General features: G+C 59.3%; 110 protein-coding genes, 1 tRNA gene and 1 riboswitch (1 of these 112 only partly in view). Of the genes, 51 read left to right on the top strand and 60 right to left on the bottom strand.

Annotation, left to right across the window (positions count from 1 at the left end):
* The 5 genes from ACRZ9X_RS07850 to ACRZ9X_RS07830 all read left to right on the top strand — a co-directional run.
* Nucleotides 1–206, top strand: partial view of an alpha/beta fold hydrolase gene (locus ACRZ9X_RS07850; RefSeq protein WP_480517514.1) — the 3' end only. Its footprint begins 508 nt before the window's first position; the window shows 206 of its 714 coding nt (coding positions 509–714); its start codon lies off the left edge, out of view; its stop codon occupies nt 204–206.
* A gap of 76 nt (nt 207–282) precedes the next feature.
* Nucleotides 283–1,482 carry a TCR/Tet family MFS transporter gene (locus ACRZ9X_RS07845; RefSeq protein WP_480517512.1) on the top strand — a complete coding sequence of 400 codons (1,200 nt, stop codon included), beginning with the start codon at nt 283–285 and terminating at the stop codon, nt 1,480–1,482.
* 81 nt (nt 1,483–1,563) lie between these two features.
* Entirely contained in the window at nt 1,564–2,658 is a 1,095-nt protein-coding gene (locus tag ACRZ9X_RS07840; RefSeq protein WP_480517510.1) for a Zn-dependent alcohol dehydrogenase, read from the top strand.
* A 24-nt stretch (nt 2,659–2,682) separates the two neighbouring features.
* The gene (locus tag ACRZ9X_RS07835) at nt 2,683–3,915 is read left to right on the top strand and encodes a mandelate racemase/muconate lactonizing enzyme family protein (protein WP_480517508.1); all 1,233 of its coding nucleotides are present in this window, start codon (nt 2,683–2,685) and stop codon (nt 3,913–3,915) included.
* 112 nt (nt 3,916–4,027) lie between these two features.
* Nucleotides 4,028–4,315: an ArsR/SmtB family transcription factor gene (locus tag ACRZ9X_RS07830; protein WP_480517983.1), complete on the top strand. Its 288-nt coding sequence runs from the start codon at nt 4,028–4,030 to the stop codon at nt 4,313–4,315.
* Here the strand turns inward: ACRZ9X_RS07830 and ACRZ9X_RS07825 are convergent.
* A complete protein-coding gene (locus ACRZ9X_RS07825) occupies nt 4,312–7,353 on the bottom strand; it encodes a cyclic nucleotide-binding domain-containing protein (RefSeq protein WP_480517506.1) in 3,042 nt (1,013 codons plus the stop codon). The genes ACRZ9X_RS07830 and ACRZ9X_RS07825 overlap by 4 nt on opposite strands.
* Nucleotides 7,354–7,519: 166 nt before the next feature.
* Between ACRZ9X_RS07825 and ACRZ9X_RS07820 the strand changes: the two genes are divergently transcribed.
* A complete protein-coding gene (locus ACRZ9X_RS07820) occupies nt 7,520–7,909 on the top strand; it encodes a DUF3307 domain-containing protein (protein ID WP_480517504.1) in 390 nt (129 codons plus the stop codon).
* 3 nt (nt 7,910–7,912) lie between these two features.
* On the opposite strand, the gene ACRZ9X_RS07815 is transcribed toward ACRZ9X_RS07820, so the two are convergent.
* Entirely contained in the window at nt 7,913–8,371 is a 459-nt protein-coding gene (locus ACRZ9X_RS07815; RefSeq protein ID WP_480517502.1) for an Lrp/AsnC family transcriptional regulator, read from the bottom strand.
* A gap of 143 nt (nt 8,372–8,514) precedes the next feature.
* Between ACRZ9X_RS07815 and ACRZ9X_RS07810 the strand changes: the two genes are divergently transcribed.
* Nucleotides 8,515–11,898, top strand: coding sequence for an indolepyruvate ferredoxin oxidoreductase family protein (locus ACRZ9X_RS07810; RefSeq protein ID WP_480517500.1), 3,384 nt, complete (start codon nt 8,515–8,517; stop codon nt 11,896–11,898).
* On the opposite strand, the gene ACRZ9X_RS07805 is transcribed toward ACRZ9X_RS07810, so the two are convergent.
* From ACRZ9X_RS07805 to ACRZ9X_RS07780, 6 genes are all read right to left on the bottom strand, one after another.
* Entirely contained in the window at nt 11,895–13,199 is a 1,305-nt protein-coding gene (locus ACRZ9X_RS07805) for an NAD(P)/FAD-dependent oxidoreductase (protein ID WP_480517498.1), read from the bottom strand. The two genes, ACRZ9X_RS07810 and ACRZ9X_RS07805, sit on opposite strands and share 4 nt — an antisense overlap.
* A complete protein-coding gene (locus ACRZ9X_RS07800; RefSeq protein ID WP_480517496.1) occupies nt 13,186–13,869 on the bottom strand; it encodes a TetR/AcrR family transcriptional regulator in 684 nt (227 codons plus the stop codon). Before ACRZ9X_RS07800 ends, ACRZ9X_RS07805 begins: the two co-directional genes overlap by 14 nt.
* Nucleotides 13,870–15,411, bottom strand: a complete 1,542-nt coding sequence (locus ACRZ9X_RS07795) for a trimethylamine methyltransferase family protein (protein WP_480517981.1) — start codon at nt 15,409–15,411, stop codon at nt 13,870–13,872. It lies immediately after the preceding gene.
* Between the two features lie 2 nt (nt 15,412–15,413).
* Nucleotides 15,414–17,816, bottom strand: a complete 2,403-nt coding sequence (locus tag ACRZ9X_RS07790; protein ID WP_480517494.1) for a GcvT family protein — start codon at nt 17,814–17,816, stop codon at nt 15,414–15,416.
* Nucleotides 17,817–17,913: 97 nt separating this feature from the next.
* Nucleotides 17,914–18,543 (bottom strand): glutathione S-transferase family protein, encoded by a 630-nt coding sequence (locus ACRZ9X_RS07785; RefSeq protein WP_480517492.1) that lies wholly within the window; start codon nt 18,541–18,543, stop codon nt 17,914–17,916.
* A 22-nt stretch (nt 18,544–18,565) separates the two neighbouring features.
* Entirely contained in the window at nt 18,566–19,093 is a 528-nt protein-coding gene (locus ACRZ9X_RS07780; protein WP_480517490.1) for a class I SAM-dependent methyltransferase, read from the bottom strand.
* Between the two features lie 208 nt (nt 19,094–19,301).
* Here ACRZ9X_RS07780 and ACRZ9X_RS07775 point away from each other — a divergent pair, with 208 nt between their 5' ends.
* The 5 genes from ACRZ9X_RS07775 to ACRZ9X_RS07755 are packed head-to-tail and all read left to right on the top strand — an operon-like array spanning nt 19,302 to nt 26,525.
* Entirely contained in the window at nt 19,302–21,074 is a 1,773-nt protein-coding gene (locus tag ACRZ9X_RS07775) for an ABC transporter ATP-binding protein (RefSeq protein WP_480517489.1), read from the top strand.
* A complete protein-coding gene (locus tag ACRZ9X_RS07770) occupies nt 21,067–22,980 on the top strand; it encodes an ABC transporter substrate-binding protein (protein ID WP_480517487.1) in 1,914 nt (637 codons plus the stop codon). The genes ACRZ9X_RS07775 and ACRZ9X_RS07770 overlap by 8 nt, the downstream gene beginning before the upstream one ends.
* A gap of 13 nt (nt 22,981–22,993) precedes the next feature.
* On the top strand, nt 22,994–24,022 hold the full coding sequence (locus tag ACRZ9X_RS07765) for an ABC transporter permease (RefSeq protein ID WP_480517485.1): 1,029 nt from the start codon (nt 22,994–22,996) through the stop codon (nt 24,020–24,022).
* On the top strand, nt 24,019–25,173 hold the full coding sequence (locus ACRZ9X_RS07760) for an ABC transporter permease (RefSeq protein ID WP_480517483.1): 1,155 nt from the start codon (nt 24,019–24,021) through the stop codon (nt 25,171–25,173). The genes ACRZ9X_RS07765 and ACRZ9X_RS07760 overlap by 4 nt, the downstream gene beginning before the upstream one ends.
* Entirely contained in the window at nt 25,170–26,525 is a 1,356-nt protein-coding gene (locus ACRZ9X_RS07755; RefSeq protein ID WP_480517481.1) for a CoA transferase, read from the top strand. The genes ACRZ9X_RS07760 and ACRZ9X_RS07755 overlap by 4 nt, the downstream gene beginning before the upstream one ends.
* A gap of 88 nt (nt 26,526–26,613) precedes the next feature.
* Here ACRZ9X_RS07755 and ACRZ9X_RS07750 read toward each other — a convergent pair whose 3' ends face one another.
* Nucleotides 26,614–28,998: a mechanosensitive ion channel domain-containing protein gene (locus tag ACRZ9X_RS07750; RefSeq protein ID WP_480517479.1), complete on the bottom strand. Its 2,385-nt coding sequence runs from the start codon at nt 28,996–28,998 to the stop codon at nt 26,614–26,616.
* A gap of 381 nt (nt 28,999–29,379) precedes the next feature.
* On the opposite strand from ACRZ9X_RS07750, the gene ACRZ9X_RS07745 reads away from it, so the two are divergent.
* From ACRZ9X_RS07745 to ACRZ9X_RS07715, 7 genes are read left to right on the top strand one after another with little or no spacing between them, the layout of a single operon-like run.
* Nucleotides 29,380–30,594: a glycosyltransferase family protein gene (locus ACRZ9X_RS07745; RefSeq protein WP_480517477.1), complete on the top strand. Its 1,215-nt coding sequence runs from the start codon at nt 29,380–29,382 to the stop codon at nt 30,592–30,594.
* Nucleotides 30,591–31,838, top strand: a complete 1,248-nt coding sequence (locus ACRZ9X_RS07740; RefSeq protein ID WP_480517475.1) for a glycosyltransferase — start codon at nt 30,591–30,593, stop codon at nt 31,836–31,838. Before ACRZ9X_RS07745 ends, ACRZ9X_RS07740 begins: the two co-directional genes overlap by 4 nt.
* Nucleotides 31,838–32,914 (top strand): glycosyltransferase family 4 protein, encoded by a 1,077-nt coding sequence (locus ACRZ9X_RS07735; protein WP_480517473.1) that lies wholly within the window; start codon nt 31,838–31,840, stop codon nt 32,912–32,914. Before ACRZ9X_RS07740 ends, ACRZ9X_RS07735 begins: the two co-directional genes overlap by 1 nt.
* Nucleotides 32,911–33,495, top strand: coding sequence for a histidine phosphatase family protein (locus ACRZ9X_RS07730; protein ID WP_480517471.1), 585 nt, complete (start codon nt 32,911–32,913; stop codon nt 33,493–33,495). The genes ACRZ9X_RS07735 and ACRZ9X_RS07730 overlap by 4 nt, the downstream gene beginning before the upstream one ends.
* A complete protein-coding gene (locus ACRZ9X_RS07725) occupies nt 33,492–34,634 on the top strand; it encodes a glycosyltransferase family protein (RefSeq protein ID WP_480517469.1) in 1,143 nt (380 codons plus the stop codon). Before ACRZ9X_RS07730 ends, ACRZ9X_RS07725 begins: the two co-directional genes overlap by 4 nt.
* Complete coding sequence (locus ACRZ9X_RS07720; protein WP_480517467.1) at nt 34,631–35,407, top strand: polysaccharide deacetylase family protein; 777 nt, start codon at nt 34,631–34,633, stop codon at nt 35,405–35,407. The genes ACRZ9X_RS07725 and ACRZ9X_RS07720 overlap by 4 nt, the downstream gene beginning before the upstream one ends.
* Nucleotides 35,404–35,880 carry a class I SAM-dependent methyltransferase gene (locus ACRZ9X_RS07715; protein ID WP_480517465.1) on the top strand — a complete coding sequence of 159 codons (477 nt, stop codon included), beginning with the start codon at nt 35,404–35,406 and terminating at the stop codon, nt 35,878–35,880. The genes ACRZ9X_RS07720 and ACRZ9X_RS07715 overlap by 4 nt, the downstream gene beginning before the upstream one ends.
* On the opposite strand, the gene ACRZ9X_RS07710 is transcribed toward ACRZ9X_RS07715, so the two are convergent.
* Entirely contained in the window at nt 35,881–37,023 is a 1,143-nt protein-coding gene (locus ACRZ9X_RS07710) for an alpha-D-ribose 1-methylphosphonate 5-triphosphate diphosphatase (RefSeq protein ID WP_480517463.1), read from the bottom strand.
* A gap of 52 nt (nt 37,024–37,075) precedes the next feature.
* Here ACRZ9X_RS07710 and ACRZ9X_RS07705 point away from each other — a divergent pair, with 52 nt between their 5' ends.
* Nucleotides 37,076–37,759, top strand: a complete 684-nt coding sequence (locus ACRZ9X_RS07705) for a DUF1045 domain-containing protein (RefSeq protein ID WP_480517461.1) — start codon at nt 37,076–37,078, stop codon at nt 37,757–37,759.
* Here the strand turns inward: ACRZ9X_RS07705 and ACRZ9X_RS07700 are convergent.
* From ACRZ9X_RS07700 to phnG, 8 genes are read right to left on the bottom strand one after another with little or no spacing between them, the layout of a single operon-like run.
* Complete coding sequence (locus ACRZ9X_RS07700) at nt 37,741–38,229, bottom strand: phosphonate metabolism protein/1,5-bisphosphokinase (PRPP-forming) PhnN (protein WP_480517459.1); 489 nt, start codon at nt 38,227–38,229, stop codon at nt 37,741–37,743. The two genes, ACRZ9X_RS07705 and ACRZ9X_RS07700, sit on opposite strands and share 19 nt — an antisense overlap.
* A gap of 56 nt (nt 38,230–38,285) precedes the next feature.
* Nucleotides 38,286–38,969, bottom strand: coding sequence for a phosphonate C-P lyase system protein PhnL (gene phnL, locus ACRZ9X_RS07695; RefSeq protein WP_480517457.1), 684 nt, complete (start codon nt 38,967–38,969; stop codon nt 38,286–38,288).
* A 24-nt stretch (nt 38,970–38,993) separates the two neighbouring features.
* Nucleotides 38,994–39,764 carry a phosphonate C-P lyase system protein PhnK gene (gene phnK / locus ACRZ9X_RS07690; protein WP_480517455.1) on the bottom strand — a complete coding sequence of 257 codons (771 nt, stop codon included), beginning with the start codon at nt 39,762–39,764 and terminating at the stop codon, nt 38,994–38,996.
* Nucleotides 39,749–40,621: an alpha-D-ribose 1-methylphosphonate 5-phosphate C-P-lyase PhnJ gene (locus ACRZ9X_RS07685; protein WP_480517453.1), complete on the bottom strand. Its 873-nt coding sequence runs from the start codon at nt 40,619–40,621 to the stop codon at nt 39,749–39,751. The genes phnK and ACRZ9X_RS07685 overlap by 16 nt, the downstream gene beginning before the upstream one ends.
* Nucleotides 40,618–41,214 (bottom strand): HAD family hydrolase, encoded by a 597-nt coding sequence (locus ACRZ9X_RS07680; RefSeq protein WP_480517451.1) that lies wholly within the window; start codon nt 41,212–41,214, stop codon nt 40,618–40,620. The genes ACRZ9X_RS07685 and ACRZ9X_RS07680 overlap by 4 nt, the downstream gene beginning before the upstream one ends.
* Nucleotides 41,211–42,302, bottom strand: a complete 1,092-nt coding sequence (locus ACRZ9X_RS07675) for a carbon-phosphorus lyase complex subunit (RefSeq protein WP_480517449.1) — start codon at nt 42,300–42,302, stop codon at nt 41,211–41,213. Before ACRZ9X_RS07675 ends, ACRZ9X_RS07680 begins: the two co-directional genes overlap by 4 nt.
* A gap of 3 nt (nt 42,303–42,305) precedes the next feature.
* The gene (phnH, locus tag ACRZ9X_RS07670; RefSeq protein ID WP_480517447.1) at nt 42,306–42,881 is read right to left on the bottom strand and encodes a phosphonate C-P lyase system protein PhnH; all 576 of its coding nucleotides are present in this window, start codon (nt 42,879–42,881) and stop codon (nt 42,306–42,308) included.
* Complete coding sequence (phnG, locus tag ACRZ9X_RS07665) at nt 42,881–43,339, bottom strand: phosphonate C-P lyase system protein PhnG (protein WP_480517445.1); 459 nt, start codon at nt 43,337–43,339, stop codon at nt 42,881–42,883. The genes phnH and phnG overlap by 1 nt, the downstream gene beginning before the upstream one ends.
* Nucleotides 43,340–43,442: 103 nt before the next feature.
* Between phnG and phnF the strand changes: the two genes are divergently transcribed.
* The 10 genes from phnF (at nt 43,443) to ACRZ9X_RS07615 (ending at nt 51,052) form a co-directional block, all read left to right on the top strand.
* The gene (gene phnF / locus ACRZ9X_RS07660) at nt 43,443–44,156 is read left to right on the top strand and encodes a phosphonate metabolism transcriptional regulator PhnF (protein WP_480517443.1); all 714 of its coding nucleotides are present in this window, start codon (nt 43,443–43,445) and stop codon (nt 44,154–44,156) included.
* A gap of 190 nt (nt 44,157–44,346) precedes the next feature.
* On the top strand, nt 44,347–45,030 hold the full coding sequence (rpe, locus tag ACRZ9X_RS07655; RefSeq protein ID WP_480517441.1) for a ribulose-phosphate 3-epimerase: 684 nt from the start codon (nt 44,347–44,349) through the stop codon (nt 45,028–45,030).
* Nucleotides 45,031–45,234: 204 nt separating this feature from the next.
* A complete protein-coding gene (locus ACRZ9X_RS07650; protein WP_480517439.1) occupies nt 45,235–46,053 on the top strand; it encodes a cyclase family protein in 819 nt (272 codons plus the stop codon).
* A 165-nt stretch (nt 46,054–46,218) separates the two neighbouring features.
* Nucleotides 46,219–46,437, top strand: coding sequence for a DUF1127 domain-containing protein (locus ACRZ9X_RS07645; protein ID WP_480517437.1), 219 nt, complete (start codon nt 46,219–46,221; stop codon nt 46,435–46,437).
* Between the two features lie 236 nt (nt 46,438–46,673).
* Nucleotides 46,674–47,666 (top strand): 1,2-phenylacetyl-CoA epoxidase subunit PaaA, encoded by a 993-nt coding sequence (gene paaA / locus ACRZ9X_RS07640; protein WP_480517435.1) that lies wholly within the window; start codon nt 46,674–46,676, stop codon nt 47,664–47,666.
* Nucleotides 47,667–47,684: 18 nt separating this feature from the next.
* Nucleotides 47,685–47,969, top strand: a complete 285-nt coding sequence (gene paaB, locus ACRZ9X_RS07635; RefSeq protein WP_010437865.1) for a 1,2-phenylacetyl-CoA epoxidase subunit PaaB — start codon at nt 47,685–47,687, stop codon at nt 47,967–47,969.
* On the top strand, nt 47,969–48,727 hold the full coding sequence (gene paaC / locus ACRZ9X_RS07630) for a 1,2-phenylacetyl-CoA epoxidase subunit PaaC (RefSeq protein WP_480517433.1): 759 nt from the start codon (nt 47,969–47,971) through the stop codon (nt 48,725–48,727). The genes paaB and paaC overlap by 1 nt, the downstream gene beginning before the upstream one ends.
* A gap of 6 nt (nt 48,728–48,733) precedes the next feature.
* On the top strand, nt 48,734–49,192 hold the full coding sequence (gene paaD / locus ACRZ9X_RS07625; RefSeq protein WP_480517431.1) for a 1,2-phenylacetyl-CoA epoxidase subunit PaaD: 459 nt from the start codon (nt 48,734–48,736) through the stop codon (nt 49,190–49,192).
* 14 nt (nt 49,193–49,206) lie between these two features.
* A complete protein-coding gene (locus tag ACRZ9X_RS07620; protein ID WP_480517429.1) occupies nt 49,207–50,280 on the top strand; it encodes a 2Fe-2S iron-sulfur cluster-binding protein in 1,074 nt (357 codons plus the stop codon).
* A gap of 13 nt (nt 50,281–50,293) precedes the next feature.
* Nucleotides 50,294–51,052 carry a Phenylacetic acid catabolic protein gene (locus tag ACRZ9X_RS07615; protein WP_480517427.1) on the top strand — a complete coding sequence of 253 codons (759 nt, stop codon included), beginning with the start codon at nt 50,294–50,296 and terminating at the stop codon, nt 51,050–51,052.
* Nucleotides 51,053–51,070: 18 nt separating this feature from the next.
* Here the strand turns inward: ACRZ9X_RS07615 and ACRZ9X_RS07610 are convergent, their stop codons facing one another.
* The 5 genes from ACRZ9X_RS07610 to paaG all read right to left on the bottom strand — a co-directional run bounded on the left by ACRZ9X_RS07610 (nt 51,071) and on the right by paaG (nt 54,513).
* Nucleotides 51,071–51,286: a hypothetical protein gene (locus ACRZ9X_RS07610; RefSeq protein ID WP_480517425.1), complete on the bottom strand. Its 216-nt coding sequence runs from the start codon at nt 51,284–51,286 to the stop codon at nt 51,071–51,073.
* A 71-nt stretch (nt 51,287–51,357) separates the two neighbouring features.
* Entirely contained in the window at nt 51,358–51,954 is a 597-nt protein-coding gene (locus tag ACRZ9X_RS07605; protein WP_480517423.1) for a TetR/AcrR family transcriptional regulator, read from the bottom strand.
* 20 nt (nt 51,955–51,974) lie between these two features.
* Nucleotides 51,975–53,282 (bottom strand): phenylacetate--CoA ligase PaaK, encoded by a 1,308-nt coding sequence (gene paaK, locus ACRZ9X_RS07600; RefSeq protein WP_480517421.1) that lies wholly within the window; start codon nt 53,280–53,282, stop codon nt 51,975–51,977.
* Nucleotides 53,283–53,297: 15 nt separating this feature from the next.
* Nucleotides 53,298–53,726: a hydroxyphenylacetyl-CoA thioesterase PaaI gene (paaI, locus tag ACRZ9X_RS07595; RefSeq protein WP_480517419.1), complete on the bottom strand. Its 429-nt coding sequence runs from the start codon at nt 53,724–53,726 to the stop codon at nt 53,298–53,300.
* A 1-nt stretch (nt 53,727) separates the two neighbouring features.
* A complete protein-coding gene (gene paaG / locus ACRZ9X_RS07590; protein ID WP_480517417.1) occupies nt 53,728–54,513 on the bottom strand; it encodes a 2-(1,2-epoxy-1,2-dihydrophenyl)acetyl-CoA isomerase PaaG in 786 nt (261 codons plus the stop codon).
* 179 nt (nt 54,514–54,692) lie between these two features.
* Between paaG and ACRZ9X_RS07585 the strand changes: the two genes are divergently transcribed.
* The 8 genes from ACRZ9X_RS07585 (at nt 54,693) to ACRZ9X_RS07550 (ending at nt 63,211) form a co-directional block, all read left to right on the top strand.
* Nucleotides 54,693–55,712 (top strand): TRAP transporter substrate-binding protein, encoded by a 1,020-nt coding sequence (locus tag ACRZ9X_RS07585; RefSeq protein WP_480517415.1) that lies wholly within the window; start codon nt 54,693–54,695, stop codon nt 55,710–55,712.
* 53 nt (nt 55,713–55,765) lie between these two features.
* Nucleotides 55,766–56,272 (top strand): TRAP transporter small permease, encoded by a 507-nt coding sequence (locus tag ACRZ9X_RS07580; RefSeq protein WP_480517413.1) that lies wholly within the window; start codon nt 55,766–55,768, stop codon nt 56,270–56,272.
* The gene (locus ACRZ9X_RS07575) at nt 56,269–57,621 is read left to right on the top strand and encodes a TRAP transporter large permease (protein WP_480517411.1); all 1,353 of its coding nucleotides are present in this window, start codon (nt 56,269–56,271) and stop codon (nt 57,619–57,621) included. The genes ACRZ9X_RS07580 and ACRZ9X_RS07575 overlap by 4 nt, the downstream gene beginning before the upstream one ends.
* A 26-nt stretch (nt 57,622–57,647) precedes the next feature.
* Nucleotides 57,648–59,672, top strand: a complete 2,025-nt coding sequence (paaZ, locus tag ACRZ9X_RS07570; RefSeq protein ID WP_480517409.1) for a phenylacetic acid degradation bifunctional protein PaaZ — start codon at nt 57,648–57,650, stop codon at nt 59,670–59,672.
* Between the two features lie 47 nt (nt 59,673–59,719).
* Nucleotides 59,720–60,523 (top strand): PaaX family transcriptional regulator C-terminal domain-containing protein, encoded by an 804-nt coding sequence (locus ACRZ9X_RS07565; RefSeq protein WP_480517407.1) that lies wholly within the window; start codon nt 59,720–59,722, stop codon nt 60,521–60,523.
* 85 nt (nt 60,524–60,608) lie between these two features.
* Nucleotides 60,609–62,084, top strand: a complete 1,476-nt coding sequence (locus ACRZ9X_RS07560) for a flavin-containing monooxygenase (RefSeq protein WP_480517405.1) — start codon at nt 60,609–60,611, stop codon at nt 62,082–62,084.
* On the top strand, nt 62,081–63,049 hold the full coding sequence (locus tag ACRZ9X_RS07555; RefSeq protein ID WP_480517403.1) for an alpha/beta fold hydrolase: 969 nt from the start codon (nt 62,081–62,083) through the stop codon (nt 63,047–63,049). Before ACRZ9X_RS07560 ends, ACRZ9X_RS07555 begins: the two co-directional genes overlap by 4 nt.
* A gap of 85 nt (nt 63,050–63,134) precedes the next feature.
* Nucleotides 63,135–63,211, top strand: a tRNA-Met gene (locus ACRZ9X_RS07550).
* 613 nt (nt 63,212–63,824) lie between these two features.
* On the opposite strand, the gene ACRZ9X_RS07545 is transcribed toward ACRZ9X_RS07550, so the two are convergent.
* Together ACRZ9X_RS07545 and ACRZ9X_RS07540 are read right to left on the bottom strand one after the other, a co-directional pair.
* Nucleotides 63,825–64,337: a hypothetical protein gene (locus ACRZ9X_RS07545; RefSeq protein ID WP_480517401.1), complete on the bottom strand. Its 513-nt coding sequence runs from the start codon at nt 64,335–64,337 to the stop codon at nt 63,825–63,827.
* A 338-nt stretch (nt 64,338–64,675) separates the two neighbouring features.
* Nucleotides 64,676–65,146, bottom strand: coding sequence for an Lrp/AsnC family transcriptional regulator (locus ACRZ9X_RS07540; RefSeq protein ID WP_480517399.1), 471 nt, complete (start codon nt 65,144–65,146; stop codon nt 64,676–64,678).
* Nucleotides 65,147–65,233: 87 nt separating this feature from the next.
* On the opposite strand from ACRZ9X_RS07540, the gene ACRZ9X_RS07535 reads away from it, so the two are divergent.
* Nucleotides 65,234–66,244: a pyridoxal-phosphate dependent enzyme gene (locus tag ACRZ9X_RS07535; RefSeq protein WP_480517397.1), complete on the top strand. Its 1,011-nt coding sequence runs from the start codon at nt 65,234–65,236 to the stop codon at nt 66,242–66,244.
* Entirely contained in the window at nt 66,237–67,358 is a 1,122-nt protein-coding gene (locus ACRZ9X_RS07530) for a M20 aminoacylase family protein (protein ID WP_480517396.1), read from the top strand. Before ACRZ9X_RS07535 ends, ACRZ9X_RS07530 begins: the two co-directional genes overlap by 8 nt.
* A 63-nt stretch (nt 67,359–67,421) precedes the next feature.
* On the opposite strand, the gene ACRZ9X_RS07525 is transcribed toward ACRZ9X_RS07530, so the two are convergent.
* From ACRZ9X_RS07525 to ACRZ9X_RS07480, 10 genes are all read right to left on the bottom strand, one after another.
* Nucleotides 67,422–68,321 carry a metal ABC transporter solute-binding protein, Zn/Mn family gene (locus ACRZ9X_RS07525; protein ID WP_480517394.1) on the bottom strand — a complete coding sequence of 300 codons (900 nt, stop codon included), beginning with the start codon at nt 68,319–68,321 and terminating at the stop codon, nt 67,422–67,424.
* A complete protein-coding gene (locus ACRZ9X_RS07520; protein WP_480517392.1) occupies nt 68,318–69,220 on the bottom strand; it encodes a metal ABC transporter permease in 903 nt (300 codons plus the stop codon). Before ACRZ9X_RS07520 ends, ACRZ9X_RS07525 begins: the two co-directional genes overlap by 4 nt.
* Complete coding sequence (locus ACRZ9X_RS07515; protein WP_480517390.1) at nt 69,213–69,971, bottom strand: metal ABC transporter ATP-binding protein; 759 nt, start codon at nt 69,969–69,971, stop codon at nt 69,213–69,215. The genes ACRZ9X_RS07520 and ACRZ9X_RS07515 overlap by 8 nt, the downstream gene beginning before the upstream one ends.
* Nucleotides 69,971–70,108 (bottom strand): hypothetical protein, encoded by a 138-nt coding sequence (locus ACRZ9X_RS07510; RefSeq protein WP_480517388.1) that lies wholly within the window; start codon nt 70,106–70,108, stop codon nt 69,971–69,973. Before ACRZ9X_RS07510 ends, ACRZ9X_RS07515 begins: the two co-directional genes overlap by 1 nt.
* A 205-nt stretch (nt 70,109–70,313) precedes the next feature.
* A riboswitch (cobalamin riboswitch) is annotated at nt 70,314–70,524 on the bottom strand.
* A gap of 85 nt (nt 70,525–70,609) precedes the next feature.
* Nucleotides 70,610–71,056: an excalibur calcium-binding domain-containing protein gene (locus tag ACRZ9X_RS07505; RefSeq protein WP_480517386.1), complete on the bottom strand. Its 447-nt coding sequence runs from the start codon at nt 71,054–71,056 to the stop codon at nt 70,610–70,612.
* A 102-nt stretch (nt 71,057–71,158) separates the two neighbouring features.
* Nucleotides 71,159–71,566, bottom strand: a complete 408-nt coding sequence (locus ACRZ9X_RS07500; RefSeq protein ID WP_480517384.1) for a universal stress protein — start codon at nt 71,564–71,566, stop codon at nt 71,159–71,161.
* Between the two features lie 64 nt (nt 71,567–71,630).
* Nucleotides 71,631–71,957 carry an antibiotic biosynthesis monooxygenase family protein gene (locus ACRZ9X_RS07495; protein WP_480517382.1) on the bottom strand — a complete coding sequence of 109 codons (327 nt, stop codon included), beginning with the start codon at nt 71,955–71,957 and terminating at the stop codon, nt 71,631–71,633.
* A 132-nt stretch (nt 71,958–72,089) separates the two neighbouring features.
* Entirely contained in the window at nt 72,090–74,375 is a 2,286-nt protein-coding gene (locus ACRZ9X_RS07490) for a glycosyl hydrolase family 28-related protein (RefSeq protein WP_480517380.1), read from the bottom strand.
* A gap of 142 nt (nt 74,376–74,517) precedes the next feature.
* Complete coding sequence (locus ACRZ9X_RS07485) at nt 74,518–74,919, bottom strand: DUF4864 domain-containing protein (RefSeq protein WP_480517378.1); 402 nt, start codon at nt 74,917–74,919, stop codon at nt 74,518–74,520.
* 48 nt (nt 74,920–74,967) lie between these two features.
* A complete protein-coding gene (locus ACRZ9X_RS07480) occupies nt 74,968–76,542 on the bottom strand; it encodes a lysine--tRNA ligase (protein WP_480517376.1) in 1,575 nt (524 codons plus the stop codon).
* Between the two features lie 352 nt (nt 76,543–76,894).
* Between ACRZ9X_RS07480 and ACRZ9X_RS07475 the strand changes: the two genes are divergently transcribed.
* Together ACRZ9X_RS07475 and ACRZ9X_RS07470 are read left to right on the top strand one after the other, a co-directional pair.
* On the top strand, nt 76,895–77,842 hold the full coding sequence (locus ACRZ9X_RS07475; protein ID WP_480517375.1) for an ornithine cyclodeaminase family protein: 948 nt from the start codon (nt 76,895–76,897) through the stop codon (nt 77,840–77,842).
* A 191-nt stretch (nt 77,843–78,033) separates the two neighbouring features.
* Entirely contained in the window at nt 78,034–78,456 is a 423-nt protein-coding gene (locus ACRZ9X_RS07470) for a tellurite resistance TerB family protein (RefSeq protein WP_480517373.1), read from the top strand.
* Nucleotides 78,457–78,458: 2 nt separating this feature from the next.
* On the opposite strand, the gene dacB is transcribed toward ACRZ9X_RS07470, so the two are convergent.
* The 3 genes from dacB to ACRZ9X_RS07455 form a co-directional block, all read right to left on the bottom strand.
* Nucleotides 78,459–79,937, bottom strand: a complete 1,479-nt coding sequence (gene dacB / locus ACRZ9X_RS07465) for a D-alanyl-D-alanine carboxypeptidase/D-alanyl-D-alanine endopeptidase (protein ID WP_480517371.1) — start codon at nt 79,935–79,937, stop codon at nt 78,459–78,461.
* A 67-nt stretch (nt 79,938–80,004) separates the two neighbouring features.
* The gene (locus tag ACRZ9X_RS07460) at nt 80,005–80,625 is read right to left on the bottom strand and encodes a nicotinate-nucleotide adenylyltransferase (protein ID WP_480517369.1); all 621 of its coding nucleotides are present in this window, start codon (nt 80,623–80,625) and stop codon (nt 80,005–80,007) included.
* A gap of 32 nt (nt 80,626–80,657) precedes the next feature.
* Complete coding sequence (locus ACRZ9X_RS07455; protein ID WP_480517367.1) at nt 80,658–81,128, bottom strand: MOSC domain-containing protein; 471 nt, start codon at nt 81,126–81,128, stop codon at nt 80,658–80,660.
* 138 nt (nt 81,129–81,266) lie between these two features.
* On the opposite strand from ACRZ9X_RS07455, the gene ettA reads away from it, so the two are divergent.
* The 3 genes from ettA to ACRZ9X_RS07440 all read left to right on the top strand — a co-directional run bounded on the left by ettA (nt 81,267) and on the right by ACRZ9X_RS07440 (nt 85,493).
* Nucleotides 81,267–82,922, top strand: a complete 1,656-nt coding sequence (ettA, locus tag ACRZ9X_RS07450; RefSeq protein WP_480517365.1) for an energy-dependent translational throttle protein EttA — start codon at nt 81,267–81,269, stop codon at nt 82,920–82,922.
* A 196-nt stretch (nt 82,923–83,118) separates the two neighbouring features.
* Complete coding sequence (locus ACRZ9X_RS07445; RefSeq protein ID WP_480517363.1) at nt 83,119–83,298, top strand: hypothetical protein; 180 nt, start codon at nt 83,119–83,121, stop codon at nt 83,296–83,298.
* A 338-nt stretch (nt 83,299–83,636) separates the two neighbouring features.
* Entirely contained in the window at nt 83,637–85,493 is a 1,857-nt protein-coding gene (locus ACRZ9X_RS07440; protein ID WP_480517978.1) for an SLC13 family permease, read from the top strand.
* 62 nt (nt 85,494–85,555) lie between these two features.
* Here ACRZ9X_RS07440 and ACRZ9X_RS07435 read toward each other — a convergent pair whose 3' ends face one another.
* The 7 genes from ACRZ9X_RS07435 to ACRZ9X_RS07405 all read right to left on the bottom strand — a co-directional run bounded on the left by ACRZ9X_RS07435 (nt 85,556) and on the right by ACRZ9X_RS07405 (nt 91,912).
* Nucleotides 85,556–85,906, bottom strand: a complete 351-nt coding sequence (locus ACRZ9X_RS07435) for an H-type lectin domain-containing protein (protein WP_480517361.1) — start codon at nt 85,904–85,906, stop codon at nt 85,556–85,558.
* A gap of 111 nt (nt 85,907–86,017) precedes the next feature.
* A complete protein-coding gene (locus ACRZ9X_RS07430; RefSeq protein WP_480517359.1) occupies nt 86,018–86,428 on the bottom strand; it encodes a F0F1 ATP synthase subunit epsilon in 411 nt (136 codons plus the stop codon).
* Between the two features lie 12 nt (nt 86,429–86,440).
* Nucleotides 86,441–87,865, bottom strand: a complete 1,425-nt coding sequence (atpD, locus tag ACRZ9X_RS07425) for a F0F1 ATP synthase subunit beta (RefSeq protein ID WP_480517358.1) — start codon at nt 87,863–87,865, stop codon at nt 86,441–86,443.
* Between the two features lie 20 nt (nt 87,866–87,885).
* Entirely contained in the window at nt 87,886–88,764 is an 879-nt protein-coding gene (locus tag ACRZ9X_RS07420) for a F0F1 ATP synthase subunit gamma (protein ID WP_480517356.1), read from the bottom strand.
* Between the two features lie 12 nt (nt 88,765–88,776).
* Nucleotides 88,777–90,315 carry a F0F1 ATP synthase subunit alpha gene (gene atpA, locus ACRZ9X_RS07415; protein WP_480517354.1) on the bottom strand — a complete coding sequence of 513 codons (1,539 nt, stop codon included), beginning with the start codon at nt 90,313–90,315 and terminating at the stop codon, nt 88,777–88,779.
* Nucleotides 90,316–90,876, bottom strand: a complete 561-nt coding sequence (locus ACRZ9X_RS07410) for a F0F1 ATP synthase subunit delta (protein ID WP_480517352.1) — start codon at nt 90,874–90,876, stop codon at nt 90,316–90,318. It abuts the gene before it with no gap.
* 301 nt (nt 90,877–91,177) lie between these two features.
* Nucleotides 91,178–91,912 carry a class I SAM-dependent methyltransferase gene (locus tag ACRZ9X_RS07405; RefSeq protein ID WP_480517350.1) on the bottom strand — a complete coding sequence of 245 codons (735 nt, stop codon included), beginning with the start codon at nt 91,910–91,912 and terminating at the stop codon, nt 91,178–91,180.
* A gap of 61 nt (nt 91,913–91,973) precedes the next feature.
* On the opposite strand from ACRZ9X_RS07405, the gene gloB reads away from it, so the two are divergent.
* From gloB to ACRZ9X_RS07390, 3 genes are all read left to right on the top strand, one after another.
* Nucleotides 91,974–92,741: a hydroxyacylglutathione hydrolase gene (gene gloB / locus ACRZ9X_RS07400; RefSeq protein ID WP_480517348.1), complete on the top strand. Its 768-nt coding sequence runs from the start codon at nt 91,974–91,976 to the stop codon at nt 92,739–92,741.
* Nucleotides 92,742–92,915: 174 nt separating this feature from the next.
* Nucleotides 92,916–95,240, top strand: a complete 2,325-nt coding sequence (clpA, locus tag ACRZ9X_RS07395; RefSeq protein ID WP_480517346.1) for an ATP-dependent Clp protease ATP-binding subunit ClpA — start codon at nt 92,916–92,918, stop codon at nt 95,238–95,240.
* Nucleotides 95,241–96,200 (top strand): M23 family metallopeptidase, encoded by a 960-nt coding sequence (locus ACRZ9X_RS07390; protein ID WP_480517344.1) that lies wholly within the window; start codon nt 95,241–95,243, stop codon nt 96,198–96,200. It abuts the gene before it with no gap.
* A 3-nt stretch (nt 96,201–96,203) separates the two neighbouring features.
* On the opposite strand, the gene ACRZ9X_RS07385 is transcribed toward ACRZ9X_RS07390, so the two are convergent.
* From ACRZ9X_RS07385 to ACRZ9X_RS07375, 3 genes are all read right to left on the bottom strand, one after another.
* Nucleotides 96,204–97,904 (bottom strand): peptidoglycan -binding protein, encoded by a 1,701-nt coding sequence (locus tag ACRZ9X_RS07385; RefSeq protein ID WP_480517342.1) that lies wholly within the window; start codon nt 97,902–97,904, stop codon nt 96,204–96,206.
* 3 nt (nt 97,905–97,907) lie between these two features.
* Nucleotides 97,908–99,086 (bottom strand): biopolymer transporter ExbB, encoded by a 1,179-nt coding sequence (locus ACRZ9X_RS07380; RefSeq protein ID WP_480517340.1) that lies wholly within the window; start codon nt 99,084–99,086, stop codon nt 97,908–97,910.
* A 68-nt stretch (nt 99,087–99,154) separates the two neighbouring features.
* Complete coding sequence (locus ACRZ9X_RS07375; protein WP_480517338.1) at nt 99,155–99,685, bottom strand: gamma-glutamylcyclotransferase; 531 nt, start codon at nt 99,683–99,685, stop codon at nt 99,155–99,157.
* Nucleotides 99,686–99,752: 67 nt separating this feature from the next.
* Between ACRZ9X_RS07375 and ACRZ9X_RS07370 the strand changes: the two genes are divergently transcribed.
* Nucleotides 99,753–100,754 carry a DUF2125 domain-containing protein gene (locus ACRZ9X_RS07370; RefSeq protein ID WP_480517336.1) on the top strand — a complete coding sequence of 334 codons (1,002 nt, stop codon included), beginning with the start codon at nt 99,753–99,755 and terminating at the stop codon, nt 100,752–100,754.
* On the opposite strand, the gene ACRZ9X_RS07365 is transcribed toward ACRZ9X_RS07370, so the two are convergent.
* From ACRZ9X_RS07365 to ACRZ9X_RS07350, 4 genes are all read right to left on the bottom strand, one after another.
* The gene (locus ACRZ9X_RS07365) at nt 100,751–101,572 is read right to left on the bottom strand and encodes an extensin-like domain-containing protein (RefSeq protein ID WP_480517334.1); all 822 of its coding nucleotides are present in this window, start codon (nt 101,570–101,572) and stop codon (nt 100,751–100,753) included. The genes ACRZ9X_RS07370 and ACRZ9X_RS07365 overlap by 4 nt on opposite strands.
* Complete coding sequence (locus tag ACRZ9X_RS07360) at nt 101,569–102,489, bottom strand: prephenate/arogenate dehydrogenase family protein (protein ID WP_480517332.1); 921 nt, start codon at nt 102,487–102,489, stop codon at nt 101,569–101,571. Before ACRZ9X_RS07360 ends, ACRZ9X_RS07365 begins: the two co-directional genes overlap by 4 nt.
* A complete protein-coding gene (gene hisC / locus ACRZ9X_RS07355) occupies nt 102,486–103,571 on the bottom strand; it encodes a histidinol-phosphate transaminase (RefSeq protein WP_480517330.1) in 1,086 nt (361 codons plus the stop codon). The genes ACRZ9X_RS07360 and hisC overlap by 4 nt, the downstream gene beginning before the upstream one ends.
* Nucleotides 103,572–103,636: 65 nt before the next feature.
* Nucleotides 103,637–105,052 carry an aminotransferase class V-fold PLP-dependent enzyme gene (locus tag ACRZ9X_RS07350; protein WP_480517328.1) on the bottom strand — a complete coding sequence of 472 codons (1,416 nt, stop codon included), beginning with the start codon at nt 105,050–105,052 and terminating at the stop codon, nt 103,637–103,639.
* Between the two features lie 102 nt (nt 105,053–105,154).
* Here ACRZ9X_RS07350 and ACRZ9X_RS07345 point away from each other — a divergent pair, with 102 nt between their 5' ends.
* Nucleotides 105,155–105,616: an Lrp/AsnC family transcriptional regulator gene (locus tag ACRZ9X_RS07345; protein ID WP_480517326.1), complete on the top strand. Its 462-nt coding sequence runs from the start codon at nt 105,155–105,157 to the stop codon at nt 105,614–105,616.
* Between the two features lie 123 nt (nt 105,617–105,739).
* Here ACRZ9X_RS07345 and rpsD read toward each other — a convergent pair whose 3' ends face one another.
* From rpsD to rpsJ, 7 genes are all read right to left on the bottom strand, one after another.
* A complete protein-coding gene (rpsD, locus tag ACRZ9X_RS07340; RefSeq protein WP_480517324.1) occupies nt 105,740–106,360 on the bottom strand; it encodes a 30S ribosomal protein S4 in 621 nt (206 codons plus the stop codon).
* Nucleotides 106,361–106,567: 207 nt separating this feature from the next.
* The gene (locus ACRZ9X_RS07335; RefSeq protein WP_480517322.1) at nt 106,568–107,044 is read right to left on the bottom strand and encodes a hypothetical protein; all 477 of its coding nucleotides are present in this window, start codon (nt 107,042–107,044) and stop codon (nt 106,568–106,570) included.
* 306 nt (nt 107,045–107,350) lie between these two features.
* On the bottom strand, nt 107,351–108,385 hold the full coding sequence (locus ACRZ9X_RS07330; RefSeq protein WP_480517320.1) for a fatty acid desaturase: 1,035 nt from the start codon (nt 108,383–108,385) through the stop codon (nt 107,351–107,353).
* A gap of 171 nt (nt 108,386–108,556) precedes the next feature.
* The gene (locus tag ACRZ9X_RS07325; RefSeq protein ID WP_008757532.1) at nt 108,557–108,853 is read right to left on the bottom strand and encodes a 50S ribosomal protein L23; all 297 of its coding nucleotides are present in this window, start codon (nt 108,851–108,853) and stop codon (nt 108,557–108,559) included.
* The gene (rplD, locus tag ACRZ9X_RS07320) at nt 108,850–109,467 is read right to left on the bottom strand and encodes a 50S ribosomal protein L4 (RefSeq protein ID WP_480517318.1); all 618 of its coding nucleotides are present in this window, start codon (nt 109,465–109,467) and stop codon (nt 108,850–108,852) included. Before rplD ends, ACRZ9X_RS07325 begins: the two co-directional genes overlap by 4 nt.
* Complete coding sequence (gene rplC, locus ACRZ9X_RS07315; RefSeq protein WP_170356691.1) at nt 109,464–110,189, bottom strand: 50S ribosomal protein L3; 726 nt, start codon at nt 110,187–110,189, stop codon at nt 109,464–109,466. The genes rplD and rplC overlap by 4 nt, the downstream gene beginning before the upstream one ends.
* Before the next feature lie 15 nt (nt 110,190–110,204).
* A complete protein-coding gene (gene rpsJ, locus ACRZ9X_RS07310; protein ID WP_008756422.1) occupies nt 110,205–110,519 on the bottom strand; it encodes a 30S ribosomal protein S10 in 315 nt (104 codons plus the stop codon).
* A gap of 288 nt (nt 110,520–110,807) precedes the next feature.
* On the opposite strand from rpsJ, the gene ACRZ9X_RS07305 reads away from it, so the two are divergent.
* Complete coding sequence (locus tag ACRZ9X_RS07305) at nt 110,808–111,608, top strand: hypothetical protein (RefSeq protein WP_480517315.1); 801 nt, start codon at nt 110,808–110,810, stop codon at nt 111,606–111,608.
* Nucleotides 111,609–111,799: 191 nt separating this feature from the next.
* On the opposite strand, the gene ACRZ9X_RS07300 is transcribed toward ACRZ9X_RS07305, so the two are convergent.
* Nucleotides 111,800–112,467: EF-Tu C-terminal domain-related protein (locus ACRZ9X_RS07300; RefSeq protein WP_480517313.1), on the bottom strand; the 668-nt coding region annotated here is incomplete at its 5' end.

Here is a 112,467-nt window from a genome sequence, read left to right as displayed (position 1 = left end):
TGCCGACCGGGCCATGCTTTGAACGTGTGCCAAAGGCCTATATCCGCACCCTTGACGACCGCACCATCCCAACGGAATACCAGGCCGAGATGAGCCGTCACGCCGCGCCGGACCTGCGCCTGACCATCGACAGCTCGCATTCTCCGTTCTTCTCGCACCCGCGAACCCTGGCCCGGATGCTGGAGCGCATTGCAGACGCATTCTGACCCGACACCGACGTCACCTCTTTCCTCAAGGCCGGGGCAAAGCTAGTGTCGCCGGGGATTTTGGACCCGAGGTTTCATGCGCCTGCCCTTTCTGTTCGTACTCGGCATCGTGATGATCGACGCGATGGGCATCGGCTTGGTCCTGCCCATCATGCCGCAATTGATTGTCGAGGTTCAGGGCGGTTCCCTGGCCAATGCCGCCATTTGGGGCGGGGTACTCAGCACCGCGTTTGCCGCAATGCAATTCCTGTTCGGGCCGGTTCTGGGCAATCTGTCGGACGCCTATGGCCGCCGGACCGTAGTGCTGGTCTCGCTTTTTGTAATGGCGCTGGACTATGTGGTGATGGCCGTGGCAGGCAGCATCTGGCTGTTGCTGGCCGGGCGCATTGTCGGCGGGATCACCGCCGCCACCCATTCGACAGCCTCGGCCTTCATGGCGGATGTATCCAGACCCGAGGACAAGGCCGCCAATTTCGGATTGCTGGGCGCGGCCTTCGGGCTTGGCTTTGTTCTGGGGCCACTTCTGGGCGGCCTGCTCAGCGAATTTGGGACCCGCGCGCCGTTCTGGGCAGCGGCAGGGCTGTCCGGCTTCAGTTTTCTAGTCGGGCTGTGGGTGATGCCGGAAACCGTCACGGACAAGACCCGCCGGGCGTTCAACTGGCAGAGGGCCAACCCGGCCGGCTCGCTTAAGGCCATCGCTGCCCTGCCGGGCATTCGACCGTTGTTGTGGGTTTATTTCCTCTATTCCATCTCGATTTATGTCTACCCGGCCATCTGGTCCTATTTCACCCTGGAACGGTTCGGTTGGTCGCCGCAGATGATCGGCCTGTCACTGGCCGTATACGGGATTGGGATGGCGGCTGTGCAAGGCGGCCTGATCCGCCCGGCGACGCGGTATCTGGGTGAAAGGGTCACGATCATCTGGGGCATGGTGTTCGAGATCGTCAGCTTCGTTTTGCTGGCGTTTCTGACCAACGGGTTCATCGCCCTGATGCTGATCCCGATCACCGCATTCGGGGCGGTGGTTTCACCCGCGTTGCAAGCGTTGATGTCCAGGGCCACACCCGATTCACAACAGGGCGAGTTGCAAGGCGTACTGACCGCGCTGCATGCGCTTTCGATGATCCTGTCCCCTCTGATCATGACCAGCGTCTTTGCCTATTTTGTCGGGCAGAACGCCCCTGTCTATCTGCCCGGTGCGCCTTTCCTGCTGGCTTTGGCCCTGATGGCGGGCGGGTTCGTGCTTTTTGTGCGACCGCGCGCCGCTCTGGTCTGAGAGCGACCTTATTCTGGCGGATTTTGCCTTGAATGCATGCGCCCAAGCCGTCACCGTGGTCAAAAAGGAACGGGGAAAGACATGCAATCCATCAAAGCGGCCGTGTGCCGGGAGTTTGGCGCACCTTTGGTGATCGAGGACATCTTGATTGCACCGCCCGGGATGGGCGAGGTCGAGGTTTCGCTGGACGCGGTGGCGATCTGTCATTCCGATATTTCCTTCGCCAGCGGCGCCTGGGGCGGGTTCCTGCCCGCAGTCTACGGCCACGAGGCCGCAGGGGTCATCACCGCCGTGGGTGATGGGGCAGGAGCGTTTCAGGTTGGCGAGTCGGTGGTGGTCACGCTGATCCGCGCCTGCGGCTCCTGCCCATCTTGCGCGGGTGGAAAACCGACCATTTGCGAAACACCTTATGACACGGTCAAAGGCCCTCTTCGGACAGGCGATGGCGGACCTCTGGATCAGGCGATGGCTTGCGGTGCATTTGCAGAAAAGGTGGTGGTTGATCACCGGCAGATCGTAAAAATCCCGGACGCCATGCCAAAGGATGTGGCCAGCCTGTTGTCCTGCGGGGTCATTACCGGCGTCGGCGCGGCGGTGAATGCTGCGGGCCTGCGCGCTGGTCAGGATGTGGTTGTCATCGGTGCCGGAGGGGTTGGCCTGAACGCAATTCAAGGCGCGCGCATTGCCGGGGCCCGGCGTATTGTGGCGGTCGACATGACCGATGACAAGCTTGAGGTCGCCAGGGAATTCGGCGCAACCCACGGCGTCCGCGCCGATGCGGGCACGCCCTGGAAAGCCGCTTACAAAGCGCTGGGCGGGCGTGGAGCCGATGCCGTTCTGATCACTGTCGGCGCGATCCCGGCCTATGATCAGGCGCCCCGCTATCTGGGGCGCGGCGGCAAAGCCATCATGATCGGGATGCCGCATTCCGGTGACATGTCCAGCTACGAGCCGGTCGTTCTGGCGGCGCTGGGTCAGGGGCTGATCGGTTCGAAAATGGGCGATGTCGTCATTCAGCGCGACATCCCATGGATGATAGACCTGTATGATCAGGGGCGCCTGAAACTGGACGAGCTGATCTCGGGGCGCTGGACCCTGTCGCAGATCAACGAGGCGATTGCGGATACCAGAACCGGATCAGCCCGGCGAAATGTCATCGTCTTCGACAAAAACTAGGACCATCTGACGCGAGGGTTTGAGATGAAGCTGCAGGATCTCGATATCATCGTCACCGCGCCGCCTGCGCCCGGCTGGGGTGGGCGCTATTGGATACTGGTCAAAGTCACAACGGATACCGGCATTACGGGATGGGGCGAATGTTATGCCTCGTCCGTAGGTCCCGAGGCCATGCGCCATGTGATCCGCGATGTATTCGAACGGCATATGCAGGGCGAGACCCCCGAGAATATCGAGCTGATGTTTCGCCGCGCTTATTCCAGCGGATTCACCCAGCGCCCGGACCTGACCGTCATGGGTGCGTTTTCCGGGCTGGAGATCGCCTGCTGGGACATTCTGGGAAAGGACCGGGACCGGCCGGTCTATGCTTTGTTGGGTGGGCTGATGAATGACCGCATTCGCGCCTATACTTACCTTTACCCGCTTCCCCAGCACAATTTGACCGATTTCTGGACCGCCCCGGATCAGGCAGCCGAATGCGCGGCGGAAATGGTCAGGCGGGGCTATACGGCGGTCAAGTTCGACCCGGCAGGGCCTTATACGATCCGGGGCGGTCATATGCCCGCGATGTCCGACATCTCGCTGTCTGTGGCGTTTTGCAAAGCCATCCGCGAGGCTGTGGGCGACAAGGCCGATCTGCTGTTTGGCACTCATGGCCAGTTCAACACCGCCGGAGCCATCCGGCTGGGTCAGGCCTTGGAGCCATACTCTCCGCTCTGGTTCGAGGAGCCCACTCCTCCGGACATGATCGAAGACATGGTCCGCGTCGCCCGCAATGTGCGCATTCCCGTCGCCACCGGAGAGCGGATGACGACCAAGGCCGAGTTCGGCGCCGTTCTGCGCGCCGGTGCAGCCGAGATTCTGCAGCCGGCGCTGGGGCGTGCCGGGGGCATCTGGGAAATGAAGAAGGTCGCCGCCATAGCCGAGGTGTTCAACGCCCAAATGGCACCGCATCTGTATGCCGGCCCCATTGAATGGGCCGCCAATGTCCAGTTGGCAGCCTCGATCCCGAACCTGTTGCTGCTCGAAACGATTGAGACACCGTTTCACGATCAGCTGATCACAGGCAGCCTGAAGGTGAAAGACGGGTTTGTGCACCCTCCCACATCCCCCGGTCTGGGCATCGACGTGGACGAAGCATTGGCACGGGCGCATCCCTATACAGGCGGTGGTCTGCATTTACAGATGCAGGAAGCCCCATGTGACTATGCCGCTGGCAACGCATTTCAAGGCGGCGCACCGGCCACCGAGGGGTGACAAACCCAGCGGAATTGGGGCATATTGTTACAACTTCAAGTTTCGAAACGGATCGATCGTGACCCTGAAAGACATCGACCTCCCCCCGGCGCAGGCGGATGGCCCTGCCGACATGAAGGAAAGCGCCGAAAAGGCAGCCGCTTTCCTGAAAACGCTGGCCCATGAAGGCCGGTTGATGATCCTGTGTCATCTGGGCGAGGGTGAAAAATCGGTGGGAGAGCTTGAGGACCTGTTGCAGATGCGGCAGGCCGCCGTCAGCCAGATGCTTGCGCGGTTGCGCGCCGAAAATCTGGTATCGACCCGGCGCGACGGGAAAACCGTGTATTATTCCTTGCACGACGGCAACACGGCTCAGGTGATCGAACTCCTTTATAAGCTGTTCTGCAAGCCTGCCGACTAGTTTGAAACGTATCCGGCGATAACCTGCAGCAGTTTGAACGCGGTGGCCGCATCGTTTTCGACGACAGCCAGAAACTCTTCTTCACCGATGCGCAGACAGGACAGATCGGATTCGGCGATCATGCTGAGCGCGCGCGGCTCTTTCCGGATCAACCCCAGTTCACCGACCAGAGCACCCGGGCCAACCGTGGCGATCAACTGATCCGGGTTGTCTGACTGTGGCAGGTACAGGCCCGCTTCGCCTTTCAGAACCACATAGGCTCCATCCGTGGGTTGGTCATCCTTCAAAAACACGATCTCGCCCGGTTTGGCGTTGAACCAGCGCGCACCAAAAGCCAGAAGGCGCAACTGCCTGCGGTCCAGTCCCGAAAACAGAGGCGTCTGTTCCAGCGCCCGCAGTTTACGTGCCAGATCGGCCGATGCGGCACTGTCTTCCTCGACCTCGGTCGGTCCTTCGTCCGACACGACCCGGCCCTGCCGAATTTCAACATACATGTCGAACACGTCGGGGTTTTCAAATTGGTCATGCAGGTAGATCACGGTGGTTTCGGGCAACAACGCGCGCAGGTTTTTGTAGACCGAGACCTGCGTTTCCATGTCATAGCTGGCCAACGCGCTGTCTAGGATCAGGATATCGGGCTTTTTGATTGTGGCGCGCGTGAACGAAAGCGGCTCGGCAAAGACCGCTGGCAGGTTCTGCCCGCCCAGCGCCACGGGAATATCGTAGATCAACTCCACAACCGATGGGCGCGCGCCGCTTTCTGCCAGGACATCGACAATCAGTTTGCGCGCCTCGTCCGACCGCGCTCCGCCCATCTGACTGACCTTGCCGAACAATGCGTTTTCCATCACCGTCAGACCCGGTGCAAATTTCTCGGCATCCAGCGGGACAAAGACGTCGTGCAATGTCTCAAGCAGTTTGTGCGAATGGCTGTGGCGCAACTCCAGAATGCGGCTTTTCAATTCATTCGTGAAGGCCGGGCCGATCTGTTCGGCCGAGATCACAACCGGAACCGCCAGCAACGTGGCCAGTTGTTCGTCGTCCAGCCCTGCCACCCCTTCGTTTCGCGTGCGCTCCAGAAGCTCGATTGCGGCCTCATAGGTATGCGCTTCAAGGCCCAGTTTTCGGAACAGGGGATGATCGGTGCCGTCCAGACCAAAGATCTGACGCAGCATCTCGATCACGTCGCGGGTCAAACCAACCAAGACCTCATCCAGACCCAGATCACGCAACTGTCCCAGAAACACAGTTTGGCGGGCCAGCAATTCCTGCGTGACCGGAACTTTGGGCGTGGCGAACAAAAGGTTCTCTGCCACGGGCAAAGCGGCATTATAGGCGTCGCGATCAAAGATCAGCGCCTGCTCTTCAAACCCGGCCTCACGCACGGCTTTCTGAACCTGAGGGCGCAGGTCGACCAGCATCGTCGCCAGCGTCGCGTGTCTGACCGGATCAAAAATCTGCTCGGCCCCACGGTTGAACAGCGCAACACCAGAACCCATCCCGTCAATCAGTTGCAGCCACCAGTCCCGTAACGCCTGCGCGTCCCTGACACCTGCACGCGATGGATCCAGCCAATCCACCGTGAACGGATCGGCACTATTGCCCGCGCGCAGGGTTTCGCCAAAACCCGGATCATCCGTCACCTCAGACAGCGGCTTGAACCGTATTGGCATCATAACATTCTCGCCCAGCGTGCCCTGAAACATCACCGGTCGCGACGAGGCATAGCCGATCTTGGCCGCGATGACGCTTTGATGCAGCGACGTGATATCCTTGCCGCCCACATCCAGCCGCCCCGAGCTGGGCAGGATTTCCCGCGTCAACAAATTGGATATGGCCCGGCGGTCCTCTTCGCTGGGCGCCGCGATACCAATGGTCTTGCCGCCGGGGAACACCAGATCAAGGTCGTCGAGAACCTGATTGCCATCCATATCCCGCACTGACACATGGTTCAGTGCGATGTCCCCGTTCAGCCGCGGCGTTTCCAGCGGCTCGCCTTCAAACAGGCCCTCGTCCTGCATGCCCGCCGGATCAAAGCGTTCGATGACCACGTCCCAGCGCAGCGACATATCCTGGGTCTGGTTGTAATAGGCCAACAGCTCTTTCCACGGCGAGCTCAGATCCTTGTACGCGGCCAGCGCCGCCACCAGCGCCCCCAACGAGACCGAACCCTGCAACACCAGAATCCCGCCCACGAGATAAAACATGAACGGCGTCAGCTGCGAGATGAAGTTGTTGATGAACTTCATGAAGAACTTCTTCTGGTAGATCTCAAAGCGAATGCCGAACAACCGCCCCAGTTGATCCGAGATCATCGCCCGCCGATACCGCCAGCCGCCATTGGCCCGCAAGGTTGCGGCACCGGCGGCGTTCTCGCCGATCTGCGCCGCCAGAACCCGTACTTCCTGAATGCGGCGCTTGTTCAACAGGTTGATCTGGCGTTGCAGCCGCGGGATCAGCCAGGCTTGCAACGGGATCAGCGCGACGGCGGCCAGACCGAACCAGACGCTTTGCAGAAACAGAAACGACAGGATGGTGATCATCTGCCCCGCCTGCAGCACCGGCTGACTGATCGCATCCCCCATCAAGCCGCCCATCGGCTCGCTCTCTGCGGTGATCATCGACACCAGTTCGCCCTGACTGACACGCTCAAAATACGGCTGAGGGAAACGCAGGGCACGACTGATCAGCTGATAGCGGAACCGGCGCAGCATCCGTTCGCTCAACACGCCCTTCATCGTGTTGATCCGCATCTTCATCAGCCCATGCGCCAGAACGGCGAGCAGGAAGGCCAGGCACAGGATCACCAGAAAGGTCGTCTGCTGCAGGCTGTATCCCCAGACCTCGACAATTTGCGAGGTCGCACCGATGGCGTCGTTGATAATCCGCTTGGGCAGTTCCAGAGTCAGGTACAGCAACGGGAACAGGGTTGAGGTCACGGCCAGCAGGATCAGCTGATCGCGTTTGGAGTGTTTCCAGATAAACCGAAAAATCGTGCGTTCTATGAAACCCGCCCCTGCCGTTGGTTTGCCATTCAAATCATTGATTTCAGTCTGAATGCAACGTCCTGAATTTACCGCAATCGTATCAGGGGACGCAAATGAATAAAAATCCCGACAAATTCCCCTTATGTGAACTAGTTCATTTGCGCAGAGTTGAATTACCGCTTAGTCTGCAACGCGGGACGATATCGGGAGGGTTAATTTGCCTGCCACTTTTGGCGCTGTGTTGCTGTTGCTCTGCTTGCTGCAGATCAAACACATGTTTGCCGACTATTACTTGCAGACGCCCAAAATGCTGTCGGGGCGTGGCAACTATTTCCATTTTGGACGCGCGCAACATGCAGCCGTACATGTTGTGGGCTCGGTCATCATTTTTGCCCTGTTTCAGGCCCCACCCGCGTTTATCCTGATTATCGCCGCCCTCGAATGGATCGTGCATTTCCATATCGACTTTTTCAAAGCCAGCTATTCCGACAAAAAACAGCTGCAACCCAATCAGGCGGCATTCTGGCGGGCCGCAGGGCTAGATCAGTGCATGCACAACCTGACCTACATCGCGATGGCCTGGGCCTGGGTGCAGTTCGCGACCTGATTGTCAGGGCGTGATCGGTTTGTTGCGCTTTATGGTGCGCAAGACCACATTGGTCTGGGCACTGGCAACGGCTGGCAAGCGAAACAGGAAGTCTTCGAGAAACACATTGTAAGCAGCCAGATCCCGGCACAGGACACGCAGGTGATAGTCGGCCTGACCGGTGGTTGCGTAACACTCCTGCACTTCGGGGCTGATTTCCACGGCACGAATGAAATCGACGATCTTTTCAGGATCGTGCCGGGTCAGATGCACATGAACAATCGCTTCGAAAGTCAGGCCCAGCGCCGAGGCATTAACCACCGCCCCGTAACGTTCGATCAGGCCCGCCTCTTCAAACGCGCGCACCCGCCGCCACAGGGCCGAGGTGGACATGCCCACCGCATCCGCAAGCTCGGCATTTGACATCCTGCTGTCACTTTGCAGGGAAATGAGGATTCGGCGGTCTTTGTCATCCATTTGCATAGTTTTGGTTAAATAGATCATCTTGGCCGTAATAGTCGATTTATTTTTTCGGAATTATAGCTATCTTACAGGATATTCGGCACCAAATTTCGGCAATCTTGGACTAGTGTTCCGATCAGCTAACAGCCTGACGGACCCGCGCCATGAGCAGCCAAGACCCGACCCTCCGCATATACCAACTCTCCGACCGTTACGATCTGACCCAAGGCCGGGTCTTTCTGACCGGCACGCAGGCACTTGCCCGGATCATGATGGATCAAGCCCGGCGGGATCGTGACGCTGGTTTGAACACGGCGGGGTTTGTCTCGGGCTATCGCGGCTCACCGCTGGGCGGGTTGGACCTTGAACTGTGGCGCGCCAAAGAACGGCTGAAAACCGACCGTATCACATTCATGCCAGCCGTGAACGAGGACCTCGGCGCGACGGCAGTTCTGGGCGCGCAACAGGCGACGCTGGACCCGCATTGCGAGGTCGAGGGCATTTTCTCAATGTGGTATGGCAAAGGTCCGGGCGTAGACCGCTCGGGCGATGCGCTGAAACATGGCAATGCCTATGGGTCCGCGCCCAAGGGCGGCGTGTTGGTGGTTGCGGGCGACGACCACGGCTGCGTAAGCTCGTCGATGCCGCATCAGTCAGATGTGGCCTTCATGGCGTGGTTTATGCCAACGCTGAACCCGGCCTCGGTCGAGGAATACTTGGAATTCGGCGAATACGGCTTTGCCCTGTCCCGCTTTTCCGGGACATGGGTCGGGTTCAAAGCGATCAGCGAAACCGTGGAAAGCGCCCGCTCGGTCGACCTGCGCCCGGATCGCAGCTTTACGCTGCCCGAAATCGACATGCCCGAGCGCGGGCTGCATGTGCGCACCGCTGATTTGCCCTCGCCCGAGATCGAGACCCGCATTCAGCACAAGCTGCGCGCCGTGCGGGCCTTTGCCGAAGAAAACCCGATCGACCGCCGCATCTACGATATCGAAAACGCCAAGTTCGGCTTTGTCACCACCGGCAAAGGGCATCTCGACCTAATGGAAGCGCTGCGCCTGCTGGGTCTGGACGAGGCCGCCTGCCGCCGTCTGGGCATCGACATCTACAAGGTCGGCATGGTCTGGCCACTGGCCCGCCGCAACGCGCTGCGCTTTGTGAAAGGCAAGGCCGAGGTGCTGGTGGTCGAGGAAAAGCGCGGCATCATCGAAAGCCAGTTCAAGGAATATTTCTACGACTGGCCTGGCGACAAGCCACACAAGATGGTCGGCAAATACGACAGCCATGGCGAGCCGCTGATCCCCTGGACCGGAGAGCTGAGCCCGCTGATGCTGGCCCCCATCGTCGCCGCGCGTCTGGACACGTTCTTTCCCGAAGAAAACCTGCCCGCCAAGGCCCGCGCCCTAACCGAAACGCCCCCGCCCGTGATCAACGTGCCCGGAGCCGTGCGCACGCCCTATTTCTGCTCGGGCTGCCCGCATAACACCTCAACCAAAGTGCCCGACGGGTCGACCGCAGCGAGCGGGATCGGCTGTCATGTCATGGCTTCGTGGATGGATCGCGAAACCGTGGGCTATGCGCAGATGGGTGGCGAAGGTGTGCCGCAGGTGGTGGCCTCGCAATTCAATGGCGGCAAGCATATCTTCCAGAACCTTGGCGAGGGGACGTGGTACCATTCCGGCTCGCTGGCGATCCGGCAGGCGGTCGCGGCAGGGACGAACATCACCTACAAGATCCTCTACAACGACGCCGTGGCGATGACCGGAGGACAGCCGGTGGATGGCCCTGTCAGCGTGAGCGGCATCGCGCAGACCTGCCGCGCAGAGGGCGTGGACCGGATCGCGCTGGTCTCGGACGATATCACCAAGTTCCGCCGTGGTGATTTCCCCGCCCGCACCACCTTTCACGACCGCGCCGAGATGGATACGCTGCAGCGCGAGTTGCGCGATATCCCCGGTGTCACCGTTCTGATCTATGAACAGACCTGCGCCACCGAAAAGCGCCGCCGCCGCAAGCGCGGCACGCTGGAGGACCCGCAAAAATTCGTCTGGATCAACGATCTGGTCTGTGAGGGCTGCGGCGATTGCTCGGTCGCTTCGAACGGCCTGAGTGTCGAGCCGCGCGAGACCCCTCTGGGCCGGAAGCGCAAGATCAACCTGAGTTCGTGCAACAAGGATTTTTCCTGCCTGAACGGGTTCTGCCCCAGCTTTGTCACGGTTGAAGGCGCAAGCCGCCGCAAGAAAACTGTCGATCTGGACCTTGCCGCCCTTGAGGAGGGTCTGCCAGACCCGGACCTGCCTGCACTGGATACGCCATATGACCTGCTGGTCACGGGTGTGGGCGGCACCGGGGTTGTCACGGTGGGCGCACTGATCACCATGGCCGCACATCTGGAATGCAAAGGGGCCTCGGTTCTGGACTTTACCGGCTTTGCACAGAAATTCGGCACTGTCCTCAGCTATATCCGTCTCGGCACGGCACCCGATGCGCTTAATCAGGTGCGCATTGATCAGGGCGCTGCGGATGCGGTGATCGGCTGTGATGTGGTGGTCAGTTCGGCCCCCAAGGCCTCGGCCCATTATGCGCACGGCACGCAGGTTGTGCTGAACCGGGCCGAAATGCCCACCGGCGATCTGGTGCTGCGCCGCGACGCGCACCTGCGTGTCGATGCGCGCGAACAGGCCATTGCCGATGTGGTTGGCGCGAAAAACCTGTCAGGCCTCGACGCAAACGCAATCGCTGAGGCGACGTTGGGGGATGGGGTCTTCGCCAATGTCATCCTGCTGGGATATGGCTGGCAAAAGGGCCTGGTGCCCGTCTCTCATACTGCGCTGGCGCAGGCCATCCTGCTGAACGGTGTGGCCATCGACAAAAACCGGCTGGCCTTTGCCCTTGGCCGGTGTTTGGCCGCTGATCCAAACCGGATCGACGGGCTGATGCAACCGCCTCAGCCTGAGGAAACGCTGGATCAGAGGATCGCGCGCCGCGTGGCCTTTCTGACCGACTATCAGGACGCAACCTATGCAGAACGCTACGCGCAGCGGATCAGGGCGGTTCGCGATGCCCATCCGGGGGCGTCCGATCCACTGCTCGCCTCGGTCGCGCGCAACCTGTTCCGCTTCATGGCCTACAAGGACGAGTTCGAGGTGGCCCGGCTGCAAACCTCCCCTGATTTTACCGACGAACTGGCGCAGCAATTCGAGGGCGATTTCACAACAACGTACCACTTTGCGCCGCCGATATTCAGCTGGCGCAAGGACGCGCGCGGACGGCCGGTCAAACACACGTTCGGGCCGTGGATGCGCCCTGTCCTGTCCGTCTTGGCCCGCGCGAAAGGTCTGCGCGGCAAGGCGTGGAACCCGTTCGGGTACCATTCCGAGGCCCGCCTGCATCGCGATATTCTGGCATGGTACGATGCGCTGCTTGATCAATTCCTGTCCGATCCCAAAGGCGAGTGGCTAGAAAAGCTGGCAACCGCAGATGAGATCAGAGGGTATGGCCCGGTGCGCGCAGACAGTTTTGCGGCGGCGCGCAAACAGGCGGGTTAGCCCAGAACCGAAAAACTGCTGTCGGTATTGATCGGGCGTTTGCGCGAATAAAACCCCACGTCGATGCTGCGCCCGATATAGGGCAGTTCGAACTGCAATGGCTGCGTGTCGTGATCGGCCCCGCCTTCGACATAGTCGATCAGAGCAGCCATCATCTTGCCCGCAATCGGAGCGTTCTTATACTGGTTCCCGCTGGTCCCGCAGGCCATGTAAAACCCCGGCAGGCTGGATTTGTCGTAGATCGGAATCCAGTCGGTCGAGGCATCGTACAGATCAACCACCCCGCGCGTTTTCGACGGAATCCCAAGCGACGGCACCCGCTGCGCATAGCGCATCGCTTGCGTGGTCCACTGATCGGTAAAGTCGCGATTATAGCTCTTGTCGTTGTCGCACCATTGATGGGGATCGCATTCCGGATCCTCGGACCCGATCAGGATATGATTGCCATGCTCGGGGCGGCAGTAAAGCGCGATGTCGCTATCCGACACGATGGTGCCCTGATTTTCAAAATCGAACCCCTCGGGCGCGGGCACATGCACGACCTCCTGCCGGAGGGGACGCGTTTCGATGGTCATATCGTCCAGTACTCCTGCCATAGCGTTCACGATGGCAGACCCGGGGCCCGCGACATTCACCACGACATTGGCGTGGATCACCTCGCCCGAGGCCAGTTTCACACCGGATACGCGCCCCTCATCCGTCAGAATCTCGACCACCTCGGCCCCTGTGCGCAGCTCTGCACCGTGCTGTTTCGCGGCATCCAACAGGTTCTGCGCCGACAGCGCCGGGTCAGTCACGTACCCCGCTTTGGGCCAGAAAACCGCGCCTTGCATCTGGATGCCGTTGGGCTGGCCGAAATCGGGATCGTCCATGCGCTTGGCCGGGGCGAAACTGTCCAGCGCGTAGATCGGCAAATGCCGCTTGATGTCATCCGCTGACCACTCCTCAAAGGGACAATCCAACTGGGCGCTGTACTTTTTATGTTTGTCCAGAAACCCGTTGGCCTCGGTCTTCATCACTAGACACCCGGTTTCCCGAAACTGCGCCAGATCGTCCCCGTCAGGCAGGCCCAGATATTCAGACCAGTTGCGCCAATAGTGATAGCCCTCCCACGCGAAGGCGGTGCCATCCAGCGTGGAATAGTGCATCCGGATAATGGCGCAGGACCCGGCGGTTGAGCCATGTCCGACCTGAGTGTTCCGGTCCAGCGACAGGGTTTTCCATCCGGCCTTCGCCATTTCGAACGCGATGGCCGCGCCGATTACGCCAGTGCCGATGATGATTGCGTCAGGTTGGCTCATGGTGTCCTCCTTCCCAGAAATGCTGTGCATAGGCACTGAACTCGGTGATTTCCTCGGGGCGTGGTTCGACCCCGGTAAAGACGTATAGATAGTGTGGCACCATCGACAGACGCACCGCCATCGGCTCGTTCAACTGCGCCAGATCATATCCGATCTGCATGTAATACAGCACCCGCGCGCGGGTTTCGGCCTCGGTCTCGTCATAGTCGAAACGGATGAACATCGCGCGCAGGGCGGCCAGACGCCGCGCATCCGACTGATCCAGCATCCGGCGCACCTTGCCCGACCGGCGCGCCCAGTCGCGCACCGCGAAATCCAGCGCGGTATCGAACAGGGCCGTATTCACCACGCATCGCTGAACGTTGCAGACGGCGGCGGTGATGGTTTCGGCTTGTAGCTCGGATTGGGCGATCAACGCGGCGGTATTGGTTGCCTGCCATTTTGCCAGTAAAGCATCCAGCAATTCCTGACGGGACTTGAAATACCAGTAGAAGGACGACCGCGACACCGCCATGCGTTCGGCGAGGTTCATCACCTTGACCTGCTCGACCCCGTCCGAGATCAGCACATCCATCGCCACGTTCAGCCAGTCGTCGCGCGTGACTTTGACGTTACCGACCAGAGGTTCGGCCTTGGGGTCATCGCGGTGCAAAATTGGTTTGGTGTTCATTCAACTCTCCGGCGGCGCGCCGCCCTCTTCCGTGCGTCGGGCGATGAAGCCCTGCATAGCACCGATCCCGTCGCTTTGTTCGGGTGGTTCGAAATTGGCAAGGATATCCTTCCAGACGCCCGTTGCGCGATGATTGGCATCCACCGAACCACGCTCGGTCCAGGTGCCGAAATTGGCATAGTCATGGACGTGGGGTTCATAGAATTCGGTGTTGTAGCGCTCCATCGTCTGGCTGGTGGCAAAGAAATGCCCGCTGGGGTCAACCTCGACCAGCGCGGTGTCGAATCCGATCTCGGACGTCCCCGCCTGCGCACCGGCGCAAAGCTCTGCCACCATGTTCAGCACTTCGGCGTCACAGATCATCTTCTCGAACGACACTGTCAGACCGCCTTCGAGCCAACCCGCCGAGTGGATGATCACCGTCGCCCCGGCCATCAGACAGCCCCACAGGCCGAACTGGTTTTCGTTGGCGGCCTGCACATCGTTGATGTTGGACGCCGATCCCGCTGCCGAGCGCCATGGCAATCCAAGATGCCGGGCCAGTTGGCCCGCCGCCAGAGACGCCTGAAAATGCGACGGCGTCCCAAAGGCGGGTGCGCCAGACTTCATGTCCACGTTGCTGGTGAAGGTCCCATAGCACACGGGCGCGCCGGGGTTGGTCAATTGCGTCAGTGTCAACGCAGCCAACGCCTCGGCATGGGACAATGTGATCGCACCTGCCACCGTGATTGGGGCCATTGCCCCCATTAGCGTAAACGGCGTGATGACCGACATCTGCCCATAGCGGGCGAAATCGATCAACCCCTGCGCCATCGGGATATCCAGCGTGCGCGGGCTGTTGGTGTTGATGATCGTGTAGCTATGCGGGTTGGCACGGAAACCCTCATCACTAAGCCCCCGCGCGATGGACAGCATCTCAAAGCAATCTGTCACCTGCGGCGTCCCGCGCGAAAAGAAGAACGGGAACTTGTCCGTCAACTCCATCTGTGCCTGCGTGGTGAAATAGTGGCGCAGGTTGGTCGGCACGTCCTGCGGCTCGACCTGAGGCGATATCATCTGGAACACATCGAAATGGTGGGTCAGTTTCAGGAACTCCAGATAATCCTGCCCTGTCGCGGGTCGCCGCCCGCGTTCCAGATCGGTCGCATTGGGCGCGCCTGCCCCGGGTTGAAACACCAGACTGCCGAGTTCCAGCGTAAAATCACGTTTCCGATCACCTGCGCGACAGTTGATCGATCTCGGGGCCGACGCCACAGATGCTTCGACGATGTCTCGACCCAGAAAGACCATCTGACTGTCTTCATCGATCTTTGCCCCGGCCTTGGCGAAAATCGCGCGCGCCTCGGGCAGCAAGACCTTGATGCCCAGCTCTTGCAGCATCCGCAGGGCGGTTTCGTGCATGTCGGCGATCTGGTCTGCCGGGAACACCTCCATCTGCGGAAACGGGTTCCGCAACTGGCGGTAATTCACATCGCGACTGGGCTGGAGGACGGCTTCTGCCCCGCGCCCGCGCCGTCGGCGTCGTCCACCCTCAGCTTCCATCATCAGCCCCGCATCGCTTTGCCCTGCGGGTCATAGGGCGACGCGGCAATGATCCGCGCAGGCCGCTCGACCCCCACCACATGCACCGACAGCTCGGTTCCCGGCTCGGCCCTGTCCCGATCCACCAGCGCCATCGCCAGAGATTTGCCGGTGTAGTGCCCATACCCGCCCGAGGTCACAAAACCGACCCGTTCACCGCCTGCCCAGATCGGTTCATACCCGCTGGCATCCGCGTCCAGCGCATCGACCTCAAGCGTCACCTGCACCTGCGCGGGGCCATTTCCGTCGCGTTCGGCCAAAGCCGCCTCTTTGCCGACAAAATCCTTGTCCCAGTCGATCCAGCGGTCCATGCCCGTCATGCCGGGCGTGTAAAGCTGCGTGAACTCCGCCGACCAGATGCCAAAGCTTTTTTCCAGCCGCGTCGATAGCATCGCGTTGAAGCCACACTCGCGGATACCCTCATCCGCCCCGGCCTCAAGCAGCATCCGGCGCAGCTTGATGTGGTCGCCATAGCGGCAGTTGATCTCGTAGCCCTTTTCACCGGTCACCGACATCCGCGCGACGCGGGCGCGGACCAGACCGATATCGAAATCTGCACACCCCATGAATTTCAGGCCACCGAAATCCTGCTCCGCCAGCTTCTCAACCACCGCCTGCGATTTCGGGCCAACAACGGCAAAGCCGCAATATTCCTCGCCCAGATCGCGGACATTGACGCCGTCCATCATGCGATCATCGAACCAGCGCATATGCCAGGCGCGCAGGTAATAGCTGCCCATGATCCACCAGGTGCCGTCGCCCCAGTTCAGCACGGTCAGATCGCCCTTGAGTCGCCCGTTCTCGCCCAGCATCGGGGCGAGTTTCGCCCGACCCGGCGCGGGCAGTTTTGAGGCCATGACCTTGTCCAACCATGCCTCAGCGTTCGGACCCGAGACCTCAAACCGCGAAAAGCCCGAGATATCCATCAGGCCCACGCCTTCGCGGATCACCTTGCATTCCTCGGCCACGATATCATGCGCGTTCGACCGCTTCAGCGTCGGTGTTTCCTCAAACCCGTTCGGCGCAAAATACAGCGGCACTTCGAGATCCCAGCTGACGCCCCATTTGCACCCCGCATCCGTCATCGCGTCATGCGCCGGGGCCATTTTCAGTGGGCGACCTGCGGGCAATTGCTCGTTCGGATAGGTCATCACAAAGCGGCGCGAATAGAACTGCCCCGTGGTTTCACGGATATAGCGCTTGTTCTGTGCGAAATCGCCAAAACGGGCCACGTCCATCGGCCATGCATCGGCCTCGGGCTCACCATGGATCATCCACTCGGCCAGCGTCTTGCCGACGCCGCCGCCCTGCAGGAACCCGGCCATCACCGCACAGGCAGACCAATAGCCCCGCTTGCCCGGCACCGGCCCGACCAGAGGGTTCCCGTCCGGCGCAAAGGTAAACGCGCCGTTCACCCAAGTCTTGATGCCGACATTCTGGATCGACGGATACCGCTCAAAGCCCAGCATCAGTTCATTTTCGATCCGATCAAGCTGTTCCTGAAACAGCTCCTCGCCATAGTTCCATGGCGCGCCATCCATGGCCCAATGTTCGTGCTCGACCTCGTAAATGCCGACCAGAACGCCCTTCTGGTCCTGCCGCATATAAGTGAACCCTTCGAGGTCCACGGTCATTGGCATCTCAAAATCTGCCTGCGCTACCTCGGGCACCGTATCGGTAATCAGATAGTGGTGCTTCAGCGGAGAAACCGGCAGTTCGACCCCCGCCATGCGCCCCACTTGTTTGGCCCAAAGGCCTGCGGCGTTGACCACATGCTCACATGTAATGGTGCCCTTGTCGGTCACGATCTCCCATCCGTCAGCCGTCTGCTTCAGACTTTCGACCTTGGTTTCCTCATAGTATTCCGCGCCGCGTTTCTTAGCGGCTGTCGCATAGGCCTGCACCGTCCCGGTCGTGTCGATATAGCCCTCACGATCCGCCCACATCGCGCCCAGAACGCCATCAGTGGACATGATCGGGCAGCGTTTCTGTGCTTCTTCGGGCGACAGCAACTCGCAATCATCAATGCCGATGGACTGGAAAATGCGATAGTTCGCCTGCAACCATTCCCACCGCTCGGGTGTGCCCGCCAGCGTCAGACCGCCCGTCATGTGCAGACCGATATTCTGGCCCGATTCCTTCTCGATCTCGCTCAGCAAATCGATGGTATAGGCCTGCAACGCCGCCATGTTCGGGTCCGCGTTCAGCGCATGAATACCGCCTGCCGCGTGCCATGACGACCCCGAGGCCAGACGGCGACGTTCCAGCATAACCACATCCGACCAGCCGAACTTGGCAAGATGATACAGAACCGAGGCGCCCACGACGCCGCCCCCGATGACCACAACGCGATACTGAGATTTCATCCTGCGCTCCCATGCATGACTCGCTCAGGACGCTAGTAGCACTGTTCACTTCTGTCTAGACATTTCTGTCCAGTCCTAATGCCGGGCAAAACCGCATCTAAACCTGTGCGCTGGGACGGGCTTTGATCCCGTCGAACCAGGCTTGCGTTGCCCTGTTGCCTTCGGGGATGCGTGTTTTCACCACACGGGCGAAATCGACGAAAACAAAACCGGTGATATCCGCCAGCGAAAAGACGTCGCCCGCCAGATAGGGGGTTTCACTGAGACGGTCTTCCAACAGGTCAAAAAATGCAGCCAAACGGCGCGTACCGCGTTCGACCAACTCAGGGATCTGAGCGTAATTCTGTGGGCCGGGGATGGCGCGGTTTTCGAAAACCGGGTGAGAATTGCGCAGCATATCCGCGATTGGAATACCGCCCTGATGCTCGACAATGGCGTTCCAGGTCAGCACCAACCCTTTTTCATCCGCCGTGCGTCCCATAAGCGGAGGCTCGGGGAACCGCGCTTCAAGATAGGCCGCGATGCCAAGATTCTCGTTCAGTACCGTGCCGTCATCCGTCACCAGCACCGGAAGGGTCAATCGCGGGTTCACTGCGCGAAAGGCATCGCTGAGCTGTTCTCCTTTGGCGATCGAGACGTCCTGCGTTTCGATGTCCAGCCTCTTTTCGGCAATGAACATACGAGCACGTCGCGGGTTTGGTGCGGTTGCGCAATCATAAAACAGCATCTCGATCTCCCTTTGCGCCTGATTAGCGGCGGTAGATGAAACAGCGCCCCTCGACGGCGCCCTCGGGCAGTGCAAGCTCGGTCAGCGTGTCAAAATACATGCGGTCGCTGGACACCATCAACCCACCGGGAGCGAGCAAAGGTTCAATCAGCGGAGAGACAAACCGCGCGAATGCATCGTTCTTTTCGCGGTTATGACCTCCCAGATCTGCGTGGATCAGACTGGCCGTCGCACCGAACCGTTCGACCGAGGCCGGCAAGGTTTCGCGCACGTCCCCCAAGATCACACGGTCCTCGGGCGGTGTGGAATCGGGATGCGACGCCACCGCGCGCTCGAAGACATAGATCGGACGGTCCGAAATATACTGCGCCATGTGGTGATAGGTGCGCCCGTTCCCCAACCCCAGTTCGAACACCGGGCCCGGCTGACCCGAGGTCTGCGCAATGGCATAATCCAGGCAGGCGCGTTGCGACACCATACGGTCGATAAACAGGTCCAGGCGGCTTTGCGTGTCGGGCACCGGGCGTTCTCCTTGGGTTGGGCTTGTCATGTGAATAAAGGTCGATTCCGCCCTTTGATTACAAAAACTCAAGCCTTTGTGTACCCGGTCACGGGCCAGTTTCGTCATTCCGCGACAATTAGCATGAAGAAGGTATTTGACTAGCACGCCCCAACCGCGCGAAACTACGACTAAAAAAATAGATCAGGGAGTTCTCTAAGCCGATGTCCATTTGCGGCCTGCCGGGTGGAATACCCGCATGAGTGCGTTGTTGTCTGTCCGGGACCTCAGCATCGGTTTTGGTGCAGGGCCTGACGTCGTTCAGAACGTCAGTTTCGATGTCGATCCGGGGCAGACACTGGCACTTGTCGGAGAGTCCGGGTCAGGCAAGACAATCTCGTGCCGTGCGGCGCTTCGCATTCTGCCCAGGACCGCCCAGATTCGCAGTGGCAGCGTTACGCTGAATGATGCGCACGGCACCGCCGATCTGACTGAAATCAGCGAACGCCAGATGCGCAGCATTCGGGGCAACCGAGTGTCGATGATCTTTCAGGAGCCGATGCGCTCGTTGTCGCCGCTCCACAAGATCGGCAACCAGGTCAGCGAAGTACTTTGGCTGCATCGTGGCGCGTCCGAAAGTCAGGCGCGCAAGGAAGTCATCCGTCAATTCGAGCGAGTGGGATTCCCGGATCCTGACCGCGCCTACGACAGCTACCCGTTCGAGCTGTCAGGCGGCATGCGGCAGCGGGCAATGATCGCAATGGCAATGGTGGCCAAACCGGAACTGCTGATCGCGGATGAGCCGACAACGGCGCTGGATGTGACCACGCAGGCGCAGGTTCTGGGACTGATCAAAGAGCTGCAGCGCGAAACCGGGATGGCGCTGATTCTGGTGACTCATGATCTGGGCGTGGTGGCCAATATGGCTGAAAAAGTCGTCGTCATGCATAAGGGCCGTGTGATGGAGGCAGGCCCCGCCGCGCCGATTCTGACAGAACCTGCGCACCCCTACACCCAGCAACTGTTCAACGCGGCCCCCGCCATTCCCGATCAGGATGCCGTGGGCATCCCGATGCCCGACGACGACCTGATCCTGCAGCTGAAGAACGTGTCCAAGACGTACTCGATGCGGGCCAGCAAGGGCTGGAAAGCGGATACCAAGATCCATGCCTGCCGTGGCGTGGATATGAAGCTGGCACGCGGCAAGACATTGGCGATCGTAGGCGAAAGCGGGTCGGGAAAGACCACCGCCGCCCGAATCGCACTGGGTGCCGAACTGCCCGATCCCGGCGGCGAAGTTCTGTTCACCGCCGCCACTGAAAGCCAGCCAATAACCGTCAACCAAATGACACGGGCCGAGCGGACAGCGTTTCAGCGCAAGGCGCAGATGGTGTTTCAGGACCCCTACAGTTCTCTCAGCCCGCGCATGCGGATTCAGGATGCGATGACCGAACCGCTGGAAATCCATGGTCTGGGCACCACGGCCGAACAGCGCGACAAGGCCGCCGAAATGCTGCTTCGCGTTGGGCTGAATGATGACATGCTCAAACGCTACCCGCATGCCTTTTCCGGCGGTCAGCGGCAGCGTCTGTCGATTGCCCGCGCCATGATGCTGGACCCCGAGATGATTATCTGCGACGAGCCGACCTCGGCGCTGGATGTCTCGGTGCAGGAACAGATCCTGACCTTGCTGGAAAAGCTGCAGGACAGCCTGAACCTGTCTTATCTGTTCATCTCGCACGATCTGGCCGTTGTGGCCCGGATCGCAGACGAGGTGGCCGTAATGCGACGGGGTCTGGTTGTCGAGCAAGCCCCGCCCGAAACCTTGTTCTACAACCCCCGTCACCCCTACACCAAAGCGTTGATCGCGGCGCAGCCCGAACCGGATATCAATCGCCCGATCAACCTGAAACTGGTTGCATTAGGCGCCGGTTCGCCTGAAAGTTGGGATGACGCCTTTAGATTTTCCGACTCCGTGATACCCTCACTCATAGAGATGGAGCCCGGCCATAAGGTACGTTGCCATGTTTAAGACCACTCGTAATCTGTTGCTTGCCACGTCGATGGCCGCTTTTGGGATGCTGCCCGCTACGGCAGAAATCCCGTCTAACCTGCAGGAAAACGAATTCTGGAAATCCGAAGTCGAAAACGGAAGCCTGCCACCTGTGGCCGAACGGGTGCCTCAGGACCCGTTGATCGTCGATATGGTCGCCAAGGGACGCGCACCGGGAACCCCCGGCGGAACATTGCGCACGATGGTCACCCGGTCGAAAGACATTCGGCAAATGGTGGTCTATGGCTATGCCCGACTGGTCGGCTTTGATTCCGAATACAACATAGTCCCTGATTTGCTCGAATCTTTTGAAAACGAAGGCAGCCGCAAATACACGCTGCGTCTGCGTCAGGGGCATAAATGGTCTGACGGGTCGCCTTTCACCTCCGAAGATTTCCGGTACTGGTGGGAAGACGTGGCCAATCACGAAATGCTCAGCCCCTCCGGGCCGCCCGATTTCCTGATTGTGGAAGGCAAACCGCCCAAAGTGTCTTTCCCCGATGCCACAACAGTGGTGTTCGAATGGGACGAGCCGAACCCGAACTTCCTGCAAAGCCTCGCTCAGGCCAGGCCGCCTTTTATCTACCGGCCATCCGAGTTTCTGAAACAGTTTCACGAAAGCTACGCCAATACAGAAGATCTGGCCTTTCAGGTGGAAGATGCGCGGGTCACCAGTTGGGCCGCGCTGCACAACAAACTGGACAACCTGTACAAGTTCGACAACCACGAATTGCCGACGCTGCAACCCTGGCTGAATGCAAGCTCGGGCAAGAAAATCCGGCACAATTTCGTCCGCAATCCGTACTACCACCGCATTGACTCCAATGGGGTGCAGCTGCCCTATATCGACGTGGTCGAGATGGAGATCGTGGCTCCGGGGCTGGTCGCTGCCAAGACCAATGCGGGTGAAACCGACCTGCAAGGGCGCGGATTGGCGTTTCGCGATGCCTCGATCCTGAAAAAGGGCGAGGCCGAGGGAAATTATAAGACGCTGCTTTGGAAAACCGGCGTCGCTTCGCAGATCGCCATTTACCCGAACCTGAATTTCGAAGACGACGTCTGGCGCGAGGTTCTGCGAGACGTTCGCGTGCGTCGCGCCTTGTCGATGGCGATTGACCGCAAAACCATCAATCAGGCGCTTTATTTCAAACTGGCCCAACCCGGTGCTATGTCGGTCTTGCCTGCCTCGCCGTTCTACAACGAAGAAAACGCGCAAGCCTGGGCTCAATATGATGTCGATGCCGCCAACGCCCTGCTGGACGAAGCGGGTCTGAACGAACGTGACAAGGATGGTATCCGCCTGTTGCCGGACGGACGACCCATGGAACTGATCATCGAAACCGCCGGAGAACGGCAGGAGGTCGAAAACGCGCTGCAAATTGTCACCGACACCTGGCGCGAAATCGGTGTTGATCTGGTGATGCGCCCGCTCGATCGGGACATTCTGCGCAACCGCGTGTTTTCGGGCAATTCGATGGCGTCAGTCTGGTTCGGTTGGGATGACGGTATTCCGCAGAACCACACCTCACCCGCATATCTTGCCCCCACAGATCAGGTCTTTCTCGCCTGGCCCAAATGGGGGCAGTATTACCAAACCGGAGGCGACGCTGGTGAGCCGCCAGACATGCCCGAGGCCGAGCGCCTGATGGCTCTGGCGCATGATTGGGAAATCGCCTCGACCGATGAAGATCGCGCCGCCGCGTGGAACGAGATGCTGAGCATTCATGCCGATCAGCTTTATGCCATTGGCATTCTGAACGGCGCGCCTCAGCCCATTGTCGTGTCGAACCGGCTGCGCAACGTGCCGGAACAGGCCATGTGGGCCTGGGAGCCCGGCGCGCATTTCGGCATTCACCGACCGGATGAATTCTTTTTCGCCGACTGACAGGAGCAGCTAAATGATAATGCTGCGCTATGTGGTGTATCGCTTTTTCACGATGCTGCTGACGCTGCTTGTCGTGTCGATGCTGATCTTCGTGATTATCAACCTGCCACCAGGCGATTACCTCAGCAACCAGATCGCCGAATTGCAGGCGTCGGGCCAGTCTGCAGGCGTGGCCAAGGCCGAATTCCTGCGGCAGGAGTATGCGCTGGACCGCCCCATGTGGGAACAATATCTGATCTGGATGGGGTTCTGGGCCGGCCCGCATGGGTTCGAGGGGCTTATTCAGGGCAATTACGGCTGGTCCTTTGAATTTGACCGCCCGGTGGCCGAGATCGTTGGCGACACCTTGTGGCTGACCGTGGTCGTGAATCTGGCCGCCATCCTGTTTGTCTATGCCGTCGCCCTGCCCCTCGGCGTCATCGCCGCCGCGCGGTCGCGCACATGGATCGACTATACCTCGGCCTTTGTGGGTTATCTGGGTCTGGCAACACCGAACTTTCTGCTGGCGCTGATCCTGTTCTATTACGGCCACCGCTATTTCAACCTGCCCATTGGCGGCCTGATGGACCCATCTTTCGAGGGTCAGCCGATGAGTTGGGACAAGCTGAAATCCATCCTGGTGCACCTGATAGTACCAACCTTTGTCATAGGCACCTCGGGCGCTTCCGCGATGATGCAGCGACTGCGCGCCAACATGTTGGACGAACTGGGCAAACCGTATGTGGAGACTGCTATCGCCAAAGGCATGGCCCCGTCGCGGATGCTGACAAAATACCCGCTGCGCGTGGCATTCAACCCGTTCGTAGCCGATATCGGCAACCTGCTACCCTCGATGGTGTCCGGCTCGGTTCTTGTGTCGGTGGTGCTGGGCTTGCAAACCATCGGACCGACCTTGCTGACGGCGCTGAAGACGCAGGATCAGTTCCTGTCGGCCTTCATCCTGATGTTTGTGGCGCTGCTGACTCTGATCGGTACCATGATCTCTGACATCCTGCTGGTCATGCTGGACCCGCGTATTCGATACGAAGGGCGCGAAGCATGACCAAACATCCCGATGATCGCTATGTCGACGACGCGCCGTTCGATCCGCAAGCCTCGATCCAACAGCTCGAGCGCGCCGATCTGGATGCCCCCAACTGGGTGCTCGTCTGGCGCAAGTTCCGGACCCACAAGCTGGGCCTGATCTCGGGCGTCTTTCTGTTGCTGTGCTACCTGATGCTGCCTTTTGCCGGATTCATTGCGCCCTACGGCCCAAATGACCGGAACGGAGAGCACCTGTATGCACCGCCGCAATCCATCAACTGGTTCCACCAAGGCGAATTCATCGGCCCCTATGTTTATCCCATCGTAGCCGAGGCCGATCTGGAAACGTTTCAGTGGAAATTCGTCCCCGACACCGAAGACCCGCGCCCGATCAAATTCTTTTGCGAAGGATCCGAGTACAAACTCGCAGGGTTGATCAAATCCGACACTCACATGTTCTGCGCCCCTGATGGGGCCACGCTGTTTCTATGGGGGTCCGACCGTCTGGGCCGCGATGTGTTCAGCCGCATCCTCTACGGGGCACAACTGTCGCTGACCGTGGGCCTGATCGGCATTTCCGTGTCTTTCTTTCTGGGCATTCTCTTTGGATCAATGGCCGGATATTTCGGCGGCAAGATCGACTGGGTTATCAACCGCGTGATCGAAATCCTGCGCTCTCTGCCGGAACTGCCTCTGTGGCTCGCTCTCTCAGCCGCCGTGCCCTCAAACTGGAGTCCGGTTGCAGTTTTCTTCATTATTTCGATCATTCTGGGCATTCTCGACTGGCCCGGCCTCGCCCGATCCGTGCGCGCCAAATTCCTGTCCCTGCGCGAGGAAGAATATGTGCGTGCAGCCGAAATGATGGGCGCAAGCTCGGGCCGGGTGATCCGTAAGCACCTGTTGCCGAATTTCATGTCGCACCTGATCGCCTCGGCCACCCTGTCAATCCCGGCCATGATCCTCGGAGAAACCGCGCTCAGCTTCCTTGGGCTTGGCCTGCGCGCCCCGGCGGTCAGCTGGGGGGTGATGCTGAACGACGCGCAGAACCTCGCCTCGATCGAGATTTACCCGTGGACCGCGATCCCGATGCTGCCGATCATCGTGGTGGTTCTGGCGTTCAACTTCCTGGGTGACGGGCTACGCGACAGCCTGGACCCTTATCAGCAATGAGCCTGCTCTCGGCCCTTCCGGCGACAGACAGTTACCAGACACATGGCTCGGGCGCTTTGCCCAGCGCATTTGCGGTGTCCAAGCTTGCCACAGCAAGTTTCGCCGCTGTCGGGCAAGAGCTGGCGCGCTTTATGGGGGCCACGGGGCTTGCGCCTTTATCCCCCGAAGTTTCGGTCGATCACCGTCTGGCGTCGCTGTGGTATGGGCATTCCTTCAAGCCCGATGGGTGGGAAATGCCCAATCTGTGGGATGCGGTCGCGGGCGATTACAGGGCGTCAGACGGTTGGATTCGCCTGCACACCAACCTGCCACACCACAGAGCGGCAGCCTTGAAAGTGCTGGGCGTCGCAACAAGCAGAGATGCAGTTGCCGCAGCCGTACAGAGCCACACTATCGCAGCACTTGAAGCGGCCATTGTCGGCGAAGGTGGCGTTGCCGCCGCGATGCGCAGCCGCGCAGACTGGCTGGACCATCCACAGGGGCGCGCTGTTTCGCGTGACCCGCTGATTGGTTGGACCCATCCGCGCCAGATCACCTTGCGTGACCGGCCTCAGGCTACCGCGGCGCGCCCTCTGGCCGGTTTACGCGTGCTTGACCTGACCCGCGTTCTGGCGGGCCCGGTCTCAACACGTACCTTGGCCGGGTTCGGGGCCGAGGTCCTGCGCATCGACCCGCCCGGCTGGGACGAGCCCGGCGTGATCCCTGAAATCTCGCTTGGCAAACACTGCGCCTATCTGGACCTGAAAGCCTCCAACGGGCTTGATCTGCTGAAACAGCTTCTGTCGCAGGCGGATGTGTTTGTACATGGGTATCGCCCCGGCGCATTGGACGCGTTGGGTCTGGACCTGAACACCCGCGATGCGCTTGCACCCAACCGGGTCGAGGTGACGCTGGATGCCTATGGCTGGCAAGGCCCATGGGCGACGCGGCGCGGTTTTGACAGCCTTGTGCAAATGAGTACCGGAATAGCCGATGCTGGCCGCGCATGGGCCAGGACAGACAAACCGGCGCCCCTGCCCGTGCAGGCGCTGGATCATGCCACCGGTTACCTGATGGCGGCAAGTGTGCTGTCTGCGCTGGCAACGGCCGCCGCCGGATCGCCCATTATGCTGGCCCGCCTGTCTCTGTCCCGCACTGCCGAGTTGCTAGCCGCCTTGGGCAAGACAGATGACGACGCGCAAACCATCGAAGCCGGGCCCGAAGACTATTCCGAGGCGTGCGAACAATCCGATTGGGGCGCCGGCCACCGGTTGAAACCTGCGCTAAAGGTCGGTTCAACCGCGATGTCGTGGCCTTCGCCTGCGTCTAAACTGGGCACATCCCGACCCTGCTGGAGCGGTACAGCCGCCTAGCACCTCCGCCGCGCGGAACGCGCGGCCCGGCCCAACGCTTTGGATGGTGTCGCGTCAGCGACGCAGGCCAAAGCGGCGGGAGAACGCCCTAGCGGTCATCCCCTCCGGGTCCGATATCGTCCAGATAATCCTCGTCAATGGCAGCCTGAACAGCGCCTGTTACCGCTTCGCGCTGCTTGGGTGTCAGGTCTTCACTGTCCTTGTCATCCGCCAGCCGCACTGTCACCTCGCGGTGCGCAAAGCGGATGCCTTCGCGCGCAAACAATTCCCGGATGTCCTGATACACCTTCTTGCGCACCAGCCACTGATCCCCCGGTTTGGTCATGAACTTCACCCGGATGATCATGGCGGAATCCTGCATCTCGATCACACCCTGAGATTTCAATGGCTGGATGAAATTGTCCCCGATCACCGGATCGCTCAGCAGCTCCTGCCCCAGCTTCTTGATCAGCTTGCGCACTTTCTCGACATCGGTGTCATAGGTCACACGCAAGGGCAACTTCATGATCACCCAGTCACGGGAATAGTTGGTCAGCACCTTGATCTCACCAAACGGGATCGTATTCAGCGCCCCAAGATGGTGACGCAATTGGAACGAGCGGACCGAGATCTTTTCGACCGTTCCCTTCACATCCCCGATGTCGATATATTCGCCCTTCCGGAAAGCGTCATCCATCAGGAAGAACGCGCCGGAAAAGATGTCGCGCACCAGCGTTTGCGACCCGAAACCAACCGCCAGACCCACGACACCCGCGCCCGCAAACAGCGGGCTGACATTGATACCCAGCTCCATCAGCACGATCAGTACGATGGTCACGACAACCACAGCCAGGATCGCCCCGCGGAACAAGGGCAACAGGGTCGCCAGACGGCTCTGCCCGCCTTCTCCGCCTTCGTCGCCCAACTCTGCATCGCCTGCGGCGTCCTCGGTTTCTTCCGCGATCTTGGTATCGATCCAGATTCGGAAGAAATGAAACAGGATATAGCCGATGAACAGGATCACCATCACATCCAGCGCACGCTCAATCGGCAGGTCTTCGCTCCAGCTTGCCTCGGGGTTCCAGATCACCGCCAAAGCGTAAAGCCCCACGACAAACGCCAGAATACCCGCGACCCGGCGCGCCAGATCTTCATAGGTCAGAATGGTGTATTTGCGTTTCTCGGCCTCAGGTGTTTCAACCGGCTCTTCTGTGCGTTCGATATCTTCGTCAGCCTCGGCATTGATTTCTTCGATCTGACGGTTCCGGTCAAAATAGCGCTCCAGCAGATAGTTCATCGCGCCATAAGCGACGACCACCGACATGAAGATTGCATAGCTGCTGGCCACAATCGGAACCGAGTTCTGGTTTTCCAGCACCAGATCAACCGCCAGCTTGAACCAGCTGAACACCATATAAATCACCAGGACCGGCGCCCAGGCGAACGAGATGAACTTGAGGATCCATGACACCTGGTCCGGGGTCCGTCCACCACGAACCGCGTTTGATATGGCGCGGGCGTTGAACAGGATCATCAGCACATTTCCGATCGCTCCGAACATGGTCAGCCCGCCATAAACCAGCGCGTAAACGTTGTAGTTCAGGCCGAAATCAGCAACCCATGTGGCAAAAAGCACGACCGAAATATCGTAAGTCGCCAGCGCAGACGCCCAAACATATAACCGTTTTGCATTGCGGTCCGAAAAAGGCGGCAGTCGGTATTGACTGAGATAGGGCGACAACACCATACGCCACAAATCCGAAACCGTTCGCGACAGAAAAAACGCGGTGAAAATCGCTGTGACCGTGAATTGGATCGAGATCTCTTCGGCCTCTCCGAAAAAGATGTATCCCACGATCAGCGCCATCAGCATGGCAAATATCGTTGCGCCGATCCCCATCAGGAACCTGAACACAAGGAAGGGCATCTTTTCACGATACCCTTGCGGATTTTCCTTGGTGCGTGCCACCACAACCCTTCGGGCGATACGCTTGCCATAGATTTCAATGGACAGCCAACGCCCCAGCAGCAGAAACAGAACGTTCCAGAACAGGACCTCGACATAGGTCTGAATGCGACCATCCGGGCTGGTCTGGCGCAGGACATACTGCACCTCGAATATGGAATAGGGCAAAGCCTCTAGCCGCGATTCCAGCGACTCGCGAAATTTCGAGAACCGCTCCTGCGCCTTCATCAGTTGCGAGCCCTGGGCCATGGGATCGACCGCTTCGCCCGCCGCGTTTGCACCACCCGCATTTGCCCCGGACGAAACGATCTGCCCGGTGCTGTCAATTACGATGACGCTGGCACCGGCCTCGGTCGCCGATCGGATGGCATCGGCAAGGTCTCCGTCGGTTTGGGATGTGTCATCTTCGGTACTGGTTCCGGTGGTATATCCGGGGATAAGCGAGGTTTGCGCCGCGGCCCCGATCGTCAGGGTCAGCATGGCGAGCCAAAACCCGAAGAACAGGCCAGCAAAAAGTTTCGTATTCATAGGGCACAGCATCCAGTTCGCAGATGCCGCTCAGCCTATAGAACCTCGGGGGGCTGTTCAAATCCTGGCCGCGCACGTGCGCAACAAGCCCGTCGTCTTGTGGTGCGGTTGCAATGGTGAGTACAAACTGTTTTCAATCCTACAGAAATTGAATATGACTCGTGCAGGGACACAACTGGTCTCGGGGCACCTTCAGTTAATGATTGAACGACGGCGTCAGGTTTGGCCGCCGGTTTGCCTTCCGGGAAAAGAATGTTGCCAAATCGCAATGATTGGCGCATTTGCACGCTCAGGCTGCGCCTTTGGCAAGCAGGGGCGACAAAAAATCGATAACCGGTGCAAAAGCGCGGATTTGCACCGAAACCTGAAACGGGCGAAGGCATGAGCCTAGGAATAAACAAAGAAAAACACGGCCGCGCGCCGCGCATTCTGTTCTACAGCCACGATACATTCGGCCTGGGTCACCTGCGCCGATCCCGTGCCCTTGCGGCGGCAATCACGGAAGCGGACCAAAGTGCCTCGGCACTGATCCTGACCGGATCGCCGGTGGCGGGCCGCTTCACCTTTCCGCGCCGCGTCGACCATGTGCGCCTGCCGGGTGTGACCAAGCGGGCAGACGGAACCTACGCCGCCCGCACCTTCGGGATGGAAATTGACGAGGTCACCGAGCTGCGCGCAAGTTTGATCCAGACCTCGGTCGAACAATTCGACCCCGATGTCCTGATCGTCGACAAGGAACCAACGGGCTTTCGGGGCGAGCTGCTGCCGACGCTGGAATATCTGGAAAACTCGTGCAGCACCAAGCTGGTCCTGGGCCTGCGCGATGTGCTGGACGAACCCGAGGTTCTGGCCGCCGAGTGGGAACGTAAAGAAGCCACCGCGGCGACCGAGCGATTCTATGACGAAATTTGGGTCTACGGCCTGTATTCGGTCTATGATCCGACCAAGGGGTTGCCGCTGAGCGCTGCGACGCAAAAGCGTATCCACTGGACAGGGTATCTGCGCCGCGATCTGGGGCCACTCGGTGAACCGCCAGAGCAGCCCTATATCCTGATCACGCCCGGCGGTGGCGGGGATGGCAAGGCGATGGTCAACCTTGTGCTCTCGGCTTATGAAAAAGACCCTGATCTGAAGCCACGGGCGGTTCTGGTCTATGGGCCATTTCTTGCTGGCGAATTGCGCGACGAATTCGAAGCGCGAGTGGCGGCGTTGAATGGCCGGGTCACGGCGGTGGGTTTTGAATCCCAGATCGAGACCCTGTTTGCGGGGGCCTCGGGCGTGGTCTGCATGGGGGGTTACAACACGTTTTGCGAGGTGTTGTCCTTTGACAAACGCGCCGTGATCGTCCCGCGAACGACGCCCCGTCTGGAACAGTGGATTCGCGCCTCGCGCGCGGAAGACCTCGGGCTGGTGCGTATGCTGGATGAACATCGCGATGGCTGGACCACGGATGCGATGATCCGGGCGATCCGAGACCTGCCGCAGCAACGCCTGCCCTCGCAAGCCATCGAGGACGGGTTGCTGGACGGGCTGGACTATGTCACCCGGCGGGTGGACGCGTTACTAAGCGGTCAGCCCAAACGGGCCATTGGATGACAGCGGACGGCCCGAAGCTGGCGGTTCTGGTCAAGGGCTGGCCACGCCTGTCCGAGACATTCATCGCGCAGGAACTGGTCGCCTTGCAGGATGCGGGTATCAGGTTTGACATCTGGTCCCTGCGCCACCCCACCGATGTCAAACGGCACCCTCTGCATGACCGGTTTCAGGGGCTGGTGCATTACCTTCCCGAATACCTCTACGAAGACCCCGAACGCGTTTGGGCTGCGCGCGCGGTCGCCCGCACCTTGCCGGGCTATGCGCGGGCTTATGACATCTGGCGCGCTGATCTGCGTCGAGATACCACCCGTAATCGCATCCGGCGGTTTGGTCAGGCCTGTGTTCTGGCGGCTGAACTGCCCGAAGACACGCGCGCGCTTTACGCTCATTTCCTGCACACCCCCTCGTCGGTCGCGCGCTATGCTGCAATCATGCGCGGCCTTCCTTGGAGTTTTTCGGCCCATGCCAAGGACATCTGGACATCTCCGGATTGGGAAATTCGCGAAAAGCTGCAGCTCGACACCCATGGCGCAGCGTTCGGCGCGACCTGCACGGCCGTCGGAGCCGCACATTTGCAGGGATTGGCAGACACGCCGGATCGCGTCGAGCTGATCTATCACGGGCTGGACCTTTCGCGGTTTCCCACGCCTCCTCAGCGTGAAACCCGCACGGCACATGATCCGTTCCACATGGTTTCAGTCGGACGTCTGGTCGAAAAGAAGGGCTTTGACCGGCTGCTGCTGGCATTTGCGCAGTTGCCGCCGCGGCTGAACTGGCACTGGACCCATATTGGCGGTGGCACTCTGGAGGCCCGGTTGAAAGCTCATGCGGCCGAGCTGGGCTTTGACGACCGCATCACGTGGAAAGGCGCCTGCGATCAGCCCGAGGTGATTGATCAGATGCGCCGGGCCGATCTGTTCGTCTTGCCCAGCCGTATCGCGGCGGATGGTGATCGTGATGGGCTGCCCAATGTGCTGATGGAGGCCGCGTCGCAGTACCTGCCGATCCTGTCCACTCCGGTTTCTGCGATACCCGAATTCATCGAAAACGGCAGGCATGGCGTGCTGGCCGCCGACGATCCGGCTGCGCTGGCCTCGGCTATCACCTCAATTGCCGACACGCCGGAAAGCGCCGCCCAAATGGCTGCTGCCGCCTATGAGCGACTGATTGCAGAGTTTCGGATGGAGCCCGGTATCGGTCGATTGTCCGAAAAGCTGAATGCCTTGTTCAAGGACACACCCTGATGGTGCGGGTGGCCTTTTACGCGCCGATGAAGTCGCCGAACAGTTCCACACCCTCGGGCGACCGCGAGATGGCGCGCAACCTGATGGCGGCCATCGGCGCGCGCGGCGACACGGTCGAGCTTGTCTCGCATCTGAGGATCTTCGACAAATCGGGAGATCCCCCGCTGCAAAGTGCTCTACGCGGCATGGCCCGGGTCGAAACGGATCGCCTGATTTCGGAGCTTCCGGAGGATACGGCGCTTTGGGTCACCTATCACAACTACTACAAAGCGCCCGACCTGATCGGGCCCTGGGTCTGTCAGGCCCGTGCCATACCCTATGTCCAACTGGAAAGTACCCGGGCCACCTCGCGCCTTTCGGGGCCATGGGCAGGATTTGCCCGGGACGCGCACCGGGCCTGCGACGCCGCGAAGATCATCTTCTACCACACTGCCAATGATCTGATCACGCTGAAGCGCGAGCGGTATCGCGACCAGTCCCTGATAGAACTGCCGCCCTTTCTTCCGATGACCGCGCTTCCCATCGCATCCGATTGTGCCGGTCCGATGCTGGCCGTTGGTATGATGCGGCCCGGGGACAAGCTGGCCTCGTACCGCATTCTATCCGACGCGCTGCATCACCTCCCCGGCGATTGGAGCCTGAACATCGCAGGCGATGGTCCCGCGCGGGCCGAGGTCGAGGCCCTGATGACCCCGCACGGCACGCGCGTCCGTTTTCTGGGTCAACTGGATCGCGAAACGCTGCGGGGCGTCTATCAAAACGCGTCAGTGTTTGTCTGGCCCGGGGTGAATGAAGCGTATGGGATGGTCTACCTCGAAGCTCAGGCGCATGGGTTGCCCGTTGTTGCTCAGGATCGCCCCGGTGTGTGCGACGTCCTGCTGCCGTCGGACTACCCATCGGTCGATGATGGCCCGACAGGCTTGGCGCGGCACCTGCAGCATTTTCTGTCAGACCAAACATTGCGACAGCGGACAGGTGCCCGCGCGCGTGAATATGTGAAGAACCGGCATCTGAGTCCCGCCGCGACCGATTGTTTTTGGGGCGCGGTGTCCGGAATTGTGAGTGCAGGCCGATGAGTAAACTGGCGCTTCTTCGGCATGGCCATACCCATTGGAACCGCGCGGGCCGCATTCAGGGTCGCAGCGATATTCCGCTGGATAACGAAGCACGTGCACAACTTGCGGGACTGCGGCTGCCACCCCCCTGGGATCAGGCCGCGCTATGGTCAAGCCCTCTGCGCCGGGCGGCTGAAACCGCGCAACTGGTATCCGGTCGAACACCGCGGGCACATACCGCCCTGACCGAGATGAACTGGGGCGATTGGGAAGGCCTGCGCGGCGCAGACCTGCTGAACCAGCGCGGCAGCGGGTTTCGCCATATCGAGGATTGGGGTTGGGACTATCGCCCGCCCAACGGAGAAAGTCCGGCCGAGGTCTGGACGCGTCTGCATCCCTGGCTGTCTGATCTGGATGGGAACAATCTGGCCGTCTGCCATATCGGGATTATGCGGGTCATTCTGGCCAAAGCGACCGGGTGGAATTTCTCGGGGCACGCGCCGTTCAAAATCAAGCGAAACCGGTTGTATATCATAGACCTGACTGGCATGTGCGCTGAAACTGATCCTATTCGCCTGCTGCCCCGGGAAGGTTCCGCATGAAGGTCATGATCGTTGTAACGCATCTGTTGGGCACGGGCCATCTGAGTCGGGCCCTGACGCTCGGGCGTGCGTTCAGTGACCGGGGGCACGAGGTGCTTGTGGTCTCGGGCGGCATGCCTGCGCCGCAACTGAACGCGGACGGCCTGACAATGTTGGGTCTGCCGCCACTTCGATCGGATGGAACGGATTTCACACGGTTTCTGGATCAGAATGACACCGTCGCAGGCCCCGAATACTTTGCCGCGCGCGGCGTGGCGCTGGTGCAGGCTGTCCAGAGCTTTCAGCCGCATGCGCTGATCACCGAGTTGTTTCCGTTTGGCCGACGTGCGTTGACGGACGAATTCCTTGCCCTGTTGGAAGCAGCGCGGGACTTGCCCCGCAGACCCGTCATCCTCAGCTCGATCCGGGATATTCTGGCTCCACCTTCCAAACCCGCCAAGGCCGCTCGTGCCGCTGAGATTGTCGCCGCCTTCTATGACGGGGTTCTGGTGCATTCCGACCCGGACATCACACCGCTGACGATCAGTTGGCCGGTTTCCGAGCAACTGGCGGGGCGGCTTCACTATACCGGATTTGTCGCCGCACCGGCGGCCGAGCCTCATCCGGATGCGGTTGGGCAGGATGAAATCATCGTGAGTGCGGGCGGCGGTTCGGTCGGGCAGCCGATCTTTCGCGCGGCCATCGAGGCCGCCCAAAAGATGACCAACAGGCGCTGGCGCCTTTTGGTCGGCGGTCAGGACGCGGCAGCGCGTATCTCGGAACTGTCAAAACTGGACACACGCACGCGCGCCACGATTGAGCCCGTACGCCCGGACTTTCGCCAGATGCTGCCCCTGGCGGCGGCTTCAGTCAGTATGTGCGGATACAACACCGCCATGGACCTGCTGCAAAGCGGCACCCCGGCCGTTCTGATCCCCTTCGATGACGGAAAAGAAGTCGAACAGGGTCTGCGCGGCCAAAGCCTGTCGCAGATGCCCGGGATCGAGATACTGCGCAGCACTGACCTGAGCGGCGCAACCTTGGTAAAAGCGCTAACACGAGTTCTTGAAAGTGACCGGCGCGCGCCCCTGACCGAAGGTTTTGACGGGGCAAACCGGGCAGTCGAGATCACCGAAACACTCTGGGACAGACGGCAATGAAAGCGGACTGGCAACCCTTGGACACAGAGCTCGCCCGCTGGCAAGCCGACGGGTTAAGCCTGCCGCTGTGGTGGCGGGATGACGATGCGGTCGCGGTTACGCCGCAGCTGGACCGATTGACAATGCTTACCGAAAAAGTCGGACTGCCGGTCCATCTTGCAGTCATACCCCGCGATGCGCAGGCCCCGCTGGCTGGCTATGTTCGGGCGACCCCATCATTGATACCGGTCGTTCATGGTTGGGCGCATGAGAACCACGCGCCCGCAGGGGAAAAGAAGTCCGAATTCGGCCTCCACCGCCCCATCGACACGATACTGTATGATGCCCAATCCGGACTTAGCCACTTGCAAGAGATGTTTGGGTCCCATCTGCGTACCGTTTTTGTGCCACCCTGGAACCGGATCGCGCCCGAGGTGATCGTGCATTTGTCCGGCATCGGCTTTGACATCCTGTCAACCGCGACCCCTCGGAAGGCCACAATGGCGGCACCGGGACTGGCGCAGGTCAACACCCATCTGGACCCAATCGACTGGCGCGGAACACGCGGCCTGGTGTCGCCGGATACGCTGATCATCCGCACCGCCGAATTGCTGCGAAACCGGCGCGAAGGACACACCGACAACGCCGAGGCCTTTGGCATTCTGACCCACCATCTGGTCCACGACGAAGAGATCTGGACCTTCACCCACAACTTGCTGCACAAGCTTCTGGACGGGCCCGGTGTCATCTGGACAGCGCCGCAAACCAAAAAACCCGAGGAGAGCCCGAAATGAGCCGACTGGATTCCATGCTGCGCCGCCTGACCGCGCAACGCGATGGCCTGAACTGGGCCGCGCTGCAGATCGACGGGCAAGACGGTGACGTTCTGGACATGGGATTGGGCAACGGCCGCACCTACGATCATCTGCGGGAAATCCTGCCAAACCGCCGCATTTGGGTAATGGATCGCGTATTACAATGCCACCCCGACAGCACTCCGCCCGCCGAGGATTTCCTGCAGGGCGAGGCGGAACCGATGCTACAGCGTCTGGCGGAAGCCGGGCAAACCATCGCCTTGGCGCATTACGATTTCGGACGCGGCATCAAACAGGAAGATGTGGCCGAGGCCGCCCGTCTCAGTCCGCTGATCGCCCGCGTCATGCGCCCCGGCGGTCTGTTGATCTCGGGCCAGCCATTGGAAGGCTTCGATCAGATCGAAGGGCCGGACACCATCGCGCCCGACCGTTATCTGTTCTATCGCGCCTGATCAGGCGACACGTCGCCCGCGCGACCACACCGCCCTGAGCGCCGGAACTCCGGCCCCCATACCAAACCTGATCAGATCCGCGCGCGCGCCCGCCCTGATCTCGCCCCGATCCTTCAGCCCGGCAGCAACCGCAGGGGTCAACGTCACCGTTTTCATACCACGCGCCAAGTTGCCCCACATCTCACCCAGCTTCAGCGCAGACAGCAGCAGCGCTGCCGGCACATAATCCGAGGACAAGATGTCGAGGTGACCCATCCCGGCAAGTTCATGCGCAGCGACATTCCCCGAATGTGATCCGCCCCGGATCAGGTTCGGCGCCCCCATGATGACCTTGATGTCATGCTTGTGGCAGGCCCGCGCCGCCTCGACCGTGGTCGGGAATTCCGCCAGCCGGATACCATGTCCGGCAGACACACTCACCTGTTCTTCGGTCGTGTCGTCGTGACTGGCCAAAACCGCACCAAACCGACGCGCTGCCTTGACGGCTTCGACCTCGTGCCTGTCGCCGTTGCGATCCCGCAACTGTCTGAGATGCGCGACATGTTGCAGGAACGTATCATCGTCCATCGCATGCTTGCCCTTCATGAATGCTTCGAGCTTCGCCATATCCCGAAACTGACGCTGCCCCGGCGTGTGGTCCATCAGCGAGAGCAATCCTACCCGGTCTTCCGGTTCAAATTCATCCAGTTCCTCAACCAGCGTTTCCGAGCAAACTTCAGCCCGAAGATGCAGGAAATGGCTGATCTTCAGCGCATCCTGTTCGCGCAATTGCCACAGCTCGCGGGACAAGCCCCGCGCGTATCTGTGATAGCGCCCGGCACCGTCCGGGATCGACCCGACGCGCATGGCGTCGAAAACGGTTGTGATACCGGTGCTGGCCAGTTCGGCGTCATGGGCGATGATGGCCGCCGCATGAGGCCAATCCACCTTGGGGCGAGGCTGAATATGTCGCTCCAGATTATCGGTGTGCAGCTCGACCAGACCCGGGCAGACGTATTCGCCACCGCAATCCACCGCGCCCCTCGGAACTGCCGAACCGGTGCCCATGTCGGCGATGACCTCTCCTACGATCCGGACATTGCCGGTGATGGTCTCGTCGGGCAGGACGAGCGTGGCATTGGCAAGGATCACTTCTTCTGTCATCTGAACCTCACGCGGTTTGAGCTGTTGGGAAGGCCACGCACAGGAGGTCAAATTGACATTCACGCGATATGCGATCTACTACGTCCCGCCCGAAGGCACGGGCTGGGGGTCTTTCGCCACAAGCTGGCTGGGCTGGGACATGGCAGCGGGGCAAGCGACCCCGCATCCCGCCATCGATGGCGTCGACGTGTCGGCCGTGACTGCAGCCCCCCGGAAATACGGGCTGCACGCCACGATGAAACCGCCGTTTCGCCTGACCTCCGGATGCACCGAGACAGAACTGCGCTCTGCCTGCACCACTTTCGCCCGTACGCAACCGCCTGTGTCTCTGACCGGGCTGGAAATCGCGCGACTGGGCCGCTTTCTGGCCTTGCGGCCCCTGGGCGATACCCAGGCCCTGAACGATCTGGCCGCAGCCTGCGTGCGCGCCTTCGACGGTTTTCGCGCGCCCGCGACCCAGCCCGAGCTGGAAAAGCGCCGCATCAAAGGGTTGTCGTCGCAACAGGACGCAAACCTTACGCGTTGGGGCTATCCTTACGTGATGGACGCCTTCCGCTTCCACATCACCCTGAGCGGGCGGCTGAACAAACAGGATCTCAGCCGGGTCGAGATGGCCTTGCAGGACCGGCTTGCCCCTATCCTCCCCAGTCCTTTCCTTCTGGCAGATATTGCCTTGGTTGGCGAGGCCGAGAATGGTCAGTTTCATCTGATACATCGCTATGCCCTCTCTGGTTGAAGCTGGGACACAACAGCGTCCACCGCGGTCTCCAGAGGGCCGGAGTTGTCAACCTCGATAACCCGGCGCAAACCTTGCGGCACCGGGGTGTCTGCCCGTTCAAGGCGCTGCATCTGCTCTGCTTCGGTCTCGCGTCCCCGTGATGACAACCGTCCGGCCAGAACCTCCGACTCAGCCGTCAACGAGATCACCACAAGATCGCAAAAAATCTCCTGGGCCTGCAGCAGGATGCTTCGGGACAGGTTCACCAACACCGCCTTGCTGGATCTGCGCAACGCGTTGATCTCGGAAGGGATTCCATAATTCAAACCGTGGGCATGCCAGTGCAGAACAAAAGCGCCGTTTGCCACCATATCCTCAAACACCACCACCGAGACCTGATCAAAATCTTCACCCTCCTGCCCATCGGGGCGCGTAATCACCCGGCGCATTCGAGACATACCCGGCACACGCGCTTCAACCCCAGCCATCACGCTATCTTTCCCGACACCCGAGGGACCAACAAACGCTATGACCGGGGCAAGGATCATGCGGCAAGACCGGGGGCAAAGCGCGACACGTCGATCTCGCGGTCGCAGACACGGTTCCGCGCCGCAATATCATGGAATATGCCAACAATCGCGGCACCCCGCGCCTTGGACTCTTCTATCAGGCTCAGCACCGTATTGCGGTTCTGCACATCCAGCGACGCTGTCGGCTCATCCAGCAACATCGCCGGAAACTCGTAGGCGAACCCGCGTGCGATGTTCACCCGCTGCTGCTCGCCACCTGAAAATGTCGTCGGGCTCAACCCCCACAGACGCTCGGGAATGTTCAGTCGTGACAACAATTCCGCCGCTTTATCCAGCGACGGTTTACGATCATGTCCCAGCGCCAATAGCGGCTCGGCCACAACCTCCAGCGTCGGCACGCGGGGGACAACCCGCAAAAACTGGCTGACATAACCCAACGTCTCACGCCGCAACGCCAAAACCTCGCGCGGGGCGGCGCGCGCCACATCCAGCCCGCCAACCAAAACCTGCCCGGACGCGGCAAGATAATTGCCATAGATCACCCGCATCAAGGTCGACTTCCCGGCACCCGAAGCACCGGTCAACGCAACACATTCGCCCGGAGCCGCGTGCAGCGACGCCCCCTTTAGAACAGGCAAAACGGCACCGCCCTGATTGTGCAGGGTAAAGCTTTTGCTGACGTCTTTGAGTTCAATCATCGCCCTTCATCTTTTCAAAAATACTCAAACCTGCAGAACGCTGGAAACAAGCAGCTGCGTATAGGCATGTTGCGGATCGTCCAGAACCTGATCGGTCAACCCGGCCTCGACCACGTGGCCGTCTTTCATCACCATCAGTCGATCGGCCAAAAGGCGCACCACAGCCAGATCGTGCGTCACGACAATGGCGCTCAAACCCATCTCGCGCACCAAACCGCGCAACAAATCCAGCAATCGCGCCTGAACCGAGACATCCAGCCCCCCGGTCGGTTCGTCCATGAACACCAGCCGAGGTCCCGTCACCAGGTTACGCGCGATCTGCAAGCGTTGCTGCATCCCGCCGGAAAAAGCCGATGGACGGTCATCCACGCGACCGTCGTCAATCTCAACCCGTCCCAGCCAGTCAATGGCCCGGTCGCGGATCTGACCATAGTGACGATCCCCGACAGCCATCAGACGTTCGCCGATATTCCCCCCCGCGCTGACCGACATGCGCAAGCCGTCCCGGGCATGCTGGTGTACAAAGGCCCAGTCAGTGCGGCCCAGCATCCGGCGCTCGGGTTCAGACATCGTGACCGTGTCCACCGGTCCCTGCGCGCGGGTGTCGAACACCACACGCCCCTGATCCGGCTTCAGATAACCGGCCAGACAGTTCAGCAGCGTCGACTTGCCCGAGCCGCTTTCCCCCACGATCCCCATCACCTCGCCGGGATAAAGGTCGAAACTCACACCCGTGCAACCAATCCGAGGCCCATAGGTCTTTCGAATGTTCTGAACGCTCAGCAGCGGGGCCATGCCGCATCCTCTTTGGCCAAACGGCCCTCATGGCCCGCTTCACGGCGCGAGCGGCAATAATCAGTGTCCGAACACACAAACATCCGGCTGCCTGTGTCATCCATGATCACCTCGTCCAGATAGCTGTCTTCGGCTGAGCACAGATCACAGGAGTGATCTGCCTTGGAAGCCTCGAAGGGGTAGTCTTCAAAGTCGAGGCTGACGACCTTGGTATGCGGTGGCACCGCATAGATGCGCTGCTCGCGGCCCGCACCGAACAGCTGAATCGCATCCATTTCCAGCTTGGGATTGTCGAATTTCGGGATCGGCGAAGGGTCCATCACATAGCGCCCCGACACCTCGACCGGATAGGAATACGAGGTCGAGATCGCCCCGTGCTGGCTGATGTCCTCGTAAAGCTTCACATGCATCAATCCGTATTCTTCCAGACTGTGCATCTTGCGGGTCTCGGTTTCGCGGGGCTCCAGAAAGCGCAGGGGCTCGGGGATGGGTACCTGATAAACCAGAATCTGATCCCCGCGCAGCTTGGCCTCGGGGATGCGATGGCGGGTCTGAATGACCGTGGCCTTTTCGGTCTCCTCGGTGGTTTCAACCCCGGCTGTTTTTTCAAAGAACTTGCGGATCGACACCGCGTTGGTCGTGTCATCGGCCCCCTGGTCGATCACCTTGAACGTATCTTCGGGCGTCAGGGTCGCGGCCGAGACCTGCACCCCACCCGTACCCCATCCATAGGGCATCGGCATCTCGCGGCTGGCAAAGGGCACCTGATAGCCCGGCACCGCCAAACCCTTGAGGATCGCCCGACGGATCATCCGCTTGGTCTGCTCGTCCAGATAAGCAAAGTTGTACGCGCTCATAACAGGCCCCTGTTGGCCAGCTCACTTTCCAGTTCAGCCGGGTTTCTGAAGTGGATGCCATCCATACCGACGGCGCGGGCACCTTCGATATTGTGCAAGCCATCATCGATGAACACGCAATCCGCAGCCGCAATCCCGGCCCTTTCACACAACAGCCTGAAAATGCGCGGATCAGGCTTCATGATGCCTTCCTGTCCGGAAACCACCAGCGTTTCGAAAACCTCTCCAAGACGCGGATGCACCTTCAGGCCCTCAGGCCAGGTTTCCGCCGACCAGTTGGTGATCCCGTGAATCACGGTTCCGTTGTCCTTGAGGCGGTCCAGAATCTCCCACGTGCCGTGGATCGGGTTCTGGACCGTGCGGGAATAGCGCGCGACGTAAGACGCAAAGAGGCGCTGATCCTGCGGGTCATCCAACTCGGTGGCCATATCCGCAAAACGTTCACCATTGTCGCCTCGCGCGTTCCGGGCCAGAAATCCTGTTCTGGCAATGAATGCATGTGCGGCGTCTTCCGAGCCCAGATCTTCGGCCCAGGCCAGATGAGGCTGCCAATCGACCAATACACCACCAATGTCGAAAACAACCGCTTTCATTCCGCAGCCTCCTCTGTGGCAATCCTGTTTTCCGCCTCGCGGCGCAGCTTGCGGACCAGTTCCAGTTCAGACTGAAAATCCACGTAATGCGGCAACTTGATATGTTCGAGGAACCCTGTCGCCTGAATGTTATCCGCATGGCTGAGCACGAATTCCTCGTCCTGCGCAGGCGCCCCCAGATTGTCTTCGCCCAATTCCTTCCAACGCAGCGCGCGATCAACCAGCGCCACGGCTATGGACTTGCGTTCGGACTGACCAAAGACCAGCCCATATCCGCGGGTAAACTGTGGCGGTTCGGTCTTGGAGCCTTTGAACTGGTTGACCGTTTCGCATTCGGTCAGTTCCACCTCGCCGATATCGATAGCAAAGCCCAGTTCGGGAATGTCCATTTCAACAGCGACCTTGCCGATCCGCAGCTCGCCGACAAAGGCGTGGTTGCGGGCGTATCCGCGCTGAGTTGAATAGGCCATTCCAAGCACGAACCCTTCATCACCCCGCGTCAGGGATTGCAGACGCAGGGGGCGGTTGGAGGGGTATTCCATCGGCTCGCGCGTCAGATCACCCGGCGTGGTATCGCTGTCAGGCTCGTCCTGAATAATCCCCTCGCGTGACAGGAATGTGCAGATATGCGGGGTCGGTTCGGTGCGCGGAGCGCTTTCCGGTGCGGGTGCAATATCGGTCTCGGCAGCCAGTTTGAAATCCAGCAACCGATGGGTGTAATCGAATGTCGGCCCCAGCACCTGACCACCGGGCGCGTCCTTGAACGTGGCCGAGATCCGCCGGTCGCATGCCATGGTGCCTGTGTCGACCGGGTTGGTATAGCCAAAGCGCGGCAGGGTTGTGCGATAGGCGCGGATCAGGAAAATCGCCTCGATCAGATCACCCCGGGACTGCTTGATCGCAAGCGCGGCCAGATCCGGATCATAAAGCGACCCTTCGGCCATCACCCGGTTCACCGCCAGGCTAAGCTGTTCACGAATCTGCGCGATGTTCAGTTCGGCCACATCGGTGGGGCCACGCCGTTCCTCGGCCAACCAGCTATGGGCGTTTTCGATGGCTTTCTCGCCGCCTTTGACAGCAACATACATCGCCTAGCCCTCGTCCGTGATCTGCGTGCTGCGCGGCAGAGCCGCAACCCGGTCGCCGCAAGTGAAAAAGAAATCGCATCCCAGCGGATACAGCATCGCATTGCCCTGCAACGCAGCGATGTCCGGAAGGGACAGATGCGCGGCCGATTTGATGCCCGGTCCGCGCAGCGCAGCCCCGCTTGGTTCAAGCGCGTCACATTCCACGATAAGTGTTGCCGAGCGATCCGGGTATTCCGGTGTGCCGATGCGATAGGCGGTCACCGGCTGCAGGTCCTGCCATGTTCCGACCGCAAAATCAGCTTCGGCCGCCCCGACAATCGGTGCGCCAGTGTGAAAGATCAGCCACTGACGGATGCAGTCGTTATCAGCGGCTCCCGCAAGATAAACCTTGGTGTCCGTGTCGCATAATGTCAGCAAGAGCGTGCCAGCGGCGACGGATAACGGCGCGGGCGGCTGCGCGCCGGACACCGCGCGGATTTCACCCGGACGTGCCATGACCGTCATTGCGGCACGAAAGGCATGCGCTGCCTCGATCGCCGCGTTTCGGAACCCGCCCGAGAAATGCGTTTGCGCGGTCATCAATCTTCTCCCCGCACCAGAGTGAAGAATTCAACCTTGGTCGCCGCGGCTTTGGAGGCCCGGGCGGTTTTGGCGGCACGCTCCAGCGTTTGCAACGGAGCGATCACCTGCGCCTTCACCGCAGCGGCGCGCGACGTCTGCATCAACGCATCGATCAGAGCCGCCGCTTCGGCCTTGCGCTTGGACCGGCCCTGCACATAACCGTGCCCGACCGTGCCATCCGCAAGCTGCAGCGAACACCGCGTGACGGTCATTTCCCCGAGATTGAAGGGCGCGCCAGTGCCTCCAGTCCGTCCGCGCACCATGACACCCCCCACTTCCGGGCTGCGCAGCCAGTCGAATGCCGGACGGTCCTGAACCTGCGCCCAAATATTCAGCAGCGCATCTTCCGGCGCACGCGCCAGCAGACCCATCCATTCCTGGCGTGCTCTTTCGCCGTTTTCCGCCTGATCTTTCATCAAAGCCCCTTGGCTGGGTTGTCTACATACACTATACAACTAGACAAATTTTACACCCAGGACGCACATCGCGCAATCAGGCCGTGGTTTAAGATTTTATGACATGAGCAAAACACCCGTCTGGAAAAGCATCGCCCTGAGCCTGACGGCGGATATCGCCGAGGGTCGCTATGACACAGGCGCACGATTGCCAACCGAGGCGCAACTGGCCGCCAAGCACGGGGTGAACCGGCACACTGTGCGCCGAGCGTTGTCTGACCTCGCTGAACAGGGGTTGGTGCATGCAAGACGGGGTGCGGGCGTGTTTGTGACCGCCCGCCCCACAGACTATCCGATTGGCAAGCGGGTCAGATACCACAAGAGCATCTCGGCCAGCGGGAAGATCCCCGGCAAGAAAATCCTCACCCTCACCACCCGCGCCGCAGATGAGACCGAGGCTGAGGCTCTGCAGCTTGCGCCCAAAGAAGAGGTGCATGTGTATGACGGGCTTTCGCTGGCCGATGGTCAACCCATCGCTCTGTTCCAGAGCGTCTTTCCTGCGCGGCGCCTGCCCGGCATTCTGCAGGCATTGGATGAAACCCGATCCGTCACGCAGGCACTGAAACGTTGTGGCATAGATGATTATACGCGCATCTCAACGCGTCTGACCGCGCGGGCGGCAACAGCCACGCAAGCCCTGCATCTTCGCCTGACCGAGGGTGCACCAGTGTTGTTTTCAATCGGGATCAATGCCGATCTGAATGGCACGCCTCTGGAGTTGGGACGAACTGCGTTTGCCGGAGAGCGCGTAACCCTGACGTTGAGCGAAGACGCGTAACAGGGCCTCCCACCTGTCTTCGACCTCCTGAAGGAGGTCTCAGCCCGGTTCTCCTCGTCCACTTCCAAGACCGGACAGATGGGATGTCGCCTGGCCTGAAAGGCCCAGCCGCCTAACGCCATAGGCCCTACCCTTTTCAGTGTGGCCTCGCTATATGCGAGACCGAAACGCCATCCACATGAGGCCACAGATGAGTTTTGACCGCAGCATCAAGATCGCCCCGTCGATCCTGTCCGCCGATTTCGCCAATTTCGGCGCCGAGATTCAGGCGATCGAAGCACAGGGGGCCGATTGGGTCCATGTGGACGTTATGGACGGGCATTTCGTACCAAATCTGACATTCGGCCCTCCGGCCGTGAAAGCGTTCCGTCCGCACGTCAAAACAGTGATGGATGTGCATCTGATGATCTCACCGGTTGATCCCTACATTCAGGCTTATGCCGACGCGGGCGCGGATATACTGACCGCCCATATCGAGGCCGGGCCGCACACCCACCGCACCCTGCAGGCCATCCGCGCTGCGGGTATGAAGGCCGGCGTTGCCCTGAACCCCGGCACCCCTGCGGAAGCGGTCGAACATCTTTTGGACCTGACTGATCTGATCTGCGTAATGACTGTGAACCCCGGCTTTGGCGGACAGAAGTTCATCGACATGACTGCCAAGGTGCGACGCCTGCGCAAAATGATCGGGGACAGACCGGTGCATATCGAAATTGACGGGGGCGTTGACCCCAATACAGCACCTTTGCTTTCCACAGCAGGGGCGGATGTCCTGGTGGCCGGATCAGCCGTGTTCAAAGGCGGCTCGGTCTCCGAGCCGGATGTCTATGGCGCAAACATCCGCGCCATCCGCGCCGCAGCTGAACCGGCGTAACGGCGGCACACTTTATCTGACGGCTGAGACCACGGGCAGGAAACAGCCGTTCACCCGCTCACAGCTGCAATACTCACGTCAATGAGAACAAGTTCACATAACAACTTGTCCCAATCGCTCTAGGATGCATGAGATCGGGTCAGGCCCGCCCGGCCACGTGTCGACGGCCCAAATCCCGATGCCAACAATTCAGGGAGCGAGAAAATGTGCGATGTATGTGTGATGAACGCGGTCAAAGATCGGATGCTGTCCCGGCGTTCGTTCTTCAAGGCCGGGGCTGCAATGGCGGCCGGAACGGCACTGGGCGCGGCGGCAACCACTCCGGCTATGGCGGCAGGGCACGGCGAAGTGGTCGATATGACCCATATTTACGATGCAGAGTTCCCCACTTACTTTGGCGTGCCTGGCATCGAGGCCACACAGGCGTTCAACTTCAAGGATAACGGCTTCAACCTGTTCAATCTGGCGGTCAATGAACACACCGGCACACATATCGATGCGCCGCTGCATTTCTCGGCGGATGGTCAGGCTGTCGATGAGATCCCGGTTTCAAATCTTGTGTGCCCGCTTTGCGTGGTCGATATCGCGGCCCGCGCAGCAGATGACGCAGACGCACAGGTGACGCCCGACGATCTGAAAGCGTGGATTTCTGCAAATGGTCCAATCCCTGATGGTGCCTGCGTGGCGATGCATTCCGGCTGGGGCACGAAAACCAGGTCTGCCGAATTCCGCAACGCCGATGGCGAAGGCAAAATGCATTTCCCCGGCTTTCATGTCGAAGCGGCGCAAATGCTGATGGACGAGACCGGCGCGGTGGCGATGGCCGTGGATTCCCTGTCGCTGGATCACGGGCCGTCCGCCGACTTTGCCACGCATTATGCGTGGTTGCCGACCAACCGCTATGGAATCGAAAACCTCGCCAATCTGGACAAGGTTCCGGCCAGTGGCGCGACTTTGGTCGTCGGCGCTCCGGCCCATCGAGGTGGCTCGGGGGGACCCGCTCGCATCTTTGCGATGGTCTGACGCCACAATCGCAGGCAGGCGGCCACCGCGCCGCCTGTCTTATCTGTGTTCAGGCCCTTCAGGTTTGCATCTGCTGCACAGCGGTTATTCCGATAGGCGACTGGTTGGTTGCAGACTGCAGCCCTAGAATGCGCGACGATACCGCTCTGACAAAGACATCTTACCATGCGCCATTCTCTTCACCCCCGCCCCACACTGAATGTTCTCGTCGAGATCGCAGGCGACATCGCCCGCGGAATTCTGTCGGGCTTTGCCCGCATCGGCGAAGCGCGCGCAAAATCGCGGCGTGTCTCGCGGCTGTGGGCGCTGACAGATGCCGAGCTTCAGGTACGTGGCCTCAGACGAGAAGACATCGTCAGGCTGGTGATGGCCGACGTGATCTGACACCGGCCCGCTGTATCCACTCCCGCCCATGACTGTCAGGCCGCAGCAGTGCGAGGGCTTTCGCAGGCCGCAATACGTTACCGATTTCTTAGCATTGCAGTATTTCGGTTACATTTTTCTTGCCGCGAATCGCAGATCGGGGTATTAACCGACCCATCGGTCACTTAATTATGCGCCATCCGCCGGACCTCGTTTCAGATACCTGGCAGAGCCGCATAAAGCGGAGGGGAACTGAGATGTACGCTCAGATGATCAAAACAGCCGGAACCGGCGTGAAAACGCGCGAGGACATGTCCGACCAAGAGCGCGCTTTTCAAGACAAGATCGACGCCGACATCAAGATCGAACCCAAGGACTGGATGCCGGATGATTACCGCGCCACCCTGATCCGCCAGATCGGTCAGCATGCCCATTCCGAGATCGTCGGCCAACTGCCCGAAGGCAATTGGATCACCCGCGCACCCACGCTGGAGCGTAAGGCAATCCTGCTGGCCAAGGTACAGGATGAGGCTGGGCATGGGCTGTACCTCTACTGCGCGGCGGAAACGCTGGGTGTCAGCCGCGACGAGATCACCGAGATGCTGCTGGATGGCCGTATGAAGTACTCGTCGATCTTCAACTATCCGACGCTGAACTGGGCCGATATCGGCGCGGTCGGGTGGCTGGTCGATGGCGCTGCGATCATGAACCAGGTGCCGCTGCAGCGGACCTCTTTTGGCCCCTATTCGCGCGCAATGATCCGCATCTGCAAGGAAGAGAGCTTTCACCAGCGTCAGGGTTATGACGCGATTCGCAAGATGGCCGAGGGCACGCCCGAGCAGCGCCGAATGGCGCAGGATGCGTTGAACCGGTTGTGGTATCCGTCGCTGATGATGTTTGGCCCGTCCGACAAGGACAGCGTGCATTCAGCTCAATCCATGGCCTGGAAGATCAAGATCAACACCAATGACGAGCTGCGCCAGAAATTCGTCGATCAGACTGTCCCGCAGGCCGAATATCTGGGGCTGACCATCCCCGACCCCGACCTGAAATGGAACGATGAACGCGGTCACTATGACTACACCGATCCGGACTGGTCCGAGTTCTATGACGTGCTCAAAGGCAACGGCCCCTGTAATGTGGATCGTCTGGCCGCACGCAACAAGGCCTGGGACGACGGCCAATGGGTGCGGGACGGATTGCTGGCCCATGCCCGCAAGAAACGCACCCGCAATCTGGCGGCAGAGTAAACCCAAGGAGGACACACAATGAACAACGAATGGCCCCTGTGGGAAATCTTCATCCGCGGCCAACATGGCATGAGCCACCGTCACGTCGGCTCGCTGCACGCCCCCGACGCGGAAATGGCGATCAAGAACGCCCGCGACGTCTATACCCGTCGCAACGAAGGCGTTTCGATCTGGGTGGTTGAAGCCAACAACATCTCGGCCTCGTCGCCCAGCGACAAAGGACCGCTGTATGAGCCCAGCGAAAGCAAGGTTTATCGCCACCCGACCTTTTTCGACATCCCCGACGAAGTGGGGGCGATGTGATGACCCGGGACGAGGCATTCCTGCAATTTCTGCTGCGGATGGGCGACAATACCCTGATCCTCGGCCACCGCGTCAGCGAATGGTGCGGCCACGCGCCGGTGCTTGAGGAAGACATCGCGCTGGCCAACACCGCGCTGGACCTGATCGGTCAGACTCAGATGTGGCTTGGCCTTGCAGGTGAGATCGACGGCGGCAAAAGCGCCGATGATCTGGCCTTTCTGCGTGATGCCTGGGATTTCCGCAATGTGCTGCTGGTCGAGGTGCCCAATGGCGATTTCGGCCGCACCCTTATGCGTCAGTTCCTGTTCGATGCCTGGCATTCAATCATGCTGGGCCGGCTGATGACATCGTCGGATGACCGCGTCGCGGCCATCGCGGCCAAGGCCAGCAAAGAGGTCACGTACCATCTCGAACGCTCGGGCGACACCGTGGTCGGGCTTGGCGACGGAACCGAGGAAAGCCATGCCCGGATGCACGATGCGCTGACCTATCTTTGGCCTTATGTGGGCGAGATGTTCGTCAGCGACGATGTGGACGCCGAACTGGCCAAGGCCGGGATCGCACCGAACCCCGCCGAGCTTCGTTCGGAATATGACGAGCTGATCGGACGGGTTCTGACCGAAGCAACCCTGACCATTCCCGACAGCCGCTTTGCCCACAAGGGCGGGCGCGACGGGCGAATGCATACCGAACATCTGGGCCATCTGCTCACGCAGATGCAGTGGTTGCAACGCGCCTATCCCGACGCAAGCTGGTAAAGGCAAATGCGCGCTACAACGGATCAGATCTGGGAATGGCTTGATGCCGTTCCCGACCCAGAGATCCCGGTGATTTCGGTCGTGGATCTGGGCATCGTGCGCGACGTGCGGTGGGATGAGGACACGCTGAGGGTCACGGTCACACCAACCTATTCCGGCTGCCCGGCGACGTCTGTCATCAGCATGGATATCGAAACCGCCCTGCGCGACCACGGCATCGACGATGTCCGGATCGAAACCAGCATTTCGCCCGCCTGGACCACCGACTGGCTCAGCGACAAGGGCCGCGCCCGGCTGGAGGAGTTCGGCATCGCACCGCCCCAACCTGCAGGCGGGCCTGAACGCTGCCCGCGCTGCGGCAGCAAGGCCGTTGAGAAGGTCAGCCAGTTCGGCTCGACCCCGTGCAAGGCGCATTGGCGCTGCACCGATTGCCTGGAACCGTTTGACTATTTCAAGTGCATCTGAGGGAGGATCACCGGATGGCACGCTTTCATGATCTGGAAGTCACCGAGATTCACAAAACCATCCGCGACGCGGTGGTTGTGACGTTAAAGCCGCAAAACGGTGCGGCGGCTGAATTCGAGTTCACCCAAGGCCAATATCTGACCTTCCGGCGCGACTTCGATGGTGAAGAGCTGCGCAGGTCCTATTCGATCTGTGCGGGCAAGGATGATGGCATTCTGCAGGTCGGTATTAAACGTGTCGATGGCGGGGCATTTTCCACATGGGCCAACACGGACCTCAAGGTTGGAGACGTTGTGCAGGCGATGCCACCCATGGGCAGCTTTTACACAGCAATCGACCCTGCGGCAGAAAAACAATACCTCGGCTTTGCAGGCGGGTCCGGCATCACCCCGGTGCTGTCGATCCTCAAGACCACATTGGCGCGAGAGCCGCATTCGCGCTTCACGCTGGTCTATGCAAACAAGGGCGTGAACACGATCATGTTCCGCGAAGAACTGGAGGACCTGAAAAACCTCTATATGGGCCGTCTGAACGTGATCCATATCCTTGAGGCCGACGCGCAGGAGATCGAGTTGTTTACCGGTCTGGTGTCCGAGGACAAATGCGCCGAACTGTTCAAACACTGGATCGATATCGAAAACGTCACCACCGCGTTCATCTGCGGGCCGGAACCGATGATGCTGGGCATCGCTGCGGCCTTGCGCACGCATGGGCTGGATGACGGGCAGATCAAATTCGAACTGTTTGCCAGCGCCCAGCCGGGCCGTGCCAGACGCAAGGCCAGTGGCGCGGATACAGCGTCACAGGCCAACCAGACCAGGGCCGCAATCACCATGGACGGGGCCACGCAGACGGTCACGATGCCCAAAGATCGGTCAATCCTTGACGCCGCTTTGGACAACGCGATGGACGCACCATTTGCCTGCCGCGCCGGGGTGTGTTCGACCTGCCGCTGCCGGGTGATTGAAGGCGAAGTCGAAATGGTCGCCAACCACGCGCTTGAGGATTACGAGGTTGAAAAGGGTTATGTGCTGAGCTGTCAGGCCTATCCCCTGACCGATACCGTCACCGTCGACTACGACCAGTAAAGGGAGAGGACCGATGGCCGAAGACATGACACTCGAAAGCTATCTGGCGGCGGGCGGTGTTCTGACCAACCCCACCAACGTACCGCCGCGCTATCGTGCCGAGCTTATGAAACTGATGGCCACTTTCGTCGACAGCGAGTTGGCAGGTGCGGCCGGATTTGCTGATGTCATCAATCAGGGGCCCGGCATCAAGGAACGGATTGCGGCGGCGAAAATCGTGCTTGAGAAAACCGACAATGCCGACCGTGTCCTGAAGATCATGGGCGAGTTTGGCGCGGACACGCAGCGATACGCCACCCATCATCCCTGGACCGCGCGCCTTGATCGGGACGCCGACATTGGCACAACCCGCAGTGAACACGATATGCGTCTGGCCGTCTTCAACTATCCCATCGACGGTTGGGCCGACGCTGTGATCATGAACTTGCTCATGAGCCGGGCCGTGGCCGAACAACTGGCCGAGTTTTCGACAATTTCATACCAGCCCCTTGCCGAGGCGTTCCGCGCCATCGCCCCGATCGAGGCGCATCACGGCGTACTGGCCCTTGAAGGTGCCACCAAACTGGCTGAGCAAGGCCTGACAGCCCAGATGCAGGCATCGGTGGATTATTGGTGGCCTCGCGTGGCGGCCAGTTTTGGCACGGCCACGACCGACAAGCTTGAGACCTTGCGAAATATGGGGCTGCGCCGCCTGACCGGTGCCGAATTGAAATCCCGCTGGATCGTCGAGGCAACCCGCATCGTTGACCAGTTGGGGTTGAAAGCGCCATGAACTGCCAAACGCAGGCGCTCAGCCCGGGCGCTTGCGGCTGATCAATCCGTATTTCAATGCAAAAGACCGCAGGGACCGGCGGCGGGATTGCTTGCGCGGCACTCCCTGTTTGGCCTGTGCGCCGCCCTTTCGGTTGAATTCGTACACATCGATGACCTTTTCGGCGCAACCGCAGGCCTCGCCCAATCCAACCTTGGCGAAATAGAATTTGTCGAAACGGTCCGGGCGGCGCATGGCAGTCCTCCTGCCGTCATTGAACCAGAACACGCCGCAAAACCCAAATCACGACCTTGCGGGCGGGAGGTTTACAGCCCGCTGAGCCCGTTCAGCGTCAGATCGCTGACCAACGCTGCATAATCGGCACGCGCGACCTCATCCGCGCCCGTATTCCACATGTAGAACCAGTTCAGCATCCCGAAAACCGACATGGTGGCGGCGCGCAGTTTGGCTGCATCGTCGCTGAACGTATCTGGCGCAACACGCGCGATGATGTCGCTGACAAAAACCACCAGATCCCGTTGATATCCGCGCAACAATTTCTGCTGATCCTCGGGCAGGGCGGACATGCCGCTGGTCTGCACGCGGTGTTCGTCATCGACGCCCTGATAGGCCAGCAGAATTTCCCGCACCACACGCCTGAGGCGATCTGCCGGATCGAGCCCCTGAAGGTCTAGCCTACAAATCTGATCGCGCAGCTGCCGCAAATAGCTGTCGAGCATGTCGAACAGGATCGCGTCCTTGCTGTCATAGTAGTGATAGATGTTGGCCTTCGATATCCCGCATTCCCGCGCCAGCTGAGACATCGACGCCCGGTCGAACCCCTCGCGTGCAAAGACGCTGGCGGCAGTTTTCAGAATACGCGCGCGTTTGTCATCGTGATCTTTTGCTATGGTGCGGGCCAATCTGGTGCTCTCCGGCTTGCTCAGACGTTACGGTTGTCGACGACACGTCGGGCCTTGCCCTGACTGCGCTCGACCTCGCCGGGTTCGCCGACATCTATCTCGGTCGAGATGCCAACGACATCTTTGATCCGGCGCGACAACATTCGCGCGGCGGCGGTTTTGCTCAATTCATCCGCCGCGTCCGGTGCAGCCTCGACATGCACGCGCATCGCATCCATCCGGCCTGCCCGGTACAGCTCGATCTGGTAGTACGGCGCAAGGCCCCCAGTGGCCAGAACCTGTTCTTCGATCTGGCTGGGAAAGACGTTCACGCCTCGCAGGATGATCATGTCGTCCGAACGGCCTGTGATCTTCTCCATCCGCCGCATCGACCGCGCGGTGCCCGGCAGCAGCCGCGTCAGGTCGCGGGTTCGATAGCGGATCATCGGCAACCCTTCTTTGGTCAATGTGGTAAAGACCAGCTCGCCCATCTCACCATCGGGTAAAACCTCGCCTGTCTCGGGGTTGATGATCTCAGGGTAAAAATGATCTTCCCAGATCACGGGACCATCTTTGGTTTCGACACATTCATTGGCCACACCCGGACCCATGATCTCGGACAGGCCGTAGATATCCACCGCGTGCATATCGAACGCCTGCTCGACTTCGGACCGCATCGAATCGGTCCACGGCTCGGCCCCGAACACACCCACGGCCAGAGACGACTCGCGCGGGTCGAGGCCGACCTTGTGGTATTGTTCAAGAATGTTGAGCATATAGGACGGCGTCACCATGATCCCGTCCGGTTTGAAATCGGTGATCAGATCAACCTGTTTGGCAGTCTGCCCGCCACTCATCGGCACGACATTCGCGCCCAGACGCTCGATCCCGTAATGCGCGCCCAAACCGCCGGTGAACAGGCCATACCCATAGGCATTGTGTACCATATCACCGCGGCGCAATCCGCTGGCACGCAGGGACCGGGCCACCAGATCGGCCCAATTGTCGATATCGCCCTGTGTATAGCCAACCACCGTAGGCTTTCCCGTGGTCCCGGATGAGGCATGAACGCGAATGATCTGCTCGCGCGGCACGGCAAACAGACCAAAGGGATAATTGTCGCGCAGATCGGTCTTGTAGGTGAAAGGGAAACGCGCCAGATCAGCCAGCGAGTGCAGGTCATCCGGGTGCACCCCGGCCTCATCGAATCGCTGCCGATACATGGGCACATTGTCATAGGCGTGGCGCAGCGACCATTTCAGACGGTCCAGTTGCAGGCTGCGGATCTCGTCAACCGACGCAATCTCGATCGGATCCAGATCCGATTTTTTCGGGCTCAGGTCTTTCATGCCATCGTCCCTCCCTCAGGTTTCTTCAATAACTGTGCCTTTGACCGCGCGGGAAAATCCGCGAAACTCGGCGATCTTTTGGCCATTCTGATTGGTGACGGACACATCGTAAATGCCGCTGCGGCCTGTAAGGCTCACCTCGGCGGCCTGCGCCGTCAACTGGTCCCCCTGACGCCCGGGAGCCACGAAACTGATCACGTCATGATGGGCCACGGTCGACTGATTGCGACTGTTGCAGGCAAACGCAAAGGCGGTGTCAGCCAGCATGAAGATCACACCACCATGACAGATGCCATGCCCGTTGCAGTGATGCGCCTCGACGGTTAGCGACAAGATCGCGGTCCCTTCATCCACCTTTCCCAGTTCCATCCCCGCCCATTTCGAGGCGTTGTCGCGGGCCCACATGGCCGCCGCTGCGTGTTCAGCCAGGTCCTTGGCGGTCATTTCAGCGCCCCTTGAACACAGGCTTGCGTTTTTCCAGAAAGGCGCTGACCCCCTCAGCGTAATCGGCGCTTTCTCCGCAGGTTTTCATCGCGTCGGCTTCAAGGTCCAGATGCTCTGTCAGCGTGTCAACCGCTGCCGCCTGAATGGTTTGTTTGGTCATCGCAAACCCCAGCGTCGGCCCGCCGGCGAATCCTTCGGTCAGCGCGCGGGCTTCGTCCATCAATTCGGCATCGGGCACGGCTTTCCAGATCAGCCCCCAATCGGCGGCCTGACGGGCGGGCAGAGGTTGGCCGGTCAGCGCAAGCCCCTTGGCCCGTGCCTCGCCGATCAGCCTAGGCAGGTGCCAGCTGCCACCCGTGTCCGGGATCAGGCCGACCTTGGCGAAGGACTGGATGAATTTGGCCGAGTCCGCAGCCAGAACGATATCGCAGGCCAATGCAAGGTTCGCCCCAGCCCCCGCCGCAACACCGTTCACAGCGCAGACAACCGGGAATTCCAGAGACCTGATCAGTCGAACAAGCGGCGCATAAAAACTGCGGACGGTCTGCCCCAGATCAGGCGGTCCGTCCATACGCCGGGGGTCCCGATCACCCAAATCCTGACCTGCGCAAAATCCGCGCCCTGCCCCGGTCAGCAGCACCGCACGCGCGCCACCATCACGCGCACCCTCAAGGGCTGTGCGTAGGGCCAGATGCATCTCTTCGGTGAAACTGTTCAGCTTGTCGGGCCGATTCAGTGTGATTTCAACCCACTGACCGCGGTCCCGCGAAAGAATAGTATCGGACATGGCAAGTTCGCTTTGCATTTGTTACAACAAACTTCTTGCATAAACCGAACGGTTGGTCAATAAATTCCCGCAACACCGGCCCGGATTCTGCAATCGACGCACGTGAAGACAGCGTTGATGGTTACAAAACCGGCCATTAGCAAATTAACGATCCGCGCTTTTGAGGAGGAGACCCGGTCATGAAATTCACCAAGCTCACCACCCTGCTGGCCTCGGCAACGCTGGCGGTGTCCGGCACCATCGCCTTTGCTGCCGATTACACCCTGACGATTTCCAGCTGGGCCCCGCCGACCCATGGCATCAACGCAAAGATGTGGCCCAAATTCGTCGAGATGGTCGAAGAGGCGACTGACGGCAAAGTCACCGCAGAACTCAAGCTGGGCATCGCCCCGCCGCCCGCGCAGATGGACCTGATCATGGACGGCGCCGCTGATGCCTCGATCATCTTCCACGGCTATCAGCCGGGTCGCTTTGTCACCACCAAGCTGATCGAACTGCCGGGCTATGAAGGCTCGGCCGAGGAGGCTTCGGTCGCCTATTGGCGCGCCTATGATGCGCACTTGAAAGCTGCAGATGAGCATCGCGGCGTAAAGGTCATCGCGCTGCACACCCACGGCCCCGCGCAGCTGCATTCCAACAGCCCCGTGACCTCGCTGGACGAAGTGTCAGGCCTCAAGGTCCGCATCCCCGGCGGCGTTGGGGGTGACGTGGGCGCCGCGCTTGGCGCGACCGGCATTCAGGTGCCCGCGCCAAAGGTCTATGAAACGCTGGCCTCGAAAGCCGCCGACGGCGTTGTGATGCCGTTCGAATCCCGCAAAGGCTTCAAGCTGACCGAGGTGGCGCAGAACGTCTATGAAATGCCCGGCGGTCTGTACCGTGGCTCCTTCGCCTTCATCATGAACGAAGACACCTTTGCCGATCTGCCCGCTGACCTGCAGGCGGCGCTGGACGAAAACGTGTTCGGTGAACCGCTGAGCCGTGAAATCGGCAAGATCTGGGATGAGATCGACGCTTCCGGCCGTGAGGCGACAGAAGCCACCGATGGCAACGCAATCAATGCCGCCACCGATGCCGATCTTGAGAAGTTCTCGGCGATTGCCCAAGACATTCGCGGCAAGGTCATCTCCGAAGTTGACGCGACGGGCGTTGATGCCCAAGCGGCGTATGACATGATCAAATCGGAAATGTCCTCGAACTGATCCGATTGCAGGGCGGTTTTCTGCCGCCCTGCCCCACCCTGCGTGAGTTTCCCATGACCCCGATAATCCAGCTTGTGCGCCGTGCCAGCGCCCTTCCCGTGATCGTCGCTTGCGTTGCCCTGTTCATCTTGATGGTGATGACCTTTTGCGATGTGATCCTGCGCTCGGTCTTCAACGCACCGATCGAGGCGGCGACCGAGCTGACGCGCATCCTGATGGCCATTCTGGTGTTTTCGGTGCTGCCCATCGTCTCGACCACAAACGGGCATATCGCGGTCGACTTGACAGACGGGTTCTTCAACCGCCTGCACCTGTCGCGCGCCCGCGATGTGGTGATCTATGTGGCCAGCGGCATCATGCTGTTCTGGCCCGTGCAACGCGTCTGGGTTCTGGCCGAACGCGCGCGGGATTATGGGGATGTGACCGAGTATCTCTCGATCCCCACCTACCTGATCGGTTGGTTCATCGCGTTGTCCGTCGCCATCACCGCGCTGGTGATGATCGCCACCGGCCTGCTGAAAGCCTTCGCCCCCAATACCCTGTCGGAGCCCCTGCAATGACCGCTGCGCTGATCGGATTTGCGATTGTCCTGATACTGGTGCTGATGCGCCTGCCCATCGTCTTTGCCATGGGCCTGGTCGGCACGCTGGGTTTTGCGTATGAGCGCGGCGGGTCGATCCTGTCCGAACGGGGTCTCAAGGCCGCCATGTCCATGGTGGGCCGCCAGATCACCGATACCGCGCAGGATTACGGCCTGTCGGTGGTGCCGCTGTTCATCCTCATGGGCCTGTTCGTCAACAAGGGCGGCATGGCGCGCGAGCTTTATGCGGTGTCCAACGCCTTTCTCGGCCATATGCGGGGCGGCATCGCCATGGCAACCGTCGCGGCCTGCGGCGGGTTCTCGGCCATTTGCGGCTCGTCGCTGGCCACGGCGGCCACCATGTCCAAGGTCGCGATGCCGCAGATGCGGCGCTATGGTTATTCCGATGAGTTGTCGACCGCGTCGATTGCGGCGGGCGGCACGCTGGGCATCCTGATCCCGCCATCGGTCATTCTTGTCATCTACGGGCTGCTGACCGAAACCTCGATCGGCAAGCTGTTCATGGCGGGCATCATCCCCGGCATCCTCGGCATTCTGTTCTACCTCTTCGCCGTGCGTTGGACCGTCTGGCGCAACCCCGAGTCCGGCCCCGCCGGAGAACGCGCCACATGGTCCGAACGTATCCGCGCATTGGGCTCGGTCTGGGCCGTGCTACTGCTGTTCTTTCTGGTCATCGGCGGGCTTTACGGAGCCTTTGATTTTGAACCCCTGAACCTTACCTTCTCTCCCACCGAGGCCGCAGGCATGGGCGCTGCCGGGGCTTTTCTGATCGCCCTGTTTCGTGGCGGCCTGACCGTCGGGTCAACCTTCGAAGTGTTGAAAGAAACCTGCTTCACTGCTTCGGCCCTGTTCGCAGTGCTGATCGGTGCGCAGATTTTCTCGAACTTCATCAACCTCGCCGGTTTACCTGAAGCCCTGATCGCGATGGTCACCGCCTATGACGTCGCGCCGTTTGTGGTGATCCTGATGATCCTCGGCATTTACATCATCCTGGGTTGCGTGTTCGAGTCGCTCTCGATGCTGCTGCTAACCGTCCCGATCTTCTTCCCGCTGGTCACATCGCTGGGCTATGATCCGATCTGGTTCGGCATCGTCGTCGTGGTGGTCACCGAAATCTCGCTGATCACGCCGCCCGTTGGGCTGAACGTCTTCATCCTGAAAGGCGTGGTCGGAGACGTTTCGACCGGCACAATCTTTCGCGGCGTCACCCCGTTTTGGGTCGCCGATATCTTTCGCCTCGCGCTGATCGTGCTGGTGCCCATCGTGGTTCTGTACCTGCCGCAGCAAATGGGCGCGTTGGGGCACTAGGCCCCCGCTTAAAACAGGAGAACACCATGTCCCTGCATCAGATTTCCAGCTTTGCCGCCGGCCAATGGATCGCACCCGGCGACGGCGCGCGCACCATCGCGTCGGCCATCACGGGCGCGCCCTTTGCGACCGCCGGAAACGCGGCGCTCGACGTGCGGGCGATGCTGGACTACGCGCGAAATACAGGTGGCCCCGCCCTGCGCAAGCTGACATTCCACGACCGCGCCCGGATGCTGAAAGCTCTGGCGCAGGAGCTATCGGCGCATAAACAGGCGCTCTATGACCTGAGTTTTGAGACCGGGGCAACGCAGAAAGACCACTTGATCGATATCGACGGCGGCATCGGCACGATGTTTGTCTTTGCCTCGAAAGGGCGGCGCGAGATGCCGGATGCGCAGGTCTATCTGGACGGCGACACCGAGCAACTGTCGCGCAACGGTACGTTTCTGGGCCAGCACATCTGCACCCCTCTGCAGGGTGTGGCGGTTCATATCAACGCCTTCAACTTCCCCGTTTGGGGAATGCTGGAAAAGCTGGCCCCGACCCTGCTGGCTGGCGTCCCCGCCATCGTGAAACCTGCCACCAACAGCTGCTATGTCACCGAACTGGCGATGCGGATCATGCTGGACAGCGGCATCCTGCCTGCCGGAGCGCTGCAACTGGTGTCCGGCGGGTTGGGCGACATGCTGGATCATCTGGGCTGTCAGGATGTGGTCAGCTTCACCGGTTCGGCCAGCACCGCGCTCAAGCTGCGGCAGACGCCTGCGATCCTGCAGAACTCGGTCCGGTTCGTGGCAGAACAAGACAGCCTGAACGCCTCGGTTCTTGGCCCGGATGCCGCCCCCGGAACGCCCGAGTTTGACCTGTTCGTCAAAGAGGTCAGCCGCGAGATGACCACCAAGGCAGGCCAGAAATGCACCGCCATCCGCCGGATCATCGCACCCGAAGCGCAGGTCGATGCGGTGATCGCCGCGCTGTCGGACCGGCTGGCAAAGATCACCATCGGCGACCCTCGGGCCGAAACCACGCGCATGGGCGCGCTGGTGTCGAACGGCCAAAAGGCTGACGTGTTGGAAAAGGCCGCCCTGATCGGGCAGGAGGCCGAGCGCGTGTTCGGCAACCCCGATACCTTCGACCTGCAAGGCCCCGAGACCGGAGCCTTCGTGCCCCCGATGCTGTTCCACTGTGCCGATCCTGACAGCGCCCAGCGGGTGCACGATACCGAGGCCTTCGGCCCGGTTTCGACCCTGATGGGCTATCGCGATCTGGATCATGCGGTGGCGCTGGTCAATCGCGGCCAGGGGTCGCTGGTGACCTCGCTGATCACCCATGATACCGATGTTGCCCGCGACGTGGTGCTAGGCGCGGCTGCTTATAATGGGCGGGTCTACATCAACGACCGCGACTCGATGGAGGAATCGACCGGCCATGGCTCGCCGCTGCCGCATATGGTGCATGGCGGACCGGGCCGTGCAGGCGGGGGCGAGGAACTGGGCGGCGTGCGCGGCGTGAAACACTATATGCAGCGCACCGCCATTCAGGGTTCACCCCGGATGCTCAGCAGCATCGGCCCCAAATGGGTGCCCGGAGCGCCCGAGATCAAAGTCCCCGCGCACCCCTTCACCCGCACATTCGGAGAGCTGCAGATCGGCGAGACGCTGCACACCGATCCGCGCACGATCACGCTGGACGATATCGAACATTTCGCCAATTTCACCGGCGATACGTTCTATGCCCATATGGACGAGGACGCAGCGGCGCGAAATCCGTTCTTCCCCGGTCGCGTGGCGCATGGCTACCTGTTGCTCAGCTTTGCGGCGGGCCTGTTCGTGGAACCGAACGAGGGGCCGGTGCTGGCCAATACCGGGCTGGACGGGCTGCGGTTCATGAAACCGGTCGTGGCTGGTGACAGCATCAAGGTCCGCCTGACCGTCCAGCAGAAAACCCCTCGAAACGAGGAATATGGCGAGGTCCGATGGCATGTCACCCTGACCAATCAGGACGACGAACAGGTTGCCGAGTACCAACTGCTGACAATGAACGCGTTCTGAATGTGAATCTGTTTTTCTTATTGGCGTCGGCGGGTTAAACTGGGCGCATGACCAGCCAGGACACGTGGTTCAACACGGCTGTCGCCGAATTGAAGGACCCGCAGGATCAGCGGGTGTGGTCGATTATCGTGTCGCTTTTCGGTGATATGGCGCAAGAACCGGGAGCACAGATATCGGGCGGGGCCCTGACGCGCATTATCGAGCCCATCGGGATCAAACCCGAAGCGATCCGCGTAGCCGTCCATCGACTGCGAAAGGACGGCTGGATTAAAAGTGACCGTATCGGGCGGGAATCACGCCATGTGCTGACCGATTTCGGGCGCAGCCAGTCCGCTGCGGTCACGCCACGCATCTACGCACGTGATCCGGCCCAGACGCTGCACTGGCATATACTGATCGCCGAAGACGGAACGGGGACGAAGGTTCTGGAAGATATCATGCTCAGCCACGACTATACGCCGATTGGGCGCAATGTCGCGCTGGGGGTCGGGCCAGTGCCCGATCAGACCGAAGGCTTGCTGGCGCTCAACATATCACCGCAATCCGCACCGGCCTGGGTGCAGGATCGTCTTTGCCCTTCCGAGCTGCGTGCGGCATGCCAGGCATTGCAGCGCGACGCCGCCCGCACCTTGGCCCTGCGCCCCGACAGATGGGAGGCCACGCCGTTTCAGACTGCAACACTGCGGACCCTTTTGGTGCATCGCTGGCGGCGTGTCGTGCTGCGGCAACCGGATTTGCCGCTGGCCTTTTATCCATCCGATTGGGCGGGACCCGAATGCCGCGAAACCGTCTTTCGTTTGCTGGACTCGCTGCCGCGTCCGTCTCCGGAAATCCTCGGTGCGGTGGCGTGACCCAAAGTCATCCTGTTCAATCTTCAGCACGCACCCATATTCTGAAAGACGCCAAGTCCGATACGCACGAGGGGAGAGGATCATCATGGTGTCCGAAACCGAAATGCTGATTGTCGGCGCGGGCTTCTCGGGCCTGACCATGGCGCTAGAGGCACGCAATCGTGGCCTCAAATCCGTTACGATACTGGAAAAAGCCGGGGATATTGGCGGCACATGGCGCGAGAACACCTATCCGGGCGTGGCCTGCGATGTGCCCTCGCACCTTTATTCCATGGCAAGTCACCCCAACCCGAACTGGAGCCGCGCCTATGCCGGTGGGGCAGAAATTCAGTCCTATCTGCAGCGCGTCGCGCGCGACGAAGGGTTGTATGATCTGTGCCATTTCCATCAAGAACTGAAGTCGGCCAGATGGGATGGCACCCGCTGGCAGGTTGAAACGCAAGACGGCCACAGGTGGTCGGCACGGTTTCTCGTATCCGCCATTGGTGCGCTGCATGTCCCGCACATTCCGAAGATCCCCGGCGCGGACGGGTTTGCCGGTGCCAGTTTCCATTCCGCTGAATGGGACCATCAGGTGCCTTTGGAGGGCAAGCGCATTGCCGTTATCGGCACCGGCGCATCGGCGGTTCAGTTCGTGCCCGAAATCGCCAAATCCGCCGCGCGGGTCACGGTTTTTCAGCGTAGCGCACCTTACGTTCTGCCCCGCCCGGACGGGCCCATTGCGCCCTGGCTGCGCCGTCTTTACCGCGCCCTTCCGCTGCTGGCACGCACGCGGCGGCACTTGATTTATGCGCTGTTCGAATTCCGCCATCGCGTGTTCAGAGGCGAACCCAAAGCCGTCGCCTTTGCCCTGAAGATGTGGCAACAATCGCTGGAGCGCGCGATCCGGGACCCGAACCTCAGGAAGCACCTGACACCGGATTACACAATCGGCTGCAAGCGCATCCTCAGCTCGAACGACTGGTACCCGACGCTGGCACGCGACAATGTCGATCTGGTTCCGCACGGTGTCGCCTCGATCCGGGGCAATACGATTATCGCGTCCGATGGCACGGAAACCGAGGCGGACATACTGGTCTGGGGCACCGGATTTCATGTGACCGACGTGGTCGAGCGCCTGGATATCAGCGGCACGGATGGTCTGACTCTTAAACAAGCCTGGGCGGATGGAATGACCGCGCATCTTGGAACTGCGATTGTGGGGTTCCCGAACTTCTTCATCCTGCTGGGTCCGCATACCGGACTGGGGCATAACTCGGTCGTTCTGATGATTGAGGCGCAGGTGGACCATGTCGGGCGCGTTCTGTCCGGGATGCAGGACCAAGGCTTGAAAACAATCACTCCCTCACCCGAAAAGCAAACCGCCTTCACCGCCGAGATGAAGGACCGGCACGCCGACAGCGTGTGGCAAATGGGCGGCTGCACCTCGTGGTATCAGGATGCACAAGGACGCAACACCACGTTATGGCCCGGTACGGTAACAGAATTCAGAAAACGCATGGCCGGTTCGGGTCTGGAACAATACGAGCCCGCAGCGCCGAGACAGGGAGACACAGTATGATTTTTCTGACAATCCTGGCTCTGCTTGCGGCATTTCTATTGGGGATGCACCTCTGGACGCGAAGTCTGACCCGGCAAGGTCAGCAGATGGTGCCGCAGCTGGGTCAAATTATGCCCGTGTCCGGCGGGAGCATCCATTATGTGGAAAAGGGAAACCCCGACAACCCCTCCATTGTGATGATCCACGGGTTATCCGGGCAATTGCAGCATTTCACTTATGCGCTGATGGATGTGCTGGCGGATGACTTCCATGTGGTGGCGGTAGATCGCCCCGGATGTGGTTACTCGACCCGTGACCGTGCCGAACTTGCCAACCTGCCGGAACAGGCGAGAATGATTCACGAATGCCTTGACGCCAAAGGTATCAACAACCCGATCCTGGTTGGGCATTCACTGGGAGGAGCCGTGTCGCTGGCCATGGCTCTGGATTTCCCCGGGGACGTTTCGGCGCTCGCCCTGCTGGCCCCCTTGACCCAGAAGATGCCGGGTACACCGCCGGTTTTCAAACCGCTGGAAATTCGGACCGGCTGGCTGCGAAATCTCATCGGACATACGATCGCCGTGCCCATGGCCCGCAAGACCGCACCTTTGGTTCTGAAGGATGTTTTTGCGCCCGAACCCGCGCCCGAGGACTTTCTGGACCGCGCAGGCGGTGCGCTTGGCCTGCGCCCTTCGGCCTTCATCACCGCGTCGCAGGATGTGATTGGCATCGAAGCCAGCCTTGAGGCCCAGACCAATCGCTATCCCGACCTCGATATCCCCGGCGGCATTTTGTTCGGCACCGAAGATCCGATCTTGTCAGCCTCTATACACGGCGAACGCATGACCAAGTTTGGCCTGAGCTACGAGGCATTGGAGGGTCTGGGCCATATGATCCTGATCACGGAACCCAACGCGTGCGCGCGCTTTATCCGCAAGGTCGCGCAAAGCGCTTCGGCAAACCCTGACGCCGCCGCACCCACCTGAAACGCGATCCCGACATTTCCATCCCGCTTAGCGCATTTCCCTCTTGACCCTCTGCAGTACCTCCCTTACATCGCCTCTCACTCATGGCGGAGTAGCTCAGTTGGTTAGAGCAGCGGAATCATAATCCGCGTGTCGGGGGTTCAAGTCCCTCCTCCGCTACCATTGCACCCCTCAACCACATAAATTTAAACCACCTCTCTTGAGGCGGCGTGCCCACGCCCGATGTTATTCCCATCAATTTGTTTTTGATGCTCAGCCGCTCGTTCCTGTGTTGGAGCAGCAGGCAATCTTGCCGTTTGGTTGGATACCCGGTCACTTCCATGAGACAACTTCGTTGCACCCATTGAACGCTGATAATCTCTGATACGGCGGTGGTACAGGTTATGGGATTGCACGAATGGTTGACGAATACGATGCAGCGTCGGAGTGCAGAGAAACCAAAAAACCAACTATTCCAACGCAGAACAATTATCCGGATCAGAAGATATCAGTCTGACCCGCAAGCAGATCCACGAATGTCGGAAAACGCGTGATACAGTCAAGATCGACCCTGTGACAGGACCTGCAACAAAACAACCGGCCCAAACTGGACCGGCTGCGAGTTGGGACATTCAGCTTGGTTCACGACCCCGGTCGCTCACTTCGTCCACATCCAAGCAGTAAGATGTATTTCTACCTACAGGTCACACGGCTTGTGTTTCTGTCGACGATGAGGTTTGGCAACGCGGAGGGGTAAACCAACCTTGCTCTGATCCTTCGCACTTCAATACCAACTTTAAGGACAGGCCTTTGTCCATTGGCATATCTGGCTCGCAACATAAGCGACACCCTGACCTACGACAGAAGTCAGCCCCACAATAAACATGAGCGCCGCCTTTGCGGACACCCCGGCAAAGGCGGCCAAAGCAACAACTGGCGCCGAAGTGACCGTCATGAGCTTGATCCCGACAACCCCGGCGGCGACAATCGCCGCCGCAATCGTGTAGCAGCCGACTTTGCACAACGTGCATTCTATCCCGTTAATTTCCGAGAAACTTGCCTCGCTGGACATCTGTTCGAAAACGTCGCCGAGACCCAACTCTTCAAAGCAAAAGCGGTTAAAGTCTTTGAAGTCCCGTGTCTGCAGCGGAAATCCTGCATCCGCAAAAACCTGTCCTGGGTTGATTGCCAGCTCTGCCAAAAGGTTCTCGTCAGATTCCGCAGCTTCCAGACAGAGACCTATCGTTAGAACTTGTTGAGGCACCCAATCAGAACGTGGCGTGTCACTGAGGTTGGAAAGAATATCCATTTCAAATCTCCTAAAATCTATTTCAACGAATCGGGCGAAAAAAATGCCTACAAATTGATACCACAGATAAGCGTGTTCACTGGAAATGGTCTGCGACGTCCTTTGATGAGATTTTCATCATCTTGTCTTCGAAGGATTAGAACTCCACGCACAGGGGCTCAATTTGCCCGGCCTCACTTGCCAGTGCGCCGGTTACCCAGCCTTATACCCAGCGATTTTTGCCAATATATGGCAATAGACGGCAACCCACGACAAAAGTCAGCTTAAAAACAAAGAGTTTTTTCGCAAAATGGCAACGCGCGGTAAAAGGCTAAGACAGAGCGAGCAGAGCGCCGGGCTTACTCCGGCCCGTCAACCTGTACGCTCAGACCCACTTTTTTGCGTCCCATCACCACAGATGTCCGGAACCGGCGGACATTCGAGTTGTCAAAGAACAGACGCTGCGTGAGCTTTTCAAAGTCATCCATATCTCGCGCGGTGCAAATCATGCAGAAATCGGCGTCCCCGGTGACGTAGTAACACTGCTGCACCATGGGTTCCGACTGAACCTGCCGTGCGAAGGCATCGATCTGGTCCTGACGTTCGCGCTCCAACTCCACCGTGACAATGAAGCTCATGGTGACGCCGACCTTTTTGGGGTCGACGATTGCGACCTCTGCCCGAATGACGCCCGCATGCCTGAGCGCCTTCAAGCGCCGCTGGACGGACGCAACCGAGAGACCGGTTTCTGACGCAAGAGCGTCCAGCCCCATCTTAGCGTCAACCTGCATCAGGCTCAGCAACTTTCGGTCGGAACGATCAAGTTTCATGTATGTGCCTACTGTAAACGAGAAAATTTCTCATAAAATATCACCAAATGATCAAAACACAGCAAAGAAACTCGATACAACAAGGGAATGAAAAACACCATATCTCTCGACGCAAACGCGCCGGCAGCCTTGTTGCGGGCATGTCCTGTATATGAGCCTTCTCCCCTGGAAAGCCGCAGCTTTGAAGGGCGCCCCGTTCTGATCAAGGACGAGACCAAAAGGATGGGCCTTGGGGCCTTTAAAGCCCTGGGCGGTGTCTATGCGGTCGCCCGGTTGATCGAAGCACACATCGGCGAGGTGGTGGAACCAGCCGCTCTTCTGGACGCCCCTGCGCGTGCAATTGCGGGCACCATGACATTCGTGTGCGCCAGTGCTGGCAACCATGGCATGGCCGTGGCTGCAGGTGCACGCCTGTTCGGAGCCCGGTCCCGCATTCATCTATCCCAAACCGTGCCCGAAGACTTTGCCCGGCGCCTGCAGGACAAAGGGGCCGAGGTTGTTCGTTCGGGCGCGGATTACGAGGAAAGCGTTGCCGCAGCCATCGCAGATGCTGAGGCAACCGGCGCAATCCATCTCGCCGATGGGTCATGGCCAGGATACACCGAACCTCCGCGTCTGGTGATGGAGGGGTACACGGTATTGGCCGAAGAAATGCGCGCCGCGCTGGAAGACAGTGGGCAATGGCCAAGCCATGTCTATTTGCAGGCTGGTGTTGGCGGGCTGGCTGCAGCCGTTGCCTATATGATCCGGTCCAACTGGCCGGTTCAGCCCAAAATTACCGTGGTTGAACCCGACGCCGCCCCGTGCCTGCGTGACAGCGCCCTGGCCGGTCACATGGTTACGGTCGAAGGGCCTGTCTCGAACATGGGACGGCTGGACTGCAAAACGCCATCGATGTTGGCGCTGGACATCCTGAAGGACTGCGCAAACGAGTGGGTCACCATCAGCGATGCGCAGGCGGAATCAGCGGTAGAAATGGCCCGTGATCTTGGGTTCTCGACCACGCCTTCGGGGGCGGCAGGGTTGGCCGCATGCATGTTCCGGGACGATGTCTTGCCCCTTGTCATCTTGTCTGAAGGCGGTGTTTCGGATGATTGATCTGGCTGCCTTTCGCCGCGATCTGCACGCTCATCCGGAAACCGGGTTTGATCTGGATCGGACTGCCGGGCTGATTGCCACCCGGCTTGAGGCAGCGGGTTTGGACGTTATGCGCGGCATCGGCAAAACTGGCCTTGTGGCGACCCTTCGACGCGGCCCCGATGACACCGCAATCGGATTTCGGGCGGATATGGATGCGCTGCCCATTCAAGAAGCCAACACATTCGCCCACTGCTCGACGATTCCGGGTAAATTCCATGGCTGCGGGCATGACGGGCACAGCACTATGCTGCTGGGGGCTGCGATGAAGCTGGCGTCGGACCCCTCGCTGGACCGGACCATCCACTTCATCTTTCAGCCGGATGAAGAAAACGGGACCGGCGCAGAGGCCATGATCTCGGATGGTTTGTTCGAGCGGTTTCCGATGGCGTCGATCTACGGGTTGCACAACATGCCGGGCATGGCGCTTGGTCATTTCGCCACGCAGGCCGGTCCGTTCTGTACCTTCGAGGACAATTTCGAGATCAGGATCAAAGGGCGCGGCGGTCATGCCTCGATGCCCGAGCGGGGAATCGATCCGCTTGTTGTCGGGTCTTCAATCGTCCTGCAGTTGCAATCCATCGTCTCTCGTACCTTGCCACCCAGCGCCCATGCCGTCGTCTCGGTCACCGAGTTTCTGACCGATGGAGCGCGCAATATCTTGCCCAGCACTGTCGTGCTGAAAGGTGATTGCCGTGGATTTTCGGACGACGTGTCCAAAGCCATCGAAAGCAGAATACGTGCCATTGTCGAAGGGATTTGCGTAGCGCAAGGCGCGTCGGCGCAAGTGGATTACACTACGTCCTTCCAGCCCCTCGTCAATGATCCGGGCGCGACAGCTATCGCAGTCAGGGCAGCCGAGACAGTTGGATCAGTGGATGCCGATTTCGGGCGTGTCGGATTTTCCGAGGACTTCGCCGCGTTTCTGCAGCACCGTCCGGGTGCGTTCGTCCTGATGGGAAACGGGACCGAAGGCGCGTCCGCGATGCCACTGCATAATCCGGCTTATGATTTCAACGACGCGGCTGTCGCGCATGGAATTGCGTTCTGGGCAACACTTGCGCGTCAGATCTGAGCATCCTGCACACAGGGTTTGCGAGGCAACGGAGTGACCGCTGCCTCGCCCTTTGGTTTCCAATCAGCTTGCTGTTTCGTGCGCCAGTGCATCCAGCAATGTACCAAGGTTGTGCTGGAACATCGCAAGATAGCTTGTCGCCGGGCCGCCGCGTTCCGACAGCGCATCCGAAAACAGACGCCCACCAATCACGATGCCCGTTTCCGACGAAATCTGTTCGACCAGCGCGGGGCTGGTGATGTTTTCGACAAACAGCGCCGCTGCACCTTCCGCTTTCAACTGATCGATCAGAACAGCCAGATCACGGGCCGAGGGCTCGGCCTCGGTATCGATCCCGACAGGGGCCAGAAAAGTCAGGCCATAAGCATCGGCCAGATAACCAAACGCGTCATGAGCGGTCACAACGGTGCGGCGGTTCTTGGGCAGGTCTGCCAGTTTCGCCTTGGTCTCGGCATCCAGCGCTTCAAGCTCGGCAATATAAGCATTGGCGTTGGTTGCAATCTGGTCGGCATGCTCGGGCATGGCCTCTGTCATGGCGGCCGCGACATTGGTCACATAGATCACACCATTCGACAACGCATTCCAGGCATGGGGGTCGATCTCGCCGTCAACCGTAACCGGCGTGACGCCTTCGGTTGCGACATGCACCACGGCTTCGGTACCTGATTCCGCGATCAGAGTGTCAGACCATGTCTCAAAGCCCAAACCATTTACAAAAATGATATCCGCCTCGGCCACTGCACGGGCATCGGCGACCGATGGCTGGTACACATGCGCGTCGGCATCGGGGCCCACAATGGTTGTGACAGTGGCCAGATCGCCCACCACCTCTTCCACCATGTCACCGAGGATCGAGAAGCTGGCGACGATCTTCACGTCATCTTCAGCAGCCAAGGCCGGAAATGCGGCCAGAGCAAACGACACCGACGCAATGCCGGCATAGAGGGACTTAACAAGAGTCATTGTGCTCTCTCTTCATGTTGAATTTGCGCAACCGGAGTGTCTTTTGGAACAGACGTCTTGCGCGGCCGTCTGCCAAAGCCAAGCGGCCCAAAAATGGCCGAGATCAGGAAAAAGCTGCCCGCAACCAGCACAATGGCCGGGCCGGACGGGGTTTCAGGGAACAGGTATGACAGGGTCAATCCGATCCAGCAGCTTGCGAGAGCGAAGATAAAGCCCAACACCAGCTGCCCGGTGATCGTGCTGGCCCAATAGCGCGCAGCGGTCGCCGGCAGGATCATCAGACCCACCGCCATCAGAGTGCCCAGTGTCTTGAACGCCGCCAGCAGGTTCAGGACCAACAGCAGCATAAAGCCCTGATCGACCAGCCATGGCCGCCGCGTCTGGGTTTCAAAAAAGACCGGATCGCAGGTGCTAACGATCAGGGGCCTCAGCAGCACCGCGAACGAGACCAGCGTAACAGTCGCCACCCCCCCGACAAGCAGCATGGACGCATCATCAATGCCTAGGATCGAGCCGAAAAGGAAACTCTTCAATGGAACCGCAGACCCTGCCGCCGACAAGATGAAGATACCCACCGCCAGAGCGATCAGATACAGCGAGGCAAGGCTGGCATCGCTGCGCAGGATGGTACGGCGCGCCAGCATCGCGGTCAGCAGGGCAACGCCCACGCCCGCAATCAGCCCTCCGACCAGCAGCGACATGACCGACAGACCTGCCGTCACGAAACCGATGACGATGCCGGGCGTGATCGCATGGGCCATCGCCTCTCCCGCCAGAGACAGGCGACGCAGGACCAGAAACGCGCCGACGGGGGCGACCGAGGCTGACAGCACCGTGGTCGCGACAAATGCGCGGCGCATGAATGCAAAACCCCACATTTCACTGATAAGATCAAACATGCGCAGGCTCCGTTTTTGCTGGGTCACCCCGGAACATCCACGAGGCCTGGCTTTCCGACAGATACCCCTGAGCGACCAGCCTGTCAGGGGTCAGTACATCGTTGACGGGACCATGCGTGGCCTCTTGCCCGCCCAGCAGCAACGCGTGGCTGCAATGATCGAGAACCGAAGACAGATCGTGCACCACCAGCACAACAGCACGTCCTTCGTCGCGCCACCGGCGGATAATCGACAACAGATGGGCTTCGGTGCTTTGATCGACCGCCGCAAAGGGTTCGTCCAGCAAGATCAGCGGGGCGTCCTGCATGATGACCCGCGCAAACAAGGCGCGCTGAAGCTGACCACCGGACAGCATGTGAAGAGGGCGATCCGCGATGTCCAGCACCCCGGCTTCGTCCAGAGCCTCGGTCATCCGCGCGCGCGCCGCGGCATCCAGCCCGGTCCGGAAGCCAAAGCCCCGCCACGCGCCCATCGCAGCAAGGTCGCGGACGCGGATGGGAAAGCGCCGGTCGAACTCGGTCATCTGCGCGAGATAGCCAATTTCACGAGGGCGTCCGTTGGGCCAGTTCAGGCTGCCAGACAGCGGGTCCATCAGACCCAGCAGCATCTTTACGAATGTGCTTTTGCCCGCTCCGTTGGCACCCAGCACCGCCAGCGTAGTTCCTGCCTCGATGTCCATGGACAGGCGATGGAACAGCGTCAGATCCCGGTATCCCAGCGTCAGATCGCGAATTTGAAGAACAGCCGACATCAGATCACCGCATAAATGGCAAGCCACAACACCGCCGAAAGCGCCAACGCCCCTGCGACCAGCACCGGTACGCTGAATTCTGTGAAACAGCGACCTTGAGGCATGTCCGGGTTCAGGTCACGCACGCGCCGGGTCATCGGGCCACTCCGCAGCCCGTGTCACCGTGGCGCCGCGCAGGTTCGGCCAAACACACCCCACAGGATTCGCGGGGTCGGACAACTGGGTTTTTCATCGGCAAAGACTTCGCCTCCTCGGTTCGGATCAGGGTGAGGCGAGTGCAAAGTTTTGTACGGCGACGCCGCATGAAACACTGTCATTCCCCTCTGGGACACCCCGCCCAGGTTCGTTATTTATCGGATGGCAGGTCTCCTGACTTGCGGGTCAACGCTGTCCCGATCCTTCCCAGGCCAATGCCCAGTGGACGATCTCGGGTCGCTCACCGCCTACAGTTGCGGGGGCAGTCACGGATTTGGTCGATGAAACCGACCGCACCGTATTCCCTTTTATCCCGTCCCGCAATCTGCGGTTAGGAACCATCGCGGTGACAAAACACGAAAGGGGTTGATTTGACAAGAGCCCGATCTAACACGAAGTGGTTAATTGCTTACAACCCCTCACCGATCAGCAAGCTGTCGCCCTTATGGTCTGAGGAATTTGGCCGTTCCGACAGTGCGCTGACCAGGCGCAGGCTTTGGCTGTGATCGGTCAGCACTTGTACCTGGCGGGACGGCGATTCGCTCATCCGCGAACCCGTTGCGTTCACAGGCCACCCCGTCCTGGTCGGGATCGTTTCTCAGATGATACCCGGGCCCGCCTTCATAAAACGGACCAATTCCCATCGATGCCGCTGCATCGCACCCTGCCATCGCGATCAGGTGGATCACTGCGCCTTCACGGTCGTATTCGCTGACCCGCATGTAAACTCCGATCGCTATAAGCCCGGTGCTCAGCGGCAAAGCCATGATCATGAATAGGATACGAAAAGGCGACAATGCCTTGCGACGCGTTTTGTCCGCGCGCCTTTGACGTTTTGTCGCCCGGCGGGTCTTACCTGATTGCTGATCTGGATGGGTATCGGCTGACATACCGCCAGCCCTACCGCAGATATGTGGCAAAGCCGAGGCCAACGCGTGACAAGAGCCTGAAACGCACGATATTTCAGGCGACCAAAGCTTGTGAACATGCGTTTATCTCACGACGTGGACAGCACAAGCGGCGTGCCGCACCACATGCGCCGCTGTCGAGCCAAGCAGCAAATCCTGCATGCCCGGACGATGAGATGCCATGATGATCAGATCCGGTTTGTTCGCTTGGGCCCAATCCAGAATAGTGCGCCCGGAATGCCCCTCGACCACCAATCCATGCGCGTTGGGCAAATCGGCTGCCAGCTTGTCAAGCTCATCCTGAATGGCCTTGCGGGCCTGGCTCAGGTATTCAGCCGGCATATACGAAATTGCATAATCCGGGATGTGTTCGACCACATGCAAAAGTATTATCTCGGCCTCGGGTGTCGCAAGAAGCCGTGACAGCTTGATCGGCCCTGAAATATCCCGCGTTGCGTCAAATGAGATGGGGACAAGAATCTTGTGATACATAACGAGGCCTCCGTGATTACACGCTTATCCTGGCCTCGATTTCGATATTCGGCTTTGATCCAGGTCAGGATTCGCCAAATGTTTCAGCGACATCGTACATGACCGGCTCAAAGCTCTTGCAAAGTTCATTGATTTTGCGATTGCGATCCCGCATCTCTGAGGTGCGCAGCATTGCCAGAAAATCCTCGCGCCGTGCCCACTGTGAATAATTTGCGATCCGCGTCTGCGCATCGTTCACATGCAATCCGGCCGCAATAAAGCCAGGCTGCTTTGAAATAAATTCCGCGTAAGCATCCGTCAGCGCCTCAAGCAAATCTTGGCAGGTTCCGGGGGTCATTTCAAATGTAGTGATAACGGTCTGAGTAGTGTTGTCTTTGGAAATCTTGGGCATCTGGATTCTCCTGTCTCGGCTTCGAGACTAACACAAGATTTCCTCAGGCAATCATAAACTGCAAAACTTTGTGATTGAAATTCCGGCAAAAAAGCTGACCGCAGCACACGCTGCGGTCAACCGGTTTCGCATCTATCGCTCCATCCGCATAGTCACCGAAGCCGTGCCTTTCACCGCCTCGGACCACCGCAGCCGGACATTGCTCTGACCTGTCCCCTGATTCAGTTCAACATATGGGGTGCCGTAAAGCGTCCTGTTCAGAACGGTTTTCAGGGCACCAAGGGTCACCACTGCATCACAACCCCGCGCCTTGGCGCCAAAGGGCAACCGACCCTGCGAATTGATCAGCCACGCGGACGAGGTCGAGTTCTGCGAATGTCGAATGCGCAGCGGGTTTGCACACGGAGTGGTAATTTTGTGGAAGGTGTTGTTTTCAAACGCAACGTTTACGTGCCGGTCGTGATTGAGGTCGGCGAAACTGGTATCCACCCGCTCGGCCCGGTCAATATTGACGTTGTTCACACGGAACTTGTTCCCGGTCACCGTCACGCCGTTCAGATAGTGACCGCTGCCATAAGGCCGCACCACAAAATAGCTGAACCAGGGCGCTACATCGCTGGAATAGAAGATGTTGTCCGTGACACTCAGCGCACTGAACGAGAAACCGGTTGTATAAACCGGGTTGGTGTCCCGTTCGTTGGTCCACTCGATAAAGCAGTTGTCGACGTAATTCTCGGCAACGGACGAGCTGTTATAACCGCCAATCAGAACCAGACCCGCGTTGCGAATGCCATTTGTGACGTTATCGCCCTGAAAGAAGTGGTTTCCAAGGACCAGGTTGTTGTCGCCGCCCAAGACCGCAAAGTGATGAAAGCGGGTGGCGCGGTTGTGACGCAGTTTCACGTCGTTTGCGTTGCTGTTCAGCGCAATCGAACTGCGATCTGCCACGTCCAGACTTTCTTCAGTAGACAGGAACTGGCAACCGTCGATCAGCATGCCCTGACAACCGGTCCCGATGGACGTGATCCCGCGATCTTTCGGGCGGCTGATGAAACAGTCCTTCAGAACAAACGTATTGCCGGACGGGGCCAGCCGGATTGCACTGCACCGGCCATTACATTGAATCTCAATTCCTTCCATGTTGAACTTCTGCAACGCGCTGAAACCGCTGAAATCCAGAACATACTGATACGCGGTGAACGTAAAGTTCTGGGTTCCTGCCGCATCATAAATTGGTGCATTCAAGGTAATTTCACCAGCGGCGTCATCTTTCGAACGCACGTAGATTTCGCGACCAACTCCGCTGCCTTCCACCAGCGCTCCCACGGGGATGTTGGCGACATTGGCGACATTGGTCAGCTTGAACGGATCATTTGGATCATAGGTCGCAACCGAGGTGAAACTGCTGGTGTCCCAGGCGCTGCTGCTTTTCACGTCAAACTGACCGTTGCGAATGACACGCCGGGTGGCATAACCGGTTCGGTTCGGCACAGCAGCCGCCATATCGATCGGCGCATCGACCGAGATCTTGCGGCCACCCATGTCCAGCGATTCATGGTCCGAGTTATTCAGCAAAGCCTGAAACGCCTTCTTGAAGGCCAAGGCCTCGTCTCCGAAAGCAGAGATATATGTTGGCAAATCAAAATTCTTTGTCAGCAACAGCATCTTGTCATCCGGCATCGTGACGGTGCCGTCAAACTCGATTTCCGACGCGAGACTCGTGTTCTGCGCCAGATGAAACACCCCTTGCGGTACGTAAACGCGACGGCCATTTGCCACCTGATCGGCGGCCTCGAAGGCCGTCGAGTCGTCTGTCGTACCATCACCCACCGCGCCGAAATCGCGCACATCCACCACACCGATCATGTCGCGCAGAAAGACACGTGTGATATCTGAAATCTCGATATCATCGACACGGACAACCGCGCCGTTTGCCCCCTCGATATCCAACCCGAAATGCCCGTAAATGGCCGATGCCCCCCAGGACATGTCCACGCCGGGCCGCAGACCGGTTCCCACAATGGCGGTAATCTCATGGACGCTGCCATATCCGGTCAGCTGCGTCGCCGGTCCTTGTTCGATCAATCCCGGAACATGCACATCACCGGCGCCCCCGGCCCAGCCGGCAATTCGAACGGACGGCAACGGTCCACTGATGGCTTTAACCCGCGCCTTGATCTGCAAATAACATCCCGGCAAAAGCTGAGTTTGCCCCATATACCGCAGTTGCTGAGTGGCGGCTGTCTTGAAGATTTCCAGGCAACCGGCGAAATCGGCATCGGCCGGGACAAAAACACCCGAACCCGACCCTTCATAGGTTGGCGATCCGGGCGTGCCATCGCCGCTGGACCAGACATTCAGACCGTTCGCGAATGCAGGCGGCATGAACACGATGCCGTCGGTGATTGCCTTGTTCATAGAAATCCCTTTCCCAATCGCGCCGCAGCAAGGGGCAACGCGCATAAACCCAGTGGCCGGGGCGATATGCCCCGAAACGCAAAAGTCTGAGTATCGAAAAGGAATTAACCGCCGCTCATATCACCGTGACGGTCCTGTTGCGCTATGCCGACGGGTCGGATTGGCTAAGCAATTGTACACCGTTGATCTTCCATCCGTTTTCCAGCTGCACCATCTGGTAATCCAGAATGTGTACTCGGCCCTCGCCATCCATGATCATGACTTTCTGCCACAAGGCTCCGGCCACTTCGCGCAGTTCGAGAAACCGCACATCCGCTGGGCGCCAAACCATCGGATAGCCGTTGCGCACCATCGCCCCAAAGTTGTCCGGGGTGCGGAACAGGTTCTGGATATTGGGACTGGCAAAGGCAAAGGCGGTGGCAAAGTCATCCGCCTTGAATGCCTGAATCTGCGCCGCGATATTGGCTTCGATCTCGGCGTTCTGGGCAAACGCCCCCGAGGCCAATCCGGCGCTCAGCGATACAGCAAGCAATAGTCGACGCATGGGGCCACCTCCTGACCGAAGGGTAGCCCCATGTGCGATCAGGTCAAATCAGACCAGTTCTCCGGCCAGCGCCTTGTCGATCAGAGCAATCGTCTCAGGCACACCATAAAGGGCGATGAACCCGCCAAAACGAGGCCCCTGGCTTGCGCCCAGCAGCACTTCGTAGAGCGCCGTGAACCAGCCGCGCATCGGATCAAACCGCTCGCGCCCGATGGAATAGACCACCGATTGCAGCGCTTCGTCTTCCATCGGTCCTTCATAAGCCGCCAGCTCGGCCCGAAGCGCCTCCAGCGCCTCACGCTCCTGATCCGTCGGTGCGCGGTGCTGACGCGTCGGTTTGACGAAATCGTTGAAATAGCGCACCGCAAAGCCCGCCGCCTGATCCAGATCGGGGTGCGTCTCGGCCGTCGCCTCGGGCGCATAACGGCGAATAAAGCCCCACAGCGCCTCCTTATCCTCGGCCCCGGATACCGAAGCCAGATTCAACAGCATCGCAAAGGGCACCATCAGGGTGGATGCAGGCACATCCCCGCCGTGAATATGCCACACCGGATTGTTCAGCTGCGCCTTCAGATCCTGCCCCGGATAAGCGCGCAACTGCTGATGGTATTCATCATAGGCTTTCGGGATCACGTCGAAATGCATCCGCTTCGCGGTCTTGGGCTTTTGATACATGAAGTACGCCAGAGATTCAGTCGGCGCATAGGTCAGCCATTCGTCAATCGACACACCATTGCCGGACGACTTGGAAATCTTTTGCCCGTTCTCATCCAAGAACAGTTCGTACGAAAAATGCTCGGGCGCACGACCACCCAAAGCCCGGCAGATCGCGTCATAGATCTTCTCGTTGGTGGCATGTTCCTTGCCATACATCTCGAAATCCACGCCCAGCGCCGCCCAGCGCGCGCCGAAATCCGGCTTCCACTGCAGCTTTACGTTTCCGCCGGTGACCGGAACGGTCCATTCCTTGCCGGTCTCGTCATCGAAGGTCACGGTATAGGTCTCGGCACAGACCTTCTTCATCGGCACATACATCACCCGCCCGCTTTCGGGATGCAGCGGCAGGAAGATCGAATAGGTTTGCTGGCGTTCCTCGCGCAGGCTTTTCAGCATGATCGCCATGATCTCGTCATAACGCTCGACCGCGCGCTTGAGCACCTCGTCGAACTGCCCGGATTCGTAGAATTCCTTGGCCGAATAAAACTCATACTCGAACCCGAACGTATCGAGGAACCGCCGCAGCATAGCGTTGTTATGTTCGCCAAAGCTCGGGTATTCGCCAAACGGATCAGGGACCGAGGTCAGAGGCCGCTGCAAATGTTGCTCCAGAATCTCAGGATTCGGCACATTGCTGGGTACCTTACGCATCCCGTCCAGATCATCCGAGAAACAGATCAGCTTGGTCGGAATATCCGACAGAGCCTCGAACGCGCGTTTGATCATGGTGGTCCGCGCCACCTCGCCAAAGGTCCCGATATGCGGCAGGCCCGAGGGGCCATAGCCCGTCTCAAACAGCACATACCCCTTGTCCGGAGCGCCCTTCTGGTACCGTTTGAGCAACCGCCGCGCCTCTTCAAACGGCCACGCCTTGGACGTCATCGCGGTTTCACGCAGGTCGGACATTGATTTGCTCCATCGGGATAAGCGCCGGACACCCCATGCACCCGGACCGGCCCCTGTTATTGTGCAGGTGCAGTATGAGTCAATAAAGGGTGGGAATTTTCGTGTCTCTAAAGGCCAGAGTGACATTTGTTCGATGCTAGGCCTACCTCGCAAATGTCCGCAACGCGGGACGAAGTTGCCGTTCGGCAAGGTTCACAATCTTGGGAAATGAAGACGCATTTCCTTTTTTTCGTCCTGGATCGGGCGATTGAAAGTTACGGTTTAATTTTCTTCTGCGAAGGTGAACCGATAAGAAGAACGGCCCAAAATAGTGTATTTGTCAGAAAGCAAAATTGCTGAGGTGAGGAAAGCCATGACATCTGAGAACGCGCTGATTTATCTGTCTGACGAGGACCTCAGGGGTTTGGGCATCCATCCTTCTGAAGTTGCCGATGCCATTGAGTCCGCTCTGATAGACAAAGTTAAAGGAAAGCTGCAAACCTCTCCCAAAACAGTCATCCTGCCCGGAGACGGACGCTATGCAATGTCTACCTTGGCAATGGGAGATGATGATTTCATCGTGACCAAGCAGGTCACATTGTGTCCGCAAAATCCGGCGAGGGGATTTCCCGCAATCAACGGTGCAATCATGGTTATGGATGCACAAACCGGACGACTTCGCGCGGTCTTGGGAGCGAATTGGATTACGGCAATCAGAACTGCTGCCCTGTCAGTGGTGGCAGCGCGTAGGCTTGCTGACCCTCATGCCGAGACCGTGGCTTTTGTGGGCGCGGGGGTGCAAGCTCACTCCCATCTTGCTGCGTTTTCAGAACTTTTTTCATTGAAACGAATCCGCGTGTTCGGGCGAGGCAAAGAGAATGTCGACAAATTTTGTCGTTATGCTCGAGGACTGGGGCTGGAAGCTGAATCGTGCACTAATGCCAAAGACGCTTTGTGTGATGCCGATCTTATAGTGACATCGATAACTTTGGACTACTCTATCGAACCCTTCTTAGATGGCCGATGGCTGAAACCGACCGCCTTTGCGGCGATAACAGATATCTGCATTCCATGGATGCCAGCAGGCATGGCTGCCTTCGAAACGGTGATAGTCGACGACCGACAACAGGAACTGGAAAGCGACAAGCCGATGTTGCCATACGAGCAAATTGCTGGCGATTTGGGGGAATTGGTCACTGGGAAAGTCGATATCCGAGCGCGCAATAAACCGGCGGCATTTGCTTTCAGAGGAATTTCATTGGGCGATTATGCTGCTTCGGTTCTCGCGGTACGCCGGGCCGCCGACATACCCGTGAAATGAGGCCAAAGACATAAAATGTGCTTTAGAATTAGAAGTCGAAATGGTTGCTTTTGGGCGCCAAGCCGTCAATTACGTCACATACGGAACAACCTTGCCCCTCAGATCGCTTTCTCCGCCCCCAAACAATCGGTTGAACCTCCCCGCACCCCCTCCTATCGTGCGCGCAAAGACCTTTTGTTCAGGACGATCCCATGGCCCAGCAAACCCCACCCTCCATGTCTCCGCAGGATTGCCTCGTGGCGATCATGGTCGCGATCTCGGCATCGGACGAGACCATCCGCACAGCCGAATTGGTCAAGATAGAAGGGGCGGTCAACATGCTGCCCGTGTTTGCGGGCTATGACATCGACCGTATCCGCGTCGTTTCACAGGTTGTGTTCGACCTGTTCGAACAGGAAGAAGGTCTGGATGCGCTGTTCGGTCTGATCCGCGACAGCCTGCCCGAGCGACTCAATGAGACCGCCTATGCGCTGGCCTGTGATGTGGCTGCCGCAGATGGTTCTCTGGCCGAGACGGAATTGCGCCTGCTGGAAGAAATCCGGCACGAGCTGGACATCGACCGCCTTCACGCCGCCGCCATCGAGCGCGGCGCGCGGGCACGCCACACGACCTGAGGCTAGCTTCCGCTCAGCGTTCCCCAGCGCGCGATCAACGCGCGCTGCAATCTGCGTGACCTGTTGTTCCAACCGCGCGCACCCGGGGGTCGTTCGCGCTGTGCACGCGGGATGGTAGAGCGGTGATCAACATCTGCGGTAAATATAGCAAAGGCCAGTTCTGACCCGTCCGGCGTGGTAATGAATCCGCCCAGACCGGACACAAAGTTCAGCGTCCCTGTCTTTGCATCCACCTTGATCGGATGGTCTTTTACGGGTCGTCCCTGACTGTCCAGAAGCCTGTAATCCTTGAGCAAGGGCCGCAGCATCCCATCCTTCTGCGCGGCCACCAACGCTCTGACCAGGTCCCCCGGCGCCATGCGCGACTTATCTCCAAGACCCGAGTGATCGACCATGGCGATGCCTGTCACACCGAAGGTTTCGGCCGCCCAGCGGTTCATTTCGGCGGCAGACTCCGTCAGGTTTTGCGGCTTCGCACCGCGCGCTATCGAAGCAGCCAACCCAACCATCTCAGCAGTGATATTGGTCGAGAATTTCAGCATCCCACGCAGGATGCTCTCCAGCGGGTCGCTGAGATGCACGACAAGCTCAGTTCCCTGCGGCGCTTCCCGCGTAACCTGAACGCGGCCAAGCACGATGCCGTTAGATCGCGCCAGCGTCCGGAACACATCGCCCGTGTACAGCGCCGGTTTGCGCACAGGCAACCAACGCGCGCCACCATTGCCCAGCGCGCTTCGGGCGACGGTCCAGCGATCCTGCCTCGCGCTGGGCTGATAGGTATAGATCGGGCCCTTGCGATTTTCGAGCGTCATGGCCGCCATATCAACCGCAGGCGCATACCGGGCGCTGCGCGCATCCATAGTGACGTCGTATTTTGTACCCGCCCGCTTCCATTCAAAGTGCACGCGGTTGAAATTCAGAGCCATCCCGCTGATCGCCGGACTGTATCCCAGATGATCGGGCTGGCCTGCGTCAATGCTGAACACGTAAGGCAGCGCCCCATCGTAGACCTTGAACGCCCCACGAACTTCGATGATCCCGGCCTCGCGCAGATTGGCCGCCATTGTAGCCAGCGCATCCGTATCCAACAGCGGGTCGCCGCCACCAGCCAGTATCAGGTCTCCTTTCAGAACTCCGTTCTCGACGGGCCCATCAGCCAGCAGCCGTGTCTGAAAGCGATGATCAGGCCCCAGAACATCCAGCGCATACATCGCAGTCAAGGCCTTGGCGACACTGGCCGGAGGCAATCCGCGATCTCCGCCAAAGGCCTCAAGCTCAGTCCCGGTATTGATGTCGGCCACAGCAAAGACGACCTCGCCGCGCAGCCCGGCATTGCGGATCAACCGTTCTGCACCACTTGTCTTCGGGCCGCGTAACTGGGGACGCAAAGACACCAGCGGCGCGTCGGCCAGTGCTGCGGATGGAGCTACAACGGCCCCAAGACCCATCAGAAACTTTCGTCGTGAAAACCGTTCGACCATAGGGTAAATAAAATCCCAGAGCTTAAATCCAGACAATCACAGGATTAAGATTATGCGCAGAGGGGAGTCATTCCGGCAACACCCCATCGGCCCAGATGCCGCGATTGCGAAGATCAGTTGAACTGACGTCAACCATCGGCACGTTCACAAAACACCACGCCGGAGCCTGAGCACGCCCCAACAAATGCCTTGCCTGTCCGTCGATCCGGTATTTTGCGTAGAGGCGGGCGGCAGGCGACATCCGGGCCGAAATCCGATCCCCCGGACGCGCAACCACTCCTACAGGTACGCTGTTGATGATCTGTCGCCAGTTTTTCCAACGATGAAACTGCGCCAGATTGTCGGCGCCCATCAGCCACACGAACCGCACCCGCGGGTAAAGCCGTCTGAGTGCGGCCAGCGTATCCGCCGTCGCCCGCGTCCCCGTCAGCGCCTCGATATCCGTGACCTCGACCCGCGGATGACCCATCACCGCTCGCGCCGCCCTTACCCGCCGCTGTAGCGGCGCAGGCCCGCGTTCCTTCAGCGGATTGCCAGGGGACACCAGCCACCACACCCGATCCAGCCCAAAAGCCTTCATCGCCTCGCGCGTGACATGCACATGGCCCTGATGCGGCGGATCAAAAGACCCCCCGAACAACCCCACGACCTGCCCGGGCCGCGCATATGGGATTTGGAAACGCTCCATCCCTTGCTGATGTTCAGAACTGCGCTTGGTTGTCAATCAACCGGCTGCACCAGATCGCCCAGCGCAACCCGCCCGGGCCGCACCACTTCAGCACACCACCCGCCATGCCCCCGCACGGCAGAATAGCCCCCCTTGCCCAAAGCCTCTTCCATCCGGCTGCAGGGTGCACAGATCACGGTGAACCGCAAAACCGCCTCTCCCACCTGCACCTCCCGCCCCTTGAGCGCCGCCAGATTGACCCCCGAAACCACCAGATTGCGCCGCAGGGCCTCCGGCGCAACCGACCCTCGCCCCAGATAAGAGCCAATCGCCGCCAGATGCTCGTACTGGATCAATGTCACCGCCCGCTTACCCGCACGACCGCGGTCGCCTTCCACGCCATCTGCGGAGATGATGCTTGTTCCAACAGCTTGCATCTGCACCCGCCGTTCAGGTCGCACTCCGATCCATTCGACCCGCCCCGGTTGTGCCCAACCTGCGATCAACTCTGCCAGCTCAGACAAATTCTTCTCCTTTCGCGATACAACAGATTTAGACGGCTCCTCGCGCCACCAAGAAGCACAAAACCACCAGCTTGCCCCGCCCGCCTCGCTCGGATATCCAGCGTTTTAACTCAATTTCCCCGACCCAGAGGACGCGACATGGCCGCCTATCAATATGTCTACCACATGCAGGGTGTCTCAAAGACCTATCCCGGTGGCAAGAAGTGCTTTGAAAACATCCACCTCAGCTTTCTGCCCGGCGTGAAAATCGGTGTCGTCGGCGTCAACGGTGCCGGTAAATCGACCCTGATGAAGATCATGGCGGGCCTCGACAAGGATTTCACGGGCGAGGCTTGGGCCGCCGAAGGTGCCAAGGTCGGCTATTTGCCACAGGAACCAAAGCTGGACGAAATCCTGACCGTGCGTGAAAACGTCATGCTGGGTGTGGCGGAAAAGAAGGCGATCCTCGACCGCTATAACGAACTGGCGATGAACTACTCGGATGAGACCGCCGACGAAATGGCCAAGCTGCAGGACGAAATTGACAGCCAGAACCTCTGGGACCTCGACAGCCAGATCGACGTCAGCATGGAGGCGCTGCGCTGCCCGCCGGACGATGCCAACATCGCCAACCTCTCGGGCGGTGAGAAACGCCGCGTGGCGCTCTGCAAGCTGCTGCTCGAAGCGCCCGACATGCTGCTCTTGGACGAACCGACCAACCACCTGGACGCCGAAACCATCGCCTGGTTGCAACAGCACCTGATCGACTACAAGGGCACCATCCTGATCGTCACCCACGACCGCTATTTCCTGGATGACATCACCGGCTGGATCCTCGAACTCGACCGTGGGCGTGGCATTCCGTACGAGGGCAACTACTCTGCCTGGCTGGAACAAAAAGCCAAACGGCTCGAACAGGAAGCCCGCGAGGACAAGTCCAAGCAGAAAACCCTGCAGCGCGAATTGGAATGGATGCGTCAGGGCCAGAAGGCCCGTCAGGCCAAATCCAAGGCCCGGATCAACGCCTATAACGAACTGGCCGAGCAGTCCGAACGCGAAAAGCTGACGCGCGCCCAGATCGTCATCCCCAACGGCCAGCGCCTCGGCGGCAAGGTGATCGAGGTCGAGGGCCTGTCGAAACACATGGGCGACAAGCAACTGATCGAAGGGCTGGACTTTGCCCTGCCCCCCGGCGGCATTGTCGGCGTCATCGGCCCCAACGGTGCCGGTAAATCGACCCTGTTCAAGATGCTCACCGGTCAGGAACAACCCGACAGCGGCACCATCACGCTGGGCGACACGGTCGAACTGTCCTATGTCGACCAGTCCCGCGACGACCTTGCCGACAATGACACCGTGTGGGAGGCGATCACCGGCGGCGCCGAGATCATCCAGCTGGGCGACGCGCAGGTCAATTCCCGCGCCTATTGCTCGTCCTTCAACTTCAAGGGCGGTGACCAGCAGAAGAAAGTCTCGCTGCTATCCGGCGGTGAGCGTAACCGCGTCCACATGGCCCGCCTGCTGAAAGAGGGCGGCAACGTCCTGCTGCTCGACGAACCGACCAACGATCTGGACGTCGAAACCCTCCGCGCGCTGGAAGACGCCCTGGTCGATTTCGCCGGCTGCGCCGTGGTCATCTCACACGACCGCTTCTTCCTGGACCGGATTTGTACGCATATTCTGGCCTTCGAAGGCGATGCCCATGTGGAATGGTTCGAGGGCAACTTCGAAGACTACGAAGAGGACAAGAAGCGCCGCCTAGGCCCGGACGCGCTGGAGCCAAAGCGGTTGAAGCATAAGAAGTTTGCGCGGTGATAGATTGGGGGACCATCGCTGGAGCAGTGGGCCTTGGCTCAGGACGTTTTGAAATTCGACTATAGATACCAATAGATAGGCCATGCACATTCTAAGAACGGGATGCATCCTTTTACTTTCGTCAGGTTCAGTTGCAGCCGATCCTCTCAACGCTGCAGCGCAAGAGAAATATGTGCTTTACTTGTCAAGAGATGACATGACGTCGGCACAGAACCGAATTCTTGCCGAATGTATGGTTGGGAAGCTCACAACGATGGGCAAGGAATTCCTATTGCTGGCCAGATCGGAGCGCGATGCAAAGATTGCTATGCTCGCTGCTGGGCATAACCCGATTCATGATGACTGTATTTCAGAAGCACTTGCTGACGCTCCGTAAGATGAATGACAACAAACGTAGGATGGGGCTCCACCCCATCACTCATTCAACGATCATACCCGAACATCCGAGTTATCAGTTCTCGTGCGCCAAACCAATTCCAACCTCTCAAATGACGGGGTGAAACCCAATCCTAGGGTTCACCGGCCTTTCCTGAGGTAACACCACAACTCCATTTCAGATCAACCCGACCCACGCGGATTTCACCTCAAGAGCCGCCCAAAGAGGCGACTTCAAATTCCCATGACAAGTCACGCGTAATTGCTTAGGATCAAAGGTCAAACTTGCTGCGAACTAAGCTGGGTGGCCTTGTGGAGCAACTGACTTTCACGTTTGAGATGGGTGTGGTGTGCGCCCTGTTGGCTTTTACCGTTTTCCTGTTTGTCTCGGAAATTGTCCGCATCGACCTCTCTGCCATTCTGGTTCTGGTTTTGATCGGGTTGCTCAGCTATGCGCCCGGTCTGGGAAATCTGGCGGACGTGCCGCATCTGTTTGACGGCTTTGCCTCGAACGCCGTGATCTCGATCATCGCGGTGATGATCGTGGGGGCCGGTCTGGACAAGACCGGGATCATGAACAAGGTCGCGGCAGTCATTTTGAAATATGGCGGCAAGGCCGAAAACCGGGTGTTGCCCATCGTGTCCGGAACCGTCGGCGTCATTTCGTCTTTCATGCAGAACGTGGGGGCCGCTGCGCTTTTCCTGCCTGTCGTCAGCCGAATTTCATCCCGATCCGGTATTCCATTGTCGCGGTTGCTGATGCCTATGGGGTTCTGCGCCATTCTGGGGGGCACCATGACCATGGTCGGGTCCTCTCCGCTGATCCTGCTGAACGATTTGATCCTGACGGCCAATAACGGTTTGCCCGAGGAACAGAAAATGCAACCCTTTGGGCTGTTTTCCGTCACACCGATCGGTGCGGTTCTGATCCTGACAGGTATCGCCTATTTTCTGCTGCTGGGCGGGTGGGTTCTGCCCGGCGAAACGGGGCAGGACAGTACGGGCACCGGACAAGGCACGCAAGAATATCTGCAGCGCGTCTATGGCCTGAAGGCGGATGTGTTTGAGGTCGTGGTGCCCGCGGAAAGCCCTCTGGTCGGGCAAATCCTGGCTGACATCAATTTCGAGAATCATCTGTATATCATCTCGACCTTCTATCGCGGCAAGACATCCATGGTTCAGGTTCTCACGGCGGAAATTGCCGCCCCGTGCCGCCTTGCCATTGTCGGCCGTCGCTGGGTTGTCGAAGAGTTCGCGCAGAAATACGGACTGACCGTCTTGCCCGATCTGGACGTGTTCGTCGAAGAATTCGCGCCAACCAATGCGGGCATTGCCGAGGTGGTCGTAACACCGGACAGCAAGTTGATCGGCAAATGCCCGCGTGAGCTTTTGTTTCGCAAAACCTACGGTATGTCGTTGCTGGCCATTCATCGGGGTGAAGAAACGCTGAGCCACGTGGAAACGGAAGATCACGAATCCACTCAGATTGGCCTTGAGGAGTTCCACGCTGGCGACATGCTTGTGGCGCATACACGCTGGGACAACCTGATGCGGATCAAGCGGGATCCGGATTTCGTGGTCGTCACTTCGGACTTCCCTCAAGACGAATTGCGGCCGCAAAAAGTCGGATGGGCGCTGGCGTTTTTTGCCATTTCCCTGTCGATGATCCTGTTCACCGATATCCGCCTGTCGCTTTGCCTGCTGACCGGTGCCGCCGGGATGATGCTGAGTCGTGTCCTCAGCGTGGATGAGGCCTATCGCGCCGTAGGCTGGAACACCGTGTTTCTGCTGGCTTGTCTGATCCCGCTGGGCCAGGCAGTTCAGAACACCGGAACAGCCGCATGGATAGCGCAACAGATCATGCTCATTCTGGATGGCTGGCCGATCTGGTCGCTTCAGGCCGGAGTGGCGATTCTGGCAACGGCATTCTCGCTGGTAATGTCAAACGTGGGGGCCACGGTTCTGCTTGTTCCGCTGGCCGTATCCATCGCGGTCGCCGCCGGAGCCAACCCGGCCCTGTTCGCTCTGACCGTCGCGATTTCCACATCGAACAGCTTTATCATTCCAACCCATCAGGTGAATGCGTTGATCATGGGACCGGCCGGATACAAGGTTACGGATTTTGTTCGATCGGGCGGAGTGATGACCGTTCTGTTTTTGGTCGTATCGCTGGTGATGCTGAATTTGATCTTTTGACAATCAAAGGCCCGCCTGACGCTCTGCAGACGTCTCAGTAGGCTGTCCCCTGCGGCCTCGCGCTAAAGAATGTCCCAGTCATCCTCATGCGCGACCTCTCCGATCGCCATCCATGTTACCCGAATGCGCGCAATCCTGCTGTCGGACCACGTGCGGAACACTGCGCTAAACCCCTCGAGCGTGACCTCCTCGGCCTTTACCTCGGCCCGCAAAGCGGTGGATGTGTCCACGTCCCATAGCGAAATGCCGATCTGGACAACGGGTGTGGTTCGAAATGGTTGACAGAAGCGTATCGCCGCACGACGTTCGCGCGGGCCTTCGCCTGTCCACATATCGCCACCATCGGCAAACTCGGAAAACAGAACTTCTTCACCTTGGTCGATACCAATGGGATGGGTGGCAAATGTCTTCATCAGCTATCTTTATTATTGAATTTCCGCTTCTTACCGCACGCGTCTGTCAAAATCACGACAAAAAAACGGCCCCGCATTGCAGGGCCGTTTCAAATTGAATGAGCTGAACCTTTACAGGCTCATATGCGTTCCAAGGGCTTCCATATCGGCCAGCAGCTTGGCAGCGTCATCGACGATGGTCTGATCGTCACCGGCCTTTGCGGCCTCGTGCGAGGCGCGGGCCTCGGCGATCAGGTCATCCAGATGCGACCGGGTCACTTCGGCAACCGGAATGGCCTTTTCAGCCAGAACCGACAGACCGTCGCCGTTGATCTGGGCAAACCCGCCGGTGACCAGGTATTCGCTGGCTCCTGCGGGTGCCTCAACCTTCAGCAGACCGGGGCGCAGCGTGGTGATGGTGGGGGCATGGTCGGGCATCGCCGTCATGTCCCCGTCCGCGCCAGGAATCTGGACCGCGGTGGCCTCAAGCGAAGCAAGGCTCCGCTCGGGGCTGACGAGGTCGAATTGCATCGTGTTTGCCATCAGGGATACTCCTTAGGCGGCTTCTGCGGCCATCTTTTCCGCTTTGGCGATCACTTCGTCGATGCCGCCAACCATCAGGAAGGCCGCTTCGGGCAGGTGATCGTATTCGCCAGCCACAACCGCTTTGAACGAGGCGATGGTCACGTCCAGAGGAACCTGAACGCCCGGCGAACCGGTGAAGACCTCGGCAACGTCGAACGGCTGCGACAGGAAGCGTTCGATCTTACGGGCACGGGCCACGGTCAGTTTGTCTTCTTCCGACAGTTCGTCCATGCCGAGGATGGCGATGATGTCCTGCAGCGACTTGTAGCGCTGGAGGATCTGCTGAACGTCAGTCGCAACGCCGTAGTGCTCTTCGCCCACGATTGCGGGGTCCAGCAGACGCGAGGACGAGTCGAGCGGGTCAACAGCCGGGTAGATACCCTTTTCCGAGATCGCACGGTTCAGAACGGTGGTCGCATCCAGGTGCGCAAACGAGGTTGCCGGCGCGGGGTCGGTCAAGTCGTCCGCAGGAACATAAATGGCCTGCACCGAGGTGATCGAACCCGACTTGGTCGAGGTGATGCGTTCCTGCAGGGCGCCCATGTCGGTGGCCAGTGTCGGCTGGTAGCCCACCGCCGAAGGAATACGACCCAGCAGAGCCGAAACCTCGGAACCCGCCTGCGTAAAGCGGAAGATGTTGTCGACGAAGAACAGAACGTCGGTACCGGACTGGTCGCGGAACTGCTCGGCCAGGGTCAGACCGGTCAGAGCAACACGCGCACGCGCTCCCGGAGGTTCGTTCATCTGACCGTAAACCAGCGCAACCTGAGATTCCGACAGATTGTCGGGCTTGATCACGTTCGATTCGATCATCTCGTGATACAGGTCGTTGCCTTCACGGGTCCGTTCACCAACACCCGCGAACACCGAGAAGCCCGAGTGCACTTTTGCGATGTTGTTGATCAGTTCCATGATCAGAACGGTTTTACCAACGCCCGCACCGCCGAACAGACCGATTTTACCGCCTTTGGCGTAGGGGGCCAGCAGGTCAACAACCTTGATGCCGGTGACCAGAATTTCCGACTCGGTCGACTGTTCGTCGAACTCGGGCGCGGGCTGGTGGATGGCACGGGCCTCAGACGCTTCAACGGGGCCTTTTTCGTCGATCGGCTCGCCGACCACGTTCAGGATGCGGCCCAGCGTGGCGTTACCCACCGGAACCGAGATCGGAGAACCGGTGTCGGTGACTGCCTCGCCACGGACCAGACCTTCGGTCGCGTCCATCGCGATGGTGCGGACGGTGTTTTCACCCAGGTGCTGAGCAACTTCCAACACCAGGCGCTTGCCGTTGTTGGTGGTTTCCAGCGCGTTCAGAATTTCAGGCAGCTGATCTTCGAAGTGCACGTCGACGACGGCCCCGATGATCTGTGTGACTTTGCCTTTTGCATTCGCCATGTTTCGTCTCCGGTATGTCTCTACAGCGCTTCGGCGCCGGAAATAATTTCAATCAGCTCGTTGGTGATCACGGCCTGACGCGAGCGGTTGAACTGGATCGTCAGCTTGTCGATCATCTCACCCGCGTTGCGTGTCGCGTTGTCCATTGCGGACATCCGCGCACCCTGTTCAGACGCTCCGTTTTCGAGCAGAGCCGAGAAGATCGCGGTTGCAACCCCCTTGGGCAGCAGGTCGGCCAGAATGGCCTCTTCGCTGGGCTCGTAGTCGAACACGGCACCGCTGTCGTCACCTGTCGCTTCGTCCTCGAACGAGGCCGGGATGACCTGCTGTGCCGTCGGGATCTGCGTCACGACGTTGACGAACTTCGAGTAGAAGATCGTGGCAACGTCGAACTCACCCCCGTCAAAGCGGGACAGGACGTCCTTGGCGATGTCTTGCGCATTGGTGTACCCGATACGCTTGACCTCGCTCAGGTCGACATGTCCAATGAACAGATCGCCCAAATCGCGCTTGAGCGCGTCACGGCCTTTTTTGCCGACAGTCAGGATCTTGACCGTCTTGCCTTTGCCGCGCAGCTCTTCCGCCTTTTGACGGGCGAGCTTGGCGATGTTCGAGTTGAAGCCGCCACACAGGCCGCGTTCAGCTGTCATGACAACCAGCAGATGGACATCATCGCTGCCCGTACCCCGGAGCAGCTTGGGGGCGCTGTCGCTGCCCCCGACCGACGCCGCCAGCCCCGCCATCACGGCATTGAACCGCTCGGCATAGGGGCGTGAGGCTTCGGCAGATTCCTGGGCGCGGCGCAGTTTTGCGGCCGCGACCATCTGCATGGCCTTGGTGATCTTGCGGGTCGATTTGACCGACTCGATCCTGTTTTTAAGGTCCTTCAGACTAGGCATCGGAACCCCCTATCAAGCAAAGGTCGCGGCGTATTCGTCGATCGCTGCCTTGATCTTGTCTGCCGCGTCACCTTTGACCTTGGGATCTTCGTCGGTGATCCACTTCAGCAGGTCAGCATGCTTGCCGCGCAGGTGCGACAGCAGACCGGCCTCATAGCGGCCAACATCCGATACGTCGATCTTGTCGAGGTAACCGTTGGTGCCCGCGAAGATGACGCAGACGATTTCGGCGTTGGTCAGCGGCGAGTACTGCGGCTGTTTCATCAGCTCGGTCAGACGCGCACCACGGTTCAGCAGCTGCTGGGTGGCGGCGTCGAGGTCGGAACCGAACTGCGCAAAGGCCGCCATTTCGCGGTACTGAGCAAGCTCCAACTTAACCGGACCCGCAACCGATTTCATCGCATCGGTCTGAGCCGACGAGCCCACACGCGAAACCGACAGACCGGTGTTCACAGCAGGACGGATGCCCTGATAGAACAGTTCGGTTTCGAGGAAGATCTGACCGTCGGTGATCGAGATCACGTTGGTCGGAATAAACGCCGAAACGTCACCACCCTGCGTTTCGATAACCGGCAGAGCGGTCAGCGAGCCTGCACCGAAATCTTCGTTCAGCTTCGCCGAACGCTCCAGCAGGCGCGAGTGGAGGTAGAAAACGTCACCCGGATAAGCTTCACGTCCGGGCGGACGGCGCAGCAGCAGGGACATCTGACGATAGGACACGGCCTGTTTCGACAGGTCATCATAGATAATCAGCGCGTGACGGCCATTGTCACGGAAGTATTCCGCCATTGCGGTCGCCGAGTAAGGCGCCAGGAACTGCATTGGCGCCGGGTCGGACGCGGTCGCGGCCACAACGATCGAGTATTCAATCGCACCGGATTCTTCCAGTTTCTTCACCAGCTGCGCAACGGTCGAACGCTTTTGACCAACGGCCACGTAGATGCAGTACAGTTTCTTCGACTCGTCGTCGCCTGCCGCGTCGTTGTAGGTTTTCTGGTTCAGGATGGTGTCCAGCGCCACAGCGGTTTTACCGGTCTGACGGTCACCAATGATCAGTTCCCGCTGGCCACGGCCAATCGGGATCATCGCGTCAACCGATTTCAGGCCGGTTGCCATCGGCTCGTGCACCGATTTACGCGGGATGATGCCAGGGGCTTTTACGTCAGCAACGCCACGCTTGGATGCATTGATCGGGCCTTTGCCGTCCAGCGGGTTGCCCAAACCGTCAACAACGCGGCCCAGCAGCTCGTCACCGATCGGAACGTCCACGATCGAGTTGGTGCGCTTAACAGTGTCACCTTCTTTGATGTCACGGTCGGAACCGAAGATAACGACACCCACGTTGTCGCTTTCCAGGTTCAGCGCCATGCCCATGATGCCACCGGGGAATTCGACCATCTCACCCGCTTGCACGTTGTCCAGGCCGTATACACGGGCAATCCCGTCACCGACGCTCAGCACGCGGCCGATCTCGGCCACTTCGGCTTCCTGACCAAAATTCTTGATCTGGTCCTTCAGGATTGCAGAAATCTCTGCAGCTTGGATTCCCATTTATCCGACCTCTTTCATTGCATTCTGTAGGGAGTTCAGCTTCGAACGGATCGAGCTATCGATCATTTTCGAGCCCACTTTAACGACAAGACCGCCAATGAGGCTTTCATCCACGGTCGCATTGATTGTCACGGTCTTGCCCACACGCTCGGACAGCGTTTTGGACAGTTTATCCAGTTGGGTCTTGGTCAGCGCCTTGGCCGAGGCAACATCGGCGGTCACTTCGCCACGCTCTTCAGCCAGCATGTCGCGCAGAACCTGCACCAGCTGCGGCACCACAAACAGGCGGCGTTTCTGCGCCATCAGACCCAGCGTGTTGCGCAGGATGGCGTTCAGGCCCATCTTGTCAGCAACTGCGGTGATTGCGCCCTCTTGTTCGGCGCGCGAAACCAGAGGCGAAGCGATCAGGTCGCGCAGCTCGGCGCTGTCGCCCAATGCTGCTGCCAGATCGTTGATTCCGGTTTCCAGACCTGCAAGGTCATTATTCTCTTTCGCGATCTCGAAGATCGCCGTGGCATAGCGCTCGGCTATGCCTGTGGAAATCGAAGCTGGTTCGGACACGTCCACCCTTCCGATATTTGAGGCCCCGATTTTGAGTAGCGGCCGCTACCTTGGGGCGTGAGGAAACCCCGTCCATAAAGGGCGGGGATCAAAATCACCGGGGATGTAGCAGAGGTATTCCAACCTAGCAATACGCTATAGCGGTAACATACTTATCCACAAACCGTTAACTTTCAGACAGTTACATCAAGTGCGACCCTTTGGACCGGTTGGCTCAGTTGAAAAATGTTACGAATATGCAGGTTTTTGCGATTCCTGTGACTTTTTTCCCGCAATTCGCGCGCGCCAAAAGGCCCAATTGTCAGGCAGGTTTCAGCAATCCATCCAGCGCCTTTATGGGTCGCCTGGACTTATCCTTCGTAACGCTGCCGCTTGGGGGGCGAATATGTTTGCTGACCTCAACCATCAGAACGCCACCCGCCATAACGGTTGGCACCCGCTGTCCGGTTTTTTCGATCAGATTACCCGATTTCAGCCAGAAGCGGCGAAAGGAAGGTGGCATGTAAAGGGCCGAGCAATGGCCCTCGGGCAGGAAATGGTGCGCGCGAAGCTGGTTCTCCAATTGCGATGCCGAATACGGCCGCCCGAACCCGAATGGTGTGCGGTCCGAGCGTGACCAAAGACCGGCCCGGTTGGGCACCACGAACAGCGCCTTGCCGCCCGGCCCCAGCACCCGCCAGCATTCTTCCAGCACCTTGCTGGGCCGCTCTGACGTCTCAAGCCCGTGCATCACGACCAGCTTGTCCACATGACCGGTTTCGATCGGCCAGAGTGTCTCTTCCGTCAGGACCGACACATTTGGCATTCCTGCAGGCCAGGGCATCACACCCTGCGGCCCCGGCATCAAACCAATCACCCGGCGCGCATCTGCGAGGAAAGGGCGCAACAGGGGCACCGCAAATCCGAATCCAGCCACGGTCTGCCCTTTTGCCTCGGGCCACAGCTCGATCAACCGGCCCCGGATCGCCGCCTGCGCCGCACGTCCCAACGTGCTGCGATAGTAGAAATTCCTCAGATCCTGCACATCAAGATGCATTGCGGACACCCGGTCAATCGGCTTAGCTGAGCGCAGTCTAGCAACGAAAGGGCAAAAGACCATGCCTCTTGAGATCGTCACCATTCCTTGTCTCAGCGATAACTACGCTTTTCTGGCGCATGACGCCGAAAGCGGCAATACCGCATTGATCGACGCACCCGAAGCGGGGCCCATCCTGTCTGAACTGGATAGACGCGGCTGGAACCTGTCGCATGTGCTGCTGACGCATCATCATTGGGATCATGTGGATGGGTTGGCGGGTATTCTTGAGAAGCACAACGCACAGGTAATCGGTGCCGCCGCCGACGCGCACCGCCTGCCGCAACTGGACCTGAAAGTGAATGACGGTGACAGCTTCGCGTTTGGAGGTGAGAAGGTCGAGATCATGGATGTCTCGGGACACACGGTTGGGCACATCGCTTTTTATATGCCGCAAAGCGCGGCTGTGTTTACGGCCGACAGTCTGATGGCGTTGGGCTGCGGACGTTTGTTTGAAGGGACCGCACCGCAAATGTGGGCCTCGCTCAGCAAGCTGGCGGCCCTGCCGGACGAAACAATCGTCTGTTCCGGTCACGAATATACGCAATCAAACGCCAAATTCGCCGTCACCATCGATCCGGATAACCCGGCACTGAAAGACCGTGTGGCCGATATCGAACGCGCCCGCGCCACAGGCGAACCCACTGTGCCCTCGACTCTTGCCTTAGAGAAAGCCACAAACCCCTTTCTCCGTGCGGCTGATCCGGCGATTCAGGCGCAACTGGACATGGAAAACGCTGACCCGGCGGAAGTTTTTGCTGAGATCAGAGGTCGAAAAGACCGATTCTAATGCATAATTTCCCCTCCTCACGGCCACGGTCACAGGAAATTAGACTGTCAAGTGCAAGAAAACCCTTGAAGCCGGGCCACGATCAACCAAACTCTAATGGTATGAGGACATGGTTGGGATGGGGATCCGGCCTACAGCCCGCCCCCTTCTGACCCAAGACAGAGGAGCACCCGCGTGCCTTCATTCTCGAGCACATTGGAACAAGCCATTCACGCGGCCCTGGCGGCTGCGAACGAACGGCGGCACGAATTCGCAACGCTGGAACATCTGCTGCTGGCGCTGCTGGAAGAGCCGGACGCCATCCGTGTCATGAAGGCCTGCAGCGTCGATCTGGATGAGCTGCGCAGCACTCTGGTCGAGTTCATTGACGAGGATTTGTCAAACCTTGTCACCGATATCGACGGGTCCGAAGCTGTCCCGACCGCCGCGTTCCAGCGTGTGATTCAACGCGCCGCCATTCACGTCCAAAGCTCGGGCCGGACCGAGGTGACGGGGGCAAATGTTCTGGTGGCCATCTTCGCCGAACGCGAAAGCAATGCCGCTTATTTCCTGCAGGAACAGGATATGACCCGATATGACGCGGTGAATTTCATCGCCCATGGTGTCGCCAAAGACCCTGCTTATGGTGAAAACCGCTCGGTTTCCGGGGCCGATCAGGTCGAGGAGGAAACGCAGCCCAGCGCCGGCGAAGGCGAGCAAAAAGAAAGCGCGCTGGGCAAGTATTGCGTTGACCTGAACGCCAAGTCCCGCGCTGGTGATGTCGATCCGCTGATCGGACGCGCCGATGAGGTCGAGCGCTGTATTCAGGTGCTCTGCCGCCGCCGTAAGAACAACCCTCTTCTGGTAGGTGATCCAGGCGTTGGTAAAACCGCCATCGCCGAAGGTCTGGCGCACAAGATTGTCGCCGGTGAAGCGCCCGATGTTTTGTCCGAAACCACGATCTACTCGCTGGACATGGGCGCGCTGTTGGCCGGAACCCGCTATCGCGGCGATTTCGAAGAACGGCTGAAGGCGGTTGTGACCGAATTGGAGGATCACCCCGACGCGGTTCTGTTCATCGACGAGATTCACACCGTGATCGGTGCCGGTGCCACCTCGGGCGGCGCGATGGATGCGTCGAACCTGCTGAAACCTGCCCTGCAGGGCGGCAAGCTGCGCACCATGGGCTCGACCACGTATAAGGAGTTCCGCCAGCATTTCGAAAAAGACCGCGCACTGAGCCGCCGGTTCCAGAAGATTGACGTGAACGAACCTTCGGTCGAGGACAGCGTGAAAATCCTGCGCGGTCTGAAACCTTATTTCGAAGAGCATCATGCGATCAAATACACTGCGGACGCGATCAGGACTGCAGTGGAACTTTCAGCCCGCTATATCAACGATCGCAAGCTGCCGGACAAGGCCATCGACGTGATTGACGAGGCCGGTGCCGCGCAACATCTGCTGGCCGAAAGCAAGCGCCGCAAGACCATCGGCGTGAAAGAGATCGAGGCCGTCGTCGCCAAGATCGCACGCATCCCGCCGAAGAATGTCACCAAGGACGATGCCGAGGTTCTGAAAGACCTCGAAACCTCGCTGAAACGGGTGGTGTTCGGTCAGGATGATGCCATCGTGGCGCTCTCCAGCGCGATCAAATTGGCCCGTGCCGGTCTGCGCGAGCCTGAGAAACCCATCGGCAACTACTTGTTCGCGGGTCCAACCGGTGTAGGCAAAACCGAGGTGGCGAAACAACTTGCGGATACGCTGGGGGTGGAACTGCTGCGCTTCGACATGTCCGAATACATGGAAAAACATGCTGTTTCCCGCCTGATCGGCGCGCCTCCGGGCTATGTCGGGTTTGATCAGGGCGGTCTTCTGACCGATGGTGTCGATCAACACCCCCATTGCGTCCTGTTGTTGGACGAGATCGAGAAAGCGCATCCGGATGTGTTCAATATCCTGCTGCAGGTGATGGACCATGGCGAGCTGACCGATCACAACGGCCGCACGGTGAACTTCCGCAACGTGGTGCTGATCATGACCTCGAACGCGGGCGCGCAGGAACAGGCCAAAGCCGCCATCGGTTTTGCCCGCGACCGGCGCGAAGGTGAAGACACTGCCGCGATTGAGCGCACGTTCACGCCTGAATTCCGCAACCGTTTGGACGCTGTGATCTCATTCGCGCCGCTGCCGAAATCGGTCATTCTGCAGGTGGTCGAGAAGTTCGTTCTGCAGCTTGAAGCGCAACTGCTGGATCGCAACGTGACCATCGATCTCACGCCTAAGGCTGCCGAGTGGCTGGCCGATAAGGGCTATGATGACAAGATGGGTGCCCGTCCGCTTGGGCGCGTCATCCAGGAACACATCAAGAAGCCCCTCGCCGAGGAACTGTTGTTCGGCAAACTGGCCAAAGGCGGTGTAGTTCGCGTTTCGGTCAAGAAGGGTGAGTTGAACCTGGTTATCCTCGGCCCGGACCAACCGCGCATTCCAGGAGATAAACCGCCGCTGCTGACGGCAGACTAAATGCGCACCGCATTTGCGGCATTGATAACGCTCGCTGCCAGCCCGGCGGCGAGCGAATTCATACTGGAGCAGCCGGTAGATTGTGTTTTGGGTGACAGCTGCTTTATCCAAAACTACGTCGACCATGATGGCGGTTCAGGAGCGCAGGATTATCGCTGCGGTGCCTTGGTCTATGACGGGCACAAAGGGACAGATTTCGCATTGCCGACCCTGGCTGACATGCAGGCAGGCGTAAACGTATTGGCGGCAGTTTCAGGGACCGTTCTTGGTATCCGCGACGGCATGGAAGATACGGTCTTTTCCAGCGAACCCGCTGCTTCGGTACAAGGTCGGGAATGTGGCAATGGCGTTGTTATCGCAAGCCCGGATGGGTGGGAAACCCAATACTGCCACCTGAAAAAGGGATCCGTGCAGGTCAAAACAGGAGATAGTGTCTCCGCCGGAACAGTATTGGGGCAAATCGGGTTGAGCGGGAAAACCCAGTTCCCGCATCTACATCTTTCCGTGCGTAAAAACAGCATTCCCGTTGATCCATTTGCGCCCGACGGACCGCAAGCCTGCGCATCGCCGCAAACGACCCTCTGGGCTGATCCGATGACATATGCGCCGGGTGGTTTGATCTCTGCCGGGTTTACGTCGGACATCCCAAAATATTCCGCGATCAAAGCCGGGACCGCAGCGCAAGAAGTCTTTTCGGTCAAAGCGGGGGCGATTGTGCTATTTGGTTACGCGTTTGGCATCCAAAAAAACGACATCATGCGGATCGAGATTTTTGGCCCACAAGGCCAGGTCAGTTCGGATGACATCGTGTTCGAGAAAGACCAGGCGCAAGCCTTTCGCGCCACAGGGCGCAGGTTGTCTCAGCCGCAGTGGCCCGCAGGAACATATCGCGGAGAAATCACGCTGATCCGAGATGATGCCGCAATCAGCGCCAGATCGGTGACAGTTCCAGTACGGTGATCCTTACCGCTCTGTCAGTTTCAATTCGATACGGCGATTCTGCGCACGCGCTTCCGGCGTATCGTCCGGGTTGACCGGCTGGAATTCGCCAAACCCGTTTGCCGCCAGACGACTCGGCGGGATACCCAGCGCGTCGACCATGAAAAGAACGACCGACAACGCACGGCCCTGGCTTAACTCCCAATTGTCGCGATAGCGCCCTCCGCCGCCCAAGGGCACATTGTCGGTGTGGCCATCCACGCGGATGATCCAATTGAGACCCTCGGGAATTTCCGCCGCAACACCACGCAGGATATTGGCCACTTTCGCCACTTCCAACTGCCCTTCCGGGGACAAAATGGCGGAGCCTGTGTCAAACAGAACCTCCGAGGAAAATACAAATCGGTCGCCTTCGATCCGCACACCTTCCTGATCACCCAGTACATCGCGCAACCGTCCGAAAAATTCAGACCGGTAGCGTTGCAAATCTTCGGCCTGCGCGGTCAATTCTTCGTTCTGCCCGGCCAGAGCCTCGGCCTCGGCCTCAAGGCGGATGCGCTCGGCCTCTTCCAACAGGCGGCGGCGGCGCTCTTCCGAGGCCGCGCGGGCCAGCGCCGCGTTCAGGTCCTGACCCAAGGTCTGAATCTGAATCTCCGCCGCTTCATTGCGTTCTTCATAGTCATCCAGCAGTGCCTGCAGCGATCCCAATTGTCCGCGCAGGGCCGACATTTGCTGGTTAAGCAAAGCGGTTTGCCGCTGAGCTTCTGTAGACGTCTCCTGCTCGGAGGCCAGCGCCTGTTCGGCAACCGCCAGCAAAGCCGCACGTTCCGCAGCCAGAGACCTGAGCGCATGGGCATCTTCGGCCGCCTGCGTTTGCGCGGCAAGCGCGGCCTGCAGCTGTTCGCGCAACCCTTCAGCATTCAGCTCGCCAAATTGGCGTTCCAGTTCGGCTTTTGCGGCCTGTGCGGCGGCCAGAAGGGTCAGTGTCTCTTCCGCCTCTTGCCGTTGCGCCTCCAGTGCAAGCGTCATGGCGGTCAGCTCTGAATCCGCGTTCTGCAACCGGTCGCGCAAGGCTTCGGCGGCAGCAGCCTCAGCAAGGCGTGCGGCTTCCTCATCTGAAAGCTCCTGTTCCAGTTCCGTGATCAGTGTGGCCCGCGCTGCATCGCTGGCTTCAAGATCAGCGACCAACGCCTCAAGCGCCTCGCGACGTGCGGCGGCCAGACGTGCGGCTTCTGCCTGTGCGTCGATTTCCTGACGGCTTTGGGCCAGTGCCAGATTCAGGGCATCTTGCTCGGACAGCAGGTCTTGCTGTTCGGACAGCAAATTGTCGCGCTGACTTTCCAACGCGGCAATCTCGCCACGCGCGCGATCCTGATCCGCAAGCAGCGCGGCAACCTGCGCCTCAAAATCGGTGATCTGTGTTTCGGCCTGCGCCAGATCATCCTCGACCTGTGTCAGCGTCGTATTCAATGCGCCCAATCGCGCCTGAAGGCGGCTGTTTTCACGCTCTTCCAACCCAAGCGCACCGGCCAGCGCGGCAATCTCGTCCGACAAGGCAGTCAACTCATCTTCTTGTCCCGAGATGGTTTCTCGCAACACGAATTGCACGACCATGAAGATGGTCAGCACAAAGGTCAGCACCATCAAAAGACCCGTCATCGCGTCCACGAAGCCGGGCCAGACCGAACCCGAGAACCGCTGACCGGTGCGACGGGACAGGGCCATGGCTTAGTCCCCCTCGGACGGGCTGCGAACCGCGCCGCGCGGCAGGGTCAGGGCCTTGACCAGCAGTTCGAAATCCTTGCGCAGCTCGTTCATGCTGTCCTGACGACCGGCTGATATCTCTTCGAGGATCCGCAGCAATTGCACGTCCATCGATCGAAGACGCATCCGGCTTTCGGCATCGATCCCTTCGCCCGCGCCATGGTCGCGCATGTGGTCCAGCAATGCATCCTGCCCCAGCGCCACGCGTTCAAGGGCGGCGGTCACACCTTCGGACTGCGCCTGCCGCATGTTCATTTCACTGATCGCATCCACAAGCTGCCCCAGCTTGCCGGACATCTCGGCGCGGTTCAGTTCCTGCGCGGTGAACATGTCCTGCAGCGCATCCATCTGCTCGGCCATGGTGTCCAGCACAGGCGTCAACACGGCCAGTTCCGCGCTGCCTTCTTCACCGCCCGCAAACCCGACACGGGTGATCGAGGATAGCCATTCCTCCAGTTCGCGATAAAAGCGGTTCTGCCCGTGCCCTGCGAACAGTTCCAGCAGGCCCACAACCAACGACCCGGCCAGACCCAGCAAAGACGAACCGAACGCAACGCCCATACCTTGCAACTGCGATTCCAGCCCGGTCATCAGCCGGTTGAACACAGCCAGACCTTCCTCACCTTCCTGAGGGTTCAGGCTGCGGATGGTATCGACAATGGCGGGAACTGTGGTGGCCAGACCGAAGAAGGTCCCCAGAAGGCCAAGATAGATCAGAACATTGGTGATATAGCGCGTGATCTCGCGTTCTTCTTCCACCCGCTCCGCAACCGAGTCCAGAATGGACCGCGTCGAGCTGGAACTTATCTGAGACCGCGCGCCACGTGCGCGCAACAGCGAGGCCAAGGGGGCCAGAAGTTGCGGTGTACGCGCATCCTCACGCACCACACCGCCGACAAAGGCTTCGATCCAGCGCACAGATCCAATCAGTTGAGTGACCTGAAGGAAACAGGCGAGCACACCAATGACAAAGACCAGAATGATGAACCCGTTGAGATACAGGTTGGCCTGAATGACCGGCAGCACATAAGGCAGGGCCATGAACACCCCAAAGCCCGACAGCCCGATTGCGATCAGCATCATCAAGATTTGCCGGATCGGTTGCGAGAAATGTGGTCTCGCGCCCTGATGTGCCTGCGCCATGCGCGTGGCTCCTGGTATTGTCTGCTCTGGAGTGAGCCTAGCGAAAACGTGGCCGCGACGCCAAGGGTTTATGCGCTGATTCTACGCACCCGTTGCGACAACCACTCAAGGTCCGGATCATGCAGACCGATCTCGGTCAAATGATCGGCGGTGTTGAACAGGTATTCGGTATTTGGACCCCGTCCACCAACGGCATGGGCAATGATCTGGGCCTGTTCTTCCAGTGGCAGCCCGCCACAATACTGTACGTGATGGGCATCGATCACATAGGTAACGGCATTGACCACCTGTCCGTTGTCCAAATGCACGTCCAGCATGCGCTCAAGATAAGCGGATGAGATCAGCTCGCGCTCGCGCAGTTCGGCCAGCGTTCGGCCTTCATGCCCGGGCTCAACCGCCAGAGCCAGCCCCGAACATTTGGTGTCGGGCTGTTCATCCAGCGCCAACACCAGCCCCGGCTCATCCTCGGTGCCGCGATGATGGATCGAGCGCATGCAGAATGACCGCGCATATCCGTGCAACGTGGCCCGTTCACTGCGCGCCACCGGAAAGCCGGGGTTCCACAATAGCGATCCATATCCGAATACCCACATCGTCATTGCACTGGTCCTTGCCCGTTTGCGCCTATAAACATCAATTCCAAGGCAGGAAAAAGGGCCATTCATCATGCGCCGTCTGATACGAGTATTTGTGTTTGTCGTCCTGGCATGGAGCGCCTATTGGTTTGTCGCAGGATACGGCCTTCGCAACGCGATCGCCGGGTGGTTCGACCATCAACAAGAACTGGGATGGCAGGCCGATTTTTCGGATGTGTCGACCGCAGGTTATCCAGGCCGCCATGTGACACGCCTGAACAATCCCGCGCTGGCTGATCCGGTCAATGGCACTGCCTGGAGCGCCGACTGGATCGAATTCCAAAGCCCTGCAATCTGGCCCGGACGTCAGATGCTGCGCTTTGCCGATACGCCTCAGCGGGTATCGTATTTCGACCAGACCACCATAATTCAGGCCATGGAACTGCAGGCCGAGCTGAACCTGCAACCCGGTGTGGCGCTGGTTTTGGAAAAGATGGCCCTGACAGCAGGGGCGTGGGCGTTGACAGACGGCACCGACCCGCAGGCCGCAGGGGACAGCCTCAATCTGGTTATGGCGCAAGAGGGCGCGCCCGAGTCTTATGTGATTGGCGCAAAAGTGGACGGGTTTGAACCCGGGGAGGAGCTGCGTCGCCTCATGCGCTCTGCCGCGTCCCTGCCCCAGACCTTTGAAACGCTAGAGTTGGACGCGTTCATCACATTTGACAAACCGTGGGATCGATCAGCAATCGAAGCCGGTCGCCCGCAGCCGGTCAGGATTGACCTGCGGCTGGCCGAAGTCAAATGGGGCGAGTTGCGCCTGTTCGCAGCCGGAGAGCTTGACGTTGACGCGCAGGGCATTCCAACCGGCGAGATCGCCATCAAGGCAGAAAACTGGCGTGACATGGTGGCGATGGCCAACGCCGCCGGTGCCCTACCCGATCAGGCGGTTGATCCTGTGACCCGGGCCCTGACCTTTATGGCCGGCCTGGGCGGCAACCCCAACGCGCTGGATCTGCAACTGAATTTCCGCGACGGGTTTGTCGCGCTGGGCCCCCTGCCCCTTGGACCTGCGCCGCGTTTGATCCTGCGTTAGCGACAATAAGGCCCGCGGCGATAGCGCGCCGTATCAAGATGGAAATGATCGCGGTGAAACCGGTCAGAATTTGGCCCAAGCACGGTTCCAAACGGCCCACAGGCCCCGCGCCAGACTTTGACCAGCTGTTTCTGCGATGGGTTCTTGCGCCAGCCATTCAGCACGGTCACCACCTCACCGTCCGCCATTTTGAAGCCCGAGATGTCAATCGCGCGGCCCTTGCCATGTTCCGAGATACGCGCGCCCTTGCGGTTGTTCCTTGTCCGGCAGGCGTAGTGTGCCGCAACCTGAAGCTCGACCACTGGCCCGCGTCGTTTGAAGGTCGGCTTGACCGTTTTGTCGACCCATTTATTCAACGCAATCGCGGTGCCGCAATCCATTGTTGACGGACGGCTCAGCGCTACGCCGGACACCGAGGTGATCTGTACCGCATCCTTGATCCCACAGGCTTTGATCTTGCCCGGAACTTTGCCCACCGGCTTGCCCTGAATGGCGATATCACCACAGACTGAGCTTTTGCGCAGCTTGCGCTTTTTCAGAAAGACCTCTTGCTCCAGTGATTTGGGACGCAGGTATGGCATGAGCGAGGTATCAGGGCCAAGCAGCGGCAGATCGGACGGGCGTGCGGCGAAGGCCAATACCTGTGGTGATGCAGGCCGCAATTCGGGGCGCAGTCGGGCCGCAGGCGCAGGTGCAGCAGCTGGCGTTGCCTCGACCCGCGCGACAGGAAACAGCGAGCGATCCAAAGGGGCGGCCGCTGCGAGAGAAGCGCTGGCGATCAGAAACCCGACTGTATACGCGCGCCACCCACAGGTCATGAGCTTGCCTTGCTGCGTCCGAAATCCGGGGCGTCGGTATCCTGCCCTGCGTCGATGATGCCACGCCGGATCGCTCGGGTGCGGGTGAAGTAGTCGAACAGGTGCTCCCCATCCCCGGTGCGGATCGCCCGTTGCAAGGCAAACAGCTCTTCGGTGAACCGGCCGAGTATCTCCAGCGTTGCGTCCTTGTTGGTCAGAAATACATCGCGCCACATGGTCGGGTCCGAGGCCGCGATACGGGTGAAGTCCCGGAAACCGGCAGCCGAATATTTGATGACCTCAGTGTCGGTGACCCGCCGCAGATCATCCGCCACGCCCACCATCGTATACGCAATCAGGTGCGGGGCATGGGATGTAACGGCCAGCACCAGATCGTGGTGATCGGCATCCATCTCATCGACATAGGCACCCATCCCCTCCCACAAAGCGCGCAACCGGGCCACCGCCTCGGGGTCGGACCCTTCGATCGGGACGATCAGGTTCCAGCGATTGTCAAACAACTCGGCAAAACCGGCTTCAGGACCGGAATGCTCGGTCCCTGCCAATGGGTGCGCCGGGATGAAATGCACACCATCAGGTATATGCGGGGACACAGCCGCGATAACATGGCGCTTGACCGAGCCCACATCGCTGACGGTCGCGCCGGGCTTGAGGCTTGGCGCAATATCCGCCGCAATCGCACCCATGGCCCCGACGGGCACGCAAAGCACAACCAGATCCGCACCCGCGACGGCCTCTTGCGCGGTGTCGCAAATCCGGTCGCACAAACCGATCTGGCGCGCCGTGTCGCGGGTTTCGGCGGACCGGGCATAGCCGGTCACTTCCCCCGCAAGACCGCCTCGTTTGATCGCCCAGAACATGGACGAGGCAATCAGGCCCAGCCCGATCAGCGCAACACGGTCGTAAACTTGGCTCATGCTGCGCCCTCTTTGAATGCAGTGATTGCGGCGACTACCCTTCTGCAAGCGTCTTCATCACCGACGGTGATCCGAAGCGCATTCGGTAGATTATATCCCGCCACACGCCGCACAATCAGCCCTCGCGATTTCAGATAGTCATCACAGGCTTCGGCCTCGGGCTGATCCTTGAAACGCGCGAGAATGAAATTGGTGCTGGACGGATCGGACGGCACGCCGACTTTTGCCAACTCGTCCGACAGCCACACCCGAAGGCGTGCGTTCTCGGTGTGGCAAAAGGTCAGATACGCATCATCCTTGATCGCGGCTTCTGCCGCTGCCAGAGCGGTAAGTGACAGGTTGAACGGCTGACGCACCCGGTTCAACACATCTATGATGGCCTGCGCGGCATAGCCCCAGCCGACGCGCATTCCACCCAGACCATAAATCTTGGAAAACGTCCGCGTCATGATCACGTTGTCGAACCGATCAACCAGCGACGCACCACCATCGAAATCCGCAACAAATTCGGCATAGGCGCCGTCGATCACCATCAGACAGGTCTGCGGCAATGCATTGGCCAAGCGCTCCAACTCGGACTTGGGGATCATGGTCGAAGTCGGATTACCCGGGTTGGTCACAAACACAATTCGGGTCTGGTCGGTAACCGCGCTCAGGATGTTGTCGACATCCACTTGACGGTCGGTCTCAGGCACCATGACCGGTGTCGCACCCGCCATTCGCGCGATGATCGGATACATTGAGAACCCGTGCTCGGTGTACATGACCTCGTCCCCCGGGCCGGCATAGGCCTGCGCCACGAATTGCAGAACCTCATCGCTGCCGACGCCGCAGATGATCCGCGCCGGGTCCAGCTCGTGACATGCGCCAATCGCCGCGCGCAAGCTGGCATGGTCAGTGCTGGGATAGCGATGCAGGGTTGCCGCACTGTCACGCACAGCCTCAATCGCCTTGGGGCTGGGACCGTGCGGGTTTTCGTTGGAACTCAGCTTGATCACATGCGCGACCCCGGCCACATGCGACTGCCCGCCCTGATACAGCGCGATGTCCATAATGCCCGGTTGCGGGGTGATCTTGTTCATATCAGGCTCCGTATGTTGGAGCCCCTCATACCCGTCTCAACGCGTTGAGAAAAGCGGCAATTCCGTCACGCCGCTTTGAAGCGGGCGGTTGCCGGGTCGGCGCTGTAACATGGCGTGAATTCCTCGGTCCGGCACGACAGATCATTCACGCTGTCGATGATGAACTGGACGGTTTCGACGCTCATCAGATACGAAAAATTCAACCGCACCCAGCCGGGCTTCTTCATCTCTTCTCCCGCGCTCAACGCTGCGTGTAATTCATCCGAAGTCGCGCGATCAATACCCAACAACCGATGCGCATATGGCCCGGCACAGGCACAACCGCCCCGCGCTTGAATGCCATAAATATCGCTCAGCATCCGGGTAAAGAGCTGCTGGTGCACCGGACGCCCGGCATTGTCGCGAACAAGAAAGGAATAAATCGGCAACCGGTGCGGATTGTCCGCGCCCAACAGCGTCAGGTTGGGATTATCACCCCATCCCTGTATCGCCATCCGATTGTATACTGCCTCCCGCCTGGTAATCTCATCCGTGCCCACCACATCCTTGACGATGAAAGCAAGTGCTGCCCGAATGTCGCCGATCACGTTGGGCGTTCCGGCCTCTTCCCGGGTCGCCAGATCCGCGCTGTAGTCATGCCGCCAAGGCGACACAAAACTCACCGTTCCGCCACCGGGCCAACTGGGGCTGGTGCGTTTCACGGCCTGTCGGTTGACCACCAGCACCCCCGACGCCCCCGGCCCGCCCGGGAACTTGTGAGGTGAGACAACGATCGCGTCCTTGCGCGCGTCTTCCGGCCCCATGTCGATCGGCAAGTAAGGCCCACCCCCGGCATAATCCCAAACAGCCAGCGCCCCATGTGACTTGAGCAACCGGGTGACCGGGTCCGGTTCAGTGATGATCCCGGTGACATTCGAGGCCGCCGAAAACGAGCCGATGATCAGATCAGACTCAGCGTTGACCTTCAAAGCCTGCTCAAGGGCGGCCAGATCGACACCGCCGTCTGATGCTTCCGGGATTTCGATAACCTGCGCCTTGCTCTCTCGCCACGGCAGGATGTTCGAGTGATGTTCATACGGCCCGATTAATACAACCGGCCGATCAGCACGATCAACTCCCAGCAGGCTGACCAACCGGTTGAGACCCGCAGTGGCGCCTGATCCGGCAAAAATCACCGCATCCTCTTCCGAGGCTCCTATGATGCGGGCAATCTCTGCGCGCGCTTCGCGGCGCAGTCGGGTCATGTAAGACCCACAATAGGAGGCTTCGGTGTGACTGTTGGCATAAAACGGCAACACATGCGCAGTCACAAAATCCTCGACCTGCCGCAACGCACGGCCCGAGGCGACATAATCCGCATATACAAGCGGTACATCCCCCTGCAGACCTGGGATCAGAACGTTCTCTCCGATCAACCCATCGCGCAGGTTCGAATTGTGAGCGGTGGATTGGATGTCTACGCGAAATTGGGACAAGGTCATTGCGTGGGCTCCATATTGCATATCGAATATGATTGCTTTTCGGTGCAAATAATTCCCCTGTTATTGACTTAATTTTCTGAATCCTGTGTCATATGCTTCGAAATGGCCAAAACTTTAGATCAAATTGATAAAAGCATCCTCCGCCGGCTGCAAAAAGATGCCACCCTCTCTCAGCGCGACCTGGCAGATCGGGTCGGCTTGTCCCAAAACGCGTGCTGGCGGCGACTGAAGACGCTGAATGACAGCGGTGTTATCACCGGATCAACAGCACAGATCGCGCGCGAGAAACTGGGGCTGAACCTTGTGGTCTTCGTTATGCTACGCACCCGACATCACTCTGCCGAGTGGTTGCAGGCCTTTCGCCGCCACGTGCTGACCATTCCCGAGGTCGTGGACTTCCACCGGATCGGCGGAGACTACGATTATCAACTCAAAGTGGTGACACAGGACATGGCATCCTACGACAAGGTTTATCAGCGCCTGATCGAAAAGGTCGAACTGGACAGCGTGACATCCTACTTCGCGATGGAAGCCATCGCCGAAGGCCGCCCATTTCCGATCTGATCCAAATCTTCATCTGGCCCCAAATACCCCGGGGGAGTCGCGAAGCGACGGGGGCAGAGCCCCCTCCAAATAAAAAGACCGCGCTGAAAGCGCGGCCCTTCATCTTGTGCAGATCGGCGAAGATTAGTTCTTCGCGTAGAATTCCACGACCAGGTTCGGTTCCATCATCACTGGATAGGGCACATCGCCCAGGCCCGGCGCGCGCACGAAAGTTGCGGTCATCTTCGAGTGGTCCGCGTCGATGTAATCCGGCACATCACGTTCGGCCAGCGCAACGGCTTCCAGAACAACGGCCAGTTGCTTGGATTTGTCACGTACTTCAATTACGTCGCCTTCCTTGACGCGGTAGCTGGGAATATTCACCCGCTTGCCGTTCACTTTAACATGGCCGTGGTTCACGAACTGACGCGCGGCGAAGACGGTCGGCACGAACTTGGCGCGGTAAACGACGGCATCCAGACGGCTTTCCAGCAGACCGATCAGGTTTTCACCGGTGTCGCCGTTCACACGTACGGCTTCGGCATAAATGCGGCGGAACTGCTTCTCGGTCAGGTCGCCATAGTAGCCTTTCAGCTTCTGCTTGGCGCGCAGCTGCAGACCGAAGTCCGACAGTTTACCCTTGCGGCGCTGACCGTGCTGGCCGGGGCCATATTCGCGACGGTTGACCGGGGATTTCGGACGACCCCAGATGTTTTCGCCCATCCGGCGGTCGATTTTGTACTTGGCAGACGTGCGTTTGGTCACGGCTGATCTCCTTCGTTCAGGTCGAGGCCCTAGGGCCGCTATGAAGGGCGTTGTCCTCTTGAGGTCTCCCCCATGACAGGTATCCCCTTGCGGGGGCCACCAACACCAATGAAGCCGCGCTTATATCCGCGCGATGGGCAGAGTCAACAGGCCAATCGCGCAGAGTCCAAATTCCTGCAGAATAACGGTAAGGAAAGTGTAGTTTGCTTATTCAGCAGCAACAACAGCAACCTGCTCGGGAGGGGATAGCTCAACTGGTTGCGATGACTGGAACGCGACAACATTGCTCGCCGCCGGCGCAGCCCGGGCAGGCTCCGTGACATCGGTAATTGAGCTTACCCAGAAGTCCTGATCCCGTGTCGGGCATGCATCTTTGAAGACCAACCCAAGGAAATCATCCTCATCCGAACTGACAAGCTCTGCGATGAATCGCTGTGCACCGTTTGAAAGCTCAAGCCGGGCCTGAACCCGGACCAAACACCCCGCTCCACGACCAAGCAAAAAGGAACCACTAAGCCCCTTATCTGGATCGTCCGACATGTCCATGATCGTCAAACCGGCCTTGGCACCGCACCAAGACCAGACTGCCCCGACATTCAGGTCGGAAACCGGAGCTGAAAGAAGCCCATCCAGTTCAGTTTGCGTCCAACAAATAGCAATAGGACCGTTGTAACCGGTTCTCATTTTACCGCCCGCACTGCTTAACATTCCACCTGTACCATGGACTGTGTATCAACGCTAAAATGGGCAGAAAAGAGACGATGACGCAGCGTTTACGTGATTGTTGCTTATAAGCACACTCAAATTGAGACAATTTCGACCAAACCCAACTGACATCGACGGCAAAAACACACGTTGACTGGACTATTGCCTGTTTTTAGCGACGGGTCGTTAAAGGCCTGACGGACAAGTTGATGCTGTTTGCTTGTCCGGTATCAGACTTGATTTAGAGGTTGCGACACCTGTCTCGCAAGCCGCGAAACCGTTAACTCACCCATAGAGCGCGCGCGCCTCGGCAAATGACAGCAAGCGGCGGTGGTTTTCGTCCCACAAATGCAATCGCGCGTTGGCGAGGCTTTCACGAATGGTCATTCGGTTACTGTTCGCCAGCTCATCATGATCCCTAAGCACCTCTGTCAGCCGGTAGAACGGGACGCGGCTGTATAGGTGGTGCACGTGGTGAATGCCGATATTGGCACTGAACCACTGCAGAACAGGCGGCAGGATATAGTGGGAACTGCCGTGCAAGGCTGCTTCATGCAACTGCCAGTCTTCATCAGACTCCCATGTTGTATCCTCGAACTGATGCTGCACATAAAACAGCCATACACCCGCCGTTGCGGCGATCAGCGTCGAGGGCAAAAAGATCAACAGCAGCGGCATCAAGCCGCCAAAATAATAGATGAGATAAAGCACAGCAAGAATGGCCGCATTCGTAGCCATTGCGCTGGTCCAGAATTTCAAGCTCCCCATAAGCCCAAGCGGCAGCCGGTTCTGGAACAGAAACAAATAGCCGGGGCCAAGACCGAATAGTGTGACGGGATGACGATACACCCGGTACCAAAAACGATTCATGGGTGTCAGCCTGCGGTATTCGGCCACCGTGAGTGTATGGATATCGCCCATTCCGCGCTTGTCCAGATTACCAGACGCGTTGTGATGGGTAGAGTGTGTGCGTCGCCAGACGTCATAAGGTGTGAGCGTCAGTACTCCGATCATCCGCCCGACCCAGTCACTGACGCCTCGGTTCTTGAAAAAGGCGCCATGCCCGCAATCATGCTGTATGGCAAACAGGCGCAGCAAAAAGGCTGAGTTCAGAACCGAGATCGCAAAAACCAGCCAATATCCGACTGACAGACAGATCCATGCCAAAGCCCAAAGAGCCAGAAAAGGAATGAGGGTAACCCCCAGCTCAAACCAGCTGCGCATCTGGTTCGGTTCCCGATATTTGGCAAGCGTCGTCACCCAATCCCGCGCGGCAGTTACTTTCGGGGCGTCCCGGGTCGAGTGAGTGGATAGGGTCATGCGCCTGCCGTAACTTTCTTGTTGATTACATACCGGATAGACAACCCCACCCATATCGCAATCGATTTCTGGACGAGACGCAGGGATTTGCGCTCAAATCTTGGTGTTCCCACCTAAAGAAAAACCCCCGCTTAAGCGGGGGCCTTCAAATGTTTCCAAAGACGGGTTCGATCAAAGACCGGTGCTCACGTCGATGGTGTTGCCCTCTTCCAGGGTCACATACGCTTTTTTGACGTCTTTCCGACGACCCAGCTGGCCGCGGAACCGCTTGACCTTGCCTTTGGTCACGGTGGTGTTCACCGCTTTGACCTTCACACCAAACAGCGCCTCAACGGCCTCTTTGATCTGCGGCTTGTTGCTGTCGATCGCCACTTCAAAGACAACCGCGCCGTTTTCGGACGCCATGGTCGACTTCTCGGTAATGATCGGCTTGCGGATCACGTCGTAGTGTTCTGCCTTCGCGCTCATTTCAGACGAGCCTCCAGTGCTTCGACAGCCGCTTTGGTGAGCACCAGGGTGTCACGCTTGAGGATGTCATAGACGTTTGCGCCCATCGACGGCAGGATATCCAGACCTTCGATGTTCTTGGACGCTTTCAGGAACCCTTCGTTCACGGTCGCGCCGTCGATGACCAGAGCACGTTTCCAGCCCAGGTTTGCAACCTGTTTGGCCAGAGCGGCGGTCTTGCCTTCGGCTTCGGCACTCTCGATCACAACCAGCTCACCTGCCTTGGCTTTGGCCGACAGAGCGTGGCGCAGGCCAAGCTTGCGGAACTTCTTGGGCAGGTCGTGGCCGTGCGAACGCACGACGGGGCCTTTGTAGATACCACCACCACGGAAGATCGGCGCGTTACGGTCACCATGGCGTGCGCCACCGGTGCCCTTCTGGCGATAGATCTTCTTGGTCGAGTAGCTGGTTTCCGAGCGGGTCTTGACCTTGTGGGTACCGGCCTGCGCGTTGTTGCGCTGCCAACGGACCACACGGTGCAGGATGTCCGCGCGCGGCTCGAGGCCGAACAGGTCCGCATCCAGCTCGATGTCGCCGGCTTTGCCGCCGTCCAGTTTGATTACATCAAGTTTCATGCTTCACCACCTTCCGCGGGCGCTTCTTCCGCAGGTGCTTCGGTTGCAGCCGATTTCACAGCAGCCGGGAAAGGCAGGCCTTCCGGTGCTTTCTTCTTGACGGCGTCCTTGACGGTGACCCAGCCCGATTTCGGTCCGGGAACGGCGCCTTTGATGAAGACCAGGTTCCGGTCGGCGTCGGTTTTGACGACTTCCAGGTTCTGGGTGGTAACACGGGCAGCACCCATGTGACCGGCCATCTTCTTGCCTTTGAACACCTTGCCCGGGTCCTGACACTGACCGGTCGAACCGTGCGAACGGTGGCTGATCGAAACACCGTGCGAGGCGCGCAGACCACCAAAGTTCCAACGCTTCATCGCACCGGCAAAGCCTTTACCGATCGAGGTGCCCGAAACGTCAACTTTCTGACCTTCCAGGAAGTGTTCTGCCGAAATCTCGGCGCCCACTTCGATCAGGCCATCTTCGGAGACGCGGAACTCGGCCAGCTTACGCTTGGGCTCAACCTTTGCAGCGGCGTAGTGACCGCGCATGGCCTTCGAGGTGCGTTTTGCCTTGGCAGCACCGGCGCCCAGCTGAACGGCGGTGTAGCCGTCTTTGTCAGCGGTGCGCTGTGCAACAACCTGCAGGTTGTCCAGGTGAAGAACGGTCACAGGGATCTGCTTGCCGTCTTCCATGAACAGGCGGGTCATGCCAACTTTTTTTGCGATAATACCAGAGCGCATTCTCATACCCTCCGATTACGACTGCAGCTTGATCTCGACGTCCACACCAGCAGCGAGGTCGAGCTTCATCAGCGCGTCAACGGTCTGGGGGGTCGGATCAACGATGTCCAAGAGACGCTTGTGCGTGCGGATCTCGAACTGGTCGCGGGATTTCTTGTCAACGTGAGGGCCACGGAGAACCGTGAACTTCTCAATCTTGTTCGGCAGCGGGATCGGGCCGCGCACGTTCGCGCCGGTCCGCTTGGCAGTGTTGACGATCTCTTGCGTGCTGGCATCCAGAACGCGATAGTCAAATGCCTTCAGCCGAATACGGATATTTTGGCTTTGCATAGATACAGCCTTTTATCAGGCGTTGAGGTTGAGAGGAGGACAAGCGCGCATCGCCAACCCTCATCGAACCCAAAAGGCGGGAATCACCCCGCCTTGACGTTCTTGTTGAGAACTCGCGCGTATTAGTGGGGTTAGTGGGGTTTGGCAAGGGGGAAATGGTTGCCATACAAAAGAGAATGTTGGGTGGGTTTTCTCCAGCCCAGTGTTGCACAACCCCCATCGACATCTGAGGACACATAGCCCATCTTCCACCATAGGTAGAGTATGTCGAGTCTGGAAGCCGCCACAATGAAAATGCAGTTCTTTACTTTTGGTGCAGCTACGATCTGTGCTTCACTGGCAATCTTCATGCTACTTCGTGAAGGTACTGCTAGTGAAAATGTTCCAGACGCTCTTAGCATCGGCACAGCGCTGGCAGACATACGAGATATCCCTGTCGGCGCACCCGAGACGCGTGAATTGATGCTGCGTGGTAAACTGGCGAAGTTCTGGCAAGTCGTTGACGAAAAGGCTCCAGAAGACCTGGATTACGTTATCGACCGCTTTTTCGAGGCGAGATCGAGCCTTCGAACAAGCGAGGATGTTCGAGAGAAGCTAGACCGCGAATTGCTGGCATATAGGTTACGACTGGCCAAGTACTCTCGAGCGCTTTCGGATCGGCAGCGGGTCGATATGATAAACGCACGCATCCAGTTTCTGCGGTCATTCGATGATCCAAAAACTTGCGCACTTGTAGCTCGCCATGGTGCTGGCAAACTGAATTACCATCAACTCTCTCTGGTATATCTGGAACTGGATCAAGTCATGGCGACTATGACTTCACACCTCCTTGACGCTCGTGCAATCAACACCGGTGAGGCGAATGAACCAATACCGCCTACAAACGAAGACTTCGATCGATTGGCAAAGAGAATGAAAGACAACGGGATGACCGATTTAGATCTAGAACCTCTGTACCTTGATACGTGGAGAGCCCCAGAATATTGCCAAGTATACTTGAGCTATCTTGAGAACGTCGCCGCGATGCCCGGAAAGTCGGGGATGGCCATAAGGTTTGACGAAATCGAAGGTTTACTCAATTCCCAATGAGGTGGAAAAGCAACGTACACTTCATCGGAAAACGCTCACCCACGGCTGCTGTTCTTCATACCGGTACACCCGTTCGAACCCGTTAAAAGAGAAAAAGGCCGCCCCTTGTGGAGCGGCCTTCTTTAGTTCAATCGAGTGGACTCTCATTGCTCTTTCAGAGCAACTGCCGCCCACCAGTCGGCAGAGCCGACTTACTCGATGATTTTCGACACAACGCCGGCGCCGACGGTGCGGCCGCCTTCGCGGATGGCGAAGCGCAGGCCGTCTTCCATCGCGATGGGCGCGATCAGCTCGACGGTGAAGCCGACGTTGTCGCCGGGCATAACCATCTCGGTGCCAGCCGCCAGGGTCACGGTGCCGGTCACGTCAGTGGTCCGGAAGTAGAACTGCGGACGGTAGTTCGCGAAGAACGGAGTGTGACGACCGCCTTCTTCCTTGGTCAGGATGTAGGCTTCGGCTTCGAACTTGGTGTGCGGTGTAACCGAACCCGGCTTACACAGAACCTGGCCACGCTCAACGCCGTCACGGTCGATACCGCGCAGCAGCGCGCCGATGTTGTCGCCCGCTTCGCCGCGATCCAGCAGCTTGCGGAACATTTCAACACCGGTACAGGTGGTTTTCTGAGTGTCACGGATGCCGACGATTTCGATCTCGTCGCCAACATTGATCACGCCACGCTCGACACGACCGGTCACAACGGTACCACGGCCCGAGATCGAGAACACGTCTTCGACCGGCATCAGGAACGGCTTGTCAACTTCACGCTCAGGGGTGTCGATGTAGTCATCAACAGCCGCCATCAGTTCCTTGATCTTCTCTTCGCCGATTTCCGGGTTGTTGCCTTCCATCGCGGCCAGAG

It is taken from the genome of Ruegeria sp. AL1 (assembly GCF_056540905.1).
Note: the sequence above shows the minus strand (reverse complement) of the source record. Positions and strands in the feature narration are given on the sequence as shown.

Coding starts and splice junctions, on each gene's coding strand:
- ACRZ9X_RS07845 (WP_480517512.1), top strand. CDS start 283: ATGCGCCTGCCCTTTCTGTTCGTACTCGGCATCGTGATGATCGACGCG.
- ACRZ9X_RS07840 (WP_480517510.1), top strand. CDS start 1,564: ATGCAATCCATCAAAGCGGCCGTGTGCCGGGAGTTTGGCGCACCTTTG.
- ACRZ9X_RS07835 (WP_480517508.1), top strand. CDS start 2,683: ATGAAGCTGCAGGATCTCGATATCATCGTCACCGCGCCGCCTGCGCCC.
- ACRZ9X_RS07830 (WP_480517983.1), top strand. CDS start 4,028: ATGAAGGAAAGCGCCGAAAAGGCAGCCGCTTTCCTGAAAACGCTGGCC.
- ACRZ9X_RS07815 (WP_480517502.1), bottom strand. CDS start 8,371: ATGCAAATGGATGACAAAGACCGCCGAATCCTCATTTCCCTGCAAAGT.
- ACRZ9X_RS07810 (WP_480517500.1), top strand. CDS start 8,515: ATGAGCAGCCAAGACCCGACCCTCCGCATATACCAACTCTCCGACCGT.
- ACRZ9X_RS07805 (WP_480517498.1), bottom strand. CDS start 13,199: ATGAGCCAACCTGACGCAATCATCATCGGCACTGGCGTAATCGGCGCG.
- ACRZ9X_RS07800 (WP_480517496.1), bottom strand. CDS start 13,869: ATGAACACCAAACCAATTTTGCACCGCGATGACCCCAAGGCCGAACCT.
- ACRZ9X_RS07795 (WP_480517981.1), bottom strand. CDS start 15,411: ATGGAAGCTGAGGGTGGACGACGCCGACGGCGCGGGCGCGGGGCAGAA.
- ACRZ9X_RS07790 (WP_480517494.1), bottom strand. CDS start 17,816: ATGAAATCTCAGTATCGCGTTGTGGTCATCGGGGGCGGCGTCGTGGGC.
- ACRZ9X_RS07785 (WP_480517492.1), bottom strand. CDS start 18,543: ATGCTGTTTTATGATTGCGCAACCGCACCAAACCCGCGACGTGCTCGT.
- ACRZ9X_RS07780 (WP_480517490.1), bottom strand. CDS start 19,093: ATGACAAGCCCAACCCAAGGAGAACGCCCGGTGCCCGACACGCAAAGC.
- ACRZ9X_RS07775 (WP_480517489.1), top strand. CDS start 19,302: ATGAGTGCGTTGTTGTCTGTCCGGGACCTCAGCATCGGTTTTGGTGCA.
- ACRZ9X_RS07770 (WP_480517487.1), top strand. CDS start 21,067: ATGTTTAAGACCACTCGTAATCTGTTGCTTGCCACGTCGATGGCCGCT.
- ACRZ9X_RS07765 (WP_480517485.1), top strand. CDS start 22,994: ATGATAATGCTGCGCTATGTGGTGTATCGCTTTTTCACGATGCTGCTG.
- ACRZ9X_RS07760 (WP_480517483.1), top strand. CDS start 24,019: ATGACCAAACATCCCGATGATCGCTATGTCGACGACGCGCCGTTCGAT.
- ACRZ9X_RS07755 (WP_480517481.1), top strand. CDS start 25,170: ATGAGCCTGCTCTCGGCCCTTCCGGCGACAGACAGTTACCAGACACAT.
- ACRZ9X_RS07750 (WP_480517479.1), bottom strand. CDS start 28,998: ATGAATACGAAACTTTTTGCTGGCCTGTTCTTCGGGTTTTGGCTCGCC.
- ACRZ9X_RS07745 (WP_480517477.1), top strand. CDS start 29,380: ATGAGCCTAGGAATAAACAAAGAAAAACACGGCCGCGCGCCGCGCATT.
- ACRZ9X_RS07740 (WP_480517475.1), top strand. CDS start 30,591: ATGACAGCGGACGGCCCGAAGCTGGCGGTTCTGGTCAAGGGCTGGCCA.
- ACRZ9X_RS07735 (WP_480517473.1), top strand. CDS start 31,838: ATGGTGCGGGTGGCCTTTTACGCGCCGATGAAGTCGCCGAACAGTTCC.
- ACRZ9X_RS07730 (WP_480517471.1), top strand. CDS start 32,911: ATGAGTAAACTGGCGCTTCTTCGGCATGGCCATACCCATTGGAACCGC.
- ACRZ9X_RS07725 (WP_480517469.1), top strand. CDS start 33,492: ATGAAGGTCATGATCGTTGTAACGCATCTGTTGGGCACGGGCCATCTG.
- ACRZ9X_RS07720 (WP_480517467.1), top strand. CDS start 34,631: ATGAAAGCGGACTGGCAACCCTTGGACACAGAGCTCGCCCGCTGGCAA.
- ACRZ9X_RS07715 (WP_480517465.1), top strand. CDS start 35,404: ATGAGCCGACTGGATTCCATGCTGCGCCGCCTGACCGCGCAACGCGAT.
- ACRZ9X_RS07710 (WP_480517463.1), bottom strand. CDS start 37,023: ATGACAGAAGAAGTGATCCTTGCCAATGCCACGCTCGTCCTGCCCGAC.
- ACRZ9X_RS07700 (WP_480517459.1), bottom strand. CDS start 38,229: ATGGCTGGGGTTGAAGCGCGTGTGCCGGGTATGTCTCGAATGCGCCGG.
- phnL (WP_480517457.1), bottom strand. CDS start 38,969: ATGATTGAACTCAAAGACGTCAGCAAAAGCTTTACCCTGCACAATCAG.
- phnK (WP_480517455.1), bottom strand. CDS start 39,764: ATGGCCCCGCTGCTGAGCGTTCAGAACATTCGAAAGACCTATGGGCCT.
- ACRZ9X_RS07685 (WP_480517453.1), bottom strand. CDS start 40,621: ATGAGCGCGTACAACTTTGCTTATCTGGACGAGCAGACCAAGCGGATG.
- ACRZ9X_RS07680 (WP_480517451.1), bottom strand. CDS start 41,214: ATGAAAGCGGTTGTTTTCGACATTGGTGGTGTATTGGTCGATTGGCAG.
- ACRZ9X_RS07675 (WP_480517449.1), bottom strand. CDS start 42,302: ATGTATGTTGCTGTCAAAGGCGGCGAGAAAGCCATCGAAAACGCCCAT.
- phnH (WP_480517447.1), bottom strand. CDS start 42,881: ATGACCGCGCAAACGCATTTCTCGGGCGGGTTCCGAAACGCGGCGATC.
- phnG (WP_480517445.1), bottom strand. CDS start 43,339: ATGAAAGATCAGGCGGAAAACGGCGAAAGAGCACGCCAGGAATGGATG.
- phnF (WP_480517443.1), top strand. CDS start 43,443: ATGAGCAAAACACCCGTCTGGAAAAGCATCGCCCTGAGCCTGACGGCG.
- rpe (WP_480517441.1), top strand. CDS start 44,347: ATGAGTTTTGACCGCAGCATCAAGATCGCCCCGTCGATCCTGTCCGCC.
- ACRZ9X_RS07650 (WP_480517439.1), top strand. CDS start 45,235: ATGTGCGATGTATGTGTGATGAACGCGGTCAAAGATCGGATGCTGTCC.
- ACRZ9X_RS07645 (WP_480517437.1), top strand. CDS start 46,219: ATGCGCCATTCTCTTCACCCCCGCCCCACACTGAATGTTCTCGTCGAG.
- paaA (WP_480517435.1), top strand. CDS start 46,674: ATGTACGCTCAGATGATCAAAACAGCCGGAACCGGCGTGAAAACGCGC.
- paaB (WP_010437865.1), top strand. CDS start 47,685: ATGAACAACGAATGGCCCCTGTGGGAAATCTTCATCCGCGGCCAACAT.
- paaC (WP_480517433.1), top strand. CDS start 47,969: ATGACCCGGGACGAGGCATTCCTGCAATTTCTGCTGCGGATGGGCGAC.
- paaD (WP_480517431.1), top strand. CDS start 48,734: ATGCGCGCTACAACGGATCAGATCTGGGAATGGCTTGATGCCGTTCCC.
- ACRZ9X_RS07620 (WP_480517429.1), top strand. CDS start 49,207: ATGGCACGCTTTCATGATCTGGAAGTCACCGAGATTCACAAAACCATC.
- ACRZ9X_RS07615 (WP_480517427.1), top strand. CDS start 50,294: ATGGCCGAAGACATGACACTCGAAAGCTATCTGGCGGCGGGCGGTGTT.
- ACRZ9X_RS07610 (WP_480517425.1), bottom strand. CDS start 51,286: ATGCGCCGCCCGGACCGTTTCGACAAATTCTATTTCGCCAAGGTTGGA.
- paaK (WP_480517421.1), bottom strand. CDS start 53,282: ATGAAAGACCTGAGCCCGAAAAAATCGGATCTGGATCCGATCGAGATT.
- paaI (WP_480517419.1), bottom strand. CDS start 53,726: ATGACCGCCAAGGACCTGGCTGAACACGCAGCGGCGGCCATGTGGGCC.
- paaG (WP_480517417.1), bottom strand. CDS start 54,513: ATGTCCGATACTATTCTTTCGCGGGACCGCGGTCAGTGGGTTGAAATC.
- ACRZ9X_RS07585 (WP_480517415.1), top strand. CDS start 54,693: ATGAAATTCACCAAGCTCACCACCCTGCTGGCCTCGGCAACGCTGGCG.
- ACRZ9X_RS07580 (WP_480517413.1), top strand. CDS start 55,766: ATGACCCCGATAATCCAGCTTGTGCGCCGTGCCAGCGCCCTTCCCGTG.
- ACRZ9X_RS07575 (WP_480517411.1), top strand. CDS start 56,269: ATGACCGCTGCGCTGATCGGATTTGCGATTGTCCTGATACTGGTGCTG.
- paaZ (WP_480517409.1), top strand. CDS start 57,648: ATGTCCCTGCATCAGATTTCCAGCTTTGCCGCCGGCCAATGGATCGCA.
- ACRZ9X_RS07565 (WP_480517407.1), top strand. CDS start 59,720: ATGACCAGCCAGGACACGTGGTTCAACACGGCTGTCGCCGAATTGAAG.
- ACRZ9X_RS07560 (WP_480517405.1), top strand. CDS start 60,609: ATGGTGTCCGAAACCGAAATGCTGATTGTCGGCGCGGGCTTCTCGGGC.
- ACRZ9X_RS07555 (WP_480517403.1), top strand. CDS start 62,081: ATGATTTTTCTGACAATCCTGGCTCTGCTTGCGGCATTTCTATTGGGG.
- ACRZ9X_RS07545 (WP_480517401.1), bottom strand. CDS start 64,337: ATGGATATTCTTTCCAACCTCAGTGACACGCCACGTTCTGATTGGGTG.
- ACRZ9X_RS07540 (WP_480517399.1), bottom strand. CDS start 65,146: ATGAAACTTGATCGTTCCGACCGAAAGTTGCTGAGCCTGATGCAGGTT.
- ACRZ9X_RS07535 (WP_480517397.1), top strand. CDS start 65,234: ATGAAAAACACCATATCTCTCGACGCAAACGCGCCGGCAGCCTTGTTG.
- ACRZ9X_RS07530 (WP_480517396.1), top strand. CDS start 66,237: ATGATTGATCTGGCTGCCTTTCGCCGCGATCTGCACGCTCATCCGGAA.
- ACRZ9X_RS07525 (WP_480517394.1), bottom strand. CDS start 68,321: ATGACTCTTGTTAAGTCCCTCTATGCCGGCATTGCGTCGGTGTCGTTT.
- ACRZ9X_RS07520 (WP_480517392.1), bottom strand. CDS start 69,220: ATGTTTGATCTTATCAGTGAAATGTGGGGTTTTGCATTCATGCGCCGC.
- ACRZ9X_RS07515 (WP_480517390.1), bottom strand. CDS start 69,971: ATGTCGGCTGTTCTTCAAATTCGCGATCTGACGCTGGGATACCGGGAT.
- ACRZ9X_RS07510 (WP_480517388.1), bottom strand. CDS start 70,108: ATGACCCGGCGCGTGCGTGACCTGAACCCGGACATGCCTCAAGGTCGC.
- ACRZ9X_RS07505 (WP_480517386.1), bottom strand. CDS start 71,056: ATGTCAGCCGATACCCATCCAGATCAGCAATCAGGTAAGACCCGCCGG.
- ACRZ9X_RS07500 (WP_480517384.1), bottom strand. CDS start 71,566: ATGTATCACAAGATTCTTGTCCCCATCTCATTTGACGCAACGCGGGAT.
- ACRZ9X_RS07495 (WP_480517382.1), bottom strand. CDS start 71,957: ATGCCCAAGATTTCCAAAGACAACACTACTCAGACCGTTATCACTACA.
- ACRZ9X_RS07490 (WP_480517380.1), bottom strand. CDS start 74,375: ATGAACAAGGCAATCACCGACGGCATCGTGTTCATGCCGCCTGCATTC.
- ACRZ9X_RS07485 (WP_480517378.1), bottom strand. CDS start 74,919: ATGCGTCGACTATTGCTTGCTGTATCGCTGAGCGCCGGATTGGCCTCG.
- ACRZ9X_RS07480 (WP_480517376.1), bottom strand. CDS start 76,542: ATGTCCGACCTGCGTGAAACCGCGATGACGTCCAAGGCGTGGCCGTTT.
- ACRZ9X_RS07475 (WP_480517375.1), top strand. CDS start 76,895: ATGACATCTGAGAACGCGCTGATTTATCTGTCTGACGAGGACCTCAGG.
- ACRZ9X_RS07470 (WP_480517373.1), top strand. CDS start 78,034: ATGGCCCAGCAAACCCCACCCTCCATGTCTCCGCAGGATTGCCTCGTG.
- dacB (WP_480517371.1), bottom strand. CDS start 79,937: ATGGTCGAACGGTTTTCACGACGAAAGTTTCTGATGGGTCTTGGGGCC.
- ACRZ9X_RS07460 (WP_480517369.1), bottom strand. CDS start 80,625: ATGGAGCGTTTCCAAATCCCATATGCGCGGCCCGGGCAGGTCGTGGGG.
- ettA (WP_480517365.1), top strand. CDS start 81,267: ATGGCCGCCTATCAATATGTCTACCACATGCAGGGTGTCTCAAAGACC.
- ACRZ9X_RS07445 (WP_480517363.1), top strand. CDS start 83,119: ATGACGTCGGCACAGAACCGAATTCTTGCCGAATGTATGGTTGGGAAG.
- ACRZ9X_RS07440 (WP_480517978.1), top strand. CDS start 83,637: ATGGGTGTGGTGTGCGCCCTGTTGGCTTTTACCGTTTTCCTGTTTGTC.
- ACRZ9X_RS07435 (WP_480517361.1), bottom strand. CDS start 85,906: ATGAAGACATTTGCCACCCATCCCATTGGTATCGACCAAGGTGAAGAA.
- ACRZ9X_RS07430 (WP_480517359.1), bottom strand. CDS start 86,428: ATGGCAAACACGATGCAATTCGACCTCGTCAGCCCCGAGCGGAGCCTT.
- atpD (WP_480517358.1), bottom strand. CDS start 87,865: ATGGCGAATGCAAAAGGCAAAGTCACACAGATCATCGGGGCCGTCGTC.
- ACRZ9X_RS07420 (WP_480517356.1), bottom strand. CDS start 88,764: ATGCCTAGTCTGAAGGACCTTAAAAACAGGATCGAGTCGGTCAAATCG.
- atpA (WP_480517354.1), bottom strand. CDS start 90,315: ATGGGAATCCAAGCTGCAGAGATTTCTGCAATCCTGAAGGACCAGATC.
- ACRZ9X_RS07405 (WP_480517350.1), bottom strand. CDS start 91,912: ATGCATCTTGATGTGCAGGATCTGAGGAATTTCTACTATCGCAGCACG.
- gloB (WP_480517348.1), top strand. CDS start 91,974: ATGCCTCTTGAGATCGTCACCATTCCTTGTCTCAGCGATAACTACGCT.
- ACRZ9X_RS07390 (WP_480517344.1), top strand. CDS start 95,241: ATGCGCACCGCATTTGCGGCATTGATAACGCTCGCTGCCAGCCCGGCG.
- ACRZ9X_RS07385 (WP_480517342.1), bottom strand. CDS start 97,904: ATGGCCCTGTCCCGTCGCACCGGTCAGCGGTTCTCGGGTTCGGTCTGG.
- ACRZ9X_RS07380 (WP_480517340.1), bottom strand. CDS start 99,086: ATGGCGCAGGCACATCAGGGCGCGAGACCACATTTCTCGCAACCGATC.
- ACRZ9X_RS07375 (WP_480517338.1), bottom strand. CDS start 99,685: ATGACGATGTGGGTATTCGGATATGGATCGCTATTGTGGAACCCCGGC.
- ACRZ9X_RS07370 (WP_480517336.1), top strand. CDS start 99,753: ATGCGCCGTCTGATACGAGTATTTGTGTTTGTCGTCCTGGCATGGAGC.
- ACRZ9X_RS07365 (WP_480517334.1), bottom strand. CDS start 101,572: ATGACCTGTGGGTGGCGCGCGTATACAGTCGGGTTTCTGATCGCCAGC.
- ACRZ9X_RS07360 (WP_480517332.1), bottom strand. CDS start 102,489: ATGAGCCAAGTTTACGACCGTGTTGCGCTGATCGGGCTGGGCCTGATT.
- hisC (WP_480517330.1), bottom strand. CDS start 103,571: ATGAACAAGATCACCCCGCAACCGGGCATTATGGACATCGCGCTGTAT.
- ACRZ9X_RS07350 (WP_480517328.1), bottom strand. CDS start 105,052: ATGACCTTGTCCCAATTTCGCGTAGACATCCAATCCACCGCTCACAAT.
- ACRZ9X_RS07345 (WP_480517326.1), top strand. CDS start 105,155: ATGGCCAAAACTTTAGATCAAATTGATAAAAGCATCCTCCGCCGGCTG.
- ACRZ9X_RS07335 (WP_480517322.1), bottom strand. CDS start 107,044: ATGAGAACCGGTTACAACGGTCCTATTGCTATTTGTTGGACGCAAACT.
- ACRZ9X_RS07330 (WP_480517320.1), bottom strand. CDS start 108,385: ATGACCCTATCCACTCACTCGACCCGGGACGCCCCGAAAGTAACTGCC.
- ACRZ9X_RS07325 (WP_008757532.1), bottom strand. CDS start 108,853: ATGAGCGCGAAGGCAGAACACTACGACGTGATCCGCAAGCCGATCATT.
- rplD (WP_480517318.1), bottom strand. CDS start 109,467: ATGAAACTTGATGTAATCAAACTGGACGGCGGCAAAGCCGGCGACATC.
- rplC (WP_170356691.1), bottom strand. CDS start 110,189: ATGCGCTCTGGTATTATCGCAAAAAAAGTTGGCATGACCCGCCTGTTC.
- rpsJ (WP_008756422.1), bottom strand. CDS start 110,519: ATGCAAAGCCAAAATATCCGTATTCGGCTGAAGGCATTTGACTATCGC.
- ACRZ9X_RS07305 (WP_480517315.1), top strand. CDS start 110,808: ATGAAAATGCAGTTCTTTACTTTTGGTGCAGCTACGATCTGTGCTTCA.